Genomic DNA, 85,997 nt, shown 5'->3' with positions numbered 1-85,997 from the left:
ATGCAGGCCCAAAAGGTCCACATAGAACTCGCGCGAAGCGGCCAGGTCAGTGACCACCAGTTCCATGTAGGCGCAGCGGACAATGTCCGGCGCCGGAACAGAGGGCTTGGGAATAACGTTGCTCATGGTTCTCTCCTTCGAAAGAGGGTGCTGTTTTTGGGTACGACGGCGGAACCCGGGGCGGGAGGGAGGTCCGCCCCGGGTTCCGCCGGGGTGGGGGCCGGCCGGGCGGGAAGGGTCTAGGACCGCAGGCCGGACCCGGTGGGGATGCCGGAGCGCTCCGGCAGGCTCCTAGGCGTCGCCGGCTTCGCGGCTGGACTCGACACCGAACTGGGGGGTGTGCACGTCGCCGAGGGTGATGTGCACGGCCTGCTGGTCGGTGTAGAAGTCGATCGAGCGGTAACCGCCCTCGTGGCCCAGGCCGGAGGCCTTCACGCCACCGAACGGGGAGCGCAGGTCGCGCACGTTGTGGGAGTTCAGCCACACCATGCCCGCCTCGACCGACTGGGCGAAGTTGTGCGCACGCTTCAGGTCATTGGTCCACACGTACGCGGCCAGCCCGTACTTGGTGTTGTTGGCCAGCGCCAGGGCCTCTTCGTCGGTGTCGAAGGGGGTGATCGCCACGACGGGTCCGAAAATCTCCTCCTGGAAGATCCGGGCATCCGGGGCGACGTCGGCGAACACGGTCGGGGCCACGTAGGAGCCCTTCTCCTGGCCCTCGGGCAGGTTCTCCGGACGGCCGCCTCCGGCCACCAGGCGGCCCTCGGACTTGCCAATCTCCACGTAGGACATGACCTTCCGGTAGTGCTCCGGGTGGACCAGGGCGCCGACTTGGGTCTCGGGGTCGTGCGGGTCCCCGACCACGATGGTCTTGGCGCGCTCGGCGTAGCGGGCCACGAAGTCCTCGTAGATGTCCCGCTGGACCAGGATGCGGGATCCGGCGGTGCAGCGCTCACCGTTGAGGGAGAACACGCCGAAGACCGTGGAGTCGATGGCCGCGTCCAGGTCCGCGTCGGCAAACACGATTGCCGGGGACTTGCCGCCCAGCTCCATGGACATGCCCTTGAGGTGCTCGGCGCAGTTGCGGAAGATCAGCTGGCCGGTGGAGGATTCGCCGGTGAAGGAGATCAGCGGGACATCCGGGTGCTTGACCAGGGCGTCGCCGGCGTCCTCGCCCATGCCGTTGACCAGGTTGAAGACGCCCTCCGGCAGGCCGGCCTCCTCGAAGATCTGCGCCCACAGCGAGGCGGACAGCGGGGTGAACTCCGCCGGCTTGAGCACCACGGTGCAGCCGGAGGCGATTGAGGGAGCCAGCTTCCAGGACTCCAGCATGAACGGGGTGTTCCACGGGGTGATCAAACCGGCCACGCCGATCGGCTTGCGGTTGACGTAGTTCAGCTGCGAACCCGGGACCTTCAGCGCGGTGTCGTGCTGGGCCACGACCAGGTCCGCGAAGAAGCGGAAGTTCTCCGCGGCGCGCTGGGCCTGGCCACGGGCCTGGGCGATGGGCAGGCCGGTGTCGAAGGTTTCCATCTCGGCCAGGCGGTCCTCCTGGGCCACCACGGCGTCGGCGATGGCGTAGAGCACCTTGGCACGCTCGCGCGGCTTCATCTTTGGCCAGGGGCCGTTGACGAACGCCTCCCGGGCCGCGGCGACTGCCGCGTCGACGTCGGCCTTTTGGCCGGCTGCGGCCGTGGCGTAGGTCTGGTTGGTCACCGGGTCCAGGACCTCGAAGGTCTCGCCGCCGATGGAGTCGACGAACTTGCCGCCAATGTAGTGCTGCAGGTGGCTGGGCAGGTTATCCGGCACGAAATGCTTGGTCATGCTGGGGGTCCTTTCCGGGACAGGGTGGGGCGTGGTTGGCGATCAGGGCCCGCGGGGGCCGGGGGTCCTGCAGTTCGGAGGGGACTCAGAGGGCGGAGGGCGGTTCGCCCGCTGCCGCGAGGTAGGTGTTCAGGGTGCGCATCCGGTGGGCCCGGGCCAGGGCCTCCACCTCGGGGGCCGGGGCGCGGGACTCCAGCAGCCGGAGCAGCTCCTCGTGCTCCTCCACCGACTGGCGGGCCCGGCCGGGGATATGGGTGAAGCTGGAGGCGCGCATGGCGTTCAGCCGGTTCCAGCCGCGGTGCACCAGGTCCAGGATGTGCGGGTTGGGGCAGTGCCCGTACAGCGCCTCGTGGAAGCGGTTGTTCAGTTCCGTGAAGCGGGCCGGGTCAAAGTCCGCCAGGCAGGCGCGCAGCTCCCCGTTCAGGGCCCGCGCCTGGACCAGGTCCGCGGCGGTGAGTTCCGGGGCGGCCAGCGCGGTGGCCGCCCCCTCGACGATGGCCAGGGTCTGCATGGTGTGCAGGTACAGCGTGGCGTCGACGGCGGCGACAGTTGCCCCCACGTTGGGTTCAAAGGTCACCAGGCCCTCGGCCTGGAGCCGGCGGATGGCCTCGCGCACCGGCACCGTGCTGCAGCCGAGCTCGGCCGCCAGGGTGGAGAGTACCAGCCGGTAGCCGGGAACCAGCGTGCCGGCGGAGATCCTCTCGTGGAGCAGTTCGTAGGCCTGCTGGGACTTGGAGGGGGCCGGGGTGGCGGTCACCGTCACTTCGCACCCCCCGCGACCCATTCGTTGTAGCGGGCCTTCCACTCGGCGTTCATCGGGAACAGGCCGTCCACCTTGTGGCCCTCCTGAACCATCCGGAAGACGAACGTGTCCTGGCGCTCCTGCTCCACGACCTCGTCGGCGACCTCGGCAACAATGGCCGGCGGGATCACCAGGATGCCGTCGGCGTCGGCAACGATCACGTCTCCGGGCTGGATGGTGGTTCCGCCACAGCCGATGGTCACGTCGGTGTCCCACGGCACGTGCTTGCGGCCCAGCACGGCCGGGTGCGCGCCGTTGTGGAAGGTGGGGATGTCCAGTTCGGTGACGGCGCTCAGGTCGCGGACGCCGCCGTCGGTGATGATCGCCTCGGCGCCGCGCACCTGTGCGCGCAGGGCCAGGATGTCACCCAGGGTGGCCGAGCCCTTCTCGCCGCGGGCCTCCATGACCAGGATTTCGCCCGGACCGACGGTGTCGATGATGCGCTTCTGGGCGTTGTAGCCGCCGCCGTGGGAGGCGAAGAGGTCTTCGCGGTTGGGCACGTAGCGCAGGGTGCGGGCGGTGCCGATGACCTTTTGGGTGCCCTTGGTGGCCTGCAGGCCGTCGATGCTCACGTTGTTCAGGCCGCGCTTGCGCAGCGCGCCGGAGATGGTGGCGGTGGCGACGGAGAGCAGCTTGGCCTTGACGTCCGCGGTCAGCGCGGACTTGCCGGTGATGGGGGGCACGACGCCGGCGGCCTCCTCGCTGCCGAATGCGTCGATCCGGTCCGCCTCGGTAATCCGCGGCAGGTTGCCGAAGTCGGAGAAGGACTCGGTGCCCTGGACCACCGGGGTGGACAGGCGGCCGGAGGTCAGGCCGGCGGAGGGGAAGTCGACCTCGACCTCCACCGTGTCGCCCGGGACGACCACGGAGGAGCCGGCCGGGGTCCCGGTGAGGATCACATCCCCGGGGTGCAGGGTCATGAGCTGGGAAAGGTCCGCGACAATCTGCGCGAAGGGGAAGAGCAGGTCGTTTGTGGTGTCATCCTGGGCAAGCTCGCCGTTGACCCAGGTGCGCACGCGCAGGCCCTGCGGATCCACCGCGGAGGCCGGGATCAGGCCCGGGCCGAACGGGGTGAACCCGTCCCCGGACTTCGAACGGATGTTGGAGCCCTTGTCCGCGTACTTCATGTCATACACGCCCAGGTCGTTGCTCGCGGTGACCCACCCGACGTGGTCCCAGGCATCCTCAAGGGACACACGGCGGGCCGCCGTGCCGATGACCAGGGCGATCTCGCCCTCGAAGGCAAGCAGTTCGGTGCCGGCGGGGCGCTCAACCGGGGTGCCGGAGAGGCTCAGCGAGGAGGCCGCCTTCATAAAATAGGACGGGTTCGCGGGGACGCGGCCGCGCTGCTCGGCGCGGGAGCGGTAGCTCAGGTGCACTGCCAGCACCTTGCCGACCCCGTCGAGCACGGCCTGGTCCACCGGACGCACCTGCAGCTCGCCCTGCGGCGCCTGCTGGGTCTGGACCTGCTGGGTCTGGCTGGCTTCCTGGGCCACTGGCTGCTCCTCATCCGTCATGGGCACACTTTGTTGTGTATGAAATCGTATACGATGTAGTGTGGCCCTTGTCACCCGCCAGCGTCAAGTACCGGCTCCGGAGGGTGCGGACAAGGAACCATCCGAGGGATCCCGGCGGCGGAATTCCCCGCCCAGGGGAAACCGCTCCGGCCCCATGGGCCGGCGGGTTTTCCGCGGGCCGGGCCGCAACAGCGAGGAGGCGCAGCATGCTTGAGAGGGAAACGATCGTCCGCATCGCGGACGAACTGGTGGAGGCCGGACGCACGCGCGTTCCGGTGGAGCGCCTGACGGCGCGCTTCCCGGAGATGACCGTGGAGGACTCCTACGCGGTGCAGGATTTGTGGCGTCAGCGCTCCCAGGCCGCCGGGCGCCGGCTGGTGGGACGCAAGATTGGCCTGACGTCGAAGGCGATGCAGGCCGCCACCGGGATCACCGAGCCCGACTACGGGATCATTTTCGACGACATGGTCCTCGACTCCGGATGCACGGTGCAGTGGGACCAGTACACCCACCCGCGCATCGAGGTGGAGCTCGCGTTCGTCCTGAACAGGGACATCGAGGGACCCAACGCCAACATCTTCGACGTGCTGCGCGCCACCGAGTACGTGGTCCCGGCCCTGGAGATCCTGGACTCGCGGATCCAGATGGAGGGCCGCACCATCGTGGACACCATTTCCGACAACGCCGCCATGGGCGCCATGGTCATTGGCGGCACTCCCGTGAAGCCCTCCGAGGTGGACCTGCCGTGGATCTCCGCGGTGCTGTTCAAGAACCAGACGGTGGAGGAGACCGGCGTCGCCGCCGGGGTGCTGGGCCACCCGGCCGCCGGGGTCTACTGGCTGGCCAACAAGATCGCCCCCCACGGCCAGTCCCTCAAGGCCGGAGAAATTATCCTCGCCGGGTCCTTCACCCGCCCCCTGTGGGTGTACCCGGGCGACACCGTATTCGCCGACTACGGACCCCTGGGGAGCATCACGTGCCGTTTCGAGTAGAACCCGACCCCTCGCTCAAGGACGCCCTGGCCGGGACGGACCGGCCGCTGGCCGGGATCTGGGTCTGCTCCGGCTCCCCCCTGGTCGCCGAGATCTGCGCCGGGGCCGGCTTCGACTGGCTGTTCATCGACGCCGAGCATTCCCCCAACGGTCCCGCCTCCGTACTGGCCCAACTCCAGGCCGTGCGCGGCTATCCCGTGGTCCCGGTGGTCCGCCCGCCGGCCAACGACCCGGTGCTGATCAAGCAGTACCTCGACGTCGGGGCGCAGACCCTGATCGTGCCGATGGTCAACACTGCCGGAGAGGCCCGGGCCGCCGCCGCCGCGGTGCGCTACCCGCCCCACGGTATCCGCGGCGTCGGCTCTGCCCTGGCCCGCTCCGCCCGCTGGAACCGCATCCCCGACTACCTGCAGCGCGCCTCGGAAACCATCACCCTGATCGTGCAGATCGAGTCCGCCCAGGCCGTCGCCAACGCCGCCGGCATCGCCGCGGTGGATGGCGTCGACGGAGTCTTCATCGGCCCCTCGGACCTGGCCGCCTCCATGGGCGTGATCGGCCAGCAGGCCCACCCCGACGTCGTCGCCAACGTCGAGGCCACCATCGCGGCGGTCAAGGCCGCCGGCAAGTATGTGGGCGTGAACGCCTTCGCCGAGCCAGAGGCCCGCCGCTACATGGCCGCCGGGGCGGACTTCGTGGGCCTGGGCGCCGACGTCGCCCTGCTGGCCCGCGGCACCGAGGCCTTGGCCGCCCGCTTCACGGGCGACCCCGCAACCGACGGGAGCGGCTCCGCCGGCAACGCACCGGCCAGCTACTAGGGCCCGCCCCGGGACCTGCCGGGGCCTCCGCGAAAACCCGCCCGCCCAAGCGCGGGCTCCCCCGGAGGCCCCGGTTTCCGGTGACTGGCCGGATCAGTTCTTAGAGGCAGCCACCACCGGGGCCGCCGCGGGGCGCCGGCGCGACGTGCGGACCATCGAATGAATGCCCAAGGCAGCCCACGCGAAGTTGGATGCGGCGCCGGGCCACGCCCCATAGAGGGCGCAGGCACTCCCGGCCATCAGGCCGCCGGCCATGTTGAGGACGGCATACAGGCGGGACTCCGAGGTGAGACGACCCTTCCACAGCATGGCGTACGCCAGAAAAGTTCCGGCTGTTCCCAACCAACCCAGCGCTGCGGCCAGCATCGCCCCTCCCCTCCCTGCGAACCCGTGCCTCCAGCAGCAATTATTAGTCTCCCGGCACTTTAGATCAATTGCATTCCGCTGCATTCAGTGTTTATAAATGCTAAATATGGACATCGACCCGCGCCGCCTGCGCATACTTCTGGCTATTGCCCGCACGGGCGGGGTGCTCGCTGCCGCCGACGAGCTGGGAATCACGCCTTCGGCCGTTTCCCAGCAGCTCAATAAGTTGGAGGGGGAAACGGGGCACGCCTTGGTCGTGCGGACCCCCCGGGGCTCCGTGCTGACGCCCGCCGGCCTGGCCATGGCGGAGGCTGCCGAGGAGATCGAGCGCGCCCTCAGCGTCGCCCGCGCCCGGATGGAAGGCGGAGCCGAGCTCGCCGGTGTCGTGCGGGTGGGCGGATTTACGAGCTTTCTTCGGGCAATGGTCATCCCGCGCCTGCCCGAATGGCGCGCCCTGTACCCACAGTTGCAGGTGCGGATCGTTGAAGACGATCTCCCGGCGTTGATGCGCCTGCTGCGCCAGCGCGAGCTTGACGCGGTGGTGGTCGAACTCGATTCGGCCACGGCCGCCCAGCGCCAACTGCCCGCCGGAATGTCCGAGGAGCCGCTCCTGGATGAGCCTTGGAAGCTGGTGGTTCCCTCGGGGGTCCTGCTCACTACCGAAAACGTCGACCTTGCCCGGCTGCCGCTTCCGTGGCTCGGCGTCGAGCCCTCGGCCGCCAACGCCTCGGTGGTCGGCCGGCTTCGCCAGTCCACGGGCGCCCAAGTGGAGATCGTCCACCAGTACTATGACACGCTAACTGCGCTCGCCTTGGTGGCCGCGGGGGAAGGCGCGGCCGTCATACCCGCCCTGGCGTTGAGCGGCGTCGCCCAAGACGGCGTAGAAGTCCTGGACGTCCCCGGACTTGGCACCCGGCGCATCGTTTTGCGGCGGTTCGACCGGCGCCGGCCCCTCAGCACCCCGGTGGACACCGTCGCACGCCTTATGCGCGAATCGGTGGCCGCATTCGACGCCCTGGACGTCGCGCCGAGATCCGGGTCCTAGCCTCTACGCTGCAGCTGCCCCTGCCACAACAACCACCCGAATGGCTGCTGTTCGTGCGGTTGCCTCCCGCATGGGAGGTATCGTGCCTTCTCCGGCAGGGCAGCGGAATTTCAGGCGTGGCCGAGCGGGATTAACGGTCCCGGCGACGGGTACCCCTCACGTTTGGCTTGTGGGTAAGGTCGAAGCATTCCACCCGGACGCCGGGTGGGGCCGCTCCGGCCCGGCCCGAGCCCAGAGGGCCGATTGCCACGCCGGCCACGACCGAAAGGCAGTCTTACCCAAGGATGAGCACCCTCGGATATCTCGCCGCGTCGGTGCCCCCAAGGCTGGCTTCCGCCGGTTCCGCCGTGGCCATCCCGATTCTGGCCGTCCAGCAGATGAACGATGTTGGCTTGGGAGGCGTACTGGTTGCCGTCTCGCTCGGCCCGAGTGTCCTCGCGGCACCGTTTGTTGGCGCCGTCCTGGACCGGGCCCGCCGCCCGCGCCTGCTGATCGCGGGGTCAGGCTTACTGACCGCCGCCGCCTTTGCCGTGGCGGTGTTCCTCGGCCACATCCCTCTTCCCGTGGTCTTGGCGTCCCTGGTGCTGGCTGGTGCGGTTGCGCCTTTCTATATGGGCGGCCTTTCAAGTTTTGTCGCGGACGCGATCCCCGACCAGCGCCGCGCCTTCGCCTATGACGCGCTCTCCTACAACCTGTCCGCGGTCGCAGGACCTGCCCTGGTCGCCGTCGTGGCGCTTTTCTTTCCAGCCCAGGCCGCCCTGGGGGTGCTGGCCGCTGCCGCGTTTTTCGGGGCCCTCGGCACCGCGGCCATGAGACTGCGGTCCCATGCGGGCGCAGGCGTTTCCATCGGACGGTCGGTCCTTGAGGGACTCGGCCATATCCTCGGGCACCGCCCTCTTGCCGTAGTGACCGGCGCATCCACCCTGAGCCAACTGGGCCAGGGCGGGCTGGCCGTTGCCGCGGTGGCCCTTTCGATCGAGCGGACCGGGGCTCCGAACGACGCAGCGCTGCTGGTCACGTCCTTTGCGATAGGCAGCCTCCTTGGGGCACTGTGGGAGACGGTCCGGCCCACCCGCGCCCGGCCTCCGGCCGTCATGATGGCGGGGTTTTTCGCCACCGGACTGTTCACCATCGCCGCGGCCCTGGATCTGGGGGCGGCCTGGACGATCATCGCCATCGGCCTGTCGGGCGTCTTCACCGCATCCGCGACCACCGCCATGCTCCACCTCCGCAGCCGGCTGAGTCCATCCCGCCTCAGGTCCCAGGTCTTCACTGTTGGCGCGGGCCTGCGCACAACCGCCTTCGCGGCCGGTGCCGCGCTGGCCGGATTCACGACCAGCCTCGACGGCGCCCTCACGGTGGCAGGCATCGGCCTCATTTGGGTTGCATCGGCCGCGCTCATGACCGCCTATCCGGCAGCCGCGAATGACAGCGAGCAACTGCCGCTGGGCAGCAACCGGTAGACCGGGTCCAGCGGAGGGAGCAACCACTCGGCCCGCTCCTGGGCGACCTTTTTCGTGATTCGGCTGCCGGTCCCCCTTTTCAGGCCTTGGCCTGTGCAGGCAACCGCTCGGCGAACTCCTTTGCGACCGGCGGTTCCGCCAGTCATGCCGCCCGAGCAGGATCCACAGGCGGGCGGGATCGGTAGGCTGGGGAGGTGGGATACACGCGCACCGAATTGGAGTCCTTCCGCGACGCGACCGTGCCCGACCTGTTGCCGGACCCGCTTCGCCTCCTGTTCGTGGGCATCAATCCCGGGCTCTGGACGGCGGCCACCGGCGCGCACTTTGCCCGTCCGGGGAACCGCTTCTATCCCGCGCTGTTCCGGGCCGGGGTCACCGACCGCCTGATCGACGCGTCGGAAGGCTACCGGGAGGAAGACCTTGCGCACCTGGCGGCCCGGGGCATCGGCATCAGCAACATCTGCCACCGGGCCACCGCCCGCGCCGATGAGCTCAGCCGTGAGGAGCTGCTCGCGGGGCGGAAAGGCTGGACGCGCTGATTCGCGCACGCCGCCCACGCGTCGTCGCGGTCCTGGGGATCACCGCCTACCGGACGGCCTTCGGGCAGCCGCGGGCACGGTCCGGCCGGCAGCCTTCGCCGTGGCCGGAGACCGAACTGCACGTCGCGCCGAATCCCAGCGGCCTGAACGCCCACTCCAGCCTGGACGACCTGGCGGATGCCTACCGGGCCATCGCCGACGCCGCCGGGATCCCGGGCCGCCCGGCACGCTGAGCCGGGCCGGGCCAAGCGGGTTCAGTCAGGCGGGCCGGGCGGTTCTGGCACCGGGCAAGCGGGCTCAGGAAAGCGGACCGGAAACTGCGGTTTCGACGGCGGCTGGGCCGGTGAATTCCCCGGTGCCGCCGCCGGCGGTGCGCAGCACGACGGCGACGCCCGCGCGGGGCCGGCGGGCGTGCTTCCACGGTAGCGTTCGGCGGCCTACCGCTCCCGCCACAGGCCCCCGCCGGCAATCCGGACCGCCTGAACGGCACGAGGGAGGAGGTGTTCGCGAGGAACGGGCCGGCCGTACGCAATGATGGACCCATGAAGCGGGACGCCCTGTGGAGGAGCATCGATACCGAGCGCCAGGCTCTTGTTGAGCAGCTCGAACCCCTTGATGCAGAGGAATGGGCCACACCCTCGCTTTGTACGGGACTGTCAGTCCGCGAAGTCCTTGCCCATATGACCGTCAGCGGAGCAGTCTCCGCTCCGCGTTGGTTTCTCGGCGTCCTCCGTGCGCGGTTCGACTTCGATCGGCAGGTCCACGAGCGGCTCAATGAGCAACTGGGCTCCGACCACCGCGACACCCTTGTCCTGTTCCGGTCAACGATTGGAAGCCGGACATCGCCCCCACTGCCCCGGGTGGCTCTTCTGGGGGAGATGCTGGTGCATGGAGAGGACATTCGCCGGCCGCTTGGACTGGTGCGCGCGTACCCGCGGCAGAGCCTCGATGCGGTGCTGTCTTATTACGCCGGAACCGACCAGGTGGTAATCGCGAAAAAGCGCATTGCAGGCCTCCGGCTCGAGGCGACCGACAGCGGCCTCACTATCGGTCAGGGCAAGGCCGTGCGCGGTACGAGCCTCGCCCTCATCATGGGCATGACAGGCCGCCGGGCGTACTGCGCCGAGCTCTCAGGGCCTGGCGCATCCATCCTTGCGGATCGGTGTTCATGAGCTGAGCCCGGGCGGCCCGACTCAAGCGTCTCGGGAGGTGGGCCCGACTCCTTCCCCGGCTTCCCTGCCGTTCCTCTTCCGCAGCCTGATGCGGAGGGGTTGTGGGACCACCCGTCCGCTTAAGGGCAGGCCGAGGAACCAACACAACCCGGAGCAGCCCCAATGGTTTTTCGCTGGCATATGCGGGTCGAATACCCCAACGGGACTGCCCGGGTAAGGCGGGCGGCTGAAGAACATGGACCCTGGCGCCCTTCCCGTGCGATCCTCGGCACAGGCCAGGCACACCGTCGGGTCCAGCCCCTCTCCCACGCTTCTCCGTGTCCACCACCCAGAGGCTCAAGATACCCACCGCGGGCACCTGGCGCTTCTGGCATCCGAGCATCGCCCGCCCCGCAAGGGGCCCTACCAAGGCAGGGCCACTCATGAAAGTGCAGAATCCCAAGTCCGTGATGCGGCGCATGCCCCTTGACCTGGTCGAGGAGGAAACCAGGCACGGCGTGCTGGCCAAGAGCCTGAACTTGTGGCAGCTGACGGCAATCGGTGTTGGTGGCATCGTCGGCGTCGGCATCTTCTCCCTGGCCGGGCTGGTGGCGCACGGCGACGCCGACAACCCCGGCACCGGACCCGCCGTCCTGGTCTCCTTCCTGATCGCCGGGCTGGCCTCGGCGGCCGCGGCGCTCTCCTACGCCGAGTTCGCCGGGATGATCCCCCGGTCCGGATCCGCCTATACCTACGGGTTCGTGGCCTTGGGGGAAATCATTGGCTGGTTCATCGGCTGGGACCTGCTGCTGGAGTACATCGCCATCGTCGCCGTGGTCGCCATTGGCATCTCCGGATACGCGGAGGCCTTCTTTTCCGGCCTCGGGATCGAACTGCCGGCGGCCCTGACCTCAACCCCGGACCAGGGCGAGGGCGGGATCATCAACCTGCCCGCCATCCTGTTCTGCCTGCTGGTGACCTTCATCCTCAGCCGCGGCACCAAGACCTTCGGCCGCTTCGAACTGATCGCGGTGTGCATCAAGGTCCTGCTGATCCTGTTCATCATCGGCTTGGGCGTCTTCTACCTCGACACCGACAACTACAACCCGTTCATGCCCTCCGGCTTCGGACCGGTGCTCGCCGGGGCAGCCACGGCCTTCTTCGCCGTCTTCGGCTACGACGCCATGAGCACCGCCGCCGAGGAGGCCAAGGAAGGCCGCAGGCACATGCCCAAGGCCATCATCCTGTCGCTGGTTATCGCGATGGTCCTTTATGTCGGGGCCACCCTGGTGCTGACCGGCATGCAGAACTACCGGGACATCGACCCGGAGGCGGGCTTTGCCTCGGCGTTCGCCAGCGTCGGCCTGCCGGTGATCGCCACCATCATCTCGGTGTTCGCCGTACTCTCCATCCTCACCGTCATGCTGACGTTCCTGCTGGGGGTCACCCGGGTGTGGTTTTCCATGAGCCGCGACGGACTGCTGCCCGCCTGGTTCGCCCACACCGACCGCAACGGCACCCCGCAGCGGGTGACGTGGATTGCCGGAATCGGCTCCGCCCTGCTGGCAGGGGCGTTGCCCATCCGGGCCGTGGCCGACCTGACCAACATCGGTATCCTCTCGGCCTTCGTCGTCGTATGCGTCTCGGTCATCATCTTCCGCTACACCCGCCCGGACGCCCCGCGCACCTTCCGCCTGCCACTGATGCCCATCGTTCCCATCTTCGGCGTCCTGGCCTCGCTGTTCCTCATTCTGCAACTGGACCCGGAGACCTGGGCCCGGTTCGGCGTCTGGCTGGCGATCGGCCTGATCGTCTATTTCGCCTATGGACGCCGGCACTCGGTGCTCAACCCCGACGGCCCCAACTACCGGCACGACCTCGCCACCCGCGAATGACCGCCCGCCCTACCCCGGAAGTGCGCCCGGGCCGGGCCATCCGCCGTCGTCCGGCCCGGCGTTCTGCCGGGCCTCAGGCGCCCAGGGCGCGCTTAATGGCATCGGCGGCCTCGACCAGGCGCCGGCCCATCAGGGCCGGATCCAGGCTGCTGGCCGCGGACGCGTAGACGACGGCGACCGCCGCGCGCAGCTGGCCCGGCACCACCAGCGGGGCGGCGACGGAGGAGACGCCGGAAATGACCTCGTCGTGGCTCGTGGCAAACCCGGTACGGCGCGCCTCCGCCACTACCGGCCGGTAGTCTCCGGGCACATCCGAGGCGTACCACTCCTCCTCGGTGTAGGTGGACTGGATTGCGATCCCGGGGGCCCCCAGTCCCAGCGGATGGCGGGTGCCGGGCCGCTGGAGCACGGTGGCCTGGCCGTCACGCGGCTCCACCGTGACCAGGGTGATGCACTCGCGGTGATCCCAGACGACGACGAGGGCGGACATCGACAACTCGTTGGCCAGCGCCGTCAGTTCGGGCAGCGCCGCCGTCTGCAGGTCCCGCTGCACGCTGCGCGCCAAGGCGGCCAGGCCAGGGGCCGGAAGGACCCTCCCCGACTCATCGCGGGTGACCAGCCGGTGGTCCTCCAGCGTGCGCAGAATGCGGTAGGCGATTGAACGGTGCACTCCCAAGGCCTCCGCCAGTTCGGCGATGGTCATCGGCCCGGGAGCCTCCGCCAGGACTTCCAGAAGCCGGATGCCGCGCGAAAGGGTCTGCGAATGCGCTGAATCAACCGGCTTGGCGGTTTCTGCTGTCTTGGGCACGGCGGACCTTTCGGCGGAGCTGGGGGGCATCCATTATGTCGAACGCCACTCAAGGCTATCTCGGAGAATAGAATTCCATTTCAGAACTGTAAGTTCGATTATAGAACACGATGAAGGGCGGGCCAACCCGGCCGTCTCCCAGCGCTGCCCGGAAATCATCCGCAAGAGGGGACCCCGCAACGCGGGCTCCCCTCTTGCGCATGCGTCCGGCCGTCCGGCCCGATCGCCGATGATGTTTGCGGGATGGCGGAAAGAGCCCGGTCCGCGGCCGGGGCTCCTTTGCCTAGGCGGTGCGGTGTTCGTAGGTGAGGCAGTCGGCATTGTCCGCGCCGGGACCGACCTGGATCGCGGGTGCCTGGCACATCAGGTGCTCGTTGTGGACGCATTCGGCGCGCTGGCAGGCGCCGATGCCCGCGAGGACCTTGGGTAGGCCGCCGTGGGCGCCGGTGTCGATGAACGTGGCGCAGGCTGCATGGTCCTCGCCGCCGGCGACCGTGATGGCGCCGGCATGGCATTCGGTGTGTTCGTTGAAGGAGCAGTTGGTGACGGTGCAGTCGCCCACATGCGAGGTGACGGTCATGGCAGTTCCTCCGTGTTTCGGCCGCCCGGGCCGGGCGGCGCCCTGTTTCCAAGGTAATCCGGCCCGGCCGAATCAAAAAGGCATTCTGTCGTGCCCTAATTTCTTCCAGTCATGAATTTCACCCGGCCAGGCAGATCCCGGCGCCGGCCGTGGACCAGGCGTACAGCTAGACCAGCGCGTCGCGGGTCTCCAGCCGGCGGAACGCGGAACCGTGGAAGACCAGTGGGGCGTTGTCCCCCTCGGGCGCGGCATGGCCGTGCACCCGCAGCAGCACCACGTGGTGGTCCCCGGCCGGGACTTCCTGTTCCACGGAGCAGTCCAGCCACAGGGCGGCCTCGTGCAGGAACAGTGCGCCCCCGTCCGTGGAGTCCAGGGCCAGCCCGGCGAAACGGTCGCCGGTGCGGGCGGAGATCTGGCGGCAGACGTCCTCGTGGCCCTCGCCAAGGATGGATACGCCAATCCTCCCGCTGCGGCGCACCACCGGCCAGGTGCGGGAGGAGTTTTGCACGGCGAACATCACCAGGGGCGGGTCCAGGGAAACGCCCACCGTGAAGGAGGAGGCGACGATGCCCTGGGGCTCGCCGTCGACGATCGCGCACAGCGCCGCAACACCAGAGGGAAAGCGGGAGAAGGCCGTGCGCAGGGAGTTCGCGGAGAGGTCATCGGTGAGGGCCATGGCGTTGATCCTTCGGCGTCGGGCGCGGGGGCGGCGTGGACGCGTTCCGCGCGGTACTTGCCGGCCGGTTTTCCGGACGGCCGAATCATCACCTGGAACACCCCACTACCTGAAGAGGGTTGTCGGCCAACAAGCCAGGGCTACGCGTTGACGCTCTTGATTCGCCTCCCACGCTACGGGGCGGGCGGATGCCCAGTCAAAGGGCCACCGGCTTCTGTTGCGTACTGCGTCGAAGCAGGCCGGCGAACTTCCACGCGCGCGGAACTCCACCTGAGGAATGGCGGCCCGGCGGCCCCCGGCCCCCGGGCACGCAAAAGGGCCCCGCCGAAGCGGGGCCCTTCCGCCACGCGGTACCCAGGGGCACCGGTGGGATCTGTTGCCAGACCTACTTCGCGGCGACGACCTGCAGGTCGATGGTCGCGGAGACGTCCTCGTGCAGGCGGACGGTGGCCTGGTGGGCACCGGTCGACTTGATGTGCTCGGTGATCTCCACCTTGCGCTTGTCGATCTTGCCCAGGCCAGCGGCCTCGACTGCCTTGGCGATGTCGTCGGTCTTGACGGTGCCGAACAGGCGGCCCGTCGCGCCGGCCTTGACGGTCAGCTTGACCGGCTTGGCGGACAGGGACGCAGCGAGCTGCTTGGCCTCTTCCAGGGAAGCGACGGCGCGGGCAGCACGGGCGGCCTTGATGGACTCGACCTGCTTCTCGCCACCCTTGCTCCAGGTGATGGCGAAGTTGCGCGGCAGCAGGTAGTTACGTGCGTAACCGTCCTTCACCTCGACGACGTCGCCAGCGGCACCCAGGCCGGTGACTTCATGGGTCAGAATGAGCTTTGCCATGTTGTTTTCCCTTCCTTAGCCGCGGCCAGCGCCGGAGTAAGGCAGCAGGGCAACTTCGCGCGCGTTCTTGATGGCCTGGGCGATCTTGCGCTGCTCCTGGACGGAGACGCCGGTCACGCGACGGGCACGGATCTTTCCGCGGTCGGAGATGAACTTGCGCAGCAGCGCGACGTCCTTGTAGTCGATGACCTTGACGTCAGCGGCCTTAAGGGGGTTGGACTTTGGTTTGGGCTTACGGAGTTCAGCCTTAGCCATCGTGGAGCTCCTTTACTAAGGGGAGCCCGCAGAAGTGCTCTGCGGGATGGTGGATAAGTTGTTTAGAAAGGCGGTTCGTCGGAGCCCGGGTTGCCGCCCCAGCCTCCGCCGTTGCCGGAAGCCGGGGAACCCCACGGGTCCTCGGCCGGGGCGCCCCAGCCGCCGCCGGGGTTGGCGCCGGCATTGCCGCCGCCAAAACCACCGGCGCTGGCGCCTGCGTTGCCACCGCCGAAACCGCCGGCATTGCCACCGCCGAAGCCGCCGTTGCCACCGCCGGAGCGCTGGGTGCGGGTGACCTTGGCGGAGGCGTACCGCAGCGACGGGCCGATTTCATCGACCTCAAGCTCGATGACGGTGCGCTTCTCGCCTTCCTTGGTCTCGTAGGAACGCGACTTCAGCCGGCCCTGGGCGATGACGCGCATGCCCTTGGTCAGCGTCTCGGCGACATTTTCGGCAGCCTCGCGCCAGACCGATGCCCGGAGGAACAGCGTTTCGCCGTCCTTCCAGTCGTTGCTCTGGCGGTCAAAGGTCCGCGGGGTCGAGGCAATGGTGAAGTTCGCCACTGCGGACCCGGACGGGGTGAAACGAAGTTCCGGGTCACCGGTGAGGTTACCGATGACCGTGATGACGGTTTCGCCTGCCATCATGCCTCCTGTCGTCGTGTTCTACGAGGGAAACCGCAGAATTACTCTGCGGAAACCTTCTGGTCCTCCGGGCGGATGATCTTGGTGCGCAGGATCGTCTCGTTCAGAGACAGCTGGCGGTCAAGCTCCGCGGAGGTGGCCGGGGTTGCGGTGAAGTTAACCACCACGTAGATGGCCTCGTTCTTCTTCTTGATGTCGTAGGCCAGGCGGCGGCGGCCCCAGACGTCTACGTTGTCGATGGTTCCGCCATCGTTGCGGACGACGTCGAGGAACTTGCCAAGAGTCGGTTCAACGGTACGCTCGTCGACCTCGGGGTCGATCAGCACCATCAGTTCGTAAGCACGCATGTGAACCCACCTCCTTCGGGCTAAGCGGTCACGGGATTTCCGTAACAGGAGGTTCTTTGCGTTGTGTTCCCGCCCTTGCCCGGTTGCGGACACGGCGGAAACAGCCTGACCTATCCTACCGGATCGCCGAGCCCCACCCTAACCGCGCCGGAGGGAGGGCGGCCGCGCCCGCCCTCCGGCAGTGCGCGGGCGCGGGCCGTTCCAGGGCTGTGGAGGGCCCGGGTCTTACCAGTCCAGCCCGTCGGCGCGCAGGGCCGACCCCAGCCGGTCCGCGAACTCCGGCGCCAGGGTGCGCATGTAGGTGTCGGTGACGTGGTGGTGGTCCCGGTAGACCAGCACGTTACCGACCACTGCCGGGCAGAACCCGTCGGAGCAGAACCTGTCGCGGAAGTCCAGGACCTCCACCCGGGGCTCCAGTCCGGCGGCCCGGCGGGTTGCGTCAGCGCGTTCGAAGGCCCTGCCCTCGGCGGCGCCGCACGGGCGCGGGTCCGGCGCATGCTTCACGACGCAGTCGGGAGCGGGCGCCGCGTGGCCGGGCCGCGGGGTGTCCACGATCGGGTACACCTTGATGCCCGCATCCTCCAGCCGCTCCCAATAGGCGGCGAACCCCTCCGCGGCGGATCCGGCAAATTCGGCCCCGCCCCAGTAGGAGGTCACCACCGCGTCGATGTCCCCCCGCTCCAGGATGCGTTCCAGCGCCAGCCTGTTGGGCCTGGCGCATTCAGCGCGGCCCTGCAGTTCCAGCGTGCGCGTCGCGGCGGTGAAGGGGCAGGAGTTTTTCAGGTAGGTGACCAAGCCCCAGCCGTTGCGCTCAGCGGTCCGCAGCATGGGTTCGTACCACTGCACCGCATGGGAGTCCCCGATCAGGGCGACCGTCAGGGCCCCGTCAGCGGCCCCAAACTCGCACTCGCGCCTTTCCCCGGAATCGGCCGCCTGGATGCAGGGGCCCAGGCGGGGCCGGTCCTGCTCCGCGCGCGCGGGCACGGGAACCACCGTCCGGCTCCCACCCACATAGGCTGGCGGCAGCGGCCCCGCGGCAGAGGCGCCGAAATCCGGCGGCGGCTCGGCGAGCAGTTGGCCCACCGCCCCCTGCTGCGCGGCCACCACGGCCTCCTGCCACACCGCCGGCACCGCGGCGAGGGCCGCGGCGAGCACGACGGCGGCGGTGCCGGCCGCCAGGGTCCGCCAGCGGGACGCCGCGAGCGGGGCGAACCGGCGGGCCGGAACCTCGATGAAGCGGTGGCTGGCCGCGGCAAGCAGCAGGGCGGCCGGCAGCAGGAGGAGCACGGCCCCGCCGTGCGCAGCCGGACCCCAGCCGGTGATGCGCGGACCCAGGAACACCCGCACCGGCCAATGCCACAGGTAGAGCGAGTAGGACACCTCCCCCATCCATTGCACCGGCGCCAGGCCAAGCAGGCGGTTCAGCGCCAGCGGCCCGGACGTCCGTCCGGCCGCGATCACGGCCGCCGTCCCGGCCACCGGCAGTGCGGCCGCGCTGCCGGGGAAGGGGGTGGCGGCGTCGTACCCGAAGGCGGCCGCGGCGACTGCCGCGAACCCGGCGAGCGCCACCACGGCGCGGGCCGGGCCGGACCACAGCCACGGACGCCACAGCCCGGGGTGCCACAGCCGGTGGCGGCGGAGCCACCGGCTCCCGGTTCCCGATCCGCCTGACTTGCCGTCTCCCTGTTCGGCTCCCTGTCCGGGCGCCATGCCCAGGGCGAGCAGGCCGCCGGCGGCCAGTTCCCAGACGCGGGTGGGTGTGGCGAAGTAGGCGGCGGGGTCCCCTGTTCCGGTCAGGTGGATGCTCCAGCCCAGCGATGCCGCCGCCACTGCGCCGAACAGCGCCCCGACCAGGGCCCGGAAAGGGTCCCGAAACCGGGTCCGGAGCCGGTCCCCCAGAGCGGCGCGCAGGACGGCAAGGGCGCCCGGTCGGGCGGCCAGGGCGGCCGCGCCGGCGGCCAGCAGCGGCCAGAACAGGTAGAACTGTTCCTCGACGCCGAGGGACCAGAAGTGCTGCAGGGCCGTGGGCTGGTGTTCCGCGGCCAGGTAGTCCACCGCGTCGGCGGCCAGGACCCAGTTCTGCACGGAGAAGACGCTGGCCAGGGCCTGGCGGCTGGCCTGCCCCCACTGCGTTTCCGGCTCGAGGAGCAGTGTCGCGGCCACGACGGCGGCAACGGTGGCCAGCGCCGCCGGAAGGATCCGCCGGACGCGCCCGGCCCAGAAAGCCGGCAGGTCGATCCGCCCGGTGGCGCGGGCCTCCCGCAGCAGGTGTCCGGTGATAAGGAACCCGGAAATCACGAAGAAGACGTCCACTCCCACAAAGCCGCCCGGGACCAGGCCGGGCGTGAAGTGGTAAAAGACCACCAGCAGGACGGCCAGGGCGCGCAGCGCCTGCACCTCGGGGAGGAAAGGCCGGCCCGGCCCGGGGCCGGACCCGGCTGCGTCGGACCCTGCTGCGTCGGACCCGGCTGCTGGAGACCCGGCGGTCGGGGGCGAATCGGGGCGGTTCACGGTGCCCACTTCACCACGGCAGGGTGAACGGGCGGTGGCATGCAGGGGGCCGGGCGCCGGGATGCGCTCACGGCAGCGGGTCCGCCGGGGCGGTCCCTTCCATCCAGTCCGGCAGCAGCACCGACATGGTGATCGCGTCGAAGCGGACGCCATCGAAGACGTGCGCGGCGCGGCGGCGTCCCTCGGGGATGAATCCCACCCGCTCGTAGACACGCAGGGCGCGGGTGTTGAACGAGTAGACCTCGAGCTCGATCCGGAACAGGTCCGTCTGGGCGAACGCGTAGTCCAGCAGCAGCCGGATGGCCTCGGTGCCCAAGCCGCGGCCGCGGCCGCGGGGGCCAAGGAGGATGCGCAGGCTGCACGTCTGGTTGCCCGGCTCCCAGTTGTTGAGGACAATCTCCCCCACGCATTCGCCGGTCCCAGGGTCCACGACAGCCAGGTCCATCCGGTCCGGCTGGTCCGCACGGGTCCGGTACCAATGGCGCGTCTTGGCGTCCAGGGCGGTGGGACGGCCCACCAGTTCGGCCGAGGCGTGCACGCTTCCGGTCAGGTGCAGGACCTCGGGGTCGGCCAGGATGGGTCCCATGGCCTCGATGTCCTGGGACTGGAACGGGCGCAGCAGGGTCCGTTCGCCCTGCAGCGTGGGTTTGAAGGCAAAGGCCGCTTCCGCCATGTTCGCCACCGCCCTTCGGGTCCGTGCCGGTCTCCACCCACCATGATGCCCCCGCGGGCGGCGCTTGCGAAGAATCCGCCCCCGCAGCGCACGCTGTCCCGGGTCCCGGCGGAAGCGGGCCGCCTTTTCCACCAAATCCGGGACAGCGCGGCCGGGGCGCCGTCTCAGGCGGCGAAGAACGCCCGGGCCACGCGGGCGAGCCGGTGCGGATCCTCGGCCCCGCACATCTCGCGGGCCGAATGCATCGACAGCAGCGGAATGCCCACGTCCACGGTGCGGATGCCCAGCCGGGTCGCGGTCAGCGGTCCGATCGTGGAGCCGCACGGCATGGCGTTATTGGACACGAACTCCTGGTAAGGCACCTGCGCCTCGGCGCACAGGCGCGCCCACAGTGCCGCACCGACCGCATCCGTGGCGTAGCGCTGGTTCGCGTTGATCTTCAGCAGCGGGCCGGCCCCCACCAGCGGCCGGTTGGCCGGGTCGTGGCGCTCGGGGTAGTTCGGATGGACGGCGTGCCCGGCGTCCGCGGAGACGCACACCGAGTCCGCATATCCGCGGGCACGGTCCTCCAGGCCGGCGCCGAGACCGGCGGAAATGCGCTCGAGGACCTCCTGCAGGAACGGCCCCGAGGCACCGGAGCGGGTGGCGGAGCCGATTTCCTCGTGGTCGAAGGCCGCCAGCACCGCGATGTGCCCGCCTGCGGGCGAGGCCGCATGCCCGATCAGCGCCGCCAGGGACGCGTGCACGGAGGAGAGGTTGTCCAGCCGGCCGGAGGCAAAGAATTCCCCGTCCCCGCCGAAGACCGCCGCCGGCTGGGCATCGGCGGCCACGACGTCGTACCCGCCCACCCGGGCCGGGTCCACCCCCGCGGCCCGGGCCAGCAGCGCCAGCAGGTCCGCCTGCGCCGGGTCCCCGGTCCCCCACACCGGGTTCATGTGCTGCTGCCGGTCCAGCGTCAGCCCCTCGTTGACCGAGCGGTCCAGGTGGATGGCCAGCTGCGGGAAACGCAGGAGCGGGCCGGTGCGCACCAGGTGCTCGGACCCGTCCAGCAGGACAATCCGCCCCGCGAGCAGCAGCTCGCGGTCCAGCCACGAGTTCAGCAGCGGTCCGCCATAGATTTCGACGCCGGCCTGCAGCCAGCCGTGGCGGCCGGTGGTGGACTTGGGCTTGAGCTTGAAGGAGGGGGAGTCGGTGTGGGAGCCGACAATGTGGAATCCGGTGGCGGCACCGGCGCCGTCGGGGACCACCCAGGCGATGATCGCGCCGTCGCGCACCGCATAGTAGGACCCGGGACCGCCCGGCCAGGGGTCCGCCTCGGCCAGGCCCACGAACCCGGCCGCGTCCAGGCGCCGGGCGGCCTCGGCGGCGGCATGGAAGCTGGACGGGGAGGCGGCCACGAAGGCGCCCAGGTCGGCGAGGTGCCCGGCCGCATGGTCCGGGACAACTGCTTGGTCCGGGACAGCACCGTCCGGGGCAGCCGCTTGGTCCGGAACAGCACCGTCCGGTGCGGCGGTGTTCTCCTGCGCGGTGCTGCTGGGGGCCATCGTCGGTGCCCTTCCCGTCGGTCCGGTTGCTTCGGTGCCGGTCCAGCGCGCGGCTAGACGCCCTGCCGGTAGCGGGCAAAGAGGAACATCCCCACGCCCAGCACGATGCTACTCCAGCCCGCCGTGGACGCTCCGAGCACCGCCACCAGGAACGTGCCGCCGGAGAGCAGCAGCACGGCCACCATGAACCACGGGTTGCGGAGGAATTCGATGTTCATGGGGCTCAAAAGTCCAGTCCCTGGCTGGGAACCACCAGTCCGGTTTCGTAGGAGTAGACCACCGCCTGAACCCTGTCCCGCAGGTGCAGCTTGGTCAGGATCCGGCGCACGTGCGTCTTGACGGTCGCCTCCGAGAGGAAGAAGCGGTGGGCGATCTCCGCGTTGGACAGGCCCTCGGCCATCGCGCCCAGGACCTCAAGCTCGCGCGGGGTCAGGTCCTCCAGCAGCGGATCCCGCTCCGGGGCGGGCGGCTGGGGCCGCGCGGCGCCGGCGCCGCGGACGTAGGTCTCCAGCAGGCGCTGGGTCACGCGCGGGGCGACGACGGCGTCGCCGCTGGCCACCAGGCGCACCGCCTGGACCAGCTCCTCCGGGGCGACGTCCTTGAGCAGGAAGGCGGAGGCGCCGGCCTGCAGCCCGGCGAACGCATACTCGTCGAGGTCGAAGGTGGTCAGGATGATGATCCGCGAAGACCCTCCGGCCGCGGCGATGCGCCGGGTGGCCTCGATGCCGTCCATCGCCGGCATCCGCACGTCCATCAGCACGACGTCGGGCTGCAGTCGGGCGGCCTCAGCCACGCCTTCGCGGCCGTCGGAGGCCTCCCCGACGATCCGCAGGTCCGGTTCGCCCTCAAGGATCAGCCGGAACCCCATGCGCAGCAGCGGCTGGTCATCGACCAGCAGCACGCTGATGGGTGCCCCCGGATCCCGTTCGGCGACCGGGCCGCTAGACGTCGTTGCGTGGTCCATGCCGGACCTCCCCCCTTGTGGTTGTGTTGGTGGCGTTCGTGCCTGGAGCGTTCGTGCCTGTGGCGGTGGTGCGTGTGCTGTCGGGCGGGATGCCGGTGCTGACGCGCGCGGGTCCGGTGCTGGCGGGGCCCGCGGCCGTGGTGCCGCCGGCCGGACCCGGGTCCGGGTCCTCCGGGACGGTCAGGATCACGTGCACCACCCAGCCCCCCTGCGGGCCGGGCCCGGCGTAGGAGGAGCCGCCGAAGATGGCGGCCCGCTCGGCGATCCCGCGCAGGCCCTGTCCGCTGCCCACGGCCTCCCGCGCCGCTCCGGCCAGCTGGCCATTGTCCGCGACCCTGATCCGCACGGTGTCCCCGTCGCGGGCGATGAGCACCTCGACCCGGCTCACCCCGCGGCCGTAGCGCAGCACGTTGGTCAGGCTTTCCTGGATGATGCGGTAGACGGTGAGCTGGAAGCTGGCGTCCTCCGGCAGGTCCGGGCCGGTGCGTCCGAACTTCAGCGGCACCCCGGCGACGCGGAAGCCGTCCAGCATCTCCTTCAGCGACCCGGCCGCCGGCTGCGGCTGCAGCGGCGCGTCGGGTCCGGCCCGCAGGACACCGATCACGCGGCGCATGTCCGCGAGCGCGCCGCGTCCGGTGGAGGAGAGCTCGCGCAGCACCTCGGCGGCACGTTCGGGGTCGCGCTTGATGACGACGGCGGCGCCGTCGGAGAGCGCCACCATCACCGAGAGCGAGTGGGCCACGACGTCGTGCATCTCGCGGGCAATCCGGTTCCGTTCGGAGGCCTGGGCCAGGGTGCGGACCCGGTTGGCCCAGTTGGCCAGTTCGGCCTCGTGCAGCCGGCTGTTGCGCACCCAGGCACCCAGGGCCACGGCGCCGAGGTTCAGCGCCGCCATCAGGGCCGCCCCCAGCCACACGATCGCCGGGTCCTCGGCAATCGTGGCGGCGGCCAGCTCCTGGCCCGGCAGCGGGTGCAGGGCCGCCGAGGGCAGGACGACGGCCATCGCCAGGGTCTGGACCCCGCTGATGAGCCCGGCCAGCATGAACATGCGCTTGCCCGAGTACTGGGTGGCCGCCGAGTACAGGGCAATCCACAGGCCCACGCCGTTCTTGGAATCCAGCGGTTGGGCCGCCATGGCCGCGGTTTCCAGCACCGCGACGCCGGCCAGGACCGCCATCGGGTAGCGCCGGCGCAGGAACAGCAGGCCGGCCGCTGCCAGCGTCAGGGACGCGGGGATCCAGTCCCCGCGCTGCAGCCCCTGCACGGGTCCCGCCGCGGAGAGGAGCAGGTAGAGCAGGCAGACGGCGGCATCCACGGCGATCGGGCGCCCGCGCATGAAGCGGCGCAGCGGTCCCTGCCGCTGCGCCGACAGCTCGGCGAAGGAGACGTCGGGGATCTCCGGCGTCTCCTGCTGCGGGGCTGGGGTCATGGTCTGAGCTTAGCTTTCGGCGGCCGGGGTGGAAGGGAGCAGGGGAAGAGCACGGTAGAAGGGGTGTTCCGGGCGGGGCGGCGGCCGTTCGTTCCGCCGACCCACCCGGGACTGGAGGGCTGGTGGCCGGGAAGGTTCGGGACTAAACGTCCCGGCGCTGCAGCACGGTACCGGCCAGCGCCAGCGGGACAACCACCCACGCCCCGAGGACCACCCAGGACTGCCACAGTTCCAGTGTCTCCGGCCCGGTGGAGCCGGTGATCAGCTGGCTGGCTGCCTCGGAGGGCAGGAACCGGCGCAGGTCAGCGACGAATTCGCCCGGGATCAGCTGGCAGGCGACCGGCAGCACGAAGAACAGCCCGGCGAGGGAGACGATGGCGCCGGCGGAGTTGCGCAGCAGTGCTCCGAGCGCGAAGCCGCTCAGCGCGACGGCGGTGACGTACAGGGAACCGATCCAGAGCATGCGCTGGAAATCCCCGGAGCCGGTGTCCTGCTCCAGTCCGTAGTGCTCCACGATCGGGTTGATCACCATGGCGGTGAGCAGCATGGAGCCGGCCGAAACCACGAAGGACACGACGGCGACCAGGAGCACCTTGGCGAGGAACACGGGGTAGCGCTTCGGAACCGCGGCGAAGGTGGAGCGTGCGGAGCCGGTGGCGAATTCGGAGCTGATGACCAGCACGGCCAGGGAGCCGATGATCAGCTGGGCGAAGGTGACGCCGCTGCCGGCGAGCGTGTTGGCAATGCGGTCCGGGCCCCCTTCGGCCATGAAGGCCTCCGGACCCGTGGCCTCCAGCGCCGAGCCGACGCCCCAGGCGCCGAGGGCGCCGAAGCCGACCAGCACGGCCACGGTAGCCAGCACCAGGACCAGGGTGGAGAGGAGGCTGCGGAACTTGATGATTTCCGAGCGCAGCACACGCCCGAAGGTGACGTGCCCGCCGCCGCTCCGGCCGTCGCCGTACCGGCCGTCGTCGTGCCGGAGCTGGGCCGCGGTCTGTTGCGTTGCCATGGTCATGCCTGCTTTCCGGCACCGGGGACAGCCCCGACGCTCGACTGGTACTCGACGTCGTCCTTGGTCAGCTCCAGGTACGCCTCTTCGAGGGACGCCTGCAGCGGGGTGAGTTCGTGGAGGAGGACCTGCCGCTCCAGCGCGCGCCGGGCGATGGTCCGCGCGTCCGCGCCGAGCACCTCGAATGTCTCGGCGTCCAGCCGGGTGAGGGTCACGCCGGGGGCCGCGAGGGCGTTCATCAGCTCGGCGGGCTGTTCGGTGCGCACCAGCGTGCGGATGCGGTTCCGGGCGGCAAGGATCTCCGCGATCGGCGCGTCGGCAAGGATACTGCCCCGGCCGATGACGATCAGGTGGTCCGCGGTCTGCGCCATCTCGCTCATCAGGTGCGAGGACAGGAACACGGTGCGGCCCTCGGCGGCGAGGCCCCGGGCGAGGTTGCGCACCCACAGCACGCCTTCGGGATCCAGGCCGTTGACTGGTTCATCCAGGATCAGGGTCTGGGGATCCCCCAGCAGGGCGGCCGCGATGCCGAGGCGCTGGCCCATGCCCAGGGAGAACCCGCCGACCTTCCTGCCGGCGACGGTGCCAAGGCCGGTGATGCCGATGACCTCGTCGACACGGGCCCGGCCAATGCCGTGGGTGGACGCCAGCGCCAGGAGGTGGGCGCGGGCGGTGCGGGACTTGTGGACGGACTTGGCCTCGAGCAGCGCCCCAACCTCCCGCAGCGGGGCCCGGTGCCCGGCGAGTGCCTTGCCGTTGACGGTGATGGTTCCGGAGGTGGGGCGGTCAAGGCCCATGGCCATCCGCAGGGTGGTGGATTTGCCGGCGCCGTTGGGCCCGAGGAAGCCCGTGACCTTGCCGGGTTGGACGGTGAACGTGACGCCGTCGACCGCGCGCTTGGGGCCGTAGGTCTTGGCCAGAGAGTGTGCCTGGATCATGGCTTCAACGCTACGGAAGCCGGTTTCCGCCGGCGCCCTCCGGGCGGATGATCTTGCCGCGGCGGGTCTCCGCCTATGGGACTAGGGGTGCTTCCCTAGGGGTCCATTTCCGCGTGCGTCCCGGCCGCGGCGGGACTAAAATATCCGCACCCACACAATGCACATCTTTGCGGCTACCAGCTGTAGGAGGCAGCAACATGTTCGGCGGACAGGACCGGGAAGGCCACACCGGATGGCGCCGGTACGACGACACCCTCTTCCCGGTATTCCATGAAAGATTCGAAGAAAAATGGGGCCCGGGCACAGCCCCCTTCCTGGACCCCAGCGTCTACGACGAGGACCAGCCCCGGCCCCGGGCCCAATGGATCAACGTGGACACCGGCGCAGCCGTCGCCGTCGTCCCGGTCTGGCAGGACGAGAGGGAAAACCGCTCCTTCGCCGTCTTCTACCTCCCACCCACCGGAGGCATCTGGGTCCTGCACCCGGGCTTCACCCAATACGTCGAACCCGGCGACACCGCAGACGCCCGGCAGGCCGCCCTGCGCAACGACTCCTTCAAAAAAGCCGTCGCCCACGCCGAAAAATTCATCTACGGCACAACCAGAACCTAACCACCCCAACACGCCCCCGCCCCCAGGAGTGCACCACCGCGAGGGGGTGCGCCGCCCTTCAGGTGCCGCCGTCGTTCAGGTGCCTCAGGTCGTTCAGGTGCCGCAGAAGGTGCGGTACGTTCCGAAGTCCTCGGGCGCGGGGGCGGCGTAGCGCTCCAGGCCCGGCCGTTCGTCATAGGGGGCCGTGACGGCTCCCAGCAGGCGGCGCAGGGGGTCCAGGTCCCCCGCCGCGGCGGCGGCCAGCGCCTCCTCGACGAGGTGGTTGCGGGGGATGTAGGCCGGGTTGGTCCTCTCCATGGCCCGGGCGTCGGGAGCCAGCGCCCGCCAGCGCCCCAGCCACTCCCGCAGGGGCTGGGGGTCCTGGAAAAACGCGATGACCGGAGCGTCGTCGCCGCCGGCGGCCCGGCCGAGTGCGCGGAAGAACGAGGTGTAGTCGGCCCCCGCGGCCTGCAGGAGGCCGGTCAGCTCCTTGGCCAGCGAAGACGCGGCGGAATCCTCAAGGCCCGGCAGTCCGAGCTTGGCCTTCATGCCGGCCAGCCACGCCGCGCTGTACTGCGGGTAGAAGGCCCCCAATGATTCCTGTGCCAGCGCGACCGCCCGGTCCTCGTCGGGGTCGAAAAGGGGCAGGAGGGCCTCGGCGAACCGGGCGAGGTTCCACTCCGCCACCAGCGGCTGGTTGCCGTAGGCGTACCGGCCCGTCTCATCGATCGAGCTGTACACCGCGGAAGGATTGAAGGCGTCCATGAAGGCGCAGGGACCGTAGTCGATAGTCTCGCCGGACACGGTCATGTTGTCCGTGTTCATCACCCCGTGGACGAATCCCACGAGCATCCATTGCGCGATCAGCGATGCCTGGGCCGACACCACCGACTGGAACAGTGCCAGATGGGGGTTCTCGGCCTGCGCGGCGGCGGGATGGTCGCGGGCGATGGCATGGTCCGCCAGGCGGCGCAGGAGGTCGGCGTTGCCCGTGGCCCGGGCGTACTGGAAACTGCCCACGCGCAGGTGGCTGCTGGCCACCCGCACCAGCACCGCGCCCGGGAGCAGGGTCTCTCGGGAGACGGACTGTCCCGTCGCGACGACGGCCAGGGACCGCGTCGTGGGCACGCCGAGGGCGTGCATCGCCTCGCTGACGATGTATTCGCGGAGCATGGGGCCAATAGCGGCAAACCCGTCCCCGCCCCGGGCGAAAGGAGTCTGCCCGGAACCTTTGAGGTGGATGTCGCGGCGCTTGCCGGTGCCGTCGACAACCTCGCCGAGCAACAGGGCCCGCCCGTCACCCAAGCGGGGCGAGTACCAGCCGAATTGGTGTCCCGCATACGCCTGGGCCACCGGTGCCGACCCCTGCGGGGGCCGCTGGCCCGTCAGCAGCAGTAAACCGTCGGGGGTCCGCAGGAATGCCGGATCGAAGCCCAAGGATGTTGCCAACGGCTCGTTCAGCACCAGCATCCGGGGATCCGGGAACTCCTCCGCCCGCCACGGAATCGCCATCTCCGGCAGTTCGCGCGCGAAGTGACTGTCAAAGACCACGGTGGACTGGGCCGGCGCATCCATCCATTCAGCATACGCGCCGCCGAGGCCACTTGTCTGGCCGGAGGGCCTGCGGGTGCTGGGACTATGCGGCCGTCCTTGCCAAGGCACGACGCCGGTCCGTACGTTGGAAAGCATCCATCCTGCTGCACACGATCGGAGGAGGAACCCACCATGGGACTCGGAGACAAGATCAGCAACAAGGCCGAGGAAGCCGCCGGTAAGGCGAAGGAAAAGACAGGCGACGCCACCGGCAACGAGAGCCTGCAGGCCGAGGGCCAGAAGGACCAGGCCGGCGCGGGCATCAAGCAGGCCGGCGAGCACGTCAAGGACGCGGCGAAGGACATCACCGGACAGTAGCCGCCCACCCCAACCGCGCGCCCACAGGTCCGGCAGCCAACTGCCGGACCTGTGGGAGCCGGCGGGGCCGCACGGTCCGCCGGCAGGTGCGCCGCGCCCGAAGGCAGGTCCTGGCGGACCTGAACGGAAGTCCGTTTCCAGCCCCGGGCACCCGCCCGCAGGTACACGCCAAAAGACACACACCAAAAGGCACATGTCAAAAGGAGCGACCGATGACCGAGACCCCTGCAGCCGGCCGGGATGTCGTTGACATCCTCACCGCCGACCACCAGGACATGATCGAACTGCTCGCCCGGATCAAGGCGGCCCCGGACCCGGCCGAGCGGAGGGACCTGGCTGACACGTTGATTGCCGAGGTCATGCGCCATGCCGTGGCCGAGGAGATGTTCGTCTATCCGGCCGTGAAAAAGCACGTACCCGACGGGGCCGAGAAGGTGGAGCACGACAAGAAGGAACACGGCGAGATCGTCCAGCTCATGAAGGGCCTGGAGGACGCCGATGGATCGGATCCCGTGTTCATGGAACTGGTCCACAAGCTGGAAGAGACGCTGCGCCACCACGCCAACGACGAGGAGACGGAGCAGTTCCCGCAACTGCGGACCCACATCCCCGCCGGCGAACTCGTCTCCTTGGGCGAAAAGGTCGAGCATGCCAAGAAACTCGCTCCCACCCGCCCGCATCCCCACGCCCCGCATTCGGAGCTCTTCCACAAGACGGTCGGGGCCGGCGTCGGCATGGTGGACCGGCTGCGCGACAAGCTCACCGGCCGCCACACCGGCTAGGGGAAACGGGCCGTCCCGGCCGCGGCGGGACTAAAATATCCGCACCCACACAATGCACATCTTTGCGGCTACCAGCTGTAGGAGGCAGCAACATGTTCGGCGGACAGGACCGGGAAGGCCACACCGGATGGCGCCGGTACGACGACACCCTCTTCCCGGTATTCCATGAAAGATTCGAAGAAAAATGGGGCCCGGGCACAGCCCCCTTCCTGGACCCCAGCGTCTACGACGAGGACCAGCCCCGGCCCCGGGCCCAATGGATCAACGTGGACACCGGCGCAGCCGTCGCCGTCGTCCCGGTCTGGCAGGACGAGAGGGAAAACCGCTCCTTCGCCGTCTTCTACCTCCCACCCACCGGAGGCATCTGGGTCCTGCACCCGGGCTTCACCCAATACGTCGAACCCGGCGACACCGCAGACGCCCGGCAGGCCGCCCTGCGCAACGACTCCTTCAAAAAAGCCGTCGCCCACGCCGAAAAATTCATCTACGGCACAACCAGAACCTAACCACCCCAACACGCCCCCGCCCCCAGGAGTGCACCCCTGCGGGAGGGATCCCCGGGCCGGGCCGGGCGCAGGTCAGAGTTTCCTGCCGGCGGCGAGGGAGGCGGACATGAAGTCGGCAACGACCTTTTGGGAGATGGCGACGTCAAGGACGAACACGCCGGTGTCGTGGGTCGCCAGCCAGGCCTCGAGCACGGCAAGGTCGGCCAGCGAGGTGGCCTTGATGCCGTCGGCGCCCAGCGCCCGCCCCACGGCGGCAAAGTCGACCTCGTCGATGAGCATGGCCGCCTCGTGCAGCCCCTTCGAGGCGTATTGGTGCAGCTCCGCGCCGTAGGCGGAGTCGTTGAGCACCACGACCACCCCGCGCCGGGTGGTGCGCAGGAACGTTTCGAAGTCGGCCAGCCCCATCAGGCCTCCGCCGTCGCCGGAGAAGAACACGGTGGTGCGCTCGGGGCGCGCCGCGGACACGCCGGCCGCGGAACCAAAGCCCAGCCCGATGGTCTGGAATGCGGTGCCCACCAGGACCATGGCCTGCGGATCCGGAACCGAGAGGTACATCGGGGCCCAGCCGATGAAGTGGCCCCCGTCCATCACCACCGAGCGCTGGGCCGGCAGGATGTGCTCGAGGGCCGCGACCACCGCGCGCGGATTGAGCCGCCCGTCCTCGCCGAACTCGGCCGGGTCCTCGATCGGGTCGGCGCCGCGGAAGGACGCGGAGGCCACCTCCGGGGCAGCGGCCCGCCAGGTCCCCCCGCCGCCGGCCCCGTCCCCGGCCCCCGTGGGGAGGAGGGCGGCGAGGTCCCGCAGGAACGGATCCAGGTCCGCGCGGACATAGTCGGTGACCTGGGGATGTCCCGAATCCGGCTCGTTGTCGACGCGTATTACGCGTGTTCCCGGGGCGAAAAGGGTCCCGTAGCGGGACTGGAAAGCGTTCAGCGAGGCCCCTGCCACCAGCACGACGTCGGCCTGCCGGGCGAGCTCGAGCCGGTGGGCCCGGGTGAACCCGCCGGCGATGCCCAGGTTCCACGGGGAGCCGACGACGTTCGCGGCCATTACCGAGGTCATGAACAGGGCGCCCAAGCGGTCACCGACGTCCTTGAGCGCCGCCTCGGCGTGGCCCAGGAGCACCCCGCGGCCGGCCAGGACCAGGGGCCGTTCGGCGGCGCGCAGGAGGGAGGCGACGCGGCCGAGCTCCTCCGCCGGGACGGACCGGGCCGGCTTGGGCGGCAGCGGGGGCAGCTCCCCGGCCGGGACGTCCCCGCTCAGCGGAGCGGTGGCGTGGTCGTACGGGATCGCCAGCACCACCGGCTGGACGGTGTGGAAGGCCAGGTCGAAGGCCCGGTGCGCAATCGCCACCGCATTCTCCGGGCCGGCCACCAGCGTCGTGACGCCCAGGGCCGCCGCGGCGGCGGACTGGTCGATGTCGAAGGCGCGCGGTCCGCTGCTGGGCGCATCCCCCACCACCAGCACCAGGGGGACCCGGGCCAGCCTCGCCTCGGCCAGGGCCGTGTATGTGTTCGTGAACCCGGCCCCGTAGGTGGCCGTGGCCACGCCGACCTTCCCGGTGGCGCGGTGCCAGGCATCCGCCATGGCAACCGTGGCGGCCTCGTGCCGGGCGGACGTGAAGGGGAACCCTGCCCGGGTGAGGTGGCTGATGACGTGGGCGTTGCCGTTGCCCATCAGCCCAAACAGGTGTTCGGCACGCTCGGCGATCACCTCCGCCACGGCGGTGGAGACGGTCTGGGACAGGGGTGCGTTGGCCACTGGGGGTCCTTTCGGGCAGGGGGTCGGGGGTTGGGGGTCGGGGAAGCGGGCAGTCCCTGAGGGACCCGCGCGGGAGGGGACGCCGTCAGGCGGGGAAGGCCGAACGGTCGCCCAGGATCGCAAGGACCCGCCCGTTGGTTTCCGGGTCGGCCAGGGTGATCCGGATGCCGTCGCCGTCGTAGGCGCGCACCAGCACATCGGCCCGGTCGAAGGCCTCCGCGAGGGCGGAGCGCAACCGGTCCTCCGCCCGCAGCCAAATGAAGTTCGCCCGGCTCTCCGGAACGTCCCATCCGGCCTGCCGCAGCGCGCCGGTGACGCGGCGGCGTTCCCGCCCCACCGCGGCAGCCCGCTCCCGGACCTCTTCCGCGGCGTCCAGGGACGCAATCGCTGCCCGCTGCGCCAGGGAATTGACGCCGAACGGAAGGGCGACGCGGCGCAGGCCTTCGGCGAGCGGGCGGTGTGCCACCGCATAGCCCACGCGCAGCCCCGCCAGACCGTAGGCCTTGGAGAAGGTGCGCAGTACGCAGACGTTGGCGTGGGCCCGGAAGAGCCCCAGGGCGTCGAGCCGGCCGGCGTCGTCGCCGACGTACTCGACGTACGCCTCGTCGACCAGCACCAGCACGCTGGAGGGAACCGCCGCCACGAAGCGGGCCAGCGCGTCGTGGCGTACGGCCACCCCGGTGGGATTGTTCGGCGAGCAGACCATCACCACCCGCGTCCGCTCCGTCACCGCTCCCAGCATCGCCTCCAGGTCGTGCCCCTCGTCCGACCCCAGCGGCACCGGCACGGGGGTCGCGCCCGTGAGGGAGACCAGGATGGGGTACGCCTCGAAGGATCGCCAGGCGAACACCACCTCATCCCCCGGTCCGCAAGTGGCGGCGAGGATCTGCTGCAGCACGCCCACGCTGCCCGGCCCCACCGCGACCTCCGCGGCGTCGGCCTCCACGAAGGCCGCGATCCGTTCCCGCAGCCCGACGGCGGCAATGTCCGGGTAGCGGTTGATGCCCCCCGCACCTTGGAGGACCGCCTCCAGGACCGAGGGCAGCGGCTCTTCGTGGCTTTCGTTGGAGGCCAGCGCGGCTGTCAGGACGCTGGCCGCCCGGCGGCCGGCCACGTAGCCGGGCAGCCGGGACACCACCTCCCGCAGGGCCGGTCCGCCGGACTCCGCGATGCGGGCGGGAGTGGGTGTGCGGGCGGAGCCAGTGGTCGTCATGGAGGGTCCTTCCTGGGGTCTTGGGGCCCGGCCCATGGATTTACAGGCCCTGCCGGGGCGCGGCCACCAGGGTGTGCCGCGCGGTTACGATCCTTGGCCCGGAAGGATGAGACGCGCAACACACTTCCTCCAGAATGCGATGGATGCTCAACGGCTTTCCTTTTTCGTGGCATTCTGCTCAGTGTGTACCGTCTTGACGCCCTGGATGCGCGCCTACTCCTGGCTCTGGACCGGGACCCCTCGGCGACCGTCCTCGCCCTCTCCCAAACCCTTGGGGTCGCCCGAAACACGGTGCAGGCGCGTCTGCGGCGCCTCACCGAGGGCGGTGCCCTCCAGCCGTTCAGCCGCCGGGTGGATCCCCGGGCGCTGGGCTATGACCTCACCGCCTTCGTCGAACTCGCCATCCGCCAGGGCTCGGGGGACGCGGCGCTGGCGGAGCTGCGGAAGATCCCGGAGATTATCGAAATCCACTCCACCACCGGGGACGCCGACCTCCTCCTTCGGGTGGTGGCCCGGGACACCGCCGACCTGCACCGCATCACGAACCTGATGCTGGAGATTCCCGGCGTGCTGCGCACCAACACCTCAATCGCCCTGCGGGAGGTCATGCCGCTGCGGCTCACGGATCTGCTGCGCCAGGCCGCAGAGGGAAGGTAGCCGCAGAGGGAAGGTAGCCGCAGAGGGAAGGTAGCCGCGGAGGGTTGGCCCCAGGCGCAAATACCTACAATTGCATCCGCTGGAGGATGGTGGCGGAGATTTCCTCGACCGACATGGATGCGGAGTTCACGTACGGCACCCGGTTGAACCGGTACATCTCTTCGGCGTTGCGCAGTTCGTAACTGCATTGGGCCATTGAGGCGTAGGTGGTGCCGGGACGGCGTTCCTGGCGTACCTGGCTCAGCCTGACCGGCTGGGAGATCAGCCCGAAGCACTTGTGGATGAAGGGCCGGAGCGGCTCCGGCAGTTCACGGCGGGCGAAGTCCTCCTCGATCAGGGGGAAGTTGGCGGCCAGGATCCCGTGTTGCAGGGCCAGGTACATGGCCGTCGGAGTCTTGCCGCACCGGGAGGGGGCGATGAGGATCAGGTCCGCGCGCCCGAGGGCGCGGATGGACTGTCCGTCGTCGTGCTCGATGGCGTACTCGACGGCGGTCATGCGGGACTGGTAGCGGATGGCGTCGCCGACACCGTGGGCCTTGCCCGGTTCGCCGCTGGCCGTGGCGTGCAGGGCATGCTCCAGTTGGGCGATGTGGGCGCCGAACAGGTCCACGAAGTGCCCGCTGCTGCGCGACAGGATCGCGCGGACGTCCTGGCTGACGGCGGTCGAGAAGACGATCGGCCGCGGACCCGCGGCGGCGAGGCGGTCGATGACGGCGACGACCTCCCGCGCCTGCTCCTCGGTGGTGATGAAGGGGATGGTGCGCCGCTCCAGCCGCTGCCCGGGAAACTGGGTCAACAGGGTGTTGCCCAGGGTCTCGGCAGTGATGCCGGTGCTGTCGGAGAGGAAGAAAACCACGGGGGCGGGCGCATGCTCCGCCCCCGCGGTTTTCCCGCCATGTGCCGTGGTCACCGCGGCAGGGTCCTGCGCGGCACTGCTGGCGCGCCCATGCTCAGGCTCATGCTCAGACCGCGGAGCGCTTGGCGCTCTTGGCCAGGCGCATCCAGGTGTCGGTCACGGCGTCGGGGTTCAGCGAGATGGAGTTGATTCCCTGCTCCAGCAGCCATTCGGCGAAGTCCGGGTGGTCGCTGGGGCCCTGGCCGCAGATGCCCACGTACTTGCCGCGGGCGCGGCAGGCGGCAATGGCCATTTCCAGGAGCTTGGTGACCGCCGGGTTGCGCTCGTCGAACCCGCCCGCGACAAGTGCCGAGTCCCGGTCCAGGCCTAGGGTGAGCTGGGTCAGGTCGTTGGAGCCGATGGAGAAGCCGTCGAAGTACTCCAGGAACTCATCGGCCAGCAGGGCGTTGGCCGGCAGCTCGCACATCATGACGATCTCCAGCCCGTCCTCGCCACGGCGCAGGCCGTTGGCGGCCAGCAGCTCGGTTACGCCGCGTGCTTCCTCCAGGGTGCGCACGAACGGAACCATGACCTTGATGTTGGACAGGCCCATCTCGTTGCGGGCGAACTTCAGGGCCTCGCACTCGAGCTCAAACGCCTGGCGGAACGAGTCCGAGAGGTACCGCGAGGCCCCGCGGTAGCCGATCATCGGGTTCTCTTCGGCCGGCTCGAAGGCGGGACCGCCGAGCAGGTTGGCGTACTCGTTGGACTTGAAGTCCGAAAGCCGGATGATGACCGGCTCCGGGGCGAAGGCGGCGGCGAGGGTGGAAATGCCCTCGGCCAGGCGCTTCACGTAGAAGTCCCGCGGGCCGTCGTAGGCGGCAATCCTTTCCTGGATTTGCCGCTCGGTGTAGTCCGAAAGCGCGGTGGGACGTTCGATCTCGCCGGCCAGGGCCAACAGGGCGTTGGGGTGGATGCCGATCTGGCGGTTGATGATGAATTCCAGCCGGGCCAGCCCGACGCCGTGGTGCGGCAGGCGCGCGAAGCCGAAGGCCTGCTCGGGGGTCCCGACATTCATCATGATCCTGACCGGCGCCTCCGGCATCGTGTCCAAAGTGGTCTCCTGCAGCGTGTAGTCCAGCAGCCCCTCGTACACCAGGCCCGCCTCACCCTCGGCGCAGGAGACGGTCACCGGTGCGCCGTCGGCCAGGACTTGGGACGCGTTGCCGGTGCCGACCACGGCCGGGATGCCCAGTTCCCGGGCAATGATGGCCGCGTGGCAGGTGCGCCCGCCACGGTCGGTGACGATGGCGGCAGCCTTCTTCATGATCGGTTCCCAGTCCGGGTCGGTCATGTTCGCCACCAGGACGTCGCCGGCCTGGAACGAGGCCATCTGGTCGATCGAGGCCAGCACGCGCACCTGGCCGGCGCCGATGCGCTGGCCGATGGCCCGGCCCTCGGCCAGGACCCGGGAGCGCTCGTTGAGCGTGTAGCGGGAGATCACCCCGGTGTTCCTGCGGGACTCGACGGTCTCGGGACGGGCCTGCAGGATGTACAGCTCCCCGTCCAGCCCGTCCTTGCCCCACTCGATGTCCATGGGGCGGCCGTAGTGTGCCTCGATGGCCATCGCGTGCCGGGCCAACTGCTCGACTTCAGCGTCGGTCAGGCTGAAGCGGCGGCGCTGCCGGACAGGCACGGGCACGAAATCGACGGTCTTGCCTACCTCGCGGGAGTCGGTGTAGGTCATCTGCACCGCTTTTTCGCCCAGGCCCCGCTTGAGCACGGCCGGCCGGCCGGCAGCCAGGGCAGGCTTGTGCACGTAGAACTCGTCGGGATTCACTGCGCCCTGGACTACGGCCTCGCCCAGGCCGTAGGAGGAGGTGATGAACACCGCGTCGGTGAAGCCGGACTCGGTATCCATGGTGAACATCACGCCGGATGCGCCGATGTCGGAGCGGACCATGCGCTGGATGCCAGCCGACAGGGCCACTTCGGAGTGCGTGAACCCATGGTGGACCCGGTACGCGATGGCCCGGTCGTTGTAGAGGGAGGCAAAAACGTCCTTGATGGCGTGCAGGACATTCTCCACGCCCCTGATGTTCAGGAACGTCTCCTGCTGGCCGGCGAAGGAGGCATCGGGCAGGTCTTCGGCCGTGGCGCTGGAGCGCACTGCCCAGGACATGTCTCCGTCGTGGCCGTCGGCCAGGCGGCCGTAAGCGGCTCGGATCTGCTCCTCGAAACCGGTCGGGAACGGGGCCTGGCGGATCAGGTCGCGGATCAGCGTTCCGGCCAAGGCCAGGGCCGTCACGTCATCGCTGTCCAGGTCCTCAAGGATCGCGGCGATCCGGGCATCGAGGCCGGACTCACTGAGGAAACGCCGGTAGGCGTCAGCCGTCGTGGCAAAACCGTCCGGGACCCTGACCCCCGCCGAGGCGAGGTTGCGGACCATCTCTCCGAGGGAAGCGTTCTTGCCCCCGACCCGGTCGAGGTCGGTCAAGCCTAGTTCGGAAAACCAAAGAACATCGGTCATGGGTGGTGCTCCTTCTTTGGGGCACGCGCCGATAAGCGCTGGGGAAAAGACGAGTGTGCCAAGGCTGGCCGGATACGGCCCCCGGAGGCAAGGCTGTGTGGTGCACGTCATATGAAGGCGCGTCATGAACGGCGGGCCGGATGTGGATAAGAGCGCCCGTCAAGGCTGCGGTGGCGGGGCTCCGGCAAAAAGGCGCATCCCCGGATCCGGCGCAATACGGCGAAACATGACACGGCAAACACATACGGCGGGGAAGGCCGGATCCATGCGCGCCAGGGAAACCCCGGAAGGTGCGCAGGGGGCCGCGGAGGGGTCCATCATGCCGATCTGCGGCAGGACGGACCACCGTTTCGGCGCTCCCGCTTCAGCCCCCGGCACCATGTCCGGATTACGTCCCTTTTCCGGCACGAATAGACAGATAACTTAGGATTGCCTAAACTCACCTTCGGCCCTCGCGGCCATTTCCTTGCCGTCCCGGACACCCCGTCTGCGGAAATTGAACTTAGGTGGTTTTGTGCGCGCTTTGCTGCGGTCCTCGGCGGCCATGGGATTAGTTGCCGTGTTGGCGTTGTCCGGTTGTGGCTTCTCCGGTGAAGGAGAAAGTCCGCAGGCGGCCGACCTCGACCAGCGGATCGTGGTGGACAACTTCCGCGCTCCGGTGGCCGATTGGGCCCTCGAAAGCGACGCGGCGTACATCCTGTCCCTGTCCGGATGCCTTGAGACGCTCACGCGGTATGACGAGGCCGCAGGGAAGATCGTGCCCTCGCTCGCCACCGGGTGGGAGCAGGTCTCCGACCTGGAATGGGACTTCACCCTCCGCGACGGGGTGAAGTTCCAGGACGGCACCGCGCTCACGGCCGACACGGTGGTGAACTCCCTGCGGACGGTGCTCGAGGCGGAGGTCCCGGCCCGGGCCTTCAACCCGACCGTCGTCAGCGGTGTCGAGGCCATCGACGAGCGCACGGTCCGGATCACCACCCCGACTGAAAGCCCGCTGGTTCCCTACCGCTTGGCCAGCGTCAACACCGGCGTGCTGGCCCCGGCCGCCTTCGAAGGCGAAACCGTCGATCCCTTCGGCCACTGCACGGGACCCTTCACCCCCGTCTCGGAGAAGCCCAAGCAGTCCCTGACCCTGGACCGGAACGAGGACTACTGGGGCGGGCAGGTGCAGCTGGCCGGGGCCGAAGTCCGCTTCATCACCGACGGAGCCACCCGCGCCACGCAGGTCCAGACCGGCGAGGCCGACGTTTCCCTCTCCATCCCCGTCTCCAGCCTGTCCGCGCTCGAGGCCGATGAGAACGTCAAGGTCCTCAAGGCCGATTCGCCGCGGACGGCGACGCTGTACATGAACAACGGCAAGGCACCGTTCGACGACGTCGAATTCCGCCAGGCCCTGCGGGCCGCGCTCGACCTAAACACCCTGGCCGGCAGCGTCTACGAGGGTGCCGCCCTGCCGGCCAGCGGGCCCTTCGCCCCCTCCGAGCCGTGGGCGATCGAGGGCGCGCAGACCCCACAGCAGGACGTGGAGGCAGCCCGCCAGCTGCTCGCCGCCGCCGGATACACCGCCGGCCGGCCGCTGGAAATCATCGCGATCGTCGAACGCGCCGAGTTCGCCGACGTGGCCACCGTCATCCAGGAAAACCTGAAGGCAGTGGATGTGCCGGTGAAAATCCGGACCGCGGAATACGCCGCGGTGGAGCCGGACCTGCTGTCGGGCGACTACGACATGGTGCTCAGCCAGCGCAACCGCCTCATCGACATCGCCGACCCGATCGGCTTCCTGACGGCGGACTACACCTGCGACGGCGGGTACAACCTCAGCCACTTCTGCGACGAGGACTACGACAAGCTCATCGCGCAGGCGGCCCGGACCGCCGACACCCAGGAGCGCTACCGGCTGTACGCGGAGGCGGGGAAGATCCTCCAGGACCAGGCCGTGAACATCTGGCTGGTCAACGAGCAGGCCATCGACGCCGTCCGCGCCAACTTGGGCTCCCACGTGCAGGACCCGCTGGCCCGGTACGTGCTCCGCGCCGAAACGACCAAGTCCGGATCGTGAACATGGTCCGGCTCGTGAGCGTGCACGGCAGCACCGGTGCTCCTCCCGGGCAGGGCCGGCAATGATGCTGTTCCTTGCCAGAAGGACGGCGACCCTGGGGGTCTCCGTCCTTCTGGCGTCCTTCCTGGTCTTCCTCATCCCCTACGTCACCCCCGGGGATCCGGCACGGAAGATCATCCGCTCCCGGGTTTCCGGCGAGGTGGTCGACGAGGCCACCGTGCAGGCCCTGACGCTCCAGCTGGGGATCGGCGACCCGCTGTGGACGCAGTACCTGCGGTGGCTGGGCCGCTTCGGCAGCGGGGACATGGGCCTGTCCTACACCAGCCGCACCCCGGTCGTCGAACAGGTGCTGCCTGCCCTGTGGATCACCCTGAGCATGGTCGTGGCCACCCTGGGCGCCGCGGCCCTGGTCTCCGTCCTCCTCGGGACGGCCGCCGCCCTGCAGGAGGGACGCCTGGCGGACAAGGCCATCACCACCGTGACGCAGGCGTTCATCGCGATCCCGGAATACTGGCTCGCGCCGGTGCTCGTGCTGATTTTCGCCCTGAAGCTGTCCGTGCTGCCTTCCGCGGGATGGGCGGGGCCCGCCTCCGCGGTCCTGCCCGTCACCGTGCTCGCGCTGCGCCCGATCAGCCATTTCACCTCGGCGGTGCGCGAAGGGGTGCTCGACGCCCTGAGTGCCGAGCACGTGGTGGCGGCCCGCAGCCGCGGGCTGGGCCGCCGGAAAACCGTGCTGAAGCACGTGCTCCCCAACGGGCTGCTGCCCCTGACCACCCTGGCGGCGGTGTGGTTCGCCGGGTTGCTGGGCGGATCGGTCATCGTGGAAGTCATCTTCGCGATCCCGGGCATGGGACGGCTGCTCTACGACGCGGTCCTCAACAGCGACATTCCCCTGGCCCAGGGAGGCGTCGTCGTGGTGGTGGGACTCGCCGTCGTCCTGACCACGGCCGCCGACCTGGTCCACCGGCTCCTGAACCCCCGGATGAGGGCCCACCATGCGTAACCTCCCCGCCCACGTGCTTGTTGCCGCCTCGATCCTGGCCCTGATCGTGCTCGCCGTGGCGCTCTCCCCCTGGATCACTCCCCATTCCCCCGCCGCCCAGGACCTTGGCGCCAGGCTCTCCCCGCCCGGCGGCGACCACTGGCTGGGCACGGACCACCTCGGCCGGGACACCCTCAGCCGCCTGCTCGAGGGCGGGCGGTTCTCCCTCACTATCGCAGCCCTGGCCACGGTGCTGACCGGGGTGATCGGCACGGCGGTCGGCGTGGCCAGCGCCCGCCGCCGGGGCTGGCTCGACGAATTCCTCACCCGGACCAACGACGTCTTCCTCGCGCTGCCCGAGATGGTGCTCGCCCTGTTCCTGGTCGCCCTGCTGGGAAGCGGCTACCCGTCGCTGCTGCTGGCCCTGACGGTGGCCGGCTGGACGCCCTTCGCCCGGCTGGCCCGGGCACTGGCCTACGACGTTTCCGCCCGGGGATTCATCGAGGCCGCCCGCGTGCTCGGGTGCACGCCCCGCTTCATCGTCATGCGGCACATCCTGCCGCACCTGGCCGCCCCACTGCTGGGACAGGCCACCCTCCGCTTTGGACAGTTGCTGATCAGCGTCGGAGCACTGTCCTACCTGGGACTGGGGGTGCAGCCGCCACAGTCGGACTGGGGCTCGATGCTGGCCGCCGCGCAGCCCTTCGCCCTGCGCTCGCCGCTGGCCATCCTCGCTCCCGGCTTGGCCATCTTCGTCGTCGCACTTTGCGTCACCCTCATCGGCCAGCACCTGGTCCGCCGCAGCACCACCCCCCTGGCGCCAACCTCCCCCGCGCTGGAGGTGCGGAATGCCTGAGGGCCTGCTCATCGAACAGCTGCGCCTCAGCGAGGGGACACCTTCCACCGCTCCGGCGCGCACCAGGGCGGACCGGAGCGCGCCCGCCCCACGCACCCTCCTGGCCGGCGTCGACCTCACCGTCGCCCCGGGCGAGTTCGTGGCCCTCGTCGGAGCCTCCGGAAGCGGCAAGACGCTCACGGCCATGTCCGCGCTGGGCCTGCTTCCCCCCAACCTGCGCATTGATTCCGGCACGATCCGGCTGGGCGGGACGGACCTGAGGGCGGCCGGCGAGGCGGAGCTCAACCGCGTGCGCGGCGGCAGGATCGGCATGCTCTTCCAGCAGCCCAAACGGATGTTCAACCCCCGGCAGACCATCATCAGCCATCTGCTGGAACCGCTCCGGCTCCACGCGGGCCTCCGGGGCCGGGAAGCCAGGGCGCGGGCCGTCGACCTGCTGGCCGAGGCCGGCCTCTCCGACCCGGGCCACTGGGCGCGGGCGTATCCCCACCAACTCTCGGGAGGCATGGCGCAGCGGGCCATGCTCGCGGTCGCCCTGGCCGGCCAGCCCGAACTGCTGCTGGCGGACGAGCCGACCTCCGCCCTCGACAAGGTCCTCGAGCGCCAGATCCTGGAGCTGATCGACCGGCAGCGGCGCCAGCGCGGACTGGGCATCCTCTACATCACGCATGACTTCGCCACCGTTTCCGCCTTCGCAGACCGCGTGGTGGTCATGGAGGCGGGACAGGTCAAGGAGTCCGGCCCGGCCGCAGCAGTCCTGGACGCCCCCCAAAGCGAGTGCACCCGGCAGCTCCTGGCATCCTCCGCCCTGGTCCCCGGCCCGAAGCCCGCCCCCGCCGCCTCCGCGCGCACCGTCCTGGCCCTTGAGGGCGTCACGAAGCGCTTCGCAGCGGCCAAACGCGGCCTGCGTCCCGCCCTGGAGCAGGTCTCGCTCACTGTCCTTGAAGGCGAAATCCTCGGCGTCCTGGGCCAGTCCGGCTCCGGGAAAAGCACCCTCGCCCGATTGGCCGTCGGGCTCGAGTCCCCGGACAGCGGACGCATCACCCGGCCCACGGGCGCACGGCAGGGCCCTGGCGGCAGTGCCGGCACCGCCGTGCAGCTGGTCTTCCAGGAGCCGCACGACGCCTTCGACCCGCGCATGAGGCTCTGTGCCAGCCTGGAAGCGCCTTTGGCGCAGCGCGGCGGCCTCACCACGGAGGAGCGCCAAAACCGCATCCACCGCGTCCTGCAGGAAGTGGAGCTGGAGCCCGGACTGTTGGACAGGTATCCCGGCCAATGCTCCGGGGGCCAGCTGCAACGGCTCACGATCGCCAGGGCGCTTTTGCTGGAGCCCACGGTGCTGATCTGCGACGAGGCCACCTCGGCCCTGGACGCGGTGACCCAACGCAAGGTCCTGGACCTGCTGCTGCGCCTGCAGCGCGACCACCGGATGTCCCTGGTCATGATCTCCCACGACATGAACGTCATCCGCTACGCAAGCCAGCGCGTCGCCGTCCTCTTCGAGGGTGCCCTGGTCGAGCTCGCGGCCACCGAAGACTTCTTCACGGATCCGCAGCACCCGCACAGCAGGCAGCTGGTGGCGGCCTCGCTTCCCTCCCGGCGGGCCGGGACGACGGGTCCCCAACGCCTGGTTCCCGAGACCCAGGAGCTCCTCGATGCCCTTCCGCCACTACCGGCCTGAGACGCGCACCCTGCTGGGTGCCCAACTGGTTTTCAACCTCGGCTTCTACGCCGTCGTTCCCTTCCTCGCCGGGGCCATGGGCCGGGACTACGGAATGGATGCCGCCGCGATCGGACTGGTGCTCGGGGCACGCACCTTCAGCCAGCAGGGGATGTTCCTGGCCGGCGGCATACTGGCCGACCGCTGGGGCCCGCGCCGGGCGATCCTCACCGGCTGCCTGATCCGCATCCTCGGCTACGCCACCCTGGCGGCGGCCTCCGACTTCACCTTGTTCCTGCTCGGCGCGGTCCTCACCGGCGCCGGGGGCGCCCTGTTCTCCCCGGCCCTGGAATCCCAGCTGTCCCAGGCCGACGCCGGCGCACCCGCCGGCGGAAAAAAGGGCCGGCGCTCGGTGTTCGTCTGGCTGGCGATCACCGGGGAGATCGGCGCCGTCTTGGGCCCGGTCCTGGGGTCAGCCCTGCTGGGATGGGGCTTCGACGCCGCGCTGGCCGCCGGGATCGCGGTCTTCACTGCCGTAACGATCCTGCTGTGGTACCGCCTCCCCGCCGCGCCGGACCGTGTTGCAGCGGGCCGTGCTGCAGCTGACCGTGCTGCAGCTGACCGTGCTGCACCGGAGCGTACTGCGGCGGATTCGACACAGGGTCCGGAGCCGGATCTGGAGGAGCCGGGACACGCCGTGGCCCGCCCGGCCCTTGAGTGCCTGCGCAACCGCCGCTTCGTGGTGTTCTGCATGTTCGCCAGCATGAACATGCTGGCCTACAACCAGCTCTACTTCGCGGTCCCGGTGGAACTGGACCGGCGGGGCCTGGACGGCGCCTGGCTGGGCGCCCTGTTCCTGCTGGCCTCTGTCCTGACCCTGCTGCTGCAGCTGCCGGCGGCGGCGGCGGCCCAGCGCCTGGGGCCGGGGCGCACCCTGTCCGCCGGCTTCGTCCTGCTCGCCGCCGCGTTTGCCCTGACCGCAACAACCGCGGTGCATCCCGGGACTTCGGGCAGTTCCCTGGCACCGATGGCGGGTGCCGTCGCTGTCTTGATCCTGGGCCGCATGCTCCTCACCCCCACCATCCTGTCCCTGATCCCGGCCTTCGTCCCGGCCGGCGGGCCGGTGCCGCGGCGGGGGGCCTACTTCGGGTTGTCAGCCACCTGCGGCGGAATCGCCGTGCTGGCAGGCAATGCCCTGCTGGGCCGGTTGCTCGACCTCACCGACCGGCACCACTGGTGGCCCGGCATCCCCTGGGTGCCGCTGGTCCTGCTCGCCCTGCTGGCCGCAGCGGCATTGCCGCCGGTGCTGCGTGGACACCGCACCGGCAGCAATGCCGCCCCGGCAACCACGGCCGCGGGTCCCTCGCGGAACGCCTGACAGGCCGCCCGCGTCCCGCCGCGGAACGGGCCGGTACTGCCGGCTGGGTGGGTTCCCCGTGCGGTCAGGCTCCTTCGACGGAGCCGATGAGCAGGGCCGTTCCGGTGTACGGCGGAAGGGAGATGTAGAAGCTGTGCAGGTCATCGACGGTGCTGATTTTTTCCCCGGTGAAGGCATCCGTGACGGTTTCGTCCGTGGGGAGCGTTGGCGAGTGGACGGAACCGGCGACGTCTTCGGGCGAGAAGTTCAGGACGGTGATTTGCAGCTGTCCTGAGGGCAGGCGGTGGACCATGACCAGGAGCCCGCGATGGGAAACGTCCGGAACATCGATGAGCTCGCTCTTCGCGATGCCCAGGTCCTCCCTCACCCTGAGGATGCGGGCCAGCCGTGAGGCGAAGGAATGCTCATCCAGGAGCTGCTCGGGCAGCGTTTCGTAGAGGGTCTGGGCCTTGGGCAGCGCCGAGCCGCCGGGCTCGCCCGCGGTGCCGTGTCCCATGAGGTCGTGCCGGCCGCGGTTGATCCACCGCGTGTCGCCCTTGCTGAGCAGTTCCGAGACCTGGTCCCGCCCCAGTGGCAGTGCTCCGCAGAGGTCCCATCCCGACAGGGCAAAGACGCCGGGCTGCAGGGCGTTGTACATGGCCAGCAGCAGGTGGACGTCGCGGATCTGCCGCTTCTGTTCCCCGGTGATCGCGGACAGGTCCTTGATGCCCAGGACGGCGGTGATCACGCTCGCCGTGGTGCAGGCGATGCCGTTGGTGGTGAAAAGGAGGTTGTAGGGCGCCGCCTGCCCGGTAATGCCCTTCCTGAGGTCGCCCTGGATCTTGTCCGCGACTTCGAAACCGGTCATGCGAAGCCCTGCCAGGTCGAAGTGGTCGTCCCGGTGCTTCGTGGTGAAATGAACCAGCTCGTACGTGAGTTCGTCATGGTTTTGCAGGGCATGGACCAGCGAGGCCTGGTCCACGCCGGCGTCCATGGCCAGGCGCAGGGTCAGCCGGAGGAATTCGGTGTCCGCCGTCACCAGCGCGTGGTGGTACGCGGGCCTGGTCACGAAGTCGTATGACAGGTCCGGACCGGTTTCCGAGGTGGCCTTGATGTCGTCGATGCTCAGGTTCAGTTCCTGGAACGTGAAGCCACCGACTTTTCGGACCATGCTGCCCAACAGCTGGTTGGCCGCTTCCGAGAGGGGGTGGCCTTCGGACCACGCGGGGCTTTCCTCGGCGCTCTTCTCGACGCCCAGGAAACCGTTGGCGTCCAGGCGGAGGGCGCCGGTCCCAAGGTCGACCAGGGAGTGGAGGGCGTCGCCCATCACCAGGCGCATTCCGGCGAAGGTCGGATCGAGCCAGTTGATCGAGGGCTGGCCGGACTTGAAGTAGTGCAGATAGACCCACCTGCGCAGCTTGCCGGTGGTGTCGTAGACGGGGCGGGTGGCGCTCCAGTTGGTTTCCTTCACGCCGGGCTCGTAGAAGATGACCCGCTGCAGCTGCCCGATGATGTATCCGGCTTCCTGCAGGGCGCTTTCGGTCCGGCTGTCGATGTTGACCGAGTCCTCGCCTTCGGGGACGTCGGGCAGCAGGTGCCAGTCGGCTTCGGGGATGTCGATCATGTGGTAGATCCCCGGGTAGTCCCGGTAGTTCATCTCCGCCAGCCGGAAATCCGCCCCCTTGCCCGTATGGCCGGGGACGATGTCGTCGATGATGGTGCCTCCGTGCGCCTGCGCGGCCTCGCACATCGCCCTGAACTCCTCGACGGTGCCGAAGGACGGGTCGATGGCCATGCTGATGCGGTCAAAGTGGCCGTCGATGCTGGGGGTGTGTTCCCATCCGTCGAGCCCGCCGGCCCGCTTCACGGGGCCGGTGTGGATGGCCTTGATCCCGATGCGCTGGAACGCCTCCCACATGTCCCGGTCCCCCAGCGCCGCCAGGAAGGACTGGCCGGGCTTGGTGATGAAGGACAAGGGGTAGGCGGTGAACCAGACGGACGCCCTTTCCACCGCCGCCCGCGGGTTGGGAAACGCGTAGGGGTTCTGCCACATGCTGGCCTGCCCCGACAGCTGGCGGGCCAGGACATCGGCATCGCCGAGCATCGACTGGTTGCGCAGCCATTCGACGTAAACCTTGTTGCGTCCATCGGCCTGGAACGGCGGCTGCCCTGCAATGTGTTCCCTGCGCCTGGCCGTCGGCCGGAGAGGCCGCGGCCGGGCCGGGTAGAACTGCTCATCGAAGGTGATGTCCAGCGCATGCGACGGGGCCGGCTCGGTCTCCTGCGGCTCGGCGGGATCCCCTTGCCGCTCGTCCATGTTTTTGGATCCGGTCAGATCGGTCATGGTGGATTCCCCTCTTGCCGCGTCCAGCTGGTTCCTCATCTAAAACCCGAGGTAAACCCCCACCTCCGTTGCCAGCGGTGAGGACGCACCTGCCCGCCACTTCCATGGCTGCAGTGCGCCCCTCAAGATCATCACGGGCGGCACCTGCGGTGCAAGCCACAACATGCGTCTCCCGGCGTGCGGACTCCTGCTCCCCGCGGGCCGGCGGGCGCCCCCTCCGGATCAGTCCTCGAAGGAGTCCTTCAGGCGGCGCCGCTGGCGGTCCCTCCTGCTGTAGGTCGCCTCACGGATGGCCTCGTCGCTGTCGAAGTTGGAGCCCAGGGCCCCCGCCACGGTTCCCAGCGAAGCCGCCAGCCAGGCCAGGCGCGCGTAGTCCAGCGGGCCCACCGGGTGGCCCAGCTCCGCTTCCAGGTAGCCGGCATCGATAACCACCAGCGACCCGGCCATCAGCACCATAAACAGGACCATGTGCATCAGCCCCACGCTCAGCGCCACGGTGGCGATGGTTGCCGCGTTGTCCAGGCCCGCCCGGGCCGAGGCTTCCGGGCCCAGGCCCCTGCTCCACAATCCGTTGTGCACGATGAGCCACGCTCCCAGCGCGCCGACCGTCGCGGCGCTGATCAGCGCCAGCCGCCACGGGGGCAGCACGTCGGCCATGTTCCACATGGTGGTGTAGAAGATGCCGAAGGCACCGGTCGCGGCCGCGGCGGCCATGCAGGTGGAGAGGGCGGACAGCAGCCGGCCCGGCCTGTTGTTGCGGACCATGCCCGCCAGCAGCCGCAGCCGGCCCGGCCAGCCGGACACTACCGTGTAGGAAACATCCTCTGCTCCTTGGCGTTGAACCGTCGATGCCCGGAAGGGCGTCCTGCGGGGAAGCGGGGGGTGCCCGCCGCCCCCGTGCAGGGACCCCAGCGCGCCCAGCAGGAGCTTCCGGGCAGCAGCCCCCACGCGCCAGGCCCCCAGCGCGGGCATCGAAACCAGGACCGTCTTCGCCTCCGCGCTGGATTCGCACACCATGACCTTCCCGTCGTGAGATCGGGGCAGGTCCGTCAGGTACACCACGTAATCCCACCGGTTCCGCGCCCTCAGCTCCGCGGCCTGCTCAAGCAGGGGGATGTGCCCGTCCTCCGTCAGCGGCAAGGCTCCGCGCAGGGTTTCGACATCCCACCGGCAGCCAGGATCGACCACGCGCCGCAAGGCGCCGGCCAACCCTTGGGCGATCGGGCGCGCGGCCGCCTCGGGCAGCCCCGGGTCCGCCAGGATGCCCACCCGCAGGGTGCGCTGGCCACCATCCTCGCTCAAACCCTGTCCTCCTTCCCGCCCGCCGTCATTCTGTCATCGCCTTCCACGCGCCTTCTTCCACACTACGAGCGGGCCCTGGTGGGGGCCTGGGCGTGTGGGGTACCGGCTCCCGCCACCGCATTTCGGGGCCCCAACAGGGTGGAGATGTCCCGTATCCCCGCTACGCTAGGCGGGGAATCGTGCCAGCGAGCGCGGACCGGCCAAGGACTGGTCCGCGGACCATCAAGAGCGACCCTGGGAGGCTCCCATGCCAAGCAGTGATTCTTCTTCACAAGACACGCGCACCACGCCCGGCCCCGAGGACGGCCGGAAGCCGGACACGCCCGCCCAGATCGAAAAACCCTCGTGGAAGTACATTCTCAGGCGGACCATCCGCGAATTCTCCGGGGACCACTGCACGGACCTGGCGGCCGCACTGACCTTCTTCGGCGTCCTCTCCCTGTTCCCGGCGCTCCTGGCCATGATGTCCCTGCTCGGCATCGTTGGCCAGGCCGAGCAGACCACGCAGCTGCTGCTGCAGATCCTTGAACGCGTTGCCAGTTCGGACGTCGTGGACACGCTGCGCCCGCCGATCCAGCAGCTGGCCACGGCCCCGGGCGCCGGCCTGACGTTCATCATCGGCCTCGCCGGCGCCATCTGGTCCGCCTCGGGATACGTGGGGGCATTTGGCCGGGCCATGAACCGAATCTACGAGATCGAGGAGGGCCGGCCCTTCTACAAGCTGCGCCCCGTCATGCTGGCGGTCACCGTCGCGCTGCTCCTGCTCGCGATGCTCATGGCCATCCTCCTGGTCGTTTCCGGGCCGCTGGCCCAAGCCATCGGCGACGCGGTGGGCCTGGGACAGACCACTGTGGCGGTGTGGAACATCGCCAAGTGGCCTGTCCTGCTGGGCTTTGCCATCGTCCTGATTGCTGTGCTGTACTACGCGACCCCCAACGTCCGGCAGCCCAAATTCAGGTGGATCAGCTTGGGGGCCCTCATCGCCCTGGTCGTGCTTGCCCTGGCGACGCTGGGATTCTTCTTCTACGTCTCGAACTTCGGCAACTACAACAAGACCTACGGAACCATTGGCGGCATGATCGTGCTGCTGCTCTGGATCTGGATCGCGAACATCTCGCTGCTCTTCGGAGCCGAATTCGATGCCGAAATGGAACGGGGCCGGCAGCTCCAGGGCGGAATCAGGGCCGAGGAAAACCTGCAGTTGCCGCCCCGCGACACCAAGGCCAGCGACAAGAAACACGACAAGGAGCAACAAGACATCGCGGAAGGCCGGGAGCTGCGCGAACAGCAAGGCCGGAACCCCTAGCGGGGCTCCCCGGAGCCGCCCACTGCGGCGGGGCGGCTCCGGGATGGCGCGGTAATTCGGCTGCGTCATACACTGCGGAGCCCAAAGCTCCGCACTAGTTGGAGGAAACCCACGATGGCACTTCCCCACCTGCACTCCATCGCCGAGCTGGAGGACCTGGTGCGCAGCGAGCCGGACCTCTATGTCAGGTACTCCGCAGGCTACGAATCCGACCGGGACGGCGGGAGCCTGGACACCGAGAGCGGGATCGAACTTCCGGGGCTTTCCGTCAATCCCCTGCGCCCGGAGTCGTGGTGGACCCGCCCCCTGCAGGATTGGCTGGCGCGCCAGCTCTGCCAGTACAAGCACCTCAAGGACAAAAACCCCGACCGGTACGCCTGGGTGGCAAGGGGGCACTGCATCGCCCGGGGCCCGGACTGCGAGCCCCTGCTGACCGGTGTCACCCCGGTCGCCCGGCTTTCCGACGCTCTGCTCGACGAGGCCCAGCGGATCTACGAGGACCGGTTCGACGCCGGCACGGGCCCCGAGGACTGAGCCTGCACGCGACGCGCGCGGCCCGAAGACCATAGGATCACGACATGGATGCTGCACGCAGGTTCGAATCGATCGTCATCATTTTCAACCCGAACAGCACGGGCAACGCGCCCCAGCTTGCGGAACAACTGAGGGACCGGCTGGGCGAACTGCTTCCCTACCCGGCGGAGATCCGGCTCCAGCCCACCGAGCATGCCGGCCACGCCGTGGACCTGGCGCGGGAGGCTGCCGCGGGCGGCGGCCGGGTCCTGGTTGTGTCGGTCAGCGGCGACGGCGGCTACAACGAGGTGGTCAACGGGGTCATGCAAAGCGGCAACCGGGAGGCCGTCTGCGCGGTCATGGCCGCCGGGAACGCCAACGACCACCAGCGCACGGTGGGCACCCAGCCTCTGGAGGAGGCCATCGCCGGGGGCCAGGTGCGCCACATCGACCTGCTGCGGATCGAGACGGAGGGCGGGGAAGGCTCCGGCAGCGCCTATGCGCACTCCTACATCGGCTTTGGCCTCACTCCGGTGGTGGCGGTCGACCTGGAAAAGGGCAGCAAGGGCTCGCTGAAGGAAATGGTCACGGTGGTGCGGACCTTCTCGAAGTTCAAGCCCTTCGAAATCAAGGAGCAGAACGGGAAGCGCCGCAAGCTCGACAGCCTGATCTTCGCCAACATCCCCGAAATGGCGAAGTACGCCACGCTCAGCGAGGCCGACGAGCAGCCCCGCGACGGGAAGTTCGAGGTCATCACCTTCCCCCACATGCCCAAGTGGCGGATCCTGCTGCTCGCCGCACGCGCCACGACGAAGGGACTGGGCGACCAGCCCAGCGTCAGCCGCTACGAATTCACCGCGCTCAAGCCGATGCCGTACCAGGTGGACGGCGAAGTGAAGTCAGTCTCCGCCAACACCGTGGTCCGCATCCGGAGCGTGCCCCGGGCCCTGGCCACGATCGGATAGGGCCCACGCCTCAGCCGGCGAGGTCCTTCAGCGCCGTCCGCGCGGCCAGGTGCCCGCACATCCCGTGCACGGCCGGCCCCGGCGGGGTGGAGCTGGAACACAGGTAGAGCCCGCGCGCCGGGGTCCGCCAGGGCGAGGCCGCCAGCACCGGCCGGCTCAGCATCCCCGCCAGGTCCACGGCGCCCCCGGAGATGTCCCCGCCCACCAGATTCGCGTTGCGCGCCTGCAACCCGGGGGCGGTCATCGCCTCCGAGTGCACGACCGTGTCCCGGAACCCCGGTGCCGCTGCCTCCAGTTGGGCTGTGATCGCCTCCGTCATGTCGGCGGGGCTGCCGAACGGAACGTGGCAGTAGGCCCACAGGACGTGGTGGCCCGCTGGGGCGCGGGAAGGGTCGAACAGGCTCGGCTGGGACACGATCACGTAGGGGCCGTGCCCGCCGCCGATTCCCGGCCCGGATCCGGCCCCGGCCCGGCGGCCCCGACCTCCGGCGCCGCGCCGGCTTCCCGGGCCGCGCTGGTCCAGCTCCCACCGCCGGATGTCCGCCGCGGTGCCGCCCAGGTGGACCGTCCCGGCGAGCGCGATGTCCGGGTCCCGCCACGGGACCGGCCCGTCCAGCACGTAGTGCACCACGCAGGACCCGGGCCCGCGCCGGGTGGCGAGGAGCCGGTTCCGGTAGCCCTCGGGCAGGACGGCCCCGGCGATTCGGGCCAGGTCCTCGGGCGAGGTGTCGCAGAACACCAGCTCCTCCTCCAGGTCCGCGATCCGCTCCACGCGCCGCCCGGTTTCGATCCGCCCGCCGTGGTCTATCAGGTCCATGGCCAGCGCGTTGGGGATCGCCTGCGATCCGCCCAGCGGGATCGGCCAGCCGGTCGCATGCGCTGCGGTGCCGAGCACCAGGGCGGCTCCGTTTGCCGCGGGCCCGGCACCCCCGCCGGCGTTGTGGGCCCGCACCCCGGCCAGCAGCGCGGCCATCGCCTCCACATCCTTCCCGCCCGCACCTCCCCAGCCGGCGCCTCCCAGAAGCGGCGGCAGCATCCCGGCGGCGGAGTTCAGGACCGGGGCGGGCACGGACAGTGCGGCCGCCCGCACACCGAACGCGGCGGTGGCGCCCAGTCCGTCCAGGCCGTGCGGCATCCGCAGCAGCGGGTGCAGCACCAGGTCCGTGACGGAGCCGTAGGCGCGGACCAGTGGTCCAAACAGCCGCTCATAGGCGGGCCCGGCAGAACCCAGCCCCTCGGCCGTGCGCTCCAGGTCGCGCCAGGCCAGGCCGGTTCGCCCGTCCGGCAGCGGGTGCGCGTAGGAGACCTCCGGTACTATGAAGTCCACCCGGTCGGCCAGTCCGATTTCGCGGAAGAACGGGGACGCCAGCGCCATGGGGTGGACGGCGGCGCCGATGTCGTGCCGGTGCCCCGGCAGGCCCAGCTCCAGCGTTCGGGAACCGCCGCCGATGCTGTCCTCGGCCTCGTAGACGCGTACCGACAGCCCGGCCCGGGCCAGGGTGACCGCGGCCGCGAGGCCGTTGGGTCCGGATCCGACGACGGCGGCATCAGCCATTGCGGGCTCCGTTCCCCGCGCCCGGAACGCCGGATCCGGCCCCGGCGGCCGGTGGGCCGGGCGGGGCGGAGTTCGGGCCGGCAGGCGGGCCAGTGGGTGGTTCAGTGGAGGGATCGAACGGCGGCTGGGCAAAACGCCGTCCGCGCGCGGTGCCGGCGCGGGCAGCGCGGACCGCTTCGGAGGCCCGCGGCCAACGCAGCGTGAACCGGTCGGGGGCCCCCGCGAAAGGACCGGCCTGGGGGTCCTCCTGGCCGACCCGGCGCACCGGATCCCGCTCCGGATCCATCATGCTGCGCACCACCCGGTACATCAGGTACCCGGTCGCGGCCATGTGTCCAAAGACGGCCAGGACGTAGAAGGATTCGGGAAAGGTGTGCTGGGGCTTGATGTCCGCGGTGATCGCGTAGAGGTGCATCCAGATGGCCCAGAAGTGCAGGGCCTCCACCAGCTGCCAGGCCAGGAAGTCCCGCCAGCGCGGCCAGGCAAGCACGGCCAGCGGCACCAGCCACACCACGAACTGCGGCGAGTACACCTTGTTGAACAGGATGAAGCTGGCGACCACCAGGAACAGCAGCTGCGCGAAGCGCGGGCGCCGCGGGGCCAGCAGCCCCAGCGCCGCGATGCCCGCGCAGCTTGCGGCGAAAAGCCAGAACCCGGCTGCGTTGATGCTTGCGGCGTCGAAACGGGGGGCGCCGGGGAGAGCGGCGGCCAGGGTGTTCCAGGCGTTCCACAGCGAGGACCAGCCGGCCTCACGGTCCCGCGTGAATTCGAAGAAGTACGCCCACGCCTCAAAGTTCGCCAGCGCGAACGGCAGGTTCACGGCCCCCCAGGCCCCCGCGGCCCCGGCGCCGCTGAGCGCCAGCGGGCGCCAGCGCCCGGTGCGCAGGGCCAGCACGGCGACGGCACCGAAGAACAGCACGGGATAAAGCTTCATGGCGGTGCCCAGCCCCACCAGGACCCCGGCAAGCAGCGGCTTGTCCCGCGACCACGCCAGCACGGCCAGCGCCAGCAGCGCCACCGCCCACATGTCCCAGTTGATGGTGGAGGCCAGGATGATGCCGGGAGCCAGTGCCACCATGGCCGCATCCCAGGGCCTGCGTCCGGCGCTGCGCGCCGTCGCGATCACTGCCGCCAGCCAGAGCCCGACGACGGCGAGCACGTTGAGATCGAAGAACACCAGGGCCCGGTTCCCGGCATCCGGCGGGACGAGCCAGGCGATCAGGCCCGCCACCGCCCCCATCAGGACGGGGTATTCGAACTCGGCGCCGGGAGCGAAAGCCGCCCACGGGTTCCCGGCGAAGCCGCGGCCGGTGAACAGCGAGGGCCAGTCCGAATAGCAGCCCCACGCGAAGGAGCCGGTGCCGCCCCAGCCGTTCACCCGGCAGGCGTTCTTGGCCAGCACGGCCAGGATCGCCGCGACGACGGTCATCGCGATCAGCACCCGTTCAAGGCTCCAGAATCCGGGGTTTACCCGCCCCGGATCCGCGTGGCGGCCCAGCGGCCCCCCGGCCACTTCCGCCAGCCGGCGCAGCAGCGGGTCGTTGCGCGTGGGCGCGGTGATGCGCACCGGCCGGCCGGACGGGCGCGCCGGCGGCCCGGGGGGATGAGGCTCCATAGGTTCGAGCCTATCCGCTGGGGGGCGCCCAACCGAAGGGTCCGGGCCCGGCGGAACCCGCCCGTCCGCGGGCGCCGGCTCCTTCGGAGCGTGCGGCGCCGGCGGGACGTGCGGGACGCCAAAGCGTCTTCGGCCCATCACCGGCCGTTCACCCGCCCTTCCCGGCCCCTTAACAGCTGCTCCGTACCGTCTTGGGGGTGAGCAAGAGCAAGAAATCCCGGGTCCTCGTGGTGATTCCAGCCCGCGGCGGATCCAAGGGAATCCCCCTCAAAAACCTCCGGCCCGTGGCCGGGCGATCGCTGGTGGCCCGGGCCGTCGACGCCGCGCTCTGCGCCCCCTCCGTAACCGATGTGGTGGTCAGCACCGACCACCCGGGAATCCGCGCGGAGGCGCTGCGCTGCGGCGCCCAGGCCGTGGACCGCCCCGCCGAACTCTCCGGGGACCTGGCCACCAGCGAATCCGCGGTCCTGCACGCCCTGGACGCGCACCGCACCCAGGCGGGCGAGGATCCCGAGGTGGTGGTCCTGCTGCAGTGCACCTCCCCCTTCATCGACCCCGCGGACCTGGACGCCGCGGTCACGGAGGTCCTCGCCGGGGGTGCCGACGTGTGCTTCAGCGTCGCCGAAAGCCACGCGTTCCTGTGGACCGTGGGCCCGGACGGCCGGGTTGCCGCCGTCGGGCATGACGCCGCGCACCGTCCCCGCCGCCAGGACCGCGAACCCCAGTACCGCGAAACCGGCGCGTTCTACGCGCTGCGCACCGAGGGGTTCCGCCGGCACGGGCACCGTTTCTTCGGCCAGCTGCGACTGCACGTGGTCCCGCCGGAGCACTCGGTCGAGATCGACTCGCCCGAGGACCTGGACCTGGTGACCGCCCTGGCGGCGCGCCGGGAGGAAGCGGCCCCGGGCGGGGCCGGCATCGACGTCGACGCCCTGGTCACCGACTTCGACGGCGTCCACACCGACGACGCCGTCCTGCTCTCCGAGGACGGGACCGAGCACGTGCGCGTGCACCGCGGCGACGGCATGGGCGTGGCCCGGCTGCGCCGGGCCGGCGTGCCGCTGCTGATCCTGTCCACGGAGAAGAACCCGGTCGTTGCCGCGCGGGGACGCAAGCTTGGCGTCGAGGTCCTGCAGGGCATCGACGACAAGGCCTCCCGGCTGGCCGAATGGATTTCCGCCCGGGGCCTGGACCCGGAGCGGGTCGCCTTCCTTGGCAACGACGTCAACGACGTCGGCGCCATGGCCACCGTCGGATGGCCGCTCGCGGTCGCCGACGCACGGCCCGAAGCGCGCGCGGCGGCACGACTGGTGCTGTCCGCCAAGGGCGGCCACGGGGCCGTCCGCGAAGCCTGCGAGCGCATCCTCGCCGCACAACCACAGCCGCGCGTCCTCGCGACCGCCGGCGAACACCACTAAGAAAGGGGCGGTCAGCATGACCACCGCAGCCATCACCGACATCGCACCCGTCAGCATCGGCGACTTCAAGGTCGGCCCGGGCCAGTCCGTCTACGTCATCGGCGAGATCGGCATCAACCACAACGGCGACATGGACATCGCCAAGCAGCTGATCGACGTCTCCGCGGCGGCCGGCGCCAACGCCGTCAAGTTCCAGAAGCGCACCCCGGACATCTCCACCCCGATGGACATGCGGGACAAGATCCGCTCCACCCCGTGGGGCGAGATGACCTACCTGGACTACCGCTACCGCGTCGAGTTCGGCGCCGAGCAGTACAAGGAGCTGATGTCCTACGCGGCCGCCCAGGGCCTGCACTGCTTCGCTTCCCCGTGGGATGTGCCCTCCGTGGAGTTCATGGAGGCCCAGGGAGCGCTGACCCACAAGGTCGCCTCCGCCTCGGTCACCGACCTGGACCTGCTGCGGGCGCTCGCCGAGACCGGCAAGCCGATCATCCTCTCCACCGGCATGTCCACGCTTGAGCAGATCGACACCGCCGTGGAAACCCTCGGCACGGATAGGCTGGTCCTCATGCACGCGACCTCCACCTACCCGCTGCCCGCGGAGGAGGCGAACCTGCGCACCATCGAGACCCTGCGCGAGCGCTACCAGGTGCCGGTGGGCTACTCCGGCCACGAGCGCGGCCTGCAGATCTCCCTGGCCGCCGTCGCCCTGGGCGCGGTGACGGTGGAGCGCCACATCACCCTGGACCGCACCATGTGGGGCTCGGACCAGGCCTCCTCGCTGGAGCCGAAGGGCTTCGAGGCGCTGATCCGCGACATCCGCATCCTGGAGGAAGCCCTGGGCGACGGCGTCAAGCGCGTCTTCCCGGGCGAGCTGGCCCCGCTGTCCCGCCTGCGCCGCGTCGACGCCTAAGGACCGCCCTATGACCCACCGGCCCCTCGTCAGCGTGATCGTCCCGGCCAAGGACCAGGCACCGTACGTCTCCGACGCCCTGGCTTCGCTTGCCCTGCAGTTCGACGATCCCGCCGTGCTCGAGGTGCTGGTGGTCGACGACGGATCCACCGACGGAACCGGGGAGCTGGCCGCGTCCTTCGCGGACCGGCTCCCCGGCCTCCGGGTGCTCCGCAACGAATCCACCGCGGGCCTGGCCACGGCCCGGAACCAGGGCCTCGACGCCGCCGGGGGTGCGTACATCGCCTTCCTCGACGGCGACGACTGGCTGGCCCCCGGGCATCTGGCGGCGTGCCTCGATTCGCTGCGGCGGCTGGATGTGGACTTTGTCCGCACCGACCACGTCACCGTGGAGGAGGGCAGGCGCACCCTGGTGCGCGCACCCCAAGCCCGCCGAGGAACCGCCCTGGACCCCCGGGAGTCGATCCTGCCGGCCGACGCAAGGGCCATGGTCGACTACCCCTATGCATGGGCCGGGCTGTTCCAGCGGCGGGTCGCCGAACGCGGACTGCTGCGCTTTCCCGACGGCCTGAGGACCGCCGAGGACCGCCCCTGGATCTGGCGCCTGCATCTCCAGGCGGACAGTTTCGCTGTCGTCAACGCCCCCGGCGTCATCTACCGGCGGGGAGTGCCAACCTCCCTGACCCAGGTCTGCGACGAAAGGCAATTGGACTTCCTCCCGTCGTTCGCGATGATTTTCGACCTGGTCCAAACCGTTGAGGACCCCACCCTGTTCTGGCCCAAGGTTGCCCGGCAGTTCTGCGCCGTGGCCTGCCACCACCTGGGCAGGGACAACTGGCCCGGGGACTTGCGGGAACCGCTGCGGGCGGGCATCACCCAGGCCCTGGCCGCCATGCCCCAGGAAGCATGCCAGGGGGCCCTGGATACCCTGGATGCGGAGCGCCGGGCCGCCCTGCTCCCGCTGCTGCCCGGTGGCCCCGGGCGTTTTACGGGCTCCGTGCCCGCCGAATCCGTGCCCGCCGCACCCGCAGGAGTCTCCCCATGATCCAGCTTGTCGCGGCCTCCACCATGTTCCAGGTTGTCTCGCTGGCCGCAATGGTCGACGCCGGGGCGCTTCCCGACGCCGACGAGCGCGTCCTGGTCCTCGCCAACGGAGCCCACCAGCCCGAGCTCTCCCCCCGCATCCAGGACATGGCGGGGTTTGGCGCCCTGGCCGCCCGGTTCGACCGCGTCCTCGACCTTGCCGAACTGCTGTGGCCGCGGCGCCCGGCCCAGTTCAGCCCCCGCCGGGACGAGCTGCCCCTCTGGGAACGCCTGCTGCGCAGCCACTGGGGACTGGGCACCGCCCCCGTGCAGCTGGTGGTCGAATCGATACAGGTCAACCCGGCGGTTGCACTGTGCCGGATCTTCCACGACGCCCCCATCCTGGTGCATTCCGACGGCCTCATGTCCTACGGGCCCACCCGTAACGGGCTGCCCCAGCCGCTGTGCCAGCGGCTGGACGGGATTGTGTACGTCGACCTGGTTCCCGGGCTGGAACCGCTGCTGCTGCGCGAGCACGGCCCGCGCCGGACCGCGGTGGGGCTGGCCGGCCTCGCCGCAGTGTTCTGTGAGGTCGCCGACGCCACCCCGGACCTTCCCGCCGCTGCCTCCCAGGGACCCACCGCCCTGGTGCTCGGGCAGTACCTTGCGGACCTCGGGATCCTCACCGCTGAGGAGGAGGCCGGGCTGCACCGGGACATGCTGCGGGCGGCGCGGGACCGCGGAGTCCGCACGGTGGTCTTCAAGCCGCACCCCAGCTCGGGCCCCCCGACGGCGCGCCGGCTGGCCGAGGATGCCGCCGGCCTGGGACTGGGCTTTATGGTGCTGGACAGCCCCGTGCTGGCGGAAACGGCCATGGCGAAGATGCGTCCCGACGTCGTCATCTCCTGCTTCTCCACCGCGCTGGCCACGGCACGGTACCTCTTGGGAATCGAATGCCAGGCCGTCGGCACCGAGCTTCTGCTGGAGCGCCTGACCCCGTACGAGAACAGCAACCGGATCCCGGTCACCCTCATCGATGCGCTGCTGGTCCGCTCGATGCCCACCCCGGCCGAGGACCCCGACGGCACCGGCGGACAGCTTCAGCGCCTGGTCGAGGCCGTGGCGTACTGCATGCAGTCCAGGCAACTGCCGGGCCTGCGTTCGGCCACCACGGAATTCCTGCGTGCGGGCCTGCCCCAGCAGGCCCGCTATTTCAGGCGACGCCGCCTGTCCGTCCTCGACCTGCCCCTCCCCGACCTGCCCGTTTCCGACCAGTCCCGGGAGGCCGATGAACCGGACGGCGCCCCCACCGGCGACACCGCCCTGTCCGCTTCGGCACAGTCCCACCCCACCCCGTCCAATCCCGCCCCGTCCAATCCCGCCCCCGCATCCCACCGGCTGCACCCCCGGGCGCTCCTGAGGATGGGGCGGGCCGGACGGAGGCGGCTGGGCCGGCTCGCCACACGGCTTCGGCCGGAACACCGCCATGCAAACGGCACAGAGTAAGGCCGCCGTGGGGCGGCGGGAGCACAGCCGCAGGCTGCGGCTGGTGCCGGAGGTTGCCCGGCCCCGCCACGGGCGTGCCGAGGTGTGGGTCGAATCCCCGCTGCAGCTGCTCAGCGCAGTAGAGGCGCACGGTGCGGGGCTGCTGGGTTCAGACACCGTGATCCACCCCCGCGGGGGAACGGAGGGGCTGGATTCCACGCTGCAGGCGCTGGTGGCCCACGCCCCGCCCGGGATCAGCTTCGCCGATGCCGGGCTCAAGGTGCCTCCGGCCAGCCGGCCGGGCATCGACCGCTGGGTGACCGGCGACGCCTACTCCGGCCGCATCCAGCGGGCGCTGCTGGGCCCGGTCGCGGCCCAGGAGGTGGTCATCGTCGACGACGGCCTGGCCACCCTGAAGCTGCTGGACATGCTCACCGCCGACCGGCCCGTTCCGCTCATCCGCCCGCGCGGGCGGGCCGGCCTCGGCCGGCGGGCCCTGGGCCTGGCCACCTGGCACCACCTGCGCCTGCTTGCCAGGCACGGCAGGCTGATGGCCTTCACCGCGCTGCCCGTGCCGATCTGCGTCGACGAGAAGTTCCGGGCGCTGGGCGGACACCTGGAGCACCACCGCTTCGAGTGGCTGGCCAGCCAGCCGGTGCCGGAGACCTTCCACGAGCCAACCATCGTGGTCGGTTCCGCGCTGGCCTCCGATGGCCTGGTCGACGTGGAGGCCTACCTGGGTTGGGTGATGTCGCTGGCCGAGGACGGCCCGGTGGCCTACTTCCCGCACCGGCGCGAACGCCCGGACTTCCTGGCCCGGCTGGCCGGGAACCCCATGATCCGCGTCCAGGAGCACACAGTGCCGGTGGAGATGAGGTTGCGCGGGTTGCGCCCGGGCCAGACCGTGCGCGCCCTGCCCTCCACCGTGCTGCCCTCCCTGCGGCTGCTGCTGGCGCCCAACGGCGTGGCCATCAAGGGGCACCCCGTCCCCGATCCCTGGTGGACCCCGGCGGCGACCCCCGCGCTGCGCGCGCACCTGACCACTTCACTGGGCTGACTACTTCACTGGGCTGACCAGATTCAGCTGACCGGATTCACTAGGAGAGAACGCATGACCCCCCGCTACCGGATCACCGCCGTCGCCGACAGCGACTCGTACCTGAAGCTGGCCTGCACCACGCTGGACCGGCTGGGCCCCGAATGGGAGCGCCGCGTGGTGCTGGTGCGCTCCCCGCTGCTGCCCACCGAGGTGCAGCAGCGCGCCGCCACCGCAGGCACCTTCATGGAGGGAATCGTTCCCGACGTCGTCCCCGCACACCGGCTGGCCGCCGAACTGGCGGGCACCGACGTCGTCTTCGCGGCAGCCACCGGACCGGTGGTGCAGGAGGTCTTCTACCGGGTGGCCTCCGTGAAGCGGCGCCCGCGTCCGGCCCTGGTCTCCGCGCTGCCCGGGGTCGCCTACCCGGCCACCTCCAAGGCACTGCGCTTCCGGGCCCTGGGGGACGCCTTCATCGCCCACAGCCATGCCGAGACCCGCGCGTTTGCGGACATTGCCGAGAAGATCGGCTCCAACATCTCGATCCTGCTCTCCCGGCTGCCGTTCCTCGCCTCGCCCAAGCGCCCCGTTCCGGTGGAAGCGCCGGTGACCCGCATCGTTTTCGCGGCCCAGGCGAAGATGCCGTTCCGGCGCACCGAACGCGAACAGCTTCTGGTCCGGCTGGCCGCGGCCGCCGAACGCAACCCCGGGGTGGAGGTGGTGGTGAAGCTGCGCGCCCTGGCCGGAGAACCCCAAACCCACCGCGAACGCCACCCGTACGACGCCCTCTGGGCCGGCCTGGTGGAGGCCGGCACCGTGCGTGAGGGATCCGTCCGCTTCGCCACCGGCTCCATGGATTCAGTGCTTGGCCCCGGTTCGGCCCTGCTCACCGTCTCCTCCACCGCCGTGCTGGAGGCCCTGGACCGCGGGCTCCCGGCCCTGATCCTCGAGGACTTCGGGGTCAGCGAAAAGCTGCTGAACAAGGTCTTCGCCGACAGCGGCCTGCTGGGCACGCTGGATGACGTGGAGCAGCTGCGCTTCGCCTGCGCGGACCCGCAATGGCTGCGGGAAAACTACTTCCACACCCAGCACGTGCCCCTGGGCGACCTCCTGCTCCAGCTGGCCGAACGGGCGCGGGCCGGGCGGCTGGCCAGCGACCCCGAAGTCCTGGCCCTGGTCCGGCGCAAGTCCCGCCGGGCCCGGATCCGCACCGCCCTGCCCACCTCGGTGCTCAAGGCGGTGCGCAAGGCCCGCAAGCGGCTGCGCGCCGCGGCCTGACCCCGCCTCCGCGGCGCTTCCGCGGCCCTCGTATTCCCGGCCACGACGTGGCCGGGAATACACCGACTCCGTCTGCACTTAGAATTGTTAAGGCTCATGGCGCGGCCCGTGCCGTCGCGTCCGAACAATTCCTTGAGGAGACATGGTGTCAGGTAATCCCATCCGGGTAGCAATTGTTGGCGTTGGCAACTGTGCCACGTCGCTGGTCCAGGGCGTCGAGTACTACAAGGACGCGGACCCGACCGCCACCGTCCCGGGCCTGATGCACGTCCAGTTCGGCCCGTACCACGTGGGCGATGTGCAGTTCGTGGCCGCGTTCGACGTGGACTCCAAGAAGGTCGGCCTGGACTTGTCCGACGCGATCCTGGCCAGCGAGAACAACACCATCAAGATCGCCGAGGTCCCCGCCACCGGCGTGACCGTCCAGCGCGGTCCCACCCTGGACGGGCTGGGCAAGTACTACCGCGAGACCATCGCCGAATCCGAAGTCCCCCCGGTGGACGTGGTCGCCGCGCTGCGCGAGGCCGCCGTGGACGTGCTGGTCTGCTACCTGCCCGTGGGGTCCGAGGCCGCGGCGAAGTTCTACGCCCAGGCCGCCATCGACGCCGGGGTCGCGTTCGTGAACGCGCTGCCGGTGTTCATCGCCGGCACCCCCGAGTGGGCGCAGAAGTTCACCGACGCCGGGGTGCCGATCGTGGGCGATGACATCAAGAGCCAGATCGGGGCGACCATCACCCACCGCGTGATGGCCAAGCTGTTCGAAGACCGCGGAGTCACCCTGGACCGGACCTACCAGCTGAACGTGGGCGGGAACATGGACTTCAAGAACATGCTCGAGCGCGAACGCCTGGAATCCAAGAAGATCTCCAAGACCCAGGCCGTGACCTCCAACACCAGCGCCGAGCTCGCCGCCGAAGACGTGCACATCGGGCCCTCCGACTACGTCTCCTGGCTGGATGACCGCAAGTGGGCCTTCGTGCGCCTGGAGGGACGCAACTTCGGCGACGCCCCGGTGTCCCTGGAGTACAAGCTTGAGGTCTGGGACTCCCCGAACTCGGCCGGAGTGATCATCGACGCCGTGCGCGCCGCAAAGATCGCCCTGGACCGCGGCATCGGCGGGCCCATCCTTTCTGCCTCCTCCTACTTCATGAAGTCCCCCCCGGAGCAGTACAACGACGACATCGCCAAGGAAAAGGTCGAAGCCTTCATCCGCGGCGAGATCGAACGCTAAAGCGGTCAAACGCTAAAGCTTCCTGCACGCGCAGACGGCGGAGGGTGGCTGCCTTCAGGCAGCCACCCTCCGCCGTCTGCGTTTCAGGGCGCGGCCTGTTGGTCCGGGGCGGCGCCCATCCCACGGCCGGGAAGGGTCCGGCCGCGCGGCGCCGGTCCGGCTTCGTCCTTGGGGGCCGGCTCATCCCTCGGGGCCGCGGATGGCGCGGGAAGCCTGGGCAACCGCCAGCATCTTCAGCAGCAGCTCGCCGTACAGGTGGGTGCCCACCGCCACCGTCCCCGCCAATTCATCCCTGCTTGCGGCCTGCTCCGCGTGCCCCACGTCGAGCGCCGCGACCTGGTCCACGGCCGCCGCATACACCGCCAGCACCCGGGGGTTGGCGGGCACGCCGAGCTCATCCATCCGGTGCAGCAGCAGGTTCAGGGAGTTCCGGGCCCGGGAGGAGGCATCCGCCCACCGGCCCGGACCGACCAGCCCGGCCATCAGCGGGTGGTCCGGGACCGCTTCCTCCGCCAGTCCAAGGACTATGGATTGCACCCTGCCCATCAGCTCCACGGTGCCGAGCCCGGGATCGTCGATACCCCCGGTGATCTCCTTGATTCCGGCCAGCCCCAGCCCCACCACCCCGCGCAGGGTCTTGATCAGCTCCAACCGCCGCAGGTGCCCGGGTCCGTAGTCCGCGCGCGGGGAAGCAGCGGTGCTGCCCGGAGCCAGCAGTCCCTCGCGGAGGTAGAACTTGATGCTCGCCCCGCTCACGCCGCTGCGGCTGCTCAGTTCCTTCAGCTGCATGGTGCCTCCTCCCGGATCCACGGTCCCGCCCCATCCCGCTCCGAGTCCTGGGCCCGCCAGCCTGTGTACCAAATGGGATAGCTAAACTATCCTATGATCATGGAGCAATGGAACTGGCTCATCGCCACCCACGCCCTCGCCGCCGGGTACGTCCTTGTACTGGGGCCCGTCAACATCTTCCGCCGCAAGAGGGACAGGGCCCACAGGATCATCGGGTACAGCTGGATTGCCGTGATGTACTACGTGTGCATCAGCAGCTTCTGGATCCGCGACGGCGGCGGCTTCACGTGGCTGCACGGCCTGTCCGCCTTCACCCTGCTGAGCGTCACCCTCGGCCTCGTGTCCGCCATCCGGCACCGGATCGAGAGCCACCGCGGCAACATGATCGGCGCCTACCTGGGTACGGTGACCGCCTTCGCCTTCGCCGTCCTGGTCCCCGGCCGGCGCATCCCCCAATTGCTCTCGCAGGAACCGGCCACTCTGGCCTTCGCGGCGGCCCTGGTCCTGGCCAGTTCCGCCGCGCTTGTCCTGACGGCCCGCAGCCTGGCGCGCAAGGTCCCGGCCACCCTTCCCGCGGGCGCGCCCTGACAGGGCAGCCCCGCGTTCGCGGGAGGCCGCAACGGCCTAGAAGAGCCCGACCGCTCGGCCGCCCCCGTCCACATCCATGCGCAGCGCGGCGGGTTCCTTCGGCAGGCCGGGCATGGTCATCACTGCTCCGGTCAGCACCACGATGAACCCCGCCCCGGTCTTGGGGACCAGGTCCCGCACGTGCAGGGTGAACCCCTCCGGGGCACCGAGCCGGGAGGCGTTGTCGGAGAAGGAGTACTGCGTCTTGGCCATGCATACCGGCAGCCCGTCCAGCCCCTCCGCCTGGATCTCGGCCAGCCGGCGCAGGGCCGGAACGGAGTAGTCCACCCCGGCCCCGCCGTAGACCGTGCGCACGATCGTCTCGATCTTCTCCGCCACGTTCAGCTCCAGCGGGTACAGCGGGTGCGCCTCCTGTCCGCGCTCCAGCGCCTCCAGCACCCGGGCGGCCAGTTCCGCACCGCCTGCGCCGCCGCGGGCCCATACGTCGGCCACGGCCACGGCCACTCCGCGCTCCCGGCACCACTGCGCCACCAGGTCCAGCTCGGCCCCGCTGTCCGTCGCGAAGCGGTTGAGCGCCACCACCGGCTCGATCCCCAGCCGGCGCACGTTGCCCACGTGCCGCTCCAGGTTGGCCAGCCCCGCGCGCAGCGCGTCGTCGTCCCGGACGCCCAACCCTTCCTTGGGCACTCCCCCGTGCATTTTCAGCGCCCGCACGGTCGCCACCACCACGACGGCGGAAGGCTGGCAGTTGGCCAGCCGGGCCTTGATGTCGATGAACTTCTCGGCGCCCAGGTCCGCGCCGAAGCCGGCCTCCGTGACGACGATGTCCGCCAGCCGCCGGGCGGCCTGGGTGGCGACCACCGAGTTGCAGCCATGGGCGATGTTCGCGAACGGGCCGCCGTGCACCAGTGCCGGGGTTCCGTCGATGGTCTGGACCAGGTTGGGCTTGAAGGCGTCGCGCAGCAGCAGGGCCATCGCTCCGGCGGCGCCGAGGTCGCCGGCGGTCACCGGACGGCCGTCGCGGGTGTGCCCGACCGTGATCGCGCCCAGCCGCTCCTTGAGGTCGGCCTGGTCCCGAGCCAGGCAGAAGACCGCCATCACCTCGGAGGCCACGGTGATGTCGAAGCCGTCCTGGCGCGGAATGCCCCCGCTGGTTCCGCCCAGGCCGATCACGATCTCCCGCAGGGCGCGGTCATTCATGTCCAGGACGCGCTTGAAAGTAATGCGGCGCGGGTCGATTCCGAGGTCGTTGCCCTGCTGGAGGTGATTGTCGATCAGCGCGGCGAGCAGGTTGTTCGCACTGGTGATGGCGTGGAAGTCGCCGGTGAAGTGAAGGTTGATGTCCTCCATCGGCAGCACCTGGGCGCGGCCGCCGCCGGTGGCCCCGCCCTTGAGCCCGAACACCGGACCCAGCGAGGGCTCGCGCAGGGCAATGATGGTTCGCTGCCCGCTGGCGGCAAGGGCATCACCCAGCCCGACAGTAACGGTGGACTTGCCTTCCCCGGCGGGGGTCGGGGACATTGCGGTGACCAGCACGATCCGGCCCGGGGACGTGCCGGGCTCCGCCGGAAGCCGGTCCGGGTCGATCTTGGCCTTGTGCCGCCCGTAAAGCTCCAGGGCCTCGGCGGGGATTCCGGCGGTCGCGGCGATCTCTTGGATGGGCCGCATGACGGCCCGTGCCGCAATCTCAAGGTCACTGTTGCCCGTGGCCGACGCTGTTGCCATCTGCCCCCGCCTTTCCGGTTTATCCAGCCGTTTCGATGGAAGGCGGTGCCCGGCTCCGGCGCCGCTGGGACCCAAGCTACCAGTTGGCCTCGCCGCCACGCCCGGGGGCGGGGGCGCATTCCGGGGGAACGGCACCGCAGCCGGCACGACAAAGCCCGCCGGGGTAGCCGGCGGGCTTTGCGATGGACACGGTGGGCGGTTCCATAGTTCCTCCTCGCCGCCGGCCTGGTTCACGGATCCTCATGGACCGCTTCCCTGCCAGCCTGCGGGAGCATCTGCGTCAGGAACAACATCCCTTCATCCAACCCATTTCTTTTGGGTGCGCCAGCCGCCCAGCTACGTTGCTGGCCGGCTGCCTTTTCGCCATTGGACCGGGACGTTCGCCCCGGGCCTCCCCCAATCACGCGTTTCAATCTACACGGCACCTGTGACTTGTGCCACTGAATTTTCGGAGAAATCCAAATCTGTGGATAAATTCCGCCACGGGACGCTTCCGCCGCCTCCACCCGGCCCGGCAAGTGCGCACTGAATCTCCTCGCGGGGGTGCGGCCTGTGTTTTGCCTTGCCGGGGGCTGGTCCGCGGCCAACCCGCGGTAAAGGCGGGCGCGGACCTGGGCCCCTACGTCGCAGCGGCCTCCCGCGCCTCCGGCTGGTCCGCCCACCAGGCGCGCAACTCGGCCTCGGCAGCCTCGGGGCCCATTGGCCCGTTGTCCAGGCGCAGCTCCAACAGGTGCTTGTAGGCCCGGCCCACCAGCGGGCCCGGCCTCAGTCCCAGGATCGCCATGATCGCCTGCCCGTCCAGGTCCGGGCGCACGGACTCGAGCTCCTCCTTGGCGAGGATCTCCTCGATGCGCTGCTCCAGGTCGTCGTAGGCGAACGCCAGCCGTTCGGCCTTGCGCCGGTTGCGGGTGGTCACGTCGGAGCGGGTCAGCCGGTGCAGCCGCTGCAGGAGCGGGCCCGCGTCGGTGACGTAGCGGCGGACCGCCGAGTCGGTCCAGCCGGCCTCCCCGTAGCCGTAGAAGCGCATGTGCAGCTCCACCAGCCGGGCCACGGCCTTGATCGTGTCGTTGTCGAAGCGCAGTTCGCGCATGCGCTTCTTCACCAGCTTGGACCCCACGACGTCGTGATGCCGGAAGCTGACCGCGCCGGAAGGTTCAAAGCGGCGCGTGGCCGGCTTGCCGACGTCGTGCATCAGCGCGGCGAAGCGCAGCACGAAGTCCGGGCCGGGCACCGGCCCGTCCGGGCCCGATTCCAGCTCGGCCGCCTGCTCCAGGACCTGCAGCGAGTGCTGGTAGACGTCCTTATGGCGGTGGTGTTCGTCGACCTCGAGCTTGAGCGCGGACACCTCCGGCAGCACCCGCTCGGCCAGCCCGCTGTCCACCAGCAGGTCGATCCCGGCGCGCGGATCCGCGCCGTTAATGAGCTTGACCAGCTCGTCGCGCACCCGTTCGGCGGAGATGATGGTGATGCGCTCGGCCATGTCCGCCATCGCCTGGCGCACCTCCGGGGCAACGCCCACCTTCAGCTGCGAGGCGAAGCGGGCGGCGCGCATCATGCGCAGCGGATCGTCGGAGAAGGACGACGCCGGCGTCCCCGGCGTGCGCAGGATCCCCGCCTCCAGGTCGGCGGCGCCGCCGTAAGGGTCCACCAGCTCCAGCGAGGGCAGGCGCAGCGCCATCGCGTTCATGGTGAAGTCGCGGCGGTAGAGGTCATCCTTCAGTGAGGTCCCGAAGGCCACGACCGGCTTGCGCGAGTCCGGGTCATAGGCCTCCGCACGGTAGGTGGTGACCTCGATCGTCTCCTCGCCCTTGCGCAGGGCAATGGTGCCAAAGTCCCGGCCCACCTCCCACGTGGCGTCCGCCCAGCCGGCAACAACGGCCAGCGTCTGGTCGGGGCTTGCGTCGGTGGTGAAGTCCAGGTCCGGGGAGACACGGCCGACGAACAGGTCGCGGACCGGCCCGCCGACCAGGGACAGCTCGTGCCCGGCCGCCTCGAAGAGGCGGCCGATTTCAAGCACGACGGGTGGAAGGATCGCGGCGAGGCCAGTGCGGTCGGGAAGCTGCTGCATAGTGCTTTAAGCGTGCCAGACTTTCGCCGGTCTGCCACGCCGGGCAGATCCCCGGCCGGGTGCGGCGCCGGCGTCCCGGCGCTGCACCCGGCATTAAGCCCTCGGCGTGACGGGGGCCCGCACCGCGCCACACCCCCGTGCGGGCCCAAAGAATGGATAGAGTGGAGTGCATGGCCCATCCAGTTCCGAGCGCCCCGAAGCGAACGCCGTTGACGGCGTCGATGGCGCATGCGCACGCGCAGCCGGGCCAGCACAGCCTTCCGACCGTTGAAGAGGTCTCTTCCGGCGGCGTGGTGGTGGACCTGTCCCGCCCGGACCTGGCGGTGGCGATCATCGCCCGCTACAACCGCGGCGGCCGCCTGGAGTGGTGCCTGCCGAAGGGCCATCCGGAAGGCCGCGAAACCAACGAGCAGGCCGCCATGCGCGAGGTGGAGGAAGAGACCGGCATTGCCGGGCGCATCCTGGCCCCGCTGGGCAGCATCGACTACTGGTTCACGGTCTCCAACTACCGCGTCCACAAGACGGTCCACCATTTCCTGCTTGAAGCCACCGGCGGCGAACTGACCATCGACAACGACCCGGACCACGAGGCCGTCGACGTCGCGTGGGTGCCGATCGCCGAGCTGGGCCGCCGGCTGTCCTTCCCCAACGAGCGCCGCATCGCGGAGCTCGCCCGAGAGGTTCTTCCGCAGCATGTCCACGGAGCGTAGGCCCACCCCGACCCGCCCGCCGATGCCCGCGTACAGCCCCGGCACGGGCCGGAGCGGCTCGGCCGCCACGTCCTCGTACGTCCCCGAGACCGCCACCGGCAGCCTGCCGGTCCAGGAGGCTCCGCAGGCGCCGGCCCGGCCCCCCGAGCAGCGCAGCCACTCGAAGGCGTATGCCCTCATGGCTTCGGGCACCATGGTCTCGCGGGTATTGGGGTTCGTCCGCACCGCGATGCTTGCCGTCGCAATCGGGTCCACGACCACGGTCGCGGACATCTTCGAGAAGGCGAACGTCATCCCGACGATCATCTTCATGCTGCTGGCCGGGGGCATCTTCAACGTGGTGCTGGTCCCGCAGCTGATCAAGGCCTCCAAGGCCCCGGACCGGGGCGCGGATTACACCAGCCGGCTGATCACCCTGACGGTGGTCGTGATGGCGTTCTTCGCCCTCCTGCTCACCCTTCTGGCCGGGCCCCTCATCGCGGCGCTCACCAAGGACTGGACGGAACCGATGCTCGCGCTCGGCACCGCCTTCGCCTACTGGTGCCTCCCGCAGGTGTTCTTCTATGGCGTCTACGCCGTTGTGGGGCAGGTGCTGAACGCCCACGGACACTTCGGGGCCTACATGTGGGCCCCGGTCGTCAACAACCTGGTGCAACTGGCCGTCATCGGCGCCTACATCGCCTTCTTCGGCGCCTACAACGGGAGCGGCGGGCAGCTGGACTCCTGGACGCCGCAGCAGACCCTGCTCCTGGCCGGCGGCTCGACCCTGGGCATCGTGCTCCAGGCCCTGGTGCTCTTCCTGCCGCTGGCCCGCTCCGGGCTGGCGATCCGGCCCAGGTTCGGCTGGCGCGGGATGGGCCTGCGCCACGTGGGCAAGATCGCCGCGTGGACCCTGGCCTCCATGATGGTGGGCAACATCGCCTCGCTGCTGTACGCGCGGCTGGTCTCCACCGCCGCCGCCGCGCGCGCGGCCCTGCCCGACGGCGGGGCTTCCGTACCGGGCGAGTACGCGCTGAACACCTCCCAGCTGATCACCGTGCTGCCGCATTCGATCTTCGCCCTCTCGCTGGCGACGGTCCTGTTCAACGACCTCTCGCGGGCCTTCGCCGACGGGGAACGGGAAAAGGTCGCTCCGGTGCTCTCCCGCGGCCTGCGCGGGACCGCGATCCCGGTCGTATTCTTCTCGGTCGGCTTCATCGTGCTCGCGGGCCCGATCGGGCGCCTGTTCAGCGGCACCTCCGTTGACGGCGCCGCTGCCGGCGCCGCCATCGGACAGCTGGTGGTGCTGACTGCGCTGGGGTTGCCGTTCAAGAGCATCCACTTCTTCCTCATCCGCGTCTTCTTCGCCGAGGAGGACACCCGGACCCCGATGCTGATCCAGTCCGCCATCGCCGGGGTTGGGCTGGTGGCCGCCTACTCGATGGCCGCGACGGTCCCGGCAACGCAGATCGCGGTGGGCATGGCCCTGCTCTACGGGGTGACCAACGTGCTGTCCGCCATCATTGCCCACGTGCTGGTGGTGCGCCGCTACGGGGACTACGGCACTGCGCAGGTCGCCGACACCTATATCCGGGTCGGCTGGATGGCCCTGCTCGCCGGCGCCGTCGGGGCCGTGGTGCTGTGGCTGATGGGCGGCTACACCAACGGCTACGCGTGGGGATCGCTCAGCTCCGCGCTGGTGACGATCGCCGCCGTCGGAACAGTGATGCTGGTGGCCTATCTGCTCCTGCTGCGCGCCGCGCGGGTGTCCGAGCTGGAAGAATTCCTCGGACCGCTCACCCGCCGCATCCCCGCGCTCAGGCGGCGCTAGGTCAGTACAGCCGGGCGGCACCGCCACCAGCGCAGGCAGAGCGCAGGCCGTGCCGCGGATCCGTCCGGACCCGGCAGGCGCGGGCAACCTCCTGCCCGTGGCCGCGTCATGCCCGCAGGGTGGGCTCGCATCATCCACGGTCCCCGGTAGCATGGGAAGAGCCATCCAGAGGGTGCTTCGCGCCCGCAACCACTCCCGGGAGGGAAACGTGTCGCAGTCCATTGACGTCGGAACCGTGCTCGGAGGCCGCTACAAGGTCACCGCACTGGTCCTGACCTCTGCCGACGGCGACCTGGTCCTGGACGGCAACGACCAGGTCCTGAACCGCCCGGTGAGCATCCTGGTGGCTTCCCCCTCCAACGCCAGCCAGGTCGCCACCAGCGCGCGTGAAATCGCCACCGGCGAGCGCTACGGGGCCATGCAGGTGCTGGACCTCGGCATCTCCGAGGGCAACACCTACCTCATCACCAACACGGCCAACCCCGCCGACCTGCTGGACCTGGTGATCCTGACCGACGGCCCGTACGTGGAGCCGTTCTACACGGACACCCTGGGCTCGGAGATCTTCGGGGTCTCCCGCTCCAACGAACCGCAGGTCTACGAGGACGACGACGAGTACTACGAGGAACTGCTGGCCCAGGAGGAGAACCGGCCGGGCGTCATGGACCGCCTGCCGGAGATCAACCTCTCCGACAAACTGTCCGGGCTGAAGTCCCGCTTCGGCAGGGGCCGCGAGGCGGGGCACCCGGAGTTCCCCGTGGCGGGCGCGGCGGCTTCGGCCGCGCCCACTCCTGCCGTTCCCCCGGCGCCGCCGGCTCCACCCGCCCCGCCTGTTTCCCCGGCGCAGCGTGCCTCCTCCGTCCCGCCGGTCGTACCCCTTCCGCCGGCCCCGCCCACCCCGCCAGCCGTACCCCTCCCACCGGCCGGGTCCGCCTCACCGGCCGGCGCCGGACAGTCCGCCGGGGAGGAATCCACCGGCGAACTGGAGGAGGTGGCTCCGCCGGCGGCCCCGGCCGCGAGCCCCAAGGTCTCCCTGTGGACCGGGGAGGAACGCCCGGCCCCCGCCGAGGCGCCGGTGCGGCCGGCGGTCCCCGCGGCGCGGCCAGGCACGGACCCTTTTGCCGGCGAGGCCATGGAACCGATCCGCAGCGGGACGTCCTCGCGCAGTGCGGCCACGTTCCCTGCCGCCGCGCGCGGCTACGTCGAGGAGCCCTCCACCGAGCCCGACTACGACGGCTATGAGGACGAGGAGCCGGAGGAGGGCGGCAGGAAGGCCACCCGCCTGGTCGTCGGCGGCGTGCTGGGCGCGTTGCTGATCGTGGCCGTGGTGTTCGCCTTCAACGCACTGGCCCCCAAGGATCCCGCCCCGGTGGCCGGCAGCGGCACGGTGGCCTCCAAATCCGGCGGCACGCCGGCCTCCCCCACCGCCGAGGCCCCCGCAGGCACCGGGGTGAGCCCGGAGATCGGCGGCATCAGCCGTGTGGTGCCGGGCAACCAGCAGCTGAACGCGGAAACCGACGGCACCCTGGCCAAGGCCATTGACGGCAACTCCGCCAGCTACTACGCGACCTACTCCTACACCCAGCCGCAGTTCGGCGGGTTTGCCTCCAACATGGTCCTCGTGGTGGAGCTTGAGGAACTCTCCGACGTGTCCTCGGTGGAGCTTTCGGGCCTCAACGGCACGGGCGGCGCCTTCGAAATCCGCGTCGGCGAGACGGACGACCTGGGAGCCTCCCGGGAGGTTTCCTCCGGCTCCTTCACGGGACCGACCGTCACGGTCCCGGTCACCGGCGAGGAGGGCGGCCCGGCGCAGGCGCAGTATGTCTTCATCAACGTCACCGAACTGCCGAAGCTGGCAGCCGGTGCCAACAGCTCCCGCCCGTACGGCCTGCAGGTGGCTGAGATCAAGGTCTCCTAGGCCCGGGTCCGGGAATAACGCCCGGCGCAACGCCGTTGTGCCGGTCAGACTCGTTCAACAACAGCCGGAACTGGCGCCCATGCGCCGCCGGTCCCCAACGGAAGGTTCGCGCCGCGTGGCCACTGAAGCAAACTCCGCCATCCGCAACGTCATCATTGTCGGGTCCGGTCCTGCCGGGTACACCGCCGCGGTCTACACCGCGCGGGCGAACCTGGCCCCGCTGGTGGTCGCCGGATCGGTGACCGCCGGCGGCGAGCTGATGAACACCACCGACGTGGAGAACTTCCCGGGCTTCCCGGAGGGCATCATGGGCCCGGACCTGATGGACAACATGCAGGCGCAGGCGGAGAAGTTTGGCGCGGAAATCCTTTTTGAGGACGTCGTGTCTCTGGATCTGGCCGGCGAGGTCAAGACCGTGACCCTGGGCAACGGGGACGTGCACCGCGCCCGGACCGTCATCGTGTCCACCGGGTCCGCATACCGCGAACTGGGCCTGCCGGACGAGAAGCGCCTCTCCGGGCACGGGGTGTCCTGGTGCGCGACCTGCGACGGGTTCTTCTTCCGCGACCAGGAGATCGCCGTGGTGGGTGGCGGCGACTCGGCAATGGAGGAGGCAATCTTCCTGACCAAGTTCGCCTCCAAGGTCACCGTGATCCACCGCCGCGACACCCTGCGCGCCTCCAAGATCATGGCCGACCGCGCGCTGGAGCACCCGAAGATCGACTTTGCGTGGAACTCCGCGGTCACCGGGTTCGAGGGTAACGGCAAGGTTGCCGGCGTGAAGGTGCAGAACCTGGTCGACGGCACCGAGTCGGTGCTGGACGTCACCGGCGTGTTCGTCGCGATCGGCAACGACCCGCGCACGGACCTGGTCAAGGACCAGCTCGAGCTCACCGCCGAGGGCACCATCAAGGTCGAGGGCCGCACCTCCAAGACCAGCCTCCCCGGCGTGTTCGCCGCCGGTGATGTCATCGACCCGACCTACCGCCAGGCCATCACCGCCGCCGGTTCCGGCTGCGTCGCCGCCCTCGACGTCGAACACTACCTCTCCAACCACTAGGACGGCAGGCCGCGCCGCGGCCTTCCGGCAAGGAAATCCAGCAGAAAGGGGCCAGCCATGAGCCAGGCCAAGGATGTTACCGACGCAACCTTCCAGGCGGAGGTTCTGGAGGCTGAGAAGGCCGTCATCGTCGACTTCTGGGCAGAGTGGTGCGGTCCGTGCCGCCAGCTCGGTCCGGTGCTTGACCAGATCGCCGCCGAGCACGCCGAGAAGGTCGACGTCGTGAAGGTCAACGTCGACGACAACCCGGGCATCGCCGCCAAGTACGGCATCACGAGCATCCCGGCCGTCTTCGTCTTCAAGGGTGGCGAGCACGTGGCCACCTCGATCGGCGCCAAGCCCAAGCAGGTCATCGAGCAGGAATTCGCCGCCTACCTGTAAGGCGCGCTCCGGCAGCCGGCAGGGCCGGCCGCCGGATCCTGGTTTCGACGAATCCTGGGTTACGCCAAAGGGGGTCGCGGAATTTTCCGCGGCCCCCTTTGGCGTACTGGAGTGCACTGCCATGCCCTGTGGGGACATGGCTCCGGGGGCGGGGACCCGGCGCTATCCGGCAGGCTCCCTGGACGGTCCCCTTGACTCCCTTGTCCGCCAGGCGGCCAGGGCAAGCCAGGTAATCCAGCTCATGATGAGGACATAGCTGCCAAGGATGGCGAACGTGTTGGCCGGCGAGAAGCCCTCGGAACCGAGCACCCAGCCCTGCACAATGTAGGCAAGACCGGACAGCCCCATCAGGTATCCGAGGGCTCGAGGCAGCTTCGCCGCCCAAGCCAACGCGCTGCCGAGCAGGATCAAGGCCAGGCCGAACACAAAGCACTGGTAGCTCCTGGTACCCCACTCCAGCCACCGGGTGGTCTCGGCGCCGACGAAGCGTGCCGCCTTTTGTGCTTCCGGCGCGGCCGTCCAGGCATCAACGGCCTGCTTGAGGGCGACCCCGTCCACCGCCTGCAGGACGGCGTAAAGCCCCAGTGACACGGCCGCGGAGACGGCGCCGAACCGGACCATCCATGCCGCGCCCCCGGTGTGGAGATTAAGGGCGAAGCTGAGGACCAGGAGCCCTGCAATGACCACCGCCATGGCGGCGAACTGCCAGAGATGCACCGCAGTCCAGCCGGCGCTGCCGGCGTACTCGGCAAACACCGCTTCATGGTCATTGGCCGGCCCGCCCGGATGGAGAAGGCCCACCGTGACATAAAGAATGAAGCCCGCTGCCAGCAGGCCTGCCGCGAGACGAAGCGCCTTGCCGTCAACCATGGATTACTCCTTGCTCTCCGAGCCTGATGCGTGTTTTCAAACCGGTCGAATCAGTCGCCAGCGCACTCCCACGCAGTGCCGGCGTACGGTACGGGCTCCGCCGCTCCCGCGCGCTTCCCCGGGTGCCTCCTGCCCGTACGTTGTTGGAGTGCAGAGACGGGGTTTGAGTGGAGAGACGGGGTTTGAGTGGAGAGACAGCGCCCCGGCCGCGAAAAGACGTGGGCTTCAGATGTTCAGATGGGTCTGCCGGGACGCCCGCCACTCCCTGCCGGATTGTTCCTAGAACGGATACGGGGCGTGCCCGCGCTGCTGCACCGTGATCCACCGCAGCTCGGTGAAGGAGTTGATGCCGGCTTGGCCGCCGAACTTGCCGTAGCCGGATTCCTTGATGCCGCCGAAGGGTGCCATTGGCTCGTCCTGGACCGGCTGGTCGTTCACATGGGCAATGCCGGTGCGCAGTCGCTGGGCAACCTCGATGCCCTCGGAAAGATTCTCGGTAATGACGCCGGCGGTCAGCCCGTACTTGGTGCCGTTGGCCAGCCGCAGAGCTTCCTCCGCCCCCGCCACCGGCATCACGGTGGTGGCGGCGCCGAAGATCTCCTCGCCGAAGACCCGCATGTCCTCAGTGATGCCCGTCAGTACGGTGGCGGGCACGACGGCGTTGCCCAGCCGCTGCCCTCCGGTCGCCACGGTGGCCCCCTTGGCGACCGCGTCCTCGATCAGCCCGTACTGCCGGTCCGCGGCGCTTTGGTTCACCTGCGGTCCGATGAACGTGTCCGCATTGTTGGGGTCTCCGGTGGGCAACCGGGACACCTTCTCGACGAAGCGGGCGGTAAAGTCCTCCGCGATGGACCTGTCCACGATGACGCGGTCCACGGACATGCAGATCTGCCCCGCATTCATGAAGGCGCCAAACGTCGCCGCGCTGGCGGCGTATTCGATGTCGGCGTCCTTGAGCACCACCAGGGAATTCTTGCCGCCCAGTTCCAGCACCGACGGCTTGAGGTGCTGTGCCGCCAGGGTTCCAATGATGCGTCCAACATGGGTGGATCCCGTGAAGTTCACGCACCTGACCCTGTCGTCCGAAATCAGGGCTCCGACGACCTCGTTCGCGTCTTCGCGCGCGTTCGTCACCACGTTCAGCACGCCATCGGGAAGGCCCGCCTCCAACAGGGCGTCGGCGAGGAACAGTCCGCAGGCCAGCGGTGCGTCCTCGCTGGGTTTGAGCACCACCGTGTTCCCCACTGCCAGCGGAATGGCCAGGGCCCGGGTCCCGAGAATGAACGGAGCGTTCCACGGCGAGATCGCCGCCACCACCCCAAAGGGCTGCCGCAAACTGAGTGAGTATTTGCCGGGCAGGTTTGTCGCGAGCACCTCGCCTTGGGGAGCCGTAGTCGCCGCGGCTGCCGAACGCAGGATCTCCGCCGCCAAATGCAGGTTGAATTCGGCCCACGGCCGGACGCCGCCGACCTCCTGCGCCATCAGTTCGGCTCCCTCATCGGTCCTGGATTCCAGGATATCGGCTGCCTTGAGGAAGATCTTGGCACGGAACGACGGCGGTGCCGCTGCCCAAGCCTCCGATGCGGCGTCCGCCGCGGCCACCGCTCGGGTCACGTCATCCACACCGGCCGCGGCCACCGTGGCATAGACGCCGCCGGTGTAGGGATTGATGTCCTCGGCGGTCCTGCCCGAAGCGGCCGGCACATGCTCGCCGCCAATGATCAAATTCCGCGTAATGGCCATGGATACCTCCTGTGGGGCCGCAGACAGGACCTACGGTATCCGCGCCCGCCCGCCCTGGCCAGCCTTGGGGTCGAGCTGCACGCACCCGTCCGCTTCCGGCGGCACAGCCGCTGCCGCCGAGTGCCGCTGGAAGTACATGCGGACCAGCGAATGCAAACCCACAAGGGACCAGGCGACGTTGGAGACCACGCTGGGCCACGCCCCGTAGAGGGCGCAGGAGATCCCGCCCACCAGGCCGCCGGCCGTGTTCAGGGCCGCGTACATGAAGGACTCCTGGGTAAGCCGCCCCCTGCACAGCATGGCGTAGGCAATGAAGGTTCCAAGCATGCCCATCCACCCCAGCACCGCAGCCAGCATCCCGTTTCCTCCGCGTACGGACCGATGGTGTCCCCCACAGTCTCGGGGAGAGGAGGCCTTAAGGAAAGCTGCAGGAGGCTGTCCTCTCCCAAAGGCCTGAGGATCAGTTCGCGGCGCGTCCGTCGAGGGCGGAGACGACCAGGTTGCTCGGGGTGAGTTCCTCGCCGGTGACGGCGGCCTTGGTCCAGGCGTCGGTGGTGGTGGCAGCGGCCCAGTTCGAGTGCAGCAGCGTCATGAGGGTCTCGTGGACCTGCTGCGCGGAGGCCGAGCCGGCAGCGTTGGACAGGTGGACGGCGCCGGTGGCGTCGGCGAGGACCTCGACGCTGAAGCCGAGCGGCTCGGCGGCAGCGGCAGAGGCCAGGACGCAGTTGTTGGTCATGTACCCGGCCAGCGTGACGGTGTCGATCTCCTGATCGCGCAGCCACTGCTCCAGGCCGGTTTCGGCAAAGATGCTGGAGTAGTTCTTCACCACCCGCTTGGCCTCGGTGGAGGCGCGGTCCCGGATTTCGGGCTGCAGCTGCCACCCATCCGAACCCTCCGCGAAGACCGGGGTCCCGGCGGGGTATTCGTGCTGCACGATGACCACGGGGATGCCGGCCTGGTTGGCGGCGTCCCAGGCCTGGAGGGTGCGGGCCAAGGATTCGTCCCGGGGCGGGTACTGGATGCCCAGCGGCCCCTCGACGTACTCCTGCTGGATGTCGATAAGGACGAGGGCGCGGCGGGGAACGGCCATGGGCTTCTCCTGAAAAGAGTTGGGGAGGGGTAAACGCGGCCTGCTTGATGCCGCACCATTCATCCTCGCGCGGCAGTGGCGGGTATCGTGAGTGGCGGAAAGGAACACCTTCGATGGAATCAGGACAACCCATGCTCATCGCCGTGCACGCCTTCGACGGCATCACCGCGTTCCACCTCTCCACGCCCCTGCTCGTGTTCGGCGAAGCCGCACGCCACCACGCGGCCACCGGATGGAGCACCCGGGTGTGGAGCCAGGACGGACGCCCAGTCCGCACCGCGGAGGGGCTCTTGATCGCCGACCTCGCCGGCCCCGAGGCTGCGGAAGAGGCGGACCTGCTCACCTTCCCCTCCTGGCCCGCCGGGTACCCGGAACCGGAGGAAAAGCTCGTGAACCTGATCCGGGCCGGCCACCGGCGCGGGGCCGTGATCGCCGGACTGTGCCTGGGCGCATTTCCGGTCGCGGGCAGCGGCGTGCTCGACGGGCGCACGATTGCGACCCACTGGGCCGCGGCCGAGGACCTGGCCAGGCGCTACCCGCAGGTCAAGGTACGCGCCGACGCGCTCTACCTGGACCACGGGGACGTGCTCACCTCCGCCGGAACGGCTTCCGCGCTGGATGCCTGCCTGCACCTGGTCCGCTCGCGGCTGGGCTCGGCCGCGGCGGCCACCCTTGCCCGGCACCTGGTCATCGCCCCGCACCGGGAAGGGGACCAGGCCCAGTACATCCACCGCCCCCTGCCGGCCGATGACCAGGCCGCGGGCCCGGTCGGGGAAACCATTCTCTGGGCATTGGGCCACCTCGATGAGGACCTTACGGTCGAAACGCTGGCTCAGCGGGCGTGCATGAGCGCCCGGAACTTCTCCCGCCGCTTCCGCGAAACCACCGGCATGAGCCCGGCCCGATGGGTCCTGCTCCGCCGGCTCGACGAGTCCCGCCGGCTGCTGGAGACCACGCACTGGCCCATCTCCCGCATCGCCGCAGCCTGCGGCTTCGCCAGCCCGGTCACCTTCCGGCAGAACTTCACCGCCCACTACGCGACCACCCCGACCTCCTACCGGCACCGCTTCACCGACCACCCGCAGACGGGCCCCGCCCCCGTCCACTAGGACGTCGATGCCCGGGAGGATCGCGGGATGCCGTCTGCGAGGTAGGCATCGACCTCGTATTCGCCCCACCACTCCTCCCAGGCCAAAGTACCGGATCCACAACTCTCCGCGGGAGATTCCGGCGGTCTGCAACGCGACAAGCAACATTTGCCGCTGCCGGGCCGCAGACAGCATCTGGCGCATCGCCTCTTCCTCCGTGATGCCGCGCCGTTCCATCGAGGCACCGCGCGCCCGGCTGACGGTATCCCTGCTGGTCAAAGCCCCCTCCAGGGCCCCAATGCAGCGGCCTTCGGCCACCAGAGGGGTGCTGAGAACCGAGACGATCGTCAGATTCGCGGCCGCGTCCCGCCAGCGCGGCCAGCGCGGATCGCTCTCCAAGTCATGCTGAGGATACTGCGGGTTGTATGCCATGCTTCAAGGCTGGGCCCCTCCCTCCGGGCGTACTGGAGGTTGTCGGCTTCCCGCACCACCTCGTCGGTCGCGCCCGTGCTGGCCCGACGGCCGTCGCTGTCGCTCAGGCTGAGTCCGGCACTGGCGGCACCCGGGATGACGGCCTTTGCCGCCTGCGCCAAAAGCTGGATGGCGCCGGTCGCTTTCTCCAGCGTCAGGTGCATGCCTTTCATGCGGGCCACCATGAGGGACAGTTCGTTCATCGGCTCCTCGGCCATGGCCTGGTTCCTTCCGCTTTGGAACGTGCCAGCAAGGGAAAGTTAAAGTGTCGGCGTGGCGGTCCCGGCCGGTACCTTTATCCACTCGTAGCTCCAGGAAGCAGCCCGGGCGTTACCTTGGAAGCAAGGGGATTGTGACGTTCCCCCAGGGACGGCTGGCCTGGGAACCAGAGGGCAGGAGTCGAAAGGACGGAGCAATGGACCAAACCTTCAATTGGTTGCTCGAGGCAAGCCGGATCGCAGCGGCCCTCCAGGAACGCATCCTGGCCAGCGAAGACGTCGCGGATTTTCTTGCAGAGCTCGCCCGCCACGCCGCGGACACCCTGTCCGGGGCAGGAAGCGAGGTCTACTGCAGCGTGACACTGCTGCGGGACAAGAATCGCATCAGCTCGGCCGGCAGCGGCGAGCAATCGCTGTACATGGACGAGACACAGTACAAGTGCGGCGGCGGCCCATGCCTGTATGCGGCCCAAACGCACGTACTCATCGACGTCCCGGAGGTCGATAAAGAGCCCAGGTGGCGCTCCTACCTTGACCTCGTCCGGGACACGGGAGTGAAGGCTATTCTGGGCGTCCCGTTCAATCTCGAGGGGAACGCCACAGGGGCCTTGAACCTCTACGCGACCCGAGCCCACGCATTCGACAACAGCGCACCCCTCATTGCCCTCTATGCCGAACAGGCGTCCCTCTCCCTGCGTCTGGCCCTCCGCATGGGCGAACTCGCCGAGATGAAGGAACACCTGGCCGCGGCAATGGAGTCGCGGACCGCGATCGACATCGCCATCGGGATCCTCATGGCCGAGAACCGGTGCGACCAGGAACAGGCCTTCAGCATCCTCCGGCGCGCCTCCTCCAACCGGAACGCCAAGATCCGGGACCTCGCCGCGGAGATCGCCGGCTCCGTTGCCGGCAAGCCCGTCCAAACGTACTTCAAACCCTGAGGGGTCCCCGGCGGACCATCGCTGGAAACCCCTCGCCTTCGGCCTCGGGCAGGGGTTGACTGAAGGTAGGGGGCAACCAAGATATAGGGGCACCCAGGGTCCGCACCCCCGGCATACCTGTCCAGCCACTATCGACAGAGGGGACAGCATGGACCACGTCCAGCGCCCGCCCGTGGATACCGGAGCGGTCGCCGCACACCTCCCAGCCACGATTCTCGGCAGCACCGACGTCCACGGCTTCCTCGCCGAGGTGGCCTCCAACGCTGTCCAGATGCTCGCCCTCGGGGACGAGCAGGTGTCATGCGGCATCACCCTGGTTACCAAACAGCGCACAGCCCTGGCGACCAGCAGCGACACCCGGGCGCGCCACACGGACGAGACCCAACGCAAGATCGGGACCGGGCCATGCCTGGCGGCCGCGAAAAGCCACGAACCGGTCAGTATCACGGACACCCACGCCGAAACCCGCTGGCGCAGCTACCTCGACGCCGTCCACGGCAGCGGCATCCGGTCCATTTTCAGCATCCCCTTCGGGGTGGATGAAGACACCATCGGAGCACTGAACCTCTACTCCCCCAAACCCAATGCCTTCCCCGAACACTTCACCACCCGGGCGCAGCGCTACGCGCACCAGGCGTCCGTCTCGCTCCGGCTGGCCCTGCTGATCGCGGACCTCACGGACCGCAAGCAGGACATCGTTGACGCCATCCAATCCCGCACCAACATCACCCTGGCGCTGGGGATCCTCATGGCCGTGCACCGGTGCACGCAACAACGCGCCTTCGCCCTGCTTAGGCAAGCCGGACAAGGATCCGACGGCAGCCTCAGGACCGCCGCAGCCAAAATCATCGCGGACACCCAAAACCCCACCGCCGTGTCCGGCTCCGCCTAAACCTGCCCCTTCCCGGCACCCCCGCACACTGTTCCCGCGCTGGCGGAGTGCGGAAACTGCCTGGGGGTGAAATGGGGGTCCTGCAGATCCCGCGGAGGGAAATCCTGCCATCCCCGGCACCATGGGAAGGCTCCGCTTCCGTGTTTGTTTCACGTGAAACGAACCCATCCTGGGCCGTTGAGCCCAGCCCACCCTCTCTTCCGCACCCCGCTCCCCCGGTCCAGGCGTCTTCCCACTCCGGCGGGGATGCCGTGGAGCGGCAGGCCTGCGCCACCGGAGCACAAGCAGGTCCGTGAACTGCCGGGGCCGGTACCGGCCCCCTTGTGTGTCACAATCTGCTTTAATGAGAATCATTAGTAAAAGCCTTCCCGCTTTCGCCGGTCGGCACCATCCATTCGCGCTGTCACCAAGGACCCCCATGGCCCCCTCGTCCCTCCTCGTGTCCCTCGACGGGGTTACAGTCAGCACCCGCCGTACCGGAGAGCCCTTGCTGGCAGTCCCCGCCCTGGCCGTCCGCCCGGGTTCCCGTACCGTGGTGATGGGCCCCTCGGGTGCGGGCAAGTCCCTGCTGCTTTCCGCACTGACAGGCCGGTTGCCGGGCGGGGTCACCCTGAGCGGTACCCGGACCGCGGCGCCTGGCCTGCGTATCGGATTCGTTCCCCAGCGCGGCGCCGAGGCGCTGCACCCGCTGCTCCCGGTCGGCCGCCAGTTGCGCATGGTGACGGGAGCGGGCACGGTACGCGTGGGCGAGGTGCTGGCCGCCGTCGGGCTCGACGCCGGGGCACTCGCATCGCGGCGACCCGCCGAGTTGTCCGGGGGCCAGCTGCAGCGTGTGGCCATTTCGCTGGCGTTCCTCGGGTCCCCCGCGCTGGTCATCGCCGACGAGCCCACCAGCGCCCTGGACAACGCCTCCCGCGACGAGACCCTGCGTATGTTCCGCACTCTCTCCGAAACTACCCGCAGCGCCCTGGTCATCGCCACGCACGATCCCCTGGTGGGGTTGAGGCTTGGCGCGGAGCTCATTCAGGTCGGGGCCGGACGCGTGTCTTTCAACGATTCCTTGGAGGTTGCCGCGTGAGCGATCCGGTCCTGCAGGCCTGCGGCATCGGCGTCGCGTACGGCACGCGGCGGCAGCCCGTGACCGCCCTGCACCCCACCGACCTCACGCTGCATGCTGGTGAATCGATGGCGGTGGTCGGCCGTTCCGGCGCCGGCAAGTCGACGCTCGCGGAGGTCCTCCTTGGCCTGCGGCGCCCGGGAAGCGGATACGTCATGGTGCGCGGCGAGCGCTTCTGCGGTTTCGACCGCGGCCCCCGCGCTCACCTGCGCCACCGGGTCCAGGGCATCCCGCAGGATGCGGGCGCCTCGCTGCCGCCGGGGGTCCCCGTGCGCCTCTCCATTGAACGGGCGCTGCGGCGGCTGGGTGTCGGCGGGGACCGCCGCGTGCACCTCGCGGAGGCAGCCCGCATCGCCCACATCGATCCGGGGCTGTTGGAGCGCACCCCGCGCCAGCTCTCCGGCGGGCAGGCGCAGCGTGCGGCGATCGCCCGCGCCGTCGCCGTGGCCCCGGACGTGGTCATCGCCGACGAGCCCACCAGCGCCCTGGATGCCCGCACCGCCGCTGGCCTTGCCGACGCCCTGCTGGCCTTGCCCGCCCGGACAGGCGGCGCCCTGCTGCTGATCACCCATGACGACGCCCTGGCTGAACGCTGCGACCGCATCCTCACCCTGCGGGAGGGAAAAGTGGAGCAGAGCCGGTGAGGGGCGCAACGCCCCTGCGCGCCCTGCTGGGGCTCCAGCTGGTCTTCATGCTCGGGTTCTCCTCGGTGGTGCCGTTCTTCGCGGCCATCGGGCAGTCCCGGTACGGGCTCGACGCCGCGGCCATCGGTGCAATAGTCGGGGCCCGAGTGGCTGCACAGCAGGGCATGTTCGTCGTTGGCGGTGCCCTGGCGGACCGGTGGGGCCCGCGCGCCCTGCTGACCGCCGGCTGCCTGCTGCGCGCCGCGGCCTTCGCGGTCATCGCGTGGTCGCCAAGTGCGCCGGCCTTCGTTGCGGGCGTCGTCCTCGTCGGGCTGGCCGGCGCGCTCTTCTCCCCCGCCGTGGACGCCCTGGTGGGTGCCGTCGATGCGCAACGCCGTGGCGGGTGCGACGGCGCCACCCTGCCCGGCCGCGGTCCGTCCCCCTTCGCCGCCCTCGCCCTGGCCGGGGAGACCGGCGGCCTCGCCGCCTCGCTGGCGGCCGCCCGGTTCATGCCCGAGCATGCCGGAGCCGTCTCGCTGATCTCGGCGGCGCTCTTTCTCGCCGCGGCCCTGTATGTGCGCCGGCTCGTGCCGCGCCACGGCCAAGCCGCGGAGGGGATCCGGCCGCCCGCGCCGGCCCCGTCCTTCGGGGCGGACGCGGGCACTTCCCCGGCCGGCCCGACGCCGGAGCGCCCGATCCTGCCGGCAGAACCGGTGCGCGTGGTGCCGCTGGCAATCGCCTGCTCGGCACTGCTCGCGGTCTACACCCAACTGTTCTCCACGGTTCCGCTGGCCCTGGCCGAGCACGGCCTGCCCGCCGCGCACATGGGCGCGGTGGCCGCCACCCTGTCCGCCGCCACCCTGGCGCTGCAATGGCCGATCTCCCGCCTGGCCGAACGGCTGGGCCGCTGCACCGCCGTGATGCTGGGGCTCTACACGGCCTCGGCGGCGTGCCTGACGGCCTTCGCCGGCCAACTGCTCCTGGGCCCCGGCGCGTTGGTCGGGCTGTTCTGCACGGTCGCCGCACTCGCCGGGGTCGCGATGATGCTGTCCATCCCCGCCGCGCAATCACTGATTGCCGGCCGATCCGGACGCCGGCGGGCCACCCGCCTGGCGCTCCTGCCGAGCATGGGCGGCCTGTCGGCGCTGCTGGCGAGCCTTGCGACCGGCACCGTCGCCGGGAACTTCTCCACGCTGGCGGCCTGGCCGCTCGTCGGGGCGCTGCCGGCGGTCCTGCTGCCACTGGCCTGGTACGCGCTGCGCCCGGCCCACGAACTCCGTCACCACTCGAAATGTACGCCGACTGCCGCCGGCACCGGCCTGGAAAAGGAACTGATCCCATGAACCACCGCATTCGTTCCGGCGCACTCGTCGCCGGAACTCTCACGCTCACCCTGGCCCTGTCCGGGTGCTTCGCCTCCCCCGGGGCAGATGCCGGAACCGCCGGCAGCGGGCGCGTCTCGCTCGCCATGCTCCAGCCGCCGCGGTCGGGACTGAGCCCGCTGAGCGATGACGCCTTTAAGCTCTCCCGCTGGAGCACCGCCGAGACCCTGGTGGTCCTCGACGACGCCGGCGACCCGCTGCCGGCGCTGGCCACCGACTGGGAACAGACCAGCAAACTGACCTGGCGCTTCTCGATCCGCGAAGGAGTAACCTTCCACGACGGCAGCAGGCTGACCGCCGAGGCCGCCGCCAACTCGCTGCGCGCAGCGACCGGGGCCAGCCCCGTGCCGCGCATCCTCGACGGCGTGGACCTGCGGGTCGAGGTCGACGGCGGCGACGTGGTCCTGACGACGGCCGCCCCCGACCCGCTGCTGCCCAACCGCCTCTCCAGCCCGCAGCTGTCCATCCTCTCCGAGGCCGCGTACGCCTCGGGCACGGTGAACCCGGTCGGCACGGGCACCGGACCGTTCAAACTCACCGCCGTGGACGGCACCTCAAGCGCCACGCTGGAACGCTATGACGGCTACTGGGGTGAACCGGCTGCCGCGACCGGGATCGACGTGGACTTCGTCCCGGACGGCACCGCCCGTGCAGCGGCGCTGCGCACCGGTACCGCGGACATCGTCGAGGCCGTCCCCGCCGGGCAGGCTGCCTCCATTGACGGGAACCTGATCAACGAGGTTCCCATGCCGCGCACCAACACGCTTTACCTGAATACTGAGTCCGGGCCGTTCGCCGACCCGGCCGTGCGGGCCGCGGCACGGGAGGCCATTGACCGGGCGGCGATCATCGCCTCCGCCTACGAGGGCCGCGCCGACGAAGCCGCCGGCCTCTTGGGCCCGGCCCTGCCGTGGACTGCCGGGATGCGCGACGGCGCCGGGTACCGGGAGATCCTGGCCGGCCGCGCGGAGCCGGCCCGGGTCGACGGCGTCCGGATTTCCCTGGGCACGTTCACCGACCGGGCCGAGTTGCCGGAGGTCGCCGTGCTGGTCGAACAGCAACTGGAGGAGGCCGGGTTCGTCGTCGAGCAGGACGTGCGCGAGTACCAGTTCATCGAGACCGACGCCCTCGAAGGCGCCTTCGATGCGTTCATCCTCTCCCGTGCCACGGTGCTGGACTCCGGAGACCCGGTGGCCTATTTCGCCGCCGACTTCACCTGCGAGGGCGGCTTCAACATCTCCCAGCTCTGCCAGGACACGGTGGACGAGGCGGTCGCCGCGGCCTCCCGGACGGACGCCGGGGATCAGCGCCGCGAAGCGATCATGGCGGCCGAGGCGAAGATCCTGACCACCGACGCAGCCATCCCGCTGCTGCACGAACGCGTCATCCAGGGCGAAGCGTTGAACGTAACCGATGCCGCGCGGGACCCGCGCGAACGGCTCCTGGTGACCGGGAAGACCCGGGTCGATGCGCAACGCTAGCGGCACCGGGCTCGTCTCCCGGGCCGTCGCGGGCCTGGCGCTGCTGGCCGTCGTCGGGGCGCTGCCATGGCTTTCGCAGCGGGACCCGGCGCTGTCGGTGCTGCGGGCCCGCTATGCGGAGCTCGAGCCCACGCCCGCGGCCCTGGCCTCGATCCGCGCCGAGCTCGGGCTCGACGGCGGTCCGCTGGCGACCAGTGCACGCTGGTGGGCCGGGGTCCTTCGGGGAGATCTGGGCTCCTCCTGGGTCTCCGGCGGGCCAATTGGCCCCGGCCTCGCGCAGGCCATCGGGGTCTCCGCGACACTGGCGCTGCTGGCCCTGGCCGTCACCCTCCTGGTTGCCGGCGCACTGGTTGCGCCCGTGCTCGCGTCAATCGCCCGCGACCAGCCGGTACGGGGTTCCGGTCCGGTGGGGGTGGCCCTGACCGCCCTGCCCGAGTTCCTGCTGGCCAGCGGGTTCCTGGTGGTTGTTGCCGTGCACCTGCGCTGGCTGCCCCCCTACGGCTGGACCGGCCTGGACGCGGCGATCCTGCCGGCCCTGGCCCTGGGCATCCCGGCCGGAGGCCTCTTCGGCCGCCTGCTCGGGGACGCACTCGCCGGCTCCTCCCGCGAGACCTGGGTGCAGGTGTGGCGGCTTGCTGGGGTCCCCGGGCGGACGCTCCTGCCCGCGGTGCTGCGCCGGGCGGCGGCGTCGGTGCTGGATCAGCTGGGGCTGATCGCGATCGGGCTGCTGGGGGGCGCGGTGGCCGTCGAGCAGGTCTTCGCGATCCCGGGGCTTGGCCGCTACCTGCTCGGAGCCGCCAACGCCCAGGACCTGCCGGCACTGCAGGCCGGCGTGCTGGCCATGGCGGCCGTCGCCATCGCCATCGGCGTGATTGCCGGAGGGGTGCGGCTGTGGCTGTTGGGCGGCGCACTGCCGGCGGGCGCGGTATCTGCGCCGCCGGAACGGACGCACGGGGACCGGTGGGCGCAGTGGACGTTTGGAATCGGGTGCGTGTTGCTGGTACTGCTGCTGGTCATCGGCCTGCCGCGGGATCCGTTCGGGATCGCCCACGCCCGTTTGGAAGCCCCCTCCTGGGAGCTTCCGTTTGGCGCGGACGCGAGCGGGCGCGACCTGCTGGCCCGCGTGGCCCATGGAGCGCTCGGAACGCTGGTTCCGGCAGTGGCAATCGTGGCGGCCGCGATCCTCCTCGGCCTGGTCCTCGCGATCGCCCCGCACGCGGTACGCGGGCCCATCGAGGTTGCCAACGCCACCCCTCCGGTCATCGCCGGGGTGGTCATCGCGGCACTGTCCGGTCCGAGTATCGGCGGCGCCGCCGCGGCGGTACTCTGGGTCAGCTGGCCACCGCTGGCCTCCCATGCCGCGGCCCTGGTGCAGGAAGCGAGGGCGATGTCGCACGTAAAATGGCTGCCCCTGGCCGGCGTGCGCCCCTTTGAGGTAATGGTCCGTCACGTTGTTCCCGTCGTGGCGCCGGCGCTGGTCCGGCACGGCATGCTGCGCCTGCCCGGGGTGGCGTTGGCGCTGGCGTCGCTCGGCTTCCTGGGCCTCGGCGCGCAGCCCCCCGCCCCCGAATGGGGAAGGCTCCTGGCGGAGGGCATTGACTACGTGGAGCGCAGCCCGTGGGCGACGGCGGCCCCGGCCGCAGCACTGGTCCTCATCTCGGTCATTGCCGTGGCGGCTGCATCCCTGCAGGGATCACGGATGACCCTGCCGCTGGGAGCCCGCG

Annotated in this window: 76 protein-coding genes, 3 pseudogenes and 1 riboswitch (1 of these 80 cut by a window edge); of the genes and pseudogenes, 41 read left to right on the top strand and 38 right to left on the bottom strand. The window is 69.9% G+C overall.

Going from position 1 to position 85,997, the window contains the following annotated elements; genetic code table 11:
* From NCCP_RS15255 to NCCP_RS07730, 4 genes and pseudogenes are all read right to left on the bottom strand, one after another.
* Positions 1-126, bottom strand: a pseudogene (locus NCCP_RS15255) (3,4-dihydroxyphenylacetate 2,3-dioxygenase); the annotation flags it as partial.
* Between the two features lie 165 nt (positions 127-291).
* Entirely contained in the window at positions 292-1,824 is a 1,533-nt protein-coding gene (gene hpaE / locus NCCP_RS07740; protein ID WP_149956658.1) for a 5-carboxymethyl-2-hydroxymuconate semialdehyde dehydrogenase, read from the bottom strand.
* An 85-nt stretch (positions 1,825-1,909) separates the two neighbouring features.
* Entirely contained in the window at positions 1,910-2,608 is a 699-nt protein-coding gene (locus tag NCCP_RS07735; protein WP_149956657.1) for a GntR family transcriptional regulator, read from the bottom strand.
* A complete protein-coding gene (locus tag NCCP_RS07730; protein ID WP_149956656.1) occupies positions 2,584-4,143 on the bottom strand; it encodes a fumarylacetoacetate hydrolase family protein in 1,560 nt (519 codons plus the stop codon). The genes NCCP_RS07735 and NCCP_RS07730 overlap by 25 nt, the downstream gene beginning before the upstream one ends.
* Before the next feature lie 206 nt (positions 4,144-4,349).
* Here NCCP_RS07730 and hpaH point away from each other — a divergent pair, with 206 nt between their 5' ends.
* Positions 4,350-5,135, top strand: a complete 786-nt coding sequence (gene hpaH / locus NCCP_RS07725) for a 2-oxo-hept-4-ene-1,7-dioate hydratase (protein ID WP_149956655.1) — start codon at positions 4,350-4,352, stop codon at positions 5,133-5,135.
* The gene (locus tag NCCP_RS07720) at positions 5,120-5,950 is read left to right on the top strand and encodes an aldolase/citrate lyase family protein (protein WP_149956654.1); all 831 of its coding nucleotides are present in this window, start codon (positions 5,120-5,122) and stop codon (positions 5,948-5,950) included. The genes hpaH and NCCP_RS07720 overlap by 16 nt, the downstream gene beginning before the upstream one ends.
* 93 nt (positions 5,951-6,043) lie before the next feature.
* Here the strand turns inward: NCCP_RS07720 and NCCP_RS15630 are convergent, their stop codons facing one another.
* A complete protein-coding gene (locus NCCP_RS15630) occupies positions 6,044-6,316 on the bottom strand; it encodes a CBU_0592 family membrane protein (protein WP_479688377.1) in 273 nt (90 codons plus the stop codon).
* Positions 6,317-6,422: 106 nt separating this feature from the next.
* Between NCCP_RS15630 and NCCP_RS07715 the strand changes: the two genes are divergently transcribed.
* From NCCP_RS07715 to NCCP_RS07695, 5 genes and pseudogenes are all read left to right on the top strand, one after another.
* Positions 6,423-7,361 (top strand): LysR family transcriptional regulator, encoded by a 939-nt coding sequence (locus NCCP_RS07715; RefSeq protein ID WP_149956678.1) that lies wholly within the window; start codon positions 6,423-6,425, stop codon positions 7,359-7,361.
* A 284-nt stretch (positions 7,362-7,645) separates the two neighbouring features.
* A complete protein-coding gene (locus NCCP_RS07710) occupies positions 7,646-8,824 on the top strand; it encodes an MFS transporter (protein WP_149956653.1) in 1,179 nt (392 codons plus the stop codon).
* Between the two features lie 194 nt (positions 8,825-9,018).
* Positions 9,019-9,596 (top strand): annotated as a pseudogene (locus tag NCCP_RS07705) (mismatch-specific DNA-glycosylase).
* Between the two features lie 309 nt (positions 9,597-9,905).
* Positions 9,906-10,535, top strand: a complete 630-nt coding sequence (locus NCCP_RS07700; RefSeq protein ID WP_149956652.1) for a maleylpyruvate isomerase family mycothiol-dependent enzyme — start codon at positions 9,906-9,908, stop codon at positions 10,533-10,535.
* A gap of 422 nt (positions 10,536-10,957) precedes the next feature.
* Positions 10,958-12,409, top strand: a complete 1,452-nt coding sequence (locus NCCP_RS07695) for an amino acid permease (protein ID WP_149956651.1) — start codon at positions 10,958-10,960, stop codon at positions 12,407-12,409.
* 73 nt (positions 12,410-12,482) lie between these two features.
* Here NCCP_RS07695 and NCCP_RS07690 read toward each other — a convergent pair whose 3' ends face one another.
* The 15 genes from NCCP_RS07690 to NCCP_RS07625 form a co-directional block, all read right to left on the bottom strand.
* Entirely contained in the window at positions 12,483-13,247 is a 765-nt protein-coding gene (locus NCCP_RS07690) for an IclR family transcriptional regulator (RefSeq protein WP_149956650.1), read from the bottom strand.
* Positions 13,248-13,500: 253 nt separating this feature from the next.
* Positions 13,501-13,797: a DUF1540 domain-containing protein gene (locus NCCP_RS07685; RefSeq protein ID WP_149956649.1), complete on the bottom strand. Its 297-nt coding sequence runs from the start codon at positions 13,795-13,797 to the stop codon at positions 13,501-13,503.
* A 166-nt stretch (positions 13,798-13,963) separates the two neighbouring features.
* Complete coding sequence (locus NCCP_RS07680; RefSeq protein WP_149956648.1) at positions 13,964-14,473, bottom strand: flavin reductase family protein; 510 nt, start codon at positions 14,471-14,473, stop codon at positions 13,964-13,966.
* Positions 14,474-14,521: 48 nt separating this feature from the next.
* A riboswitch (SAM riboswitch) is annotated at positions 14,522-14,635 on the bottom strand.
* 223 nt (positions 14,636-14,858) lie between these two features.
* Positions 14,859-15,311, bottom strand: a complete 453-nt coding sequence (rplI, locus tag NCCP_RS07675; protein WP_149956647.1) for a 50S ribosomal protein L9 — start codon at positions 15,309-15,311, stop codon at positions 14,859-14,861.
* 15 nt (positions 15,312-15,326) lie between these two features.
* Entirely contained in the window at positions 15,327-15,566 is a 240-nt protein-coding gene (rpsR, locus tag NCCP_RS07670) for a 30S ribosomal protein S18 (protein ID WP_149956646.1), read from the bottom strand.
* A 62-nt stretch (positions 15,567-15,628) separates the two neighbouring features.
* Positions 15,629-16,210, bottom strand: coding sequence for a single-stranded DNA-binding protein (locus tag NCCP_RS07665; RefSeq protein WP_149956677.1), 582 nt, complete (start codon positions 16,208-16,210; stop codon positions 15,629-15,631).
* A gap of 41 nt (positions 16,211-16,251) precedes the next feature.
* The gene (gene rpsF, locus NCCP_RS07660) at positions 16,252-16,557 is read right to left on the bottom strand and encodes a 30S ribosomal protein S6 (RefSeq protein WP_149956645.1); all 306 of its coding nucleotides are present in this window, start codon (positions 16,555-16,557) and stop codon (positions 16,252-16,254) included.
* Between the two features lie 225 nt (positions 16,558-16,782).
* The gene (locus NCCP_RS07655; RefSeq protein ID WP_225873745.1) at positions 16,783-18,954 is read right to left on the bottom strand and encodes an acyltransferase family protein; all 2,172 of its coding nucleotides are present in this window, start codon (positions 18,952-18,954) and stop codon (positions 16,783-16,785) included.
* 181 nt (positions 18,955-19,135) lie between these two features.
* Positions 19,136-19,741, bottom strand: a complete 606-nt coding sequence (locus tag NCCP_RS07650) for a GNAT family N-acetyltransferase (RefSeq protein ID WP_149956643.1) — start codon at positions 19,739-19,741, stop codon at positions 19,136-19,138.
* A gap of 164 nt (positions 19,742-19,905) precedes the next feature.
* Positions 19,906-21,285 (bottom strand): M18 family aminopeptidase, encoded by a 1,380-nt coding sequence (locus NCCP_RS07645; protein ID WP_149956642.1) that lies wholly within the window; start codon positions 21,283-21,285, stop codon positions 19,906-19,908.
* 53 nt (positions 21,286-21,338) lie between these two features.
* On the bottom strand, positions 21,339-21,503 hold the full coding sequence (locus tag NCCP_RS14960) for a hypothetical protein (protein WP_172627333.1): 165 nt from the start codon (positions 21,501-21,503) through the stop codon (positions 21,339-21,341).
* A gap of 5 nt (positions 21,504-21,508) precedes the next feature.
* Complete coding sequence (locus NCCP_RS07640) at positions 21,509-22,249, bottom strand: response regulator (protein ID WP_149956641.1); 741 nt, start codon at positions 22,247-22,249, stop codon at positions 21,509-21,511.
* The gene (locus NCCP_RS07635; RefSeq protein ID WP_149956640.1) at positions 22,227-23,678 is read right to left on the bottom strand and encodes a sensor histidine kinase; all 1,452 of its coding nucleotides are present in this window, start codon (positions 23,676-23,678) and stop codon (positions 22,227-22,229) included. Before NCCP_RS07635 ends, NCCP_RS07640 begins: the two co-directional genes overlap by 23 nt.
* Before the next feature lie 142 nt (positions 23,679-23,820).
* Positions 23,821-24,687, bottom strand: coding sequence for an ABC transporter permease (locus tag NCCP_RS07630; RefSeq protein ID WP_225873744.1), 867 nt, complete (start codon positions 24,685-24,687; stop codon positions 23,821-23,823).
* Positions 24,688-24,689: 2 nt separating this feature from the next.
* Positions 24,690-25,625 (bottom strand): ATP-binding cassette domain-containing protein, encoded by a 936-nt coding sequence (locus NCCP_RS07625; RefSeq protein ID WP_149956638.1) that lies wholly within the window; start codon positions 25,623-25,625, stop codon positions 24,690-24,692.
* A 197-nt stretch (positions 25,626-25,822) separates the two neighbouring features.
* On the opposite strand from NCCP_RS07625, the gene NCCP_RS07620 reads away from it, so the two are divergent.
* The gene (locus NCCP_RS07620) at positions 25,823-26,236 is read left to right on the top strand and encodes a hypothetical protein (protein WP_149956634.1); all 414 of its coding nucleotides are present in this window, start codon (positions 25,823-25,825) and stop codon (positions 26,234-26,236) included.
* Positions 26,237-26,329: 93 nt separating this feature from the next.
* On the opposite strand, the gene NCCP_RS07615 is transcribed toward NCCP_RS07620, so the two are convergent.
* Positions 26,330-27,790, bottom strand: coding sequence for a protein adenylyltransferase SelO (locus tag NCCP_RS07615; protein WP_149956637.1), 1,461 nt, complete (start codon positions 27,788-27,790; stop codon positions 26,330-26,332).
* A 150-nt stretch (positions 27,791-27,940) separates the two neighbouring features.
* Here NCCP_RS07615 and NCCP_RS07610 point away from each other — a divergent pair, with 150 nt between their 5' ends.
* The 3 genes from NCCP_RS07610 to NCCP_RS07600 all read left to right on the top strand — a co-directional run bounded on the left by NCCP_RS07610 (position 27,941) and on the right by NCCP_RS07600 (position 29,414).
* Entirely contained in the window at positions 27,941-28,126 is a 186-nt protein-coding gene (locus NCCP_RS07610) for a CsbD family protein (RefSeq protein WP_149956636.1), read from the top strand.
* A 212-nt stretch (positions 28,127-28,338) separates the two neighbouring features.
* Complete coding sequence (locus NCCP_RS07605) at positions 28,339-28,908, top strand: hemerythrin domain-containing protein (RefSeq protein ID WP_149956635.1); 570 nt, start codon at positions 28,339-28,341, stop codon at positions 28,906-28,908.
* A gap of 92 nt (positions 28,909-29,000) precedes the next feature.
* Entirely contained in the window at positions 29,001-29,414 is a 414-nt protein-coding gene (locus NCCP_RS07600; RefSeq protein ID WP_149956634.1) for a hypothetical protein, read from the top strand.
* Positions 29,415-29,486: 72 nt separating this feature from the next.
* Here the strand turns inward: NCCP_RS07600 and NCCP_RS07595 are convergent, their stop codons facing one another.
* Together NCCP_RS07595 and NCCP_RS07590 are read right to left on the bottom strand one after the other, a co-directional pair.
* Positions 29,487-31,175 carry a thiamine pyrophosphate-binding protein gene (locus tag NCCP_RS07595; RefSeq protein WP_225873743.1) on the bottom strand — a complete coding sequence of 563 codons (1,689 nt, stop codon included), beginning with the start codon at positions 31,173-31,175 and terminating at the stop codon, positions 29,487-29,489.
* An 85-nt stretch (positions 31,176-31,260) separates the two neighbouring features.
* Positions 31,261-32,388: a histidinol-phosphate transaminase gene (locus NCCP_RS07590; protein ID WP_149956632.1), complete on the bottom strand. Its 1,128-nt coding sequence runs from the start codon at positions 32,386-32,388 to the stop codon at positions 31,261-31,263.
* A 174-nt stretch (positions 32,389-32,562) separates the two neighbouring features.
* Between NCCP_RS07590 and NCCP_RS07585 the strand changes: the two genes are divergently transcribed.
* On the top strand, positions 32,563-33,045 hold the full coding sequence (locus NCCP_RS07585) for an Lrp/AsnC family transcriptional regulator (RefSeq protein ID WP_149956676.1): 483 nt from the start codon (positions 32,563-32,565) through the stop codon (positions 33,043-33,045).
* A 64-nt stretch (positions 33,046-33,109) separates the two neighbouring features.
* On the opposite strand, the gene NCCP_RS07580 is transcribed toward NCCP_RS07585, so the two are convergent.
* Positions 33,110-33,955, bottom strand: a complete 846-nt coding sequence (locus NCCP_RS07580) for a pyruvate, water dikinase regulatory protein (protein ID WP_149956631.1) — start codon at positions 33,953-33,955, stop codon at positions 33,110-33,112.
* Between the two features lie 52 nt (positions 33,956-34,007).
* Positions 34,008-36,410, bottom strand: a complete 2,403-nt coding sequence (ppsA, locus tag NCCP_RS07575) for a phosphoenolpyruvate synthase (RefSeq protein WP_149956630.1) — start codon at positions 36,408-36,410, stop codon at positions 34,008-34,010.
* Positions 36,411-36,954: 544 nt separating this feature from the next.
* On the opposite strand from ppsA, the gene NCCP_RS07570 reads away from it, so the two are divergent.
* The 5 genes from NCCP_RS07570 to NCCP_RS07550 all read left to right on the top strand — a co-directional run bounded on the left by NCCP_RS07570 (position 36,955) and on the right by NCCP_RS07550 (position 43,345).
* Positions 36,955-38,469: an ABC transporter substrate-binding protein gene (locus tag NCCP_RS07570; RefSeq protein ID WP_149956675.1), complete on the top strand. Its 1,515-nt coding sequence runs from the start codon at positions 36,955-36,957 to the stop codon at positions 38,467-38,469.
* A gap of 61 nt (positions 38,470-38,530) precedes the next feature.
* A complete protein-coding gene (locus NCCP_RS07565; RefSeq protein ID WP_149956629.1) occupies positions 38,531-39,472 on the top strand; it encodes an ABC transporter permease in 942 nt (313 codons plus the stop codon).
* Entirely contained in the window at positions 39,465-40,307 is an 843-nt protein-coding gene (locus NCCP_RS07560; protein WP_149956628.1) for an ABC transporter permease, read from the top strand. Before NCCP_RS07565 ends, NCCP_RS07560 begins: the two co-directional genes overlap by 8 nt.
* Entirely contained in the window at positions 40,300-41,988 is a 1,689-nt protein-coding gene (gene nikE, locus NCCP_RS07555) for a nickel ABC transporter ATP-binding protein NikE (protein ID WP_149956627.1), read from the top strand. Before NCCP_RS07560 ends, nikE begins: the two co-directional genes overlap by 8 nt.
* Positions 41,963-43,345, top strand: a complete 1,383-nt coding sequence (locus NCCP_RS07550) for an MFS transporter (RefSeq protein ID WP_149956626.1) — start codon at positions 41,963-41,965, stop codon at positions 43,343-43,345. The genes nikE and NCCP_RS07550 overlap by 26 nt, the downstream gene beginning before the upstream one ends.
* Before the next feature lie 64 nt (positions 43,346-43,409).
* Here the strand turns inward: NCCP_RS07550 and treS are convergent, their stop codons facing one another.
* Positions 43,410-45,668: a maltose alpha-D-glucosyltransferase gene (gene treS / locus NCCP_RS07545; RefSeq protein WP_149956625.1), complete on the bottom strand. Its 2,259-nt coding sequence runs from the start codon at positions 45,666-45,668 to the stop codon at positions 43,410-43,412.
* 222 nt (positions 45,669-45,890) lie between these two features.
* Positions 45,891-46,970, bottom strand: coding sequence for a hypothetical protein (locus tag NCCP_RS07540; protein WP_149956624.1), 1,080 nt, complete (start codon positions 46,968-46,970; stop codon positions 45,891-45,893).
* Between the two features lie 247 nt (positions 46,971-47,217).
* On the opposite strand from NCCP_RS07540, the gene NCCP_RS07535 reads away from it, so the two are divergent.
* From NCCP_RS07535 to NCCP_RS07525, 3 genes are all read left to right on the top strand, one after another.
* Positions 47,218-48,276, top strand: coding sequence for a YihY/virulence factor BrkB family protein (locus NCCP_RS07535; RefSeq protein WP_149956623.1), 1,059 nt, complete (start codon positions 47,218-47,220; stop codon positions 48,274-48,276).
* A 114-nt stretch (positions 48,277-48,390) separates the two neighbouring features.
* Complete coding sequence (locus tag NCCP_RS07530) at positions 48,391-48,810, top strand: DUF6098 family protein (protein WP_149956622.1); 420 nt, start codon at positions 48,391-48,393, stop codon at positions 48,808-48,810.
* Between the two features lie 44 nt (positions 48,811-48,854).
* The gene (locus tag NCCP_RS07525) at positions 48,855-49,754 is read left to right on the top strand and encodes a diacylglycerol/lipid kinase family protein (RefSeq protein WP_149956621.1); all 900 of its coding nucleotides are present in this window, start codon (positions 48,855-48,857) and stop codon (positions 49,752-49,754) included.
* Positions 49,755-49,764: 10 nt separating this feature from the next.
* Here the strand turns inward: NCCP_RS07525 and NCCP_RS07520 are convergent, their stop codons facing one another.
* Both NCCP_RS07520 and NCCP_RS07515 read right to left on the bottom strand, forming a co-directional pair.
* Positions 49,765-51,309, bottom strand: a complete 1,545-nt coding sequence (locus tag NCCP_RS07520) for a phytoene desaturase family protein (protein ID WP_149956620.1) — start codon at positions 51,307-51,309, stop codon at positions 49,765-49,767.
* Positions 51,302-52,924, bottom strand: a complete 1,623-nt coding sequence (locus NCCP_RS07515; protein ID WP_149956619.1) for a glycosyltransferase family 87 protein — start codon at positions 52,922-52,924, stop codon at positions 51,302-51,304. Before NCCP_RS07515 ends, NCCP_RS07520 begins: the two co-directional genes overlap by 8 nt.
* Positions 52,925-53,121: 197 nt before the next feature.
* On the opposite strand from NCCP_RS07515, the gene NCCP_RS07510 reads away from it, so the two are divergent.
* The 7 genes from NCCP_RS07510 to NCCP_RS07480 all read left to right on the top strand — a co-directional run bounded on the left by NCCP_RS07510 (position 53,122) and on the right by NCCP_RS07480 (position 61,308).
* Positions 53,122-54,342 carry an acylneuraminate cytidylyltransferase gene (locus NCCP_RS07510; protein WP_225873742.1) on the top strand — a complete coding sequence of 407 codons (1,221 nt, stop codon included), beginning with the start codon at positions 53,122-53,124 and terminating at the stop codon, positions 54,340-54,342.
* A gap of 16 nt (positions 54,343-54,358) precedes the next feature.
* Positions 54,359-55,255 carry an N-acetylneuraminate synthase family protein gene (locus NCCP_RS07505; protein ID WP_149956618.1) on the top strand — a complete coding sequence of 299 codons (897 nt, stop codon included), beginning with the start codon at positions 54,359-54,361 and terminating at the stop codon, positions 55,253-55,255.
* Positions 55,256-55,265: 10 nt separating this feature from the next.
* On the top strand, positions 55,266-56,300 hold the full coding sequence (locus NCCP_RS07500) for a glycosyltransferase family 2 protein (RefSeq protein WP_149956617.1): 1,035 nt from the start codon (positions 55,266-55,268) through the stop codon (positions 56,298-56,300).
* A complete protein-coding gene (locus NCCP_RS07495; protein WP_149956616.1) occupies positions 56,297-57,784 on the top strand; it encodes a polysialyltransferase family glycosyltransferase in 1,488 nt (495 codons plus the stop codon). Before NCCP_RS07500 ends, NCCP_RS07495 begins: the two co-directional genes overlap by 4 nt.
* Entirely contained in the window at positions 57,765-58,820 is a 1,056-nt protein-coding gene (locus NCCP_RS07490) for a hypothetical protein (protein ID WP_225873741.1), read from the top strand. The genes NCCP_RS07495 and NCCP_RS07490 overlap by 20 nt, the downstream gene beginning before the upstream one ends.
* Positions 58,821-58,874: 54 nt before the next feature.
* Entirely contained in the window at positions 58,875-60,077 is a 1,203-nt protein-coding gene (locus tag NCCP_RS14955) for a DUF6716 putative glycosyltransferase (RefSeq protein WP_172627332.1), read from the top strand.
* A gap of 145 nt (positions 60,078-60,222) precedes the next feature.
* Positions 60,223-61,308, top strand: a complete 1,086-nt coding sequence (locus NCCP_RS07480; protein WP_149956672.1) for an inositol-3-phosphate synthase — start codon at positions 60,223-60,225, stop codon at positions 61,306-61,308.
* 180 nt (positions 61,309-61,488) lie between these two features.
* Here the strand turns inward: NCCP_RS07480 and NCCP_RS07475 are convergent, their stop codons facing one another.
* Positions 61,489-62,097 (bottom strand): MerR family transcriptional regulator, encoded by a 609-nt coding sequence (locus tag NCCP_RS07475; RefSeq protein ID WP_149956614.1) that lies wholly within the window; start codon positions 62,095-62,097, stop codon positions 61,489-61,491.
* Between the two features lie 99 nt (positions 62,098-62,196).
* Here NCCP_RS07475 and NCCP_RS07470 point away from each other — a divergent pair, with 99 nt between their 5' ends.
* A complete protein-coding gene (locus NCCP_RS07470; protein ID WP_149956613.1) occupies positions 62,197-62,685 on the top strand; it encodes a DUF2306 domain-containing protein in 489 nt (162 codons plus the stop codon).
* A gap of 36 nt (positions 62,686-62,721) precedes the next feature.
* Here NCCP_RS07470 and NCCP_RS07465 read toward each other — a convergent pair whose 3' ends face one another.
* The gene (locus tag NCCP_RS07465; protein ID WP_149956612.1) at positions 62,722-64,410 is read right to left on the bottom strand and encodes a formate--tetrahydrofolate ligase; all 1,689 of its coding nucleotides are present in this window, start codon (positions 64,408-64,410) and stop codon (positions 62,722-62,724) included.
* Between the two features lie 619 nt (positions 64,411-65,029).
* Positions 65,030-66,478 (bottom strand): CCA tRNA nucleotidyltransferase, encoded by a 1,449-nt coding sequence (locus NCCP_RS07460; RefSeq protein WP_149956611.1) that lies wholly within the window; start codon positions 66,476-66,478, stop codon positions 65,030-65,032.
* Positions 66,479-66,648: 170 nt separating this feature from the next.
* On the opposite strand from NCCP_RS07460, the gene NCCP_RS07455 reads away from it, so the two are divergent.
* The 5 genes from NCCP_RS07455 to trxA all read left to right on the top strand — a co-directional run bounded on the left by NCCP_RS07455 (position 66,649) and on the right by trxA (position 72,357).
* A complete protein-coding gene (locus NCCP_RS07455; protein ID WP_172627331.1) occupies positions 66,649-67,188 on the top strand; it encodes an NUDIX hydrolase in 540 nt (179 codons plus the stop codon).
* Positions 67,172-68,998, top strand: coding sequence for a murein biosynthesis integral membrane protein MurJ (gene murJ, locus NCCP_RS07450; protein ID WP_225873740.1), 1,827 nt, complete (start codon positions 67,172-67,174; stop codon positions 68,996-68,998). The genes NCCP_RS07455 and murJ overlap by 17 nt, the downstream gene beginning before the upstream one ends.
* A 208-nt stretch (positions 68,999-69,206) precedes the next feature.
* A complete protein-coding gene (locus tag NCCP_RS07445; RefSeq protein ID WP_149956609.1) occupies positions 69,207-70,916 on the top strand; it encodes a hypothetical protein in 1,710 nt (569 codons plus the stop codon).
* A gap of 115 nt (positions 70,917-71,031) precedes the next feature.
* Positions 71,032-71,976, top strand: coding sequence for a thioredoxin-disulfide reductase (gene trxB / locus NCCP_RS07440; RefSeq protein ID WP_414727714.1), 945 nt, complete (start codon positions 71,032-71,034; stop codon positions 71,974-71,976).
* Positions 71,977-72,033: 57 nt separating this feature from the next.
* Positions 72,034-72,357 carry a thioredoxin gene (gene trxA, locus NCCP_RS07435; RefSeq protein ID WP_149956607.1) on the top strand — a complete coding sequence of 108 codons (324 nt, stop codon included), beginning with the start codon at positions 72,034-72,036 and terminating at the stop codon, positions 72,355-72,357.
* A gap of 162 nt (positions 72,358-72,519) precedes the next feature.
* Here the strand turns inward: trxA and NCCP_RS07430 are convergent, their stop codons facing one another.
* The 4 genes from NCCP_RS07430 to NCCP_RS07415 all read right to left on the bottom strand — a co-directional run bounded on the left by NCCP_RS07430 (position 72,520) and on the right by NCCP_RS07415 (position 76,060).
* The gene (locus tag NCCP_RS07430) at positions 72,520-73,227 is read right to left on the bottom strand and encodes a hypothetical protein (protein WP_149956606.1); all 708 of its coding nucleotides are present in this window, start codon (positions 73,225-73,227) and stop codon (positions 72,520-72,522) included.
* 279 nt (positions 73,228-73,506) lie between these two features.
* Positions 73,507-74,970, bottom strand: coding sequence for an aldehyde dehydrogenase family protein (locus NCCP_RS07425; protein ID WP_149956605.1), 1,464 nt, complete (start codon positions 74,968-74,970; stop codon positions 73,507-73,509).
* Positions 74,971-75,000: 30 nt separating this feature from the next.
* The gene (locus NCCP_RS07420) at positions 75,001-75,327 is read right to left on the bottom strand and encodes a CBU_0592 family membrane protein (RefSeq protein ID WP_149956604.1); all 327 of its coding nucleotides are present in this window, start codon (positions 75,325-75,327) and stop codon (positions 75,001-75,003) included.
* Between the two features lie 103 nt (positions 75,328-75,430).
* Entirely contained in the window at positions 75,431-76,060 is a 630-nt protein-coding gene (locus tag NCCP_RS07415; protein ID WP_149956603.1) for a cysteine hydrolase family protein, read from the bottom strand.
* A 113-nt stretch (positions 76,061-76,173) separates the two neighbouring features.
* Between NCCP_RS07415 and NCCP_RS07410 the strand changes: the two genes are divergently transcribed.
* Positions 76,174-77,169 carry a GlxA family transcriptional regulator gene (locus tag NCCP_RS07410; RefSeq protein ID WP_225873739.1) on the top strand — a complete coding sequence of 332 codons (996 nt, stop codon included), beginning with the start codon at positions 76,174-76,176 and terminating at the stop codon, positions 77,167-77,169.
* A 147-nt stretch (positions 77,170-77,316) separates the two neighbouring features.
* Here the strand turns inward: NCCP_RS07410 and NCCP_RS15575 are convergent.
* Positions 77,317-77,580 (bottom strand): annotated as a pseudogene (locus tag NCCP_RS15575) (GAF domain-containing protein); the annotation flags it as partial.
* Complete coding sequence (locus NCCP_RS07400; protein WP_149956602.1) at positions 77,496-77,837, bottom strand: hypothetical protein; 342 nt, start codon at positions 77,835-77,837, stop codon at positions 77,496-77,498. The pseudogene NCCP_RS15575 and the gene NCCP_RS07400, both read right to left, overlap by 85 nt.
* 197 nt (positions 77,838-78,034) lie before the next feature.
* Between NCCP_RS07400 and NCCP_RS07395 the strand changes: the two genes are divergently transcribed.
* The 7 genes from NCCP_RS07395 to NCCP_RS07365 all read left to right on the top strand — a co-directional run.
* Positions 78,035-78,778: a GAF and ANTAR domain-containing protein gene (locus NCCP_RS07395; RefSeq protein ID WP_149956601.1), complete on the top strand. Its 744-nt coding sequence runs from the start codon at positions 78,035-78,037 to the stop codon at positions 78,776-78,778.
* A gap of 148 nt (positions 78,779-78,926) precedes the next feature.
* Complete coding sequence (locus tag NCCP_RS07390; RefSeq protein WP_149956600.1) at positions 78,927-79,670, top strand: GAF and ANTAR domain-containing protein; 744 nt, start codon at positions 78,927-78,929, stop codon at positions 79,668-79,670.
* Between the two features lie 418 nt (positions 79,671-80,088).
* On the top strand, positions 80,089-80,748 hold the full coding sequence (locus NCCP_RS07385) for an ATP-binding cassette domain-containing protein (RefSeq protein ID WP_172627330.1): 660 nt from the start codon (positions 80,089-80,091) through the stop codon (positions 80,746-80,748).
* Positions 80,745-81,431, top strand: coding sequence for an ATP-binding cassette domain-containing protein (locus tag NCCP_RS07380; RefSeq protein WP_225873738.1), 687 nt, complete (start codon positions 80,745-80,747; stop codon positions 81,429-81,431). Before NCCP_RS07385 ends, NCCP_RS07380 begins: the two co-directional genes overlap by 4 nt.
* Positions 81,428-82,753, top strand: a complete 1,326-nt coding sequence (locus NCCP_RS07375) for an MFS transporter (protein ID WP_149956598.1) — start codon at positions 81,428-81,430, stop codon at positions 82,751-82,753. The genes NCCP_RS07380 and NCCP_RS07375 overlap by 4 nt, the downstream gene beginning before the upstream one ends.
* Complete coding sequence (locus NCCP_RS07370) at positions 82,750-84,273, top strand: ABC transporter substrate-binding protein (RefSeq protein ID WP_149956597.1); 1,524 nt, start codon at positions 82,750-82,752, stop codon at positions 84,271-84,273. Before NCCP_RS07375 ends, NCCP_RS07370 begins: the two co-directional genes overlap by 4 nt.
* Positions 84,260-85,997: the 5' portion of an ABC transporter permease subunit gene (locus NCCP_RS07365; protein WP_149956596.1), read on the top strand. Its footprint extends 35 nt past the window's final position; the window shows 1,738 of its 1,773 coding nt (coding positions 1-1,738); its start codon is at positions 84,260-84,262; its stop codon lies beyond the right edge, outside the window. Before NCCP_RS07370 ends, NCCP_RS07365 begins: the two co-directional genes overlap by 14 nt.

Source organism: Zafaria cholistanensis (genome assembly GCF_008580665.1).
Classification (GTDB): Bacteria; Actinomycetota; Actinomycetes; order Actinomycetales; family Micrococcaceae; genus Zafaria; species Zafaria cholistanensis.
The sequence above is the reverse complement of the archived record's forward strand: the minus strand, read 5'-3'. Positions and strand labels throughout refer to the sequence as shown.

What these genes read in the sequence shown, in the direction of transcription:
- NCCP_RS07690 (WP_149956650.1), bottom strand. Translation starts at nt 13,247, where the DNA reads ATGCCCCCCAGCTCCGCCGAAAGGTCCGCCGTGCCCAAGACAGCAGAA.
- NCCP_RS07425 (WP_149956605.1), bottom strand. Translation starts at nt 74,970, where the DNA reads ATGGCCATTACGCGGAATTTGATCATTGGCGGCGAGCATGTGCCGGCC.
- NCCP_RS07520 (WP_149956620.1), bottom strand. Translation starts at nt 51,309, where the DNA reads ATGGCTGATGCCGCCGTCGTCGGATCCGGACCCAACGGCCTCGCGGCC.
- NCCP_RS14960 (WP_172627333.1), bottom strand. Translation starts at nt 21,503, where the DNA reads ATGAACATCGAATTCCTCCGCAACCCGTGGTTCATGGTGGCCGTGCTG.
- hpaE (WP_149956658.1), bottom strand. Translation starts at nt 1,824, where the DNA reads ATGACCAAGCATTTCGTGCCGGATAACCTGCCCAGCCACCTGCAGCAC.
- NCCP_RS07385 (WP_172627330.1), top strand. Translation starts at nt 80,089, where the DNA reads ATGGCCCCCTCGTCCCTCCTCGTGTCCCTCGACGGGGTTACAGTCAGC.
- NCCP_RS14955 (WP_172627332.1), top strand. Translation starts at nt 58,875, where the DNA reads ATGACCCCCCGCTACCGGATCACCGCCGTCGCCGACAGCGACTCGTAC.
- NCCP_RS07630 (WP_225873744.1), bottom strand. Translation starts at nt 24,687, where the DNA reads ATGGCAACGCAACAGACCGCGGCCCAGCTCCGGCACGACGACGGCCGG.
- NCCP_RS07460 (WP_149956611.1), bottom strand. Translation starts at nt 66,478, where the DNA reads ATGCAGCAGCTTCCCGACCGCACTGGCCTCGCCGCGATCCTTCCACCC.
- NCCP_RS07525 (WP_149956621.1), top strand. Translation starts at nt 48,855, where the DNA reads ATGGATGCTGCACGCAGGTTCGAATCGATCGTCATCATTTTCAACCCG.
- NCCP_RS07490 (WP_225873741.1), top strand. Translation starts at nt 57,765, where the DNA reads ATGCAAACGGCACAGAGTAAGGCCGCCGTGGGGCGGCGGGAGCACAGC.
- treS (WP_149956625.1), bottom strand. Translation starts at nt 45,668, where the DNA reads ATGACCGATCTGACCGGATCCAAAAACATGGACGAGCGGCAAGGGGAT.
- NCCP_RS07620 (WP_149956634.1), top strand. Translation starts at nt 25,823, where the DNA reads ATGTTCGGCGGACAGGACCGGGAAGGCCACACCGGATGGCGCCGGTAC.
- NCCP_RS07495 (WP_149956616.1), top strand. Translation starts at nt 56,297, where the DNA reads ATGATCCAGCTTGTCGCGGCCTCCACCATGTTCCAGGTTGTCTCGCTG.
- NCCP_RS07710 (WP_149956653.1), top strand. Translation starts at nt 7,646, where the DNA reads ATGAGCACCCTCGGATATCTCGCCGCGTCGGTGCCCCCAAGGCTGGCT.
- NCCP_RS07470 (WP_149956613.1), top strand. Translation starts at nt 62,197, where the DNA reads ATGGAGCAATGGAACTGGCTCATCGCCACCCACGCCCTCGCCGCCGGG.
- NCCP_RS07665 (WP_149956677.1), bottom strand. Translation starts at nt 16,210, where the DNA reads ATGGCAGGCGAAACCGTCATCACGGTCATCGGTAACCTCACCGGTGAC.
- NCCP_RS15630 (WP_479688377.1), bottom strand. Translation starts at nt 6,316, where the DNA reads ATGCTGGCCGCAGCGCTGGGTTGGTTGGGAACAGCCGGAACTTTTCTG.
- NCCP_RS07400 (WP_149956602.1), bottom strand. Translation starts at nt 77,837, where the DNA reads ATGGCCGAGGAGCCGATGAACGAACTGTCCCTCATGGTGGCCCGCATG.
- NCCP_RS07700 (WP_149956652.1), top strand. Translation starts at nt 9,906, where the DNA reads ATGAAGCGGGACGCCCTGTGGAGGAGCATCGATACCGAGCGCCAGGCT.
- NCCP_RS07650 (WP_149956643.1), bottom strand. Translation starts at nt 19,741, where the DNA reads ATGGCGGAAGCGGCCTTTGCCTTCAAACCCACGCTGCAGGGCGAACGG.
- NCCP_RS07465 (WP_149956612.1), bottom strand. Translation starts at nt 64,410, where the DNA reads ATGGCAACAGCGTCGGCCACGGGCAACAGTGACCTTGAGATTGCGGCA.
- NCCP_RS07560 (WP_149956628.1), top strand. Translation starts at nt 39,465, where the DNA reads ATGCGTAACCTCCCCGCCCACGTGCTTGTTGCCGCCTCGATCCTGGCC.
- NCCP_RS07430 (WP_149956606.1), bottom strand. Translation starts at nt 73,227, where the DNA reads ATGGTTGACGGCAAGGCGCTTCGTCTCGCGGCAGGCCTGCTGGCAGCG.
- NCCP_RS07610 (WP_149956636.1), top strand. Translation starts at nt 27,941, where the DNA reads ATGGGACTCGGAGACAAGATCAGCAACAAGGCCGAGGAAGCCGCCGGT.
- NCCP_RS07605 (WP_149956635.1), top strand. Translation starts at nt 28,339, where the DNA reads ATGACCGAGACCCCTGCAGCCGGCCGGGATGTCGTTGACATCCTCACC.
- NCCP_RS07615 (WP_149956637.1), bottom strand. Translation starts at nt 27,790, where the DNA reads ATGGATGCGCCGGCCCAGTCCACCGTGGTCTTTGACAGTCACTTCGCG.
- ppsA (WP_149956630.1), bottom strand. Translation starts at nt 36,410, where the DNA reads ATGACCGATGTTCTTTGGTTTTCCGAACTAGGCTTGACCGACCTCGAC.
- NCCP_RS07530 (WP_149956622.1), top strand. Translation starts at nt 48,391, where the DNA reads ATGGCACTTCCCCACCTGCACTCCATCGCCGAGCTGGAGGACCTGGTG.
- NCCP_RS07455 (WP_172627331.1), top strand. Translation starts at nt 66,649, where the DNA reads ATGGCCCATCCAGTTCCGAGCGCCCCGAAGCGAACGCCGTTGACGGCG.
- NCCP_RS07415 (WP_149956603.1), bottom strand. Translation starts at nt 76,060, where the DNA reads ATGGCCGTTCCCCGCCGCGCCCTCGTCCTTATCGACATCCAGCAGGAG.
- NCCP_RS07505 (WP_149956618.1), top strand. Translation starts at nt 54,359, where the DNA reads ATGACCACCGCAGCCATCACCGACATCGCACCCGTCAGCATCGGCGAC.
- NCCP_RS07550 (WP_149956626.1), top strand. Translation starts at nt 41,963, where the DNA reads ATGCCCTTCCGCCACTACCGGCCTGAGACGCGCACCCTGCTGGGTGCC.
- NCCP_RS07730 (WP_149956656.1), bottom strand. Translation starts at nt 4,143, where the DNA reads ATGACGGATGAGGAGCAGCCAGTGGCCCAGGAAGCCAGCCAGACCCAG.
- murJ (WP_225873740.1), top strand. Translation starts at nt 67,172, where the DNA reads ATGTCCACGGAGCGTAGGCCCACCCCGACCCGCCCGCCGATGCCCGCG.
- NCCP_RS07565 (WP_149956629.1), top strand. Translation starts at nt 38,531, where the DNA reads ATGATGCTGTTCCTTGCCAGAAGGACGGCGACCCTGGGGGTCTCCGTC.
- NCCP_RS07395 (WP_149956601.1), top strand. Translation starts at nt 78,035, where the DNA reads ATGGACCAAACCTTCAATTGGTTGCTCGAGGCAAGCCGGATCGCAGCG.
- NCCP_RS07410 (WP_225873739.1), top strand. Translation starts at nt 76,174, where the DNA reads ATGGAATCAGGACAACCCATGCTCATCGCCGTGCACGCCTTCGACGGC.
- NCCP_RS07590 (WP_149956632.1), bottom strand. Translation starts at nt 32,388, where the DNA reads ATGACGACCACTGGCTCCGCCCGCACACCCACTCCCGCCCGCATCGCG.
- NCCP_RS07685 (WP_149956649.1), bottom strand. Translation starts at nt 13,797, where the DNA reads ATGACCGTCACCTCGCATGTGGGCGACTGCACCGTCACCAACTGCTCC.
- NCCP_RS07635 (WP_149956640.1), bottom strand. Translation starts at nt 23,678, where the DNA reads ATGACCCCAGCCCCGCAGCAGGAGACGCCGGAGATCCCCGACGTCTCC.
- nikE (WP_149956627.1), top strand. Translation starts at nt 40,300, where the DNA reads ATGCCTGAGGGCCTGCTCATCGAACAGCTGCGCCTCAGCGAGGGGACA.
- NCCP_RS07640 (WP_149956641.1), bottom strand. Translation starts at nt 22,249, where the DNA reads ATGGACCACGCAACGACGTCTAGCGGCCCGGTCGCCGAACGGGATCCG.
- NCCP_RS07715 (WP_149956678.1), top strand. Translation starts at nt 6,423, where the DNA reads ATGGACATCGACCCGCGCCGCCTGCGCATACTTCTGGCTATTGCCCGC.
- NCCP_RS07390 (WP_149956600.1), top strand. Translation starts at nt 78,927, where the DNA reads ATGGACCACGTCCAGCGCCCGCCCGTGGATACCGGAGCGGTCGCCGCA.
- NCCP_RS07500 (WP_149956617.1), top strand. Translation starts at nt 55,266, where the DNA reads ATGACCCACCGGCCCCTCGTCAGCGTGATCGTCCCGGCCAAGGACCAG.
- trxA (WP_149956607.1), top strand. Translation starts at nt 72,034, where the DNA reads ATGAGCCAGGCCAAGGATGTTACCGACGCAACCTTCCAGGCGGAGGTT.
- rpsR (WP_149956646.1), bottom strand. Translation starts at nt 15,566, where the DNA reads ATGGCTAAGGCTGAACTCCGTAAGCCCAAACCAAAGTCCAACCCCCTT.
- NCCP_RS07420 (WP_149956604.1), bottom strand. Translation starts at nt 75,327, where the DNA reads ATGCTGGCTGCGGTGCTGGGGTGGATGGGCATGCTTGGAACCTTCATT.
- NCCP_RS07645 (WP_149956642.1), bottom strand. Translation starts at nt 21,285, where the DNA reads ATGGCCCCCAGCAGCACCGCGCAGGAGAACACCGCCGCACCGGACGGT.
- NCCP_RS07695 (WP_149956651.1), top strand. Translation starts at nt 10,958, where the DNA reads ATGAAAGTGCAGAATCCCAAGTCCGTGATGCGGCGCATGCCCCTTGAC.
- NCCP_RS07735 (WP_149956657.1), bottom strand. Translation starts at nt 2,608, where the DNA reads ATGGGTCGCGGGGGGTGCGAAGTGACGGTGACCGCCACCCCGGCCCCC.
- hpaH (WP_149956655.1), top strand. Translation starts at nt 4,350, where the DNA reads ATGCTTGAGAGGGAAACGATCGTCCGCATCGCGGACGAACTGGTGGAG.
- NCCP_RS07535 (WP_149956623.1), top strand. Translation starts at nt 47,218, where the DNA reads ATGCCAAGCAGTGATTCTTCTTCACAAGACACGCGCACCACGCCCGGC.
- NCCP_RS07625 (WP_149956638.1), bottom strand. Translation starts at nt 25,625, where the DNA reads ATGATCCAGGCACACTCTCTGGCCAAGACCTACGGCCCCAAGCGCGCG.
- NCCP_RS07475 (WP_149956614.1), bottom strand. Translation starts at nt 62,097, where the DNA reads ATGCAGCTGAAGGAACTGAGCAGCCGCAGCGGCGTGAGCGGGGCGAGC.
- NCCP_RS07370 (WP_149956597.1), top strand. Translation starts at nt 82,750, where the DNA reads ATGAACCACCGCATTCGTTCCGGCGCACTCGTCGCCGGAACTCTCACG.
- rplI (WP_149956647.1), bottom strand. Translation starts at nt 15,311, where the DNA reads ATGGCAAAGCTCATTCTGACCCATGAAGTCACCGGCCTGGGTGCCGCT.
- NCCP_RS07515 (WP_149956619.1), bottom strand. Translation starts at nt 52,924, where the DNA reads ATGGAGCCTCATCCCCCCGGGCCGCCGGCGCGCCCGTCCGGCCGGCCG.
- NCCP_RS07680 (WP_149956648.1), bottom strand. Translation starts at nt 14,473, where the DNA reads ATGGCCCTCACCGATGACCTCTCCGCGAACTCCCTGCGCACGGCCTTC.
- NCCP_RS07570 (WP_149956675.1), top strand. Translation starts at nt 36,955, where the DNA reads ATGGGATTAGTTGCCGTGTTGGCGTTGTCCGGTTGTGGCTTCTCCGGT.
- rpsF (WP_149956645.1), bottom strand. Translation starts at nt 16,557, where the DNA reads ATGCGTGCTTACGAACTGATGGTGCTGATCGACCCCGAGGTCGACGAG.
- NCCP_RS07600 (WP_149956634.1), top strand. Translation starts at nt 29,001, where the DNA reads ATGTTCGGCGGACAGGACCGGGAAGGCCACACCGGATGGCGCCGGTAC.